At 58.8% G+C, this 109,067-nt stretch carries 87 protein-coding genes, 2 tRNA genes, 2 rRNA genes, 1 other RNA gene and 1 pseudogene (2 of these 93 only partly in view); 24 read left to right on the forward strand and 69 right to left on the reverse strand.

Annotated features, from left to right (window positions below):
• The 15 genes from pnp to rlmE all read right to left on the reverse strand — a co-directional run.
• Nucleotides 1-728, reverse strand: partial view of a polyribonucleotide nucleotidyltransferase gene (gene pnp, locus ACTWLJ_RS02960; RefSeq protein ID WP_046045794.1) — the 5' portion only. Its footprint begins 1,378 nt before the window's first position; only the first 728 of its 2,106 coding nucleotides appear in the window; its start codon is at nt 726-728; its stop codon lies off the left edge, out of view.
• Between the two features lie 195 nt (nt 729-923).
• On the reverse strand, nt 924-1,193 hold the full coding sequence (rpsO, locus tag ACTWLJ_RS02965) for a 30S ribosomal protein S15 (RefSeq protein ID WP_003177875.1): 270 nt from the start codon (nt 1,191-1,193) through the stop codon (nt 924-926).
• Nucleotides 1,194-1,310: 117 nt separating this feature from the next.
• Nucleotides 1,311-2,228: a tRNA pseudouridine(55) synthase TruB gene (truB, locus tag ACTWLJ_RS02970; protein WP_401221532.1), complete on the reverse strand. Its 918-nt coding sequence runs from the start codon at nt 2,226-2,228 to the stop codon at nt 1,311-1,313.
• Nucleotides 2,229-2,232: 4 nt separating this feature from the next.
• Entirely contained in the window at nt 2,233-2,634 is a 402-nt protein-coding gene (gene rbfA, locus ACTWLJ_RS02975; RefSeq protein WP_096818842.1) for a 30S ribosome-binding factor RbfA, read from the reverse strand.
• Nucleotides 2,635-2,794: 160 nt separating this feature from the next.
• On the reverse strand, nt 2,795-5,317 hold the full coding sequence (infB, locus tag ACTWLJ_RS02980; RefSeq protein ID WP_445179810.1) for a translation initiation factor IF-2: 2,523 nt from the start codon (nt 5,315-5,317) through the stop codon (nt 2,795-2,797).
• 27 nt (nt 5,318-5,344) lie between these two features.
• On the reverse strand, nt 5,345-6,826 hold the full coding sequence (nusA, locus tag ACTWLJ_RS02985; RefSeq protein WP_445179811.1) for a transcription termination factor NusA: 1,482 nt from the start codon (nt 6,824-6,826) through the stop codon (nt 5,345-5,347).
• Nucleotides 6,827-6,873: 47 nt separating this feature from the next.
• A complete protein-coding gene (gene rimP, locus ACTWLJ_RS02990; RefSeq protein WP_149088505.1) occupies nt 6,874-7,332 on the reverse strand; it encodes a ribosome maturation factor RimP in 459 nt (152 codons plus the stop codon).
• Nucleotides 7,333-7,468: 136 nt separating this feature from the next.
• Nucleotides 7,469-7,545, reverse strand: a tRNA-Met gene (locus tag ACTWLJ_RS02995).
• Between the two features lie 97 nt (nt 7,546-7,642).
• Nucleotides 7,643-7,728, reverse strand: a tRNA-Leu gene (locus ACTWLJ_RS03000).
• Nucleotides 7,729-7,750: 22 nt separating this feature from the next.
• On the reverse strand, nt 7,751-8,134 hold the full coding sequence (gene secG / locus ACTWLJ_RS03005) for a preprotein translocase subunit SecG (protein WP_017336473.1): 384 nt from the start codon (nt 8,132-8,134) through the stop codon (nt 7,751-7,753).
• A gap of 4 nt (nt 8,135-8,138) precedes the next feature.
• A complete protein-coding gene (gene tpiA, locus ACTWLJ_RS03010; RefSeq protein ID WP_445179812.1) occupies nt 8,139-8,894 on the reverse strand; it encodes a triose-phosphate isomerase in 756 nt (251 codons plus the stop codon).
• 65 nt (nt 8,895-8,959) lie between these two features.
• The gene (gene glmM / locus ACTWLJ_RS03015) at nt 8,960-10,297 is read right to left on the reverse strand and encodes a phosphoglucosamine mutase (RefSeq protein ID WP_445179813.1); all 1,338 of its coding nucleotides are present in this window, start codon (nt 10,295-10,297) and stop codon (nt 8,960-8,962) included.
• 16 nt (nt 10,298-10,313) lie between these two features.
• Nucleotides 10,314-11,165, reverse strand: coding sequence for a dihydropteroate synthase (gene folP, locus ACTWLJ_RS03020; RefSeq protein ID WP_445179814.1), 852 nt, complete (start codon nt 11,163-11,165; stop codon nt 10,314-10,316).
• 8 nt (nt 11,166-11,173) lie between these two features.
• Nucleotides 11,174-13,081 carry an ATP-dependent zinc metalloprotease FtsH gene (ftsH, locus tag ACTWLJ_RS03025; RefSeq protein ID WP_445181444.1) on the reverse strand — a complete coding sequence of 636 codons (1,908 nt, stop codon included), beginning with the start codon at nt 13,079-13,081 and terminating at the stop codon, nt 11,174-11,176.
• A gap of 202 nt (nt 13,082-13,283) precedes the next feature.
• A complete protein-coding gene (gene rlmE / locus ACTWLJ_RS03030; RefSeq protein WP_401221024.1) occupies nt 13,284-13,913 on the reverse strand; it encodes a 23S rRNA (uridine(2552)-2'-O)-methyltransferase RlmE in 630 nt (209 codons plus the stop codon).
• A 101-nt stretch (nt 13,914-14,014) separates the two neighbouring features.
• Here rlmE and ACTWLJ_RS03035 point away from each other — a divergent pair, with 101 nt between their 5' ends.
• Nucleotides 14,015-14,323, forward strand: a complete 309-nt coding sequence (locus ACTWLJ_RS03035; protein WP_401221027.1) for a YhbY family RNA-binding protein — start codon at nt 14,015-14,017, stop codon at nt 14,321-14,323.
• 9 nt (nt 14,324-14,332) lie between these two features.
• Here the strand turns inward: ACTWLJ_RS03035 and ACTWLJ_RS03040 are convergent, their stop codons facing one another.
• The 8 genes from ACTWLJ_RS03040 to grpE form a co-directional block, all read right to left on the reverse strand.
• Complete coding sequence (locus ACTWLJ_RS03040; protein WP_445181445.1) at nt 14,333-14,737, reverse strand: MFS transporter; 405 nt, start codon at nt 14,735-14,737, stop codon at nt 14,333-14,335.
• A 28-nt stretch (nt 14,738-14,765) separates the two neighbouring features.
• Nucleotides 14,766-15,242 (reverse strand): transcription elongation factor GreA, encoded by a 477-nt coding sequence (gene greA / locus ACTWLJ_RS03045; protein WP_401221030.1) that lies wholly within the window; start codon nt 15,240-15,242, stop codon nt 14,766-14,768.
• Nucleotides 15,239-18,460 carry a carbamoyl-phosphate synthase large subunit gene (gene carB, locus ACTWLJ_RS03050; RefSeq protein ID WP_445179815.1) on the reverse strand — a complete coding sequence of 1,074 codons (3,222 nt, stop codon included), beginning with the start codon at nt 18,458-18,460 and terminating at the stop codon, nt 15,239-15,241. The genes greA and carB overlap by 4 nt, the downstream gene beginning before the upstream one ends.
• A gap of 126 nt (nt 18,461-18,586) precedes the next feature.
• On the reverse strand, nt 18,587-19,723 hold the full coding sequence (gene carA, locus ACTWLJ_RS03055) for a glutamine-hydrolyzing carbamoyl-phosphate synthase small subunit (protein WP_445179816.1): 1,137 nt from the start codon (nt 19,721-19,723) through the stop codon (nt 18,587-18,589).
• 257 nt (nt 19,724-19,980) lie between these two features.
• Entirely contained in the window at nt 19,981-20,787 is an 807-nt protein-coding gene (gene dapB / locus ACTWLJ_RS03060) for a 4-hydroxy-tetrahydrodipicolinate reductase (RefSeq protein WP_401221242.1), read from the reverse strand.
• Between the two features lie 9 nt (nt 20,788-20,796).
• Nucleotides 20,797-21,921 carry a molecular chaperone DnaJ gene (dnaJ, locus tag ACTWLJ_RS03065; RefSeq protein WP_401221244.1) on the reverse strand — a complete coding sequence of 375 codons (1,125 nt, stop codon included), beginning with the start codon at nt 21,919-21,921 and terminating at the stop codon, nt 20,797-20,799.
• A 297-nt stretch (nt 21,922-22,218) separates the two neighbouring features.
• Nucleotides 22,219-24,135: a molecular chaperone DnaK gene (dnaK, locus tag ACTWLJ_RS03070; RefSeq protein WP_445179817.1), complete on the reverse strand. Its 1,917-nt coding sequence runs from the start codon at nt 24,133-24,135 to the stop codon at nt 22,219-22,221.
• Nucleotides 24,136-24,237: 102 nt separating this feature from the next.
• Nucleotides 24,238-24,804 carry a nucleotide exchange factor GrpE gene (gene grpE, locus ACTWLJ_RS03075; protein ID WP_445179818.1) on the reverse strand — a complete coding sequence of 189 codons (567 nt, stop codon included), beginning with the start codon at nt 24,802-24,804 and terminating at the stop codon, nt 24,238-24,240.
• Nucleotides 24,805-25,044: 240 nt separating this feature from the next.
• Between grpE and recN the strand changes: the two genes are divergently transcribed.
• Complete coding sequence (recN, locus tag ACTWLJ_RS03080; protein WP_445179819.1) at nt 25,045-26,718, forward strand: DNA repair protein RecN; 1,674 nt, start codon at nt 25,045-25,047, stop codon at nt 26,716-26,718.
• A 75-nt stretch (nt 26,719-26,793) separates the two neighbouring features.
• Here recN and fur read toward each other — a convergent pair whose 3' ends face one another.
• Complete coding sequence (gene fur, locus ACTWLJ_RS03085; protein WP_003221515.1) at nt 26,794-27,198, reverse strand: ferric iron uptake transcriptional regulator; 405 nt, start codon at nt 27,196-27,198, stop codon at nt 26,794-26,796.
• A gap of 97 nt (nt 27,199-27,295) precedes the next feature.
• On the opposite strand from fur, the gene ACTWLJ_RS03090 reads away from it, so the two are divergent.
• The gene (locus ACTWLJ_RS03090; RefSeq protein ID WP_445179820.1) at nt 27,296-27,823 is read left to right on the forward strand and encodes an outer membrane protein assembly factor BamE; all 528 of its coding nucleotides are present in this window, start codon (nt 27,296-27,298) and stop codon (nt 27,821-27,823) included.
• A gap of 60 nt (nt 27,824-27,883) precedes the next feature.
• Here the strand turns inward: ACTWLJ_RS03090 and ACTWLJ_RS03095 are convergent, their stop codons facing one another.
• The 3 genes from ACTWLJ_RS03095 to ACTWLJ_RS03105 are packed head-to-tail and all read right to left on the reverse strand — an operon-like array spanning nt 27,884 to nt 30,036.
• Entirely contained in the window at nt 27,884-28,198 is a 315-nt protein-coding gene (locus ACTWLJ_RS03095) for an RnfH family protein (RefSeq protein WP_445179821.1), read from the reverse strand.
• On the reverse strand, nt 28,191-28,625 hold the full coding sequence (locus ACTWLJ_RS03100) for a type II toxin-antitoxin system RatA family toxin (RefSeq protein WP_401221264.1): 435 nt from the start codon (nt 28,623-28,625) through the stop codon (nt 28,191-28,193). Before ACTWLJ_RS03100 ends, ACTWLJ_RS03095 begins: the two co-directional genes overlap by 8 nt.
• Nucleotides 28,626-28,632: 7 nt before the next feature.
• Entirely contained in the window at nt 28,633-30,036 is a 1,404-nt protein-coding gene (locus ACTWLJ_RS03105; RefSeq protein WP_445179822.1) for a sodium-dependent transporter, read from the reverse strand.
• 119 nt (nt 30,037-30,155) lie between these two features.
• Between ACTWLJ_RS03105 and smpB the strand changes: the two genes are divergently transcribed.
• Entirely contained in the window at nt 30,156-30,638 is a 483-nt protein-coding gene (smpB, locus tag ACTWLJ_RS03110; protein WP_007915208.1) for an SsrA-binding protein SmpB, read from the forward strand.
• A 123-nt stretch (nt 30,639-30,761) separates the two neighbouring features.
• Here the strand turns inward: smpB and ACTWLJ_RS03115 are convergent, their stop codons facing one another.
• A complete protein-coding gene (locus ACTWLJ_RS03115) occupies nt 30,762-31,529 on the reverse strand; it encodes an FCD domain-containing protein (RefSeq protein WP_401221269.1) in 768 nt (255 codons plus the stop codon).
• A 261-nt stretch (nt 31,530-31,790) separates the two neighbouring features.
• Here ACTWLJ_RS03115 and ACTWLJ_RS03120 point away from each other — a divergent pair, with 261 nt between their 5' ends.
• The 7 genes from ACTWLJ_RS03120 to ssrA all read left to right on the forward strand — a co-directional run bounded on the left by ACTWLJ_RS03120 (nt 31,791) and on the right by ssrA (nt 40,293).
• On the forward strand, nt 31,791-33,485 hold the full coding sequence (locus ACTWLJ_RS03120) for a lactate permease LctP family transporter (RefSeq protein ID WP_445179823.1): 1,695 nt from the start codon (nt 31,791-31,793) through the stop codon (nt 33,483-33,485).
• Nucleotides 33,486-33,646: 161 nt separating this feature from the next.
• Nucleotides 33,647-34,471: a (Fe-S)-binding protein gene (locus tag ACTWLJ_RS03125; RefSeq protein ID WP_445179824.1), complete on the forward strand. Its 825-nt coding sequence runs from the start codon at nt 33,647-33,649 to the stop codon at nt 34,469-34,471.
• Complete coding sequence (locus ACTWLJ_RS03130; RefSeq protein WP_445179825.1) at nt 34,468-35,922, forward strand: LutB/LldF family L-lactate oxidation iron-sulfur protein; 1,455 nt, start codon at nt 34,468-34,470, stop codon at nt 35,920-35,922. The genes ACTWLJ_RS03125 and ACTWLJ_RS03130 overlap by 4 nt, the downstream gene beginning before the upstream one ends.
• Nucleotides 35,922-36,593 carry a LutC/YkgG family protein gene (locus ACTWLJ_RS03135; RefSeq protein WP_445179826.1) on the forward strand — a complete coding sequence of 224 codons (672 nt, stop codon included), beginning with the start codon at nt 35,922-35,924 and terminating at the stop codon, nt 36,591-36,593. Before ACTWLJ_RS03130 ends, ACTWLJ_RS03135 begins: the two co-directional genes overlap by 1 nt.
• Nucleotides 36,590-39,400: an FAD-binding and (Fe-S)-binding domain-containing protein gene (locus ACTWLJ_RS03140; RefSeq protein WP_445179827.1), complete on the forward strand. Its 2,811-nt coding sequence runs from the start codon at nt 36,590-36,592 to the stop codon at nt 39,398-39,400. The genes ACTWLJ_RS03135 and ACTWLJ_RS03140 overlap by 4 nt, the downstream gene beginning before the upstream one ends.
• A 129-nt stretch (nt 39,401-39,529) precedes the next feature.
• On the forward strand, nt 39,530-39,808 hold the full coding sequence (locus tag ACTWLJ_RS03145) for a hypothetical protein (RefSeq protein ID WP_445179828.1): 279 nt from the start codon (nt 39,530-39,532) through the stop codon (nt 39,806-39,808).
• A gap of 96 nt (nt 39,809-39,904) precedes the next feature.
• Nucleotides 39,905-40,293: a transfer-messenger RNA gene (gene ssrA, locus ACTWLJ_RS03150) on the forward strand.
• An 85-nt stretch (nt 40,294-40,378) separates the two neighbouring features.
• Here the strand turns inward: ssrA and ACTWLJ_RS03155 are convergent.
• Nucleotides 40,379-41,419 carry a DMT family transporter gene (locus tag ACTWLJ_RS03155; protein ID WP_445181314.1) on the reverse strand — a complete coding sequence of 347 codons (1,041 nt, stop codon included), beginning with the start codon at nt 41,417-41,419 and terminating at the stop codon, nt 40,379-40,381.
• A gap of 190 nt (nt 41,420-41,609) precedes the next feature.
• Between ACTWLJ_RS03155 and ACTWLJ_RS03160 the strand changes: the two genes are divergently transcribed.
• Nucleotides 41,610-42,041 carry a hypothetical protein gene (locus tag ACTWLJ_RS03160; protein WP_445179829.1) on the forward strand — a complete coding sequence of 144 codons (432 nt, stop codon included), beginning with the start codon at nt 41,610-41,612 and terminating at the stop codon, nt 42,039-42,041.
• A gap of 10 nt (nt 42,042-42,051) precedes the next feature.
• Here ACTWLJ_RS03160 and ACTWLJ_RS03165 read toward each other — a convergent pair whose 3' ends face one another.
• Nucleotides 42,052-42,990 (reverse strand): YeeE/YedE thiosulfate transporter family protein, encoded by a 939-nt coding sequence (locus tag ACTWLJ_RS03165; RefSeq protein ID WP_445179830.1) that lies wholly within the window; start codon nt 42,988-42,990, stop codon nt 42,052-42,054.
• 140 nt (nt 42,991-43,130) lie between these two features.
• On the opposite strand from ACTWLJ_RS03165, the gene ACTWLJ_RS03170 reads away from it, so the two are divergent.
• Nucleotides 43,131-44,537: a DUF2252 domain-containing protein gene (locus ACTWLJ_RS03170; protein WP_445179831.1), complete on the forward strand. Its 1,407-nt coding sequence runs from the start codon at nt 43,131-43,133 to the stop codon at nt 44,535-44,537.
• A 51-nt stretch (nt 44,538-44,588) separates the two neighbouring features.
• On the opposite strand, the gene ACTWLJ_RS03175 is transcribed toward ACTWLJ_RS03170, so the two are convergent.
• Together ACTWLJ_RS03175 and ACTWLJ_RS03180 are read right to left on the reverse strand one after the other, a co-directional pair.
• Nucleotides 44,589-46,430 carry a tetratricopeptide repeat protein gene (locus ACTWLJ_RS03175; protein WP_445179832.1) on the reverse strand — a complete coding sequence of 614 codons (1,842 nt, stop codon included), beginning with the start codon at nt 46,428-46,430 and terminating at the stop codon, nt 44,589-44,591.
• Between the two features lie 259 nt (nt 46,431-46,689).
• Nucleotides 46,690-47,268: a GNAT family N-acetyltransferase gene (locus ACTWLJ_RS03180; RefSeq protein ID WP_401216410.1), complete on the reverse strand. Its 579-nt coding sequence runs from the start codon at nt 47,266-47,268 to the stop codon at nt 46,690-46,692.
• Nucleotides 47,269-47,437: 169 nt separating this feature from the next.
• Between ACTWLJ_RS03180 and rimJ the strand changes: the two genes are divergently transcribed.
• On the forward strand, nt 47,438-48,025 hold the full coding sequence (gene rimJ, locus ACTWLJ_RS03185; RefSeq protein ID WP_445179833.1) for a ribosomal protein S5-alanine N-acetyltransferase: 588 nt from the start codon (nt 47,438-47,440) through the stop codon (nt 48,023-48,025).
• Between the two features lie 69 nt (nt 48,026-48,094).
• Entirely contained in the window at nt 48,095-49,534 is a 1,440-nt protein-coding gene (locus tag ACTWLJ_RS03190; RefSeq protein ID WP_445179834.1) for an ArnT family glycosyltransferase, read from the forward strand.
• Between the two features lie 136 nt (nt 49,535-49,670).
• Here the strand turns inward: ACTWLJ_RS03190 and ACTWLJ_RS03195 are convergent, their stop codons facing one another.
• Nucleotides 49,671-50,504, reverse strand: coding sequence for a phosphatase PAP2 family protein (locus tag ACTWLJ_RS03195; RefSeq protein ID WP_445179835.1), 834 nt, complete (start codon nt 50,502-50,504; stop codon nt 49,671-49,673).
• The gene (locus tag ACTWLJ_RS03200) at nt 50,501-51,172 is read right to left on the reverse strand and encodes a histidine phosphatase family protein (protein ID WP_445179836.1); all 672 of its coding nucleotides are present in this window, start codon (nt 51,170-51,172) and stop codon (nt 50,501-50,503) included. The genes ACTWLJ_RS03195 and ACTWLJ_RS03200 overlap by 4 nt, the downstream gene beginning before the upstream one ends.
• Before the next feature lie 387 nt (nt 51,173-51,559).
• Here ACTWLJ_RS03200 and ACTWLJ_RS03205 point away from each other — a divergent pair.
• Together ACTWLJ_RS03205 and ACTWLJ_RS03210 are read left to right on the forward strand one after the other, a co-directional pair.
• Nucleotides 51,560-52,438: pseudogene (locus ACTWLJ_RS03205) on the forward strand (methyl-accepting chemotaxis protein); the annotation flags it as partial.
• A 201-nt stretch (nt 52,439-52,639) separates the two neighbouring features.
• Nucleotides 52,640-53,344, forward strand: coding sequence for a methyl-accepting chemotaxis protein (locus ACTWLJ_RS03210; protein ID WP_401216439.1), 705 nt, complete (start codon nt 52,640-52,642; stop codon nt 53,342-53,344).
• Nucleotides 53,345-53,522: 178 nt separating this feature from the next.
• Here the strand turns inward: ACTWLJ_RS03210 and ACTWLJ_RS03215 are convergent, their stop codons facing one another.
• The 6 genes from ACTWLJ_RS03215 to ACTWLJ_RS03240 form a co-directional block, all read right to left on the reverse strand.
• The gene (locus tag ACTWLJ_RS03215; protein ID WP_445179837.1) at nt 53,523-54,896 is read right to left on the reverse strand and encodes a DUF1329 domain-containing protein; all 1,374 of its coding nucleotides are present in this window, start codon (nt 54,894-54,896) and stop codon (nt 53,523-53,525) included.
• Between the two features lie 97 nt (nt 54,897-54,993).
• Entirely contained in the window at nt 54,994-56,952 is a 1,959-nt protein-coding gene (locus tag ACTWLJ_RS03220; RefSeq protein ID WP_445179838.1) for a DUF1302 domain-containing protein, read from the reverse strand.
• Between the two features lie 48 nt (nt 56,953-57,000).
• Complete coding sequence (locus ACTWLJ_RS03225) at nt 57,001-58,290, reverse strand: phospholipase (RefSeq protein WP_445179839.1); 1,290 nt, start codon at nt 58,288-58,290, stop codon at nt 57,001-57,003.
• 239 nt (nt 58,291-58,529) lie between these two features.
• The gene (locus tag ACTWLJ_RS03230; protein ID WP_445179840.1) at nt 58,530-60,098 is read right to left on the reverse strand and encodes an FGGY-family carbohydrate kinase; all 1,569 of its coding nucleotides are present in this window, start codon (nt 60,096-60,098) and stop codon (nt 58,530-58,532) included.
• A gap of 20 nt (nt 60,099-60,118) precedes the next feature.
• The gene (locus tag ACTWLJ_RS03235; protein ID WP_445179841.1) at nt 60,119-61,711 is read right to left on the reverse strand and encodes a glycerol-3-phosphate dehydrogenase/oxidase; all 1,593 of its coding nucleotides are present in this window, start codon (nt 61,709-61,711) and stop codon (nt 60,119-60,121) included.
• A 5-nt stretch (nt 61,712-61,716) separates the two neighbouring features.
• Nucleotides 61,717-63,312, reverse strand: a complete 1,596-nt coding sequence (locus ACTWLJ_RS03240) for an FAD-binding oxidoreductase (protein ID WP_445179842.1) — start codon at nt 63,310-63,312, stop codon at nt 61,717-61,719.
• A gap of 212 nt (nt 63,313-63,524) precedes the next feature.
• On the opposite strand from ACTWLJ_RS03240, the gene gliR reads away from it, so the two are divergent.
• Nucleotides 63,525-64,541 carry an AraC family transcriptional regulator GliR gene (gliR, locus tag ACTWLJ_RS03245; protein WP_445179843.1) on the forward strand — a complete coding sequence of 339 codons (1,017 nt, stop codon included), beginning with the start codon at nt 63,525-63,527 and terminating at the stop codon, nt 64,539-64,541.
• Between the two features lie 120 nt (nt 64,542-64,661).
• Here the strand turns inward: gliR and ACTWLJ_RS03250 are convergent, their stop codons facing one another.
• The 7 genes from ACTWLJ_RS03250 to ACTWLJ_RS03280 form a co-directional block, all read right to left on the reverse strand.
• Complete coding sequence (locus ACTWLJ_RS03250) at nt 64,662-65,030, reverse strand: glyoxalase superfamily protein (RefSeq protein WP_401216422.1); 369 nt, start codon at nt 65,028-65,030, stop codon at nt 64,662-64,664.
• A gap of 118 nt (nt 65,031-65,148) precedes the next feature.
• Nucleotides 65,149-66,606, reverse strand: coding sequence for an N-acyl-D-amino-acid deacylase family protein (locus tag ACTWLJ_RS03255; RefSeq protein WP_445179844.1), 1,458 nt, complete (start codon nt 66,604-66,606; stop codon nt 65,149-65,151).
• A 1-nt stretch (nt 66,607) separates the two neighbouring features.
• Nucleotides 66,608-67,468, reverse strand: coding sequence for a MurR/RpiR family transcriptional regulator (locus tag ACTWLJ_RS03260; protein WP_445179845.1), 861 nt, complete (start codon nt 67,466-67,468; stop codon nt 66,608-66,610).
• Between the two features lie 15 nt (nt 67,469-67,483).
• Nucleotides 67,484-68,833 carry a GntP family permease gene (locus ACTWLJ_RS03265; protein WP_166220365.1) on the reverse strand — a complete coding sequence of 450 codons (1,350 nt, stop codon included), beginning with the start codon at nt 68,831-68,833 and terminating at the stop codon, nt 67,484-67,486.
• 315 nt (nt 68,834-69,148) lie between these two features.
• Nucleotides 69,149-70,042, reverse strand: a complete 894-nt coding sequence (locus tag ACTWLJ_RS03270) for an NAD-dependent epimerase/dehydratase family protein (RefSeq protein ID WP_445179846.1) — start codon at nt 70,040-70,042, stop codon at nt 69,149-69,151.
• Nucleotides 70,043-70,145: 103 nt separating this feature from the next.
• Nucleotides 70,146-71,057 carry a LysR substrate-binding domain-containing protein gene (locus ACTWLJ_RS03275; RefSeq protein WP_445179847.1) on the reverse strand — a complete coding sequence of 304 codons (912 nt, stop codon included), beginning with the start codon at nt 71,055-71,057 and terminating at the stop codon, nt 70,146-70,148.
• Between the two features lie 187 nt (nt 71,058-71,244).
• Nucleotides 71,245-71,835, reverse strand: a complete 591-nt coding sequence (locus ACTWLJ_RS03280; protein WP_445179848.1) for an NAD(P)H-dependent oxidoreductase — start codon at nt 71,833-71,835, stop codon at nt 71,245-71,247.
• A gap of 195 nt (nt 71,836-72,030) precedes the next feature.
• Here ACTWLJ_RS03280 and ACTWLJ_RS03285 point away from each other — a divergent pair, with 195 nt between their 5' ends.
• Nucleotides 72,031-72,345, forward strand: coding sequence for a putative quinol monooxygenase (locus ACTWLJ_RS03285; RefSeq protein WP_445179849.1), 315 nt, complete (start codon nt 72,031-72,033; stop codon nt 72,343-72,345).
• Here ACTWLJ_RS03285 and ACTWLJ_RS03290 read toward each other — a convergent pair.
• Complete coding sequence (locus ACTWLJ_RS03290) at nt 72,335-73,099, reverse strand: sulfite exporter TauE/SafE family protein (RefSeq protein ID WP_445179850.1); 765 nt, start codon at nt 73,097-73,099, stop codon at nt 72,335-72,337. The genes ACTWLJ_RS03285 and ACTWLJ_RS03290 overlap by 11 nt on opposite strands.
• 214 nt (nt 73,100-73,313) lie before the next feature.
• Between ACTWLJ_RS03290 and ACTWLJ_RS03295 the strand changes: the two genes are divergently transcribed.
• The 3 genes from ACTWLJ_RS03295 to ACTWLJ_RS03305 all read left to right on the forward strand — a co-directional run bounded on the left by ACTWLJ_RS03295 (nt 73,314) and on the right by ACTWLJ_RS03305 (nt 75,436).
• The gene (locus ACTWLJ_RS03295; protein WP_445179851.1) at nt 73,314-74,195 is read left to right on the forward strand and encodes a LysR family transcriptional regulator; all 882 of its coding nucleotides are present in this window, start codon (nt 73,314-73,316) and stop codon (nt 74,193-74,195) included.
• A 55-nt stretch (nt 74,196-74,250) separates the two neighbouring features.
• Nucleotides 74,251-74,826 carry an NAD(P)H-dependent oxidoreductase gene (locus tag ACTWLJ_RS03300; protein ID WP_445179852.1) on the forward strand — a complete coding sequence of 192 codons (576 nt, stop codon included), beginning with the start codon at nt 74,251-74,253 and terminating at the stop codon, nt 74,824-74,826.
• 199 nt (nt 74,827-75,025) lie between these two features.
• Nucleotides 75,026-75,436: a MerR family transcriptional regulator gene (locus ACTWLJ_RS03305; protein ID WP_445179853.1), complete on the forward strand. Its 411-nt coding sequence runs from the start codon at nt 75,026-75,028 to the stop codon at nt 75,434-75,436.
• 69 nt (nt 75,437-75,505) lie between these two features.
• Here the strand turns inward: ACTWLJ_RS03305 and ACTWLJ_RS03310 are convergent, their stop codons facing one another.
• From ACTWLJ_RS03310 to ACTWLJ_RS03360, 11 genes are all read right to left on the reverse strand, one after another.
• Nucleotides 75,506-78,121 (reverse strand): efflux RND transporter permease subunit, encoded by a 2,616-nt coding sequence (locus tag ACTWLJ_RS03310; protein WP_445179854.1) that lies wholly within the window; start codon nt 78,119-78,121, stop codon nt 75,506-75,508.
• A gap of 33 nt (nt 78,122-78,154) precedes the next feature.
• Complete coding sequence (locus ACTWLJ_RS03315) at nt 78,155-78,991, reverse strand: outer membrane lipoprotein-sorting protein (RefSeq protein WP_445179855.1); 837 nt, start codon at nt 78,989-78,991, stop codon at nt 78,155-78,157.
• A 68-nt stretch (nt 78,992-79,059) separates the two neighbouring features.
• A complete protein-coding gene (locus ACTWLJ_RS03320; protein WP_445179856.1) occupies nt 79,060-80,358 on the reverse strand; it encodes a DUF1302 family protein in 1,299 nt (432 codons plus the stop codon).
• 3 nt (nt 80,359-80,361) lie between these two features.
• Nucleotides 80,362-81,126, reverse strand: coding sequence for an SDR family NAD(P)-dependent oxidoreductase (locus tag ACTWLJ_RS03325; RefSeq protein WP_445179857.1), 765 nt, complete (start codon nt 81,124-81,126; stop codon nt 80,362-80,364).
• Nucleotides 81,123-81,860, reverse strand: coding sequence for a 3-oxoacyl-ACP reductase family protein (locus ACTWLJ_RS03330; RefSeq protein WP_445179858.1), 738 nt, complete (start codon nt 81,858-81,860; stop codon nt 81,123-81,125). The genes ACTWLJ_RS03325 and ACTWLJ_RS03330 overlap by 4 nt, the downstream gene beginning before the upstream one ends.
• A gap of 9 nt (nt 81,861-81,869) precedes the next feature.
• Entirely contained in the window at nt 81,870-84,740 is a 2,871-nt protein-coding gene (locus ACTWLJ_RS03335) for an aminotransferase class III-fold pyridoxal phosphate-dependent enzyme (protein WP_445179859.1), read from the reverse strand.
• 54 nt (nt 84,741-84,794) lie between these two features.
• Nucleotides 84,795-86,003 (reverse strand): beta-ketoacyl synthase N-terminal-like domain-containing protein, encoded by a 1,209-nt coding sequence (locus ACTWLJ_RS03340; protein ID WP_445179860.1) that lies wholly within the window; start codon nt 86,001-86,003, stop codon nt 84,795-84,797.
• Nucleotides 86,000-87,295, reverse strand: coding sequence for a beta-ketoacyl-[acyl-carrier-protein] synthase family protein (locus ACTWLJ_RS03345; RefSeq protein ID WP_445179861.1), 1,296 nt, complete (start codon nt 87,293-87,295; stop codon nt 86,000-86,002). The genes ACTWLJ_RS03340 and ACTWLJ_RS03345 overlap by 4 nt, the downstream gene beginning before the upstream one ends.
• Nucleotides 87,292-88,350, reverse strand: coding sequence for a beta-ketoacyl synthase (locus ACTWLJ_RS03350; protein ID WP_445179862.1), 1,059 nt, complete (start codon nt 88,348-88,350; stop codon nt 87,292-87,294). The genes ACTWLJ_RS03345 and ACTWLJ_RS03350 overlap by 4 nt, the downstream gene beginning before the upstream one ends.
• Before the next feature lies 1 nt (nt 88,351).
• Nucleotides 88,352-89,626, reverse strand: coding sequence for a beta-ketoacyl-[acyl-carrier-protein] synthase family protein (locus tag ACTWLJ_RS03355; RefSeq protein WP_445179863.1), 1,275 nt, complete (start codon nt 89,624-89,626; stop codon nt 88,352-88,354).
• 8 nt (nt 89,627-89,634) lie between these two features.
• Nucleotides 89,635-90,204, reverse strand: coding sequence for an acyl carrier protein (locus ACTWLJ_RS03360; protein ID WP_445179864.1), 570 nt, complete (start codon nt 90,202-90,204; stop codon nt 89,635-89,637).
• A 512-nt stretch (nt 90,205-90,716) separates the two neighbouring features.
• Here ACTWLJ_RS03360 and ACTWLJ_RS03365 point away from each other — a divergent pair.
• Nucleotides 90,717-91,061: a cupin domain-containing protein gene (locus tag ACTWLJ_RS03365; protein ID WP_007988984.1), complete on the forward strand. Its 345-nt coding sequence runs from the start codon at nt 90,717-90,719 to the stop codon at nt 91,059-91,061.
• A gap of 220 nt (nt 91,062-91,281) precedes the next feature.
• On the opposite strand, the gene mmsB is transcribed toward ACTWLJ_RS03365, so the two are convergent.
• The gene (gene mmsB, locus ACTWLJ_RS03370; protein WP_445179865.1) at nt 91,282-92,169 is read right to left on the reverse strand and encodes a 3-hydroxyisobutyrate dehydrogenase; all 888 of its coding nucleotides are present in this window, start codon (nt 92,167-92,169) and stop codon (nt 91,282-91,284) included.
• Between the two features lie 9 nt (nt 92,170-92,178).
• Nucleotides 92,179-93,705, reverse strand: a complete 1,527-nt coding sequence (locus ACTWLJ_RS03375) for a CoA-acylating methylmalonate-semialdehyde dehydrogenase (protein ID WP_445179866.1) — start codon at nt 93,703-93,705, stop codon at nt 92,179-92,181.
• Between the two features lie 150 nt (nt 93,706-93,855).
• On the opposite strand from ACTWLJ_RS03375, the gene ACTWLJ_RS03380 reads away from it, so the two are divergent.
• Nucleotides 93,856-94,803, forward strand: a complete 948-nt coding sequence (locus tag ACTWLJ_RS03380) for a LysR family transcriptional regulator (protein WP_445179867.1) — start codon at nt 93,856-93,858, stop codon at nt 94,801-94,803.
• Here ACTWLJ_RS03380 and ACTWLJ_RS03385 read toward each other — a convergent pair.
• The 8 genes from ACTWLJ_RS03385 to ACTWLJ_RS03420 form a co-directional block, all read right to left on the reverse strand.
• On the reverse strand, nt 94,800-95,252 hold the full coding sequence (locus ACTWLJ_RS03385) for an OmpA family protein (RefSeq protein WP_401216441.1): 453 nt from the start codon (nt 95,250-95,252) through the stop codon (nt 94,800-94,802). The two genes, ACTWLJ_RS03380 and ACTWLJ_RS03385, sit on opposite strands and share 4 nt — an antisense overlap.
• Nucleotides 95,253-95,299: 47 nt before the next feature.
• Nucleotides 95,300-96,568: a diguanylate cyclase domain-containing protein gene (locus tag ACTWLJ_RS03390; protein ID WP_445179868.1), complete on the reverse strand. Its 1,269-nt coding sequence runs from the start codon at nt 96,566-96,568 to the stop codon at nt 95,300-95,302.
• Complete coding sequence (locus tag ACTWLJ_RS03395) at nt 96,565-97,140, reverse strand: YfiR family protein (RefSeq protein WP_445179869.1); 576 nt, start codon at nt 97,138-97,140, stop codon at nt 96,565-96,567. Before ACTWLJ_RS03395 ends, ACTWLJ_RS03390 begins: the two co-directional genes overlap by 4 nt.
• A 121-nt stretch (nt 97,141-97,261) precedes the next feature.
• The gene (gene recD, locus ACTWLJ_RS03400; protein ID WP_445179870.1) at nt 97,262-99,370 is read right to left on the reverse strand and encodes an exodeoxyribonuclease V subunit alpha; all 2,109 of its coding nucleotides are present in this window, start codon (nt 99,368-99,370) and stop codon (nt 97,262-97,264) included.
• The gene (gene recB, locus ACTWLJ_RS03405) at nt 99,367-103,056 is read right to left on the reverse strand and encodes an exodeoxyribonuclease V subunit beta (RefSeq protein WP_445179871.1); all 3,690 of its coding nucleotides are present in this window, start codon (nt 103,054-103,056) and stop codon (nt 99,367-99,369) included. The genes recD and recB overlap by 4 nt, the downstream gene beginning before the upstream one ends.
• Nucleotides 103,053-106,505 (reverse strand): exodeoxyribonuclease V subunit gamma, encoded by a 3,453-nt coding sequence (recC, locus tag ACTWLJ_RS03410; RefSeq protein WP_445179872.1) that lies wholly within the window; start codon nt 106,503-106,505, stop codon nt 103,053-103,055. Before recC ends, recB begins: the two co-directional genes overlap by 4 nt.
• A gap of 154 nt (nt 106,506-106,659) precedes the next feature.
• A 5S ribosomal RNA gene (gene rrf / locus ACTWLJ_RS03415) occupies nt 106,660-106,775 on the reverse strand.
• A 150-nt stretch (nt 106,776-106,925) separates the two neighbouring features.
• Nucleotides 106,926-109,067: ribosomal RNA gene (locus ACTWLJ_RS03420) — 23S ribosomal RNA — on the reverse strand (it continues 752 nt past the right edge of the window).

Genomic DNA, 109,067 nt, shown 5'->3' on the forward strand with positions numbered 1-109,067 from the left:
AGAGCGGTGGCTTCTGGCTGTGGAGTCCAGGTCCAGGTTGGCTTGGCCGCTTCGGCAGCCAGTTCTTTAACGGCGTTGATCACAACCTGGAACTCGTCGTGAGCAAACAGTACCGCGCCCAGCATCTGGTCTTCGGTCAGCTCTTTGGCTTCCGATTCAACCATCAACACGGCTTCCGACGTACCGGCAACGACCATGTCCAGGCTCGAAGCTTTCTGTTGTTCGTAAGTCGGGTTCAGCAGGTAGCCGGTGCTTTCGTGGAACGCAACGCGTGCGCAGCCGATCGGGCCATCGAAAGGAATGCCGGAGATCGCCAGGGCAGCCGAGGTACCGATCATCGCAGCGATGTCCGGATCGGTTTTCTTGCTGGTGGAAACGACGGTGCAGACAACCTGCACTTCGTTCATGAAGCCTTCTGGGAACAGCGGACGGATCGGACGGTCGATCAGTCGGGAAGTCAGGGTTTCTTTCTCGGAAGGACGGCCTTCACGCTTGAAGAAACCGCCAGGGATCTTACCGGCAGCGTAAGTTTTTTCCTGGTAGTGAACGGACAGCGGGAAGAAGCCCTTGCCCGGATCTGCTTGCTTGGCACCTACTACGGTCACCAATACGCTGACGTCGTCGTCAACGGTGACCAATACTGCGCCGGAGGCCTGACGGGCGATACGGCCAGTCTCGAGGGTAACGGTCGACTGACCGAACTGGAATTTTTTGATTACCGGGTTCACGGTGTCCTACCTTCTTTTGTGGCTCTTGGGGAACTTGTCTTCTTGCGAAATTCTTGGGCAATGTCGGGAATCGGCCCAACGCCTGTCCAGGGTAAAACGTGTATCCAGATAAAACTTGAGGCTGGGAGCCTGCCAGACGCCAGCGGGAAACCCACTGACGTGCGACAGACAACCAACCTCTAGCGCAATCGCTTATTAGCGACGCAGACCCAGGCGACCGATCAGAGTCTGATAACGACCCAGATCCTTGCCTTTCAGGTAGTCCAGCAGCTTGCGACGCTGGTTTACCATGCGGATCAGACCACGACGGGAGTGGTGATCTTTACCGTTGGCCTTGAAGTGACCTTGCAGCTTGTTGATGTTGTGGGTCAGCAGTGCAACTTGCACTTCTGGCGAACCAGTGTCACCAACAGCTTGCTGGTAGTCAGCTACGATTTGAGCCTTTTCTTGAACGTCGAGAGCCATGAGGCAATCCTTTTATCAGGAAACTGTTTCAAAGAAACAGCTTCAACAGGCCAGGGACAAATCCCTGTATCTAAAAATGAGTAGTGACCGTGCCTGTTAACAGCCACCCTCGTTCGGTCATTCTGACCGAATCAGTCGACGCGGCGCGATGCGCCCGTCTTCGCTCACTTCACCGATACCGATGAAGCGACCGTTATGATCCTGTACCCGCACCATGCCGAACTTCGGAGCATCCGGGGCACGTACCGGCTGGCCGTTGAGCCAGTAGAACGCGCTCGCTTCGGAGAAGTGCAGCAGCGGCCAGTCCAGCAAGCCGCTGTCCGATGGCATCAGGAAACGATCAACCGCTTCGTTGCCGCCTTCGGCATGTACCGCTTCCAGCTCTTCGAGGGTCACGGTCTGCGCCAGGGTGAAAGGCCCGGCCTGGGTACGGCGCAATTCAGCGACGTACGCACCACAACCGAGTTGCTCACCAATATCCTCCACGAGGGTACGAATATAGGTGCCCTTGCTGCAATCCACCGCAAGACGCGCAGTATCGCCTTCGAAGGCCAGTAATTCCAAGCGCGCAATAGTAACAGAACGCGGTTCGCGCTCCACTACTTCGCCTGCACGGGCCAGCTTGTACAGCGGCTGGCCATCACGCTTGAGCGCCGAGTACATCGGCGGTATCTGACTGATTTGCCCACGAAATTTCGGCAGCGCAGCTTCCATATCGGCACGACCAACGGTCACCGGGCGCTCCTGCAAAACCTCACCCTCGGCATCTGCCGTGGTGGTGGTCTTGCCCAGTTGCGCCAGGGTTTCATAACCCTTGTCGGAATCGAGCAGGTATTGCGAAAACTTGGTCGCCTCGCCGAAGCACAGCGGCAACACACCGGTGGCCAGCGGGTCGAGACTACCGGTGTGACCGGCCTTCTCGGCGTTCAGCAACCAGCGAACCTTCTGCAGCGCAGCGTTGGAAGTGAATCCCAACGGCTTGTCCAGCAGGATGATGCCACTGACGTTACGACGGATACGTTTGACCTGAGCCACCGAATTACTCCTTGGTGTCTTCAGGTTCAGCCGCAACCACGTGCTGATTATCTTCAGCCACGGCGCGTTCGATCAGGGCCGACAGATGCGCACCACGCACGACGCTTTCGTCGTAGTGGAAGTGCAATTGCGGCACGCTGCGCAGCTTCATTTCACGGGCCAGTTGCATACGCAGGAAACCTGCGGCGGCATTCAGCACCTTGATGCTTTGCGCGATGTCTTCAGCGTTGTCCTGGCCCATCACGGTGATGAAAATCTTCGCGTGACCGACGTCACGGCTGACTTCCACAGCGGTAATGGTGACCAGGCCGACGCGCGGGTCTTTGACTTCACGACGGATCAGTTGTGCCAGCTCACGCTGCATCTGATCGCCGATACGTTGGGTACGGCTGTATTCTTTTGCCATGATTTTGTTACCTGTAACTGCCCAGCGGTGAAACCCGCAAGGTCTGAAAGCGGCAAACGCCCGGCCTGACAAATGCCAGACCGGGCGTTGCGTTTAGAGTCCGGGTGATGCGCCACACATTGGAGTGCGGCCGACCATCACGGCTCCTGAAGTGCGCGAGTTAGAGGCTGCGAGCAACCTGAACCTTCTCGAAGACTTCGATCTTGTCACCGACTTTGACGTCGTTGTAGCTCTTCACGCCGATACCGCATTCCATGCCGGCACGTACTTCGGAAGCGTCATCCTTGAAGCGGCGCAGGGATTCCAGCTCGCCTTCGAAGATAACGATGTCTTCACGCAGTACACGGATTGGACGGTTACGGTGAACAACACCTTCGATAACCATGCAACCGGCGATCGCGCCAAACTTCGGCGAACGGAACACGTCACGCACTTCGGCGATACCCAGGATGTTCTCGCGAACATCGCTGCCGAGCATACCGGTCAGGGCTTTCTTGACGTCTTCGATGATGTCGTAGATCACGTTGTAGTAACGCATATCCAGACCTTCCTGCTCGACGATCTTCCGTGCGCCAGCATCGGCACGCACGTTGAAGCCGAACAGTACAGCGTTGGAAGCCAGTGCCAGGTTGGCATCGGATTCGGTGATACCACCGACGCCGCCGCCGACTACGCGCACTTGCACTTCGTCGTTGCCCAGGCCATTCAAAGCGCCCTGCAGAGCTTCCAGCGAACCACGGACATCAGATTTGAGGACGATGTTGAGCGTCTTCTTCTCTGCCTGACCCATGTTTTCGAAGATGTTTTCCAGCTTGCCGGCATGAGCGCGAGCCAGTTTGACTTCGCGGAACTTGCCTTGACGGAACAGAGCCACTTCACGGGCTTTCTTCTCGTCCGACAGCACGCTCATCTCGTCGCCAGCATCCGGGGTACCGTCCAGGCCGAGGATCTCGACAGGGATGGAAGGACCGGCTTCTTTGATTGGCTTGCCGTTCTCATCGAGCATGGCACGTACACGGCCATAGTTCGAACCGACCAGCACCATGTCGCCTTGGCGCAGGGTACCGTCTTGAACCAGAACGGTTGCAACCGGGCCACGACCTTTGTCGAGACGCGATTCAACCACAACACCGCGACCTGGGGCCGATGGGGTTGCTTTGAGTTCAAGTACTTCAGCTTGCAGCAGGACAGCTTCGAGCAACTCGTCCACGCCGGTACCGACTTTCGCCGAAACCGATACGAACGGGGTGTCGCCGCCCCACTCTTCCGAGGTCACGCCGTGAACCGACAGTTCGCTACGGATGCGATCGAGATCGGCGCCCGGCTTGTCGATCTTGTTCACTGCAACAACCAGTGGAACACCAGCGGCCTTGGCGTGCTGGACAGCTTCAATGGTTTGCGGCATCACGCCGTCGTCCGCTGCAACTACCAGGATCACGATGTCGGTCGCCTTGGCACCACGGGCACGCATTGCGGTAAACGCGGCGTGACCAGGGGTATCAAGGAAGGTGACCATGCCGCGTTCGGTTTCAACGTGGTACGCACCGATGTGCTGGGTGATACCACCGGCTTCGCCAGCAGCTACCTTGGCACGACGAATGTAGTCGAGCAGCGACGTCTTACCATGGTCAACGTGGCCCATTACGGTCACGACTGGCGCACGGGAGAACGTCTCACCTTCAAACTTCAGGGACTCGGCCAGGGAATCTTCCAGGGCGGTGTCGCTGACCAGGGTCACTTTGTGGCCCAGTTCTTCGGCTACCAGCTGAGCAGTTTCCTGATCAAGCACCTGGTTGATGGTCGCTGGAGTGCCCAGTTTGAACATGAACTTGATGATTTCAGCAGCCTTGACCGACATCTGATTGGCGAGATCGCCAACAGTGATGGTCTCGCCGATCTGCACATCACGCACGACAGGACCGGTTGGGTTCTGGAAACCGTGAGCGTTGCGTTTCTTCAGCTTGGCCTTGCCGCGACCACCACGACGGAAGCCATCGCTTTCTTCGTCGGTAGTGCGTGGCGCCACACGTGGAGCCGGCGCTTTTTCTTTGACCGAAGCGCGATGCGGAGCGTTTTTGCGCTCGCCATCGCCACCGCCGCTACGACGATTGTTGTCGTCGGCACGTGGTTTGTCCGGACGGCGCTGTTCGTCACGCTTGCGAGCGTCGGCAGCCGGCGCAGCAGCTACAACCGGCGCGGCTTCGCGCACTGGTTCGGCTACTGGAGCAGGTGCTGCAACAGCATCGGCAGGAGCGGACGAAGCACCAGCAGGAGCGCGACGCGCTTCTTCTTCGGCGCGAACCTTGGCTTCTGCTTCAGTCTTCTGACGGGCAGCATTTTCTACTGCACGACGTTCATCCAGTTCACGCTTGCGCTCGGCTTCGATTTCTTCCGGGCTGCGTTGTACGAAAACTTTCTTTTTGCGTACTTCAACGCTGATGCTTTTGCTACCAGCCACACGCAGGGTGCTGGTGGTTTTACGCTGCAGCGTGATCTTGCGTGGTTCTTCCACTTTCGCCTTGTGGCTGCTTTTCAAGTGAGTCAGCAGGGATTGCTTCTCACTGTCAGTCACATTTTCTTCGGCGGCGGTGTGCGGCAGACCTGCCTCACGCATCTGCTGCAACAGGCGCTCTACCGGTGTTTTGACCTCATCGGCCAGTTGTTTCACCGTGACTTGCGTCATGCACTTCTCTCCTCAGGCCGCGCCTAATTACTCGAACCAGTGGGCTCGGGCGGCCATGATCAACTTGCCGGCACGATCATCGTCAATGCCGTCGATGTCGAGCAGGTCGTCAATAGACTGCTCGGCCAGGTCTTCGCGGGTAATTACGCCGCGCACCGCCAGTTCCATCGCCAAATCCTTGTCCATACCCTCAAGCGAGAGCAGGTCTTCGGCCGGATGGGCGTCTGCCAGCTTTTCCTCAGTAGCGATGGCTTTGGTCAACAAACGATCCTTGGCACGAGCGCGAAGCTCGTTGACGGTATCTTCGTCAAAGCCGTCGATGTTGAGCATTTCTTCCAACGGTACGTAGGCAATCTCTTCCAGGCTGGTGAAGCCTTCATCTACCAGCACCTGTGCCAGATCTTCGTCGACTTCCAGCTCGTCGATGAAGTTGCGCAGGATGTCGCCGGTTTCTGCTTGCTGCTTAGCCTGGATGTCCGATTCGGTCATCACGTTCAGGGTCCAGCCAGTCAACTGGCTAGCCAGACGCACGTTCTGACCACCGCGACCGATGGCCTGAGCCAGATTGTCTGCGCCAACGGCGATGTCCATTGCATGGGCATCTTCGTCAACGATAATGGCCGCCACTTCTGCCGGCGACATGGCATTGATCACGAACTGCGCCGGGTTATCGTCCCAAAGAACGATATCGACACGCTCGCCACCCAACTCACCCGACACGGCCTGGACGCGCGAACCGCGCATACCGATGCACGCGCCCTGCGGGTCGATGCGTTTGTCCTTGGAGCGAACCGCGATCTTGGCGCGCGAACCCGGATCACGGGATGCTGCCATTACTTCGATCAGGCCTTCAGCAATTTCCGGCACTTCGATGCGGAACAACTCGATCAGCATTTCCGGCGCAGTACGCGACAGGATCAGCTGCGGGCCGCGGTTCTCGGTGCGGATTTCCTTGAGCAACGCACGCAGACGCACGCCGACACGGAAGGTTTCGCGAGAAATGATGTCTTCACGGGCCAGCAACGCTTCAGCGTTGTTGCCCAGATCAACGATCACGTTGTCGCGAGTAACTTTTTTCACGGTGCCGGAGATGATTTCTCCCAGACGCTCGCGATAGGCATCGACGACCTGAGCACGCTCGGCCTCGCGCACTTTCTGCACGATGACCTGCTTGGCGGTCTGCGCAGCAATGCGGCCGAATTCGATGGACTCGATCTTTTCTTCGACGACATCACCAACGTTGGCGCCAGGATGCGTTTCGGCAACCTTGCTCGGCCAGGTTTCGATGGCCGGATCATCAAGATCGTCTTCTTCGACAACCGTCCAGCGACGGAAAGTCTCGTAAGAACCGGTGTGGCGATTGATTTCCACACGCAGGTCAACTTCGTCTTCAAAACGCTTTTTGGTAGCAGTGGCCAGAGCCAGCTCCAGCGCTTCAAAAATTACGCTTGCCGGTACACCCTTTTCATTGGATACCGACTCAACAACCAGCAGTACTTCTTTGCTCATCGTACGCCTCGCCTTTCGCAAGCCATTGGATCCGCGGGATCCGCGTCTCAGTCAAAACTGGGAATAATGTTGGCCTTGTCGATCATATCGATCGGCAACAGGAACTCATGGTCTTCTACCTGCACCACGACATCCTGTTCTTCTACGCCGCGCAGAAGGCCCTGAAAGTTGCGTCGACCTTCGAAAGGCGAGCGCAGCTTGATCTTCACTTGTTCACCGGCAAATTTGGCAAACTGTTCAATAGTGAACAGCGGGCGTTCCATGCCAGGCGAGGAAACTTCAAGGGTGTATTCAACGGTGATCGGATCTTCAACATCCAGGACACCGCTGATCTGACGGCTGACAATGGCGCAATCGTCCACCAGCACACCGCCCTCTTTATCAATATAAACGCGCAACATTGAGTGGCGACCTTGAGCCGAAAACTCAATACCCCAGCATTCATAGCCTAGGGCCACGACCACCGGGGCCAGCAAGGCCTGCAACTCTTCTAGCTTGCTCGACACTGAACCCCCTCGTGCATGTAGATGCATGCGTGCAAAATAAAAAAATGGGCGAAACGCCCATCCTTGAAACGCCGTCGAACAGCGGCGTAGAAAGTGTCCAGCTAACAAAAAGCCCCTTAAAAGGGGCTCCTTAAACTGGTTGCGGGGGCCGGATTTGAACCGACGACCTTCGGGTTATGAGCCCGACGAGCTACCAGACTGCTCCACCCCGCGACAAAGCTGGGGCGGAAGTATACGACCGATCCCTTATAGGGTCAATGTAACCTTCCACCTGCAAGAAAGCCCGCAATAGCGGGCTTTCCTGACTAATTGGTACCGAGAAGGGGACTCGAACCCCTACACCCTATGGGCACAACCACCTCAAGGTTGCGTGTCTACCAATTCCACCACCTCGGCAAAACTACGTTTGAAACCCTTCTTACTTCTGCTCTTGAGCTGGAGGTACGTCAGTCGCTGGAGTAGCCGACTTTTGCTCTTGAAGCACCGGGACATCATCAGAAGCCGGTTGCTGCTTTGGAACTTCCAACACTGCTGGATTTGGGAGACCTACCTGAGTCAGCTGGTGAGCCTTCTCTTTAGCAAAGTAACCTAACCCCAAGCTGGTTATGAAGAAACCGGCGGCAAGTATAGCAGTAAACTTACTAAGAAAGGTAGAGGAACCTTGGCTTCCGAACACAGTATTTGAAGCACCTGCTCCGAAAGACGCGCCAGCGTCCGCACCCTTACCCTGCTGCAGCAAAACCAGAGCAACTACGCCCAATGCACCCAGCAGATGAAAAACGACTACGACTGTTTCCAGCATTTTTTCAGTTTCCCGCGGCGCGACAGATCGCACCGAACTCATCTGCATTCAGGGAAGCTCCACCAATGAGCCCCCCATCGATATCCGGCATGCCGAACAGTTCGACCGCATTGGCCGCCTTCACGCTGCCGCCGTATAGAAGCCGCACACCTCGTGCGACTTCAGAATTCTCTGCCGCCAACTGCTCGCGAATGGCTTTATGCACATCCTGAGCCTGCTGCGGCGTTGCAGTCAGTCCGGTACCAATGGCCCAGACCGGCTCGTAAGCTATCACTGCCTTTGCAAAGGCACCAACACCCAGCTCCTCGATGATGCTGCCCAGCTGACGCCCGACAACCTCAAGAGTTTTACCGGCTTCGCGCTGCTCCAGGGTTTCCCCTATACACAACACCGGAATCAAGCCACATGCCTGTGCCGCTGCGAACTTGCGATTCAGCACCCCGTCTCGCTCGCCCATTATCTGGCGGCGTTCGGAGTGCCCGACAAGCACAAGAGAACAACCTGCATCCACCAACTGACTCGGTGCAATTTCACCGGTCAATGCACCTTGCATGGATTCCACCGCAGAATTCTGCGCGCCGACCGAAATCGACTTGCCTTTCAGGCCATCAATCACTTGATTGATATGCAAGCAAGGCGGGAATACCGCGACATCAACACCGCTAGGCAAGGCCAAATGACGAAGGCCGTTGATCAGCTCAGCGACGCTGGCGCGGGTACCGTGCATCTTCCAGTTACCAGCTACCATAGGGCGACGCATGCTGTACCTCGTCGGTCAAAGTGGGCGCAGATGTTACCCAACACAATCATGGCTGGCAAGCCGTATCAGGCAGAAACTTCAGTTACCAGTTTTGCCAGTTCTTCGGCATAGCTGCGAACCTGGGTTTCGTCCTCGCCTTCGACCATGACACGCACCAGAGGCTCTGTCCCGGACTTGCGCAAAAGCACGCGACCACGACCCGCCATTGCCTGGGTTACGCGCGCGCTGGCTTCCTTGACAGCAGGATGCTCCAGCGGGTTGTCACCGCCACCAAAACGCACGTTGATCAGCACCTGAGGGCACTTGCGCAGGGCTTGCCGGGTTTGCGCCAAACCTTCATTACGAGTCTTCAGCGCCATCAGCACTTGCAACGCCGCGATGATCGCATCGCCAGTGGTCGTGTGATTGAAACACACCACATGCCCCGAATTCTCACCACCAACCAGCCAGTTACGCTCCAGCAGTTCGGCGATCACATAACGGTCACCGACATTGGCGCGAACGAACGGAATCCCCAATTCAGCCAGAGCCAGCTCCAGACCGAGATTGCTCATCAGAGTGCCAACCACCCCGCCCTGCAACTTGCCACGATCATGCAGATCACGCGCAATGATGAACAACAGTTCGTCACCATCAACGATGGCGCCCGTATGATCCACCATCAGCACACGATCGCCATCACCGTCGAAGGCAATACCCAGATCAGCGTGCTCAGCCAGAACAGCAGCCTGCAACTGACCCATATGGGTCGAGCCGCAATTGTCATTAATGTTCAGACCATTAGGCTGGGCCGACAACACCACGACTTCAGCGCCCAGTTCACGGAAGACGCTCGGCGCAACCTTGTAGGTCGCCCCATGCGCGCAGTCGATCACGATCTTCAGACCGGAAAAACTGGTACTGGTCGGCACACTGCTCTTGCAAAATTCGATGTAGCGGCCGGACGCATCGTTGATGCGCGACACTTTGCCGATCTTGCTCGACTCAACCACGGTCATCGGGGTGTCGAGCAATTCTTCGATCATCAATTCCAATTCATCCGGCAGCTTGGTGCCCTTGCCGGAAAAGAATTTGATGCCGTTATCGTCATGCGGGTTGTGCGAAGCACTGATCACGATCCCGGCTTCTGCCTGGAACGTGCGCGACAAATAGGCGATGGCCGGAGTCGGCATCGGACCAAGCAACATGACATCGGCACCCGCCGAAGTCAGTCCAGCCTCAAGTGCCGATTCGAACATGTAGCCGGAGATTCGTGTGTCCTTGCCGACCAGCACCTTGCAGGCGCCCATCTTGCGGAAGGCCATACCGGCAGCCCAGCCGAGCTTGAGCATGAAATCCGGAGTGATCGGGTATACCCCAACGCGCCCACGAATACCGTCAGTGCCAAAGTATTTCTTGCTCATAAGTGCTCCATCATTCTTATTCGGCTGATTCCACGGCTGCGAGCATCCGCACCACGTCGACCGTTTCCGCCACATCATGGACGCGCAATATACGCGCACCCTTGATTGATGCCAGTGCAGCCAGTGCCAGACCGCCATGCAGACGCTCGCCGACAGGGCGATTCAGGGCCTGCCCGATCATGCTTTTGCGTGAGACACCGACCAGCAACGGTCGACCCAGCGCGTGCAGGGCTTCCATATGCTTGAACAAGCTTAGATTGTGCTGCAGGGTTTTGGCGAAACCGAAGCCGGGATCAAGAATGATCCGCTCAGCCGGGATGCCCGCTAACGCACATTGACTCATGCGCTCCGCCAGAAATTGACCCACTTCCCGAGTGACATCCTGATATTGCGGATCATCCTGCATATCACCAGGCTCACCCAGCATATGCATCAGACAGACCGGCAAGCCCGTTGCCGCCGCCGCATCCAGCGCGCCATCCCGTCGCAACGAGCGGACATCGTTGATCAATCCAGCGCCCAGCCGCGCGGTTTCGCGCATTACGGCAGGGGTCGACGTATCAATAGAGATAACCACATCCAGCTCACGATTGATCAGCTCGACAATCGGCGCCACACGCTCAAGCTCTTCAAGCGGGGAAACCGCTCGCGCGCCAGGCCGGGTCGATTCGCCACCGACGTCGATCAGCGTTGCGCCAGCTGCCACCATCGCCTCGGCGTGACGCAATGCAGCATCAAGCTGACTGAATCGGCCGCCATCGGAGAAAGAATCGGGAGTGACATTGAGAATACCCATGACATGCGTCCGGGCCAAATCAAGAACCCGGTTGCCGCAAGGCAACCGGGTCAGGGACTGTACAGAAGTCATTTCAAACCTTAAACGTCAGCAGCCGGACCGCCAATCGGTGTTTCCGGACGCTCGTCCTGAACCACTGGTGGTGGAGGCGTACCGGTGCCACCCGACCAATCGCGAGGCTCGCGAGGTGCACGACCTGCCATGATGTCGTCGATCTGCTCAGCATCGATCGTTTCATACTTCATCAGGGCGTCAGCCATGGCATCGAGCTTGTCACGGTTGTCCGTGAGGATCTGCTTGGCCGTGCCGTAGCACTGGTCAATGATGCTGCGCACTTCGGAGTCGATCAGCTTGGCTGTCTCACCGGAGAAGCTGGCAGCCTGACCACCACCGCCGCGACCGAGGAACACTTCGCCCTCTTCTTCGGCGTACATCAACGGACCGAGTTTTTCCGACAGACCCCACTTGGTGACCATGTTCCGCGCAATCTGACTGGCACGCATGATGTCGTTGGAAGCACCGGTGGTCACACCGTCAAAACCAAGGGTCATCTCTTCTGCGATACGGCCGCCGTACAGCGAGCAGATCTGACTGATCAGTGCGCGCTTGGACAGGCTGTAGCGATCTTCTTCCGGCAGGAACATGGTCACACCCAGCGCACGGCCGCGCGGAATGATCGAAACCTTGTACACCGGATCATGCTCAGGCACGACGCGACCAACGATGGCGTGGCCTGCTTCGTGATAAGCGGTGTTCTGCTTCTCTTTTTCCGACATGACCATCGATTTGCGCTCGGCGCCCATCATGATCTTGTCTTTGGCCAGTTCGAACTCTTTCATCTCGACGATGCGCTTGCCGCTACGAGCAGCGAACAGCGACGCTTCGTTGACCAGGTTGGCCAGATCAGCACCCGAGAAGCCCGGGGTACCACGTGCGATAACCGCCGGAGCAACGTCGTCGCCCAGTGGCACCTTACGCATGTGAACCTTGAGGATCTGCTCGCGACCACGGATGTCCGGCAGACCAACCACAACCTGACGGTCGAAACGGCCCGGACGCAGCAATGCCGGGTCGAGTACGTCTGGACGGTTGGTTGCAGCGATAACGATGATGCCGTCATTCATTTCGAAGCCGTCCATCTCTACCAGCAACTGGTTGAGAGTCTGCTCGCGCTCGTCGTGACCGCCACCCATGCCGGCGCCACGATGGCGGCCGACGGCGTCGATTTCGTCGATAAAGATGATGCACGGTGCATGCTTCTTGGCCTGCTCGAACATGTCACGAACACGACTGGCACCGACACCAACGAACATTTCAACGAAGTCGGAACCGGAAATGGTGAAGAAAGGCACCTTGGCTTCACCGGCAATCGCCTTGGCCAGCAAGGTTTTACCGGTACCCGGAGGACCGACCATCAGTACACCGCGAGGAATACGACCGCCCAGACGCTGGAATTTGCCCGGATCACGGAGGAACTCCACAAGCTCACCAACTTCTTCCTTGGCTTCGTCGCAACCTGCAACGTCAGCCAAAGTGGTTTTCACCTGATCTTCGGAGAGCAGGCGCGCCTTGCTCTTGCCGAAGCTCATCGGCCCGCCCTTGCCGCCCGCACCCCCCTGCATCTGGCGCATGAAGAACATGAACACCGCGATGATCACCAGGATCGGGAAGCTGGCCACCAGAAGCTGGGTCCAGATGCTTTGCTGTTCAGGCTGCTTGCCTTCAACCACAACGTGATTGTCGACGAGGTCGCCGATCAGGCCATTGTCCTGGATTGCCGGACGAATGGTCTTGAAGCTGTCGCCATCGTTACGCTTGCCGGTAATCACATAACCATCAACGGCTACGCGCTCGACCTTGCCATCCTTGACTTGCTGGATGAAGTCGGAATAGTTGAGGGTCTGCGGCTCGTTAGGGCTGGAGAAGTTGTTCATCACCGTCACCAGGACAGCCGCGATGATCAACCACAGGATCAGATTCTTTGCCATATCGTTCAATTAACTACCCTCTGAAGCAAGCTCCGCTACTGGCGCGCGCTTCGCATGATATTCACCGGCCTAACTTACTACATTACCTACAGCTCTGGCAGGCGCCGTCTGTAACCCTTTGTGAAACACTTTCCACACAATATTCGCTAAAGCGCTCGGGGCGAAATACGAAAAACCTATCACCCCGCTAAAAAACCTCGTTTTACTCACTACGACCGCGGTAACCCCAAGCCAGCATGTATTGCTCGCGGGAGCTGCCACGGGAAGAGTCAGGCTTGAGCATCTGGATCTTGTCGAATTTGCGACGAGCATCCTTCAGGTACACATCAAACCCTTCGCCCTGAAAAATCTTGATCACGAAATTGCCACCCGGCTTGAGTATCCGTTCCGCCAGATCCAGAGCCAGCTCGCAAAGAAACATGGCCTTTGGCATGTCCACTTCGGGCGTACCACTCATATTGGGGGCCATATCGGAAATCACAAGGTCCACCTGCGAATTACCCACCGCCTCAAGGATCTGAGCGAGCACCGCGTCCTGGGTGAAGTCACCCTGAATGAAAGTCACGTCCGGAATGCTGTCCATTTCCAGGATGTCCGAGGCGATCAGACGGCCCTGACCACCGATCAGCCGGCTGGTGACCTGCGACCAGCCACCGGGCGCCGCGCCCAGGTCGACAACGCTCATGCCAGGACGGATCAGCTTGTATTTCTCCTGGACCTCGAGAAGCTTGTAACTCGCACGCGAACGGTAGCCGTCCTTCTGCGCCTGCTTCACATAGGGATCATTAACATGTCTTTTCAGCCAACCAAGGCTTGTCTTGGAACGCGCCATTGGGCACCTCGATGATAAGGGTCGTGATTAATTGGGCGGATCCACGAGCCCTCGGGTAAAATGGCCGCCATTTTACAGAATCCAGACGAAAGGGTCAGATTATGCCGCTCACTCAAGAGCAGAAGAAACAGTACAAATCCATTGGCCACCACCTCAAACCAGTTTTGACTGTGGCTGACAACGGTTTGACTGAAGGTGTGTTAGCCGAACTTGAACGCGCTTTGGCGGATCACGAGCTGATTAAAATCAAGCTCAACATCCTTGATCGCGAGGCGCGCCTGGCGTCCATTGCAGAACTCTGCAAGGTCGGCAAAGCGGACCTGGTTCAGGTCATCGGCAAGATGGCACTGATCTACCGCAAGAACTTCAGCGCCAACAAGCAGCTGTCGAACGTTCATCGCTTCAAGTGATGACAAGGGTCAAGGGTGTGCTTCGCGCACCCTGCCACTCCATCCAGGTACCGGCTGCAACACCAGCACCAGCCCGGAAAAACCCAGAACCAGAAAGCTGAACACCTGCCAGCGCTGCGCATCCGGCCAGCCGACACGCACTGCGACAAACATCGCACACGCATACAACGCCACCAGCAACACCTGTCCGCGAAAATCGCGCCATAGACTGGCAAGGCCCTCGGTCTTTACCAGCACCAAAGCCTGAAAAATCAAGCAGGCGGCAGCAAACCCAACCACCAGCACTTCAAATGCACTTGCAACTTCATCGACCAGCAGCGGTGCCAGGCCTATTTGGCCCAACACCGGTCGCAGGCCCAGATGCACCAGCCATAAGCCACCGACCCAAAGCATCTGGGTCAGTTGCCAGATCACGGCGCCCGCATTCAGCAGGCGCCCTGTTTCAGATGTGACGGACTTCGACAATCTCGTACTCGATAACACCGCTAGGCGTTTTCACTGCAACAACATCGCCTTCTTGCTTGCCGATCAAGGCACGGGCCAATGGCGACCCTACCGAAATCTTGCCAAGTTTGAAGTCGGCCTCGTCCTCACCCACGATGTGGTAAGTCACGCTTTCGTCAGTCTCGACGTTGGCGATTTCAACGGTGGTGCCGAAAATCACTTTACCGGTATGCGGGATGGTCGTGACGTCGATGATGACCTGATTCTGAATCCGGCCTTCGATGTCACGAATCCGCGCTTCAACCATACCCTGCTGTTCGCGAGCGGCATGGTATTCGGCGTTTTCTTTCAAGTCACCCAACTCGCGGGCCGTACCGATGTCCTGGCTGAGCTTTGGACGAACGACCTTGGTCAGGTGAGTGTGTTCTTCTTCCAGGGCTTTCGCGCCCTGGACGGTCATTGGGTATTTGATCATGCCTTCAATCCTGCGTGTAGATCCTGCAAGCGACGCACGGTCTTCTCGGGACCGAACTTCAGTGCTTCGCAGATCGCTTCGCCAGCAGCAATAGTGGTGGTGCAATAGATCTTGTGCTGCAAGGCGTTGCGACGGATGGAATACGAGTCGGCAATCGACTGGCGACCTTCGGTGGTGTTGATGATCAGAGTGACTTCGTCGTTCTTGATCATGTCGACCACGTGCGGACGACCTTCGGTCACCTTGTTCACGCGGCGCACTTTCAGGCCTGCAGCTTCGATCAGCTTGGCAGTACCGGCAGTGGCAACCACTTCGAAGCCCAAGTTGATCAGATCACGGGCCACGCCTGCAACCAAAGGTTTGTCGTCGTCACGCACGCTGATGAATGCGGTGCCGCCAGTTGGCAGCACTTCGCTGGCGCCCATCTGGGCCTTGGCGAATGCTTCACCGAAGGTGTCGCCCACGCCCATCACTTCACCGGTCGACTTCATCTCTGGGCCGAGGATCGGGTCAACTCCAGGGAATTTGGCGAATGGGAACACCGCCTCTTTCACACTGTAGAAGTTCGGAATGATTTCCTTGGTGAAGCCGATTTCCTTCAGGGTCTTACCGGCCATGACGCGGGCAGCGATCATTGCCAGGGAAACACCGATGCACTTCGACACGAACGGTACGGTACGCGAAGCGCGCGGATTGACTTCGATGACGTAGATGTCTTCGCCTTGCAGCGCCAACTGAACGTTCATCAGGCCGACAACGCCCAGTTCCAGGGCCATTTTCTTGACCTGTTCGCGCATCTCGTCCTGGATGTGCAGCGGCAGCGAGTACGGCGGCAGCGAGCAAGCGGAGTCACCGGAGTGAACGCCAGCCTGTTCAATGTGCTGCATGATCGCGCCGATCACTACATCAGTACCGTCGCAGACAGCATCGACGTCCATTTCGATGGCGCAGTTGAGGAAGTGGTCGAGCAGCACCGGGCTGTCGTTCGACACTTTCACCGCGTCACGCAGGTAGCGCTTGAGTTCTTCTTCTTCGTAGACGATTTCCATCGCCCGACCGCCGAGTACGTAGGACGGACGCACGACCAGCGGGTAGCCGATCTTGCTGGCTGCACGGATCGCTTCGTCTTCGCTGCGCACGGTGGCGTTAGGCGGCTGACGCAGGTTCAGACGCTCAACCATCTGCTGGAAGCGCTCGCGGTCTTCTGCACGGTCGATGGCATCAGGGCTGGTGCCGATGATCGGCACGCCAGCCGCTTCCAGGGCGCGAGCCAGTTTCAACGGGGTCTGCCCGCCGTACTGGACGATCACGCCTTTCGGCTTCTCGACGCGGCAGATTTCCAGCACGTCTTCCAGGGTTACCGGTTCGAAGTACAGACGGTCGGAAGTGTCGTAGTCAGTGGAAACGGTTTCCGGATTGCAGTTGACCATGATGGTCTCGTACCCGTCTTCGCGCAGGGCGAGGGCGGCGTGTACGCAGCAGTAGTCGAACTCGATGCCCTGGCCGATACGGTTTGGACCGCCGCCAAGGATCATGATCTTGTCGCGACCGGACGGCTTCGCTTCGCACTCTTCCTCGTAAGTCGAGTACAGGTAGGCGGTGTCGGTGGCGAACTCGGCGGCGCAGGTATCAACGCGTTTGTAGACCGGGAAGATTTCCAGCTTGTGGCGATGAGTCCGCAGGTTCTTCTCGGTCACACCCAGCAGCTTGGCCAGACGCTGATCCGAGAAGCCTTTGCGCTTGAGGCGGAACATCAGGTCGCGGTCGATGGAGGACAGACCCAGGGTCTTGACCTTCTCTTCTTCCTTGATCAGATCTTCGATCTGCACCAGGAACCACGGATCGATCATGTTCATGCCGAAGATTTGCTCAACGGTCATGCCGGCGCGGAAAGCGTCAGCCACATACCAGATACGCTCGGCACCCGGCACGGTCAGTTCGCGCTTGAGCACGCTCATGCTTTCCGGGTTGCTCAGGTCGAGCTTCTCGTCCAGACCGCAAACGCCCACTTCCAGACCGCGCAGAGCTTTCTGCAGGGATTCCTGGAAAGTACGGCCGATGGCCATGACTTCACCCACCGACTTCATTTGAGTGGTCAGGCGGGCGTCGGCTTTCGGGAATTTCTCGAAAGCAAAACGCGGCAGCTTGGTCACAACGTAGTCGATCGACGGCTCGAAGGACGCCGGGGTCTTGCCGCCGGTGATGTCGTTCGACAATTCGTCGAGGGTGTAACCCACCGCCAGTTTGGCCGCGACTTTGGCAATCGGGAAACCGGTGGCTTTCGAGGCCAGAGCCGACGAACGCGATACACGCGGGTTCATCTCGATCACGACCATACGACCGGTGTCCGGGCAGATACCGAACTGCACGTTGGAACCGCCAGTCTCGACGCCGATCTCGCGCAGTACCGCCAAAGAGGCGTTACGCAGGATCTGGTATTCCTTGTCGGTCAGGGTCTGTGCCGGAGCAACAGTGATCGAGTCACCGGTGTGCACGCCCATCGGGTCGAAGTTTTCGATGGAGCAGACGATGATGCAGTTGTCCTTTTTGTCGCGGACAACTTCCATCTCATATTCTTTCCAGCCGATCAGCGATTCGTCGATCAGCAGCTCTTTGGTCGGCGACAGATCCAGACCACGGGCGCAGATTTCTTCGAACTCTTCACGGTTGTAAGCGATACCGCCACCGGTGCCACCCATGGTGAAGGACGGACGGATGATGCACGGGAAGCCCAGGGTCTCGAGGACTGCGTTGGCTTCTTCCATGCTGTGGGCGATACCGGAACGCGGGCACGCCAGGCCGATGGATTTCATCGCCTTGTCGAAACGCGAACGGTCTTCAGCCTTGTCGATGGTGTCGGCGTTGGCACCGATCATCTCCACGCCGAACTTCTCCAGAACGCCTTCGCGCTCCAGATCCAGAGCGCAGTTCAGAGCGGTCTGGCCGCCCATGGTCGGCAGCAGTGCGTCCGGACGCTCTTTCTCGATGATCTTGGCAACGGTCTGCCATTTGATCGGTTCGATATAGGTGGCGTCGGCCATGTCCGGGTCGGTCATGATGGTGGCCGGGTTGGAGTTCACCAGGATGACGCGGTAACCCTCTTCGCGCAGGGCTTTACAGGCCTGGGCGCCGGAGTAGTCAAATTCGCAGGCCTGGCCGATAACGATCGGGCCAGCGCCGAGAATCAGGATGCTTTTAATGTCTGTACGTTTTGGCATGGGTTTGTCACTCAAATCCGCAGGTCAGTCGGCAAGCCGTCTTGATCGATTTCTGAAGCTTCGAGGGGGCCGCCGCATTCGGGGCCGCCCTCGAGGGGCTTCTCGCTACAGTCTCAAGGCGAACGCTTAGCGTCGCTTGGCCATCTCGTTGATGAAGCGGTCGAACAGTGGAGCCACATCGTTCGGGCCCGGGCTCGCTTCAGGGTGACCCTGGAAGCTGAACGCGCTCTTGTCGGTACGCTCGATGCCTTGCAGGGTGCCGTCGAACAGCGATTTGTGGATCGCCCGCACGTTGGCTGGCAAGGTCGCTTCGTCCACCGCAAAACCGTGGTTCTGGCTGGTGATCATTACGACGCCTGTGTCCAGATCCTGCACCGGGTGGTTGGCACCGTGGTGGCCGTGACCCATTTTCAGGGTTTTGGCGCCGGAGGCCAGAGCCAGCAGCTGGTGACCGAGGCAGATACCGAACACCGGAATCTCGGTTTCCAGCACTTCCTTGATGGCCTTGATCGCGTAGTCGCAAGGCTCCGGATCACCAGGACCGTTGGACAGGAACACGCCGTCCGGCTTCAGTGCCAGAACATCGGCAGCCGGGGTTTGTGCCGGCACCACGGTGACACGGCAACCGCGCTCGACCAGCATGCGCAGGATGTTGACCTTGACGCCGTAGTCGTAGGCAACCACGTGATATGGCAGCTCGGAGGCTTCGATGGTCGCGTGGCTGTCGGTTTTCAGATCCCAGACAGTCGAGCGCCACTCGTATTGCTTGGTGGTGCTGACGACTTTCGCCAGGTCCATGCCTTTCAGGCCAGGGAAACCCTGCGCAGCAGCAATCGCGGCTTCTTCGGAGATGTTGTCACCGGCCATGATGCAGCCGTTCTGTGCGCCTTTTTCACGCAGGATGCGGGTCAGGCGGCGGGTGTCGATACCGGCGATCGCCACAACATTGTTGGCTTTCAAGTAATCGGACAGGGACATCGTGTTACGCCAGTTGCTCGCTACCAGCGGCAGGTCACGGATGACCAGGCCAGCGGACCAGACGCGGTCGGACTCGGCATCTTCAGGCGTGGTGCCGGTGTTGCCGATGTGCGGGTAAGTCAGGGTAACGATCTGTTGGGCGTAGGAAGGATCGGTAAGGATTTCCTGATAGCCGGTCATTGCGGTGTTGAACACCACCTCTCCAACGGTCTGGCCGTCGGCTCCAATGGCTTCGCCGCGAAAAATGCTGCCATCAGCAAGGGCGAGTATGGCTGGCTTAGTCAAGAAGACCTCCCGTAAATAAAGCATGAAGGGGCAATCGCAGGTTGTAAAAAAGCGGAGTGACGTATGGACACGTCACCCCGCTCATTCACTGAATTATTCTGCGCGCTTTTAGTGGACACACTAAAGCTGTAGCTTACAGAAAAAGGCTTTTTTGGTCTACCGCCAATGAGCCCGAAAGGGCGAAGAATGCGACAGGCCGTCGCGCAGCGGAGAAAAACCGGCGCAAACTGGGCGTTTGCACCGGGTTCAACTATCGATCAACGCAGGTCGAGCACGTCCTGCATGTCGTAAAGACCCGCCTCACGACCATCCAGCCACAGCGCGGCACGCACCGCACCCTTGGCGAAAGTCATGCGGCTGGACGCTTTGTGAGTGATCTCCAGACGCTCACCTTCACAGGCGAACAGCACGGTGTGATCACCGACCACATCACCACCGCGCACAGTGGCGAAACCAATGGTTTCACGCTCACGCACGCCGGTATGACCTTCTCGACCATAGACCGCGACTTTTTGCAGATCACGATCCAGCGCACTGGCGATCACTTCGCCCATGCGCAGCGCCGTGCCTGACGGCGCGTCAATCTTGTTGCGGTGATGGGCTTCGATGATTTCGATATCCGCATCATCACCCAACACGCGTGCCGCCATGTCGAGCAGCTTCAGCGACAGGTTGACGCCGACACTGAAGTTGGCAGCGAACACGATAGGAATATCCTTACCGGCCTCGACCAACAACTGCTTCTGCGCGGCATCCAGACCGGTCGTGCCGATCACCATGGCCTTGCCTGCCTTGCGGCAGAACGCCAGATTTTTCAGCATGACTTCCGGCAACGTGAAGTCGATCAACACGTCGAACTCTTCCGCGACCGACTCCAGATGACCGGACAGCGGTACACCGATGCGCCCCAGCGAAGCCAGCTCGCCAGCATCGACACCGATCAGCGTACTGCCCGGACGCACAACGGCAGCCGTCAAACCGGTCAACGGTGCGCGTTGCTGCACCGCCTCGACCAGAATCTTGCCCATGCGCCCGGCGGCGCCCATCACTGCAATACGTCGCATGCCGACTCCTTACAAATCGCCGAAGAAGCGCTTCACACCGTCAAACCAACCGGTGGTTTTCGGGGAATGGCTGTTGTCATCCGCCAGAGAACTGCGGAACTCTTCCAGCAATTCACGCTGGCGGCGATTCAGATTGACCGGAGTCTCGACCGCAACACGGCACATCAGATCGCCCGCACCACCGCCACGCACCGGCGCCACGCCTTTACCGCGCACGCGGAACTGCTTGCCGGTCTGAGTGCCTTCGGGGATTTTCAGTTTGACGCGACCGTCGAGGGTCGGAATCTCCAGCTCGCCACCGAGCGCCGCATCAACGAAGCTGATTGGCACTTCGCAGAACAGATGCTTGCCGTCGCGCTGGAAAATATCGTGCTCGCGCACATTGATGACCACGTACAGGTCGCCAGTCGGGCCGCCCTGCGTACCCGCTTCGCCTTCGCCGGAAAGACGAATGCGGTCGCCGGTATCGACGCCGGCCGGTACTTTGACCGACAGGGTTTTGTACTCTTCGATGCGACCGTCACCGTGGCAGGAATCGCACGGATCGGAAATGATCTTGCCTTGGCCATGGCAGCGCGGGCAGGTCTGCTGCACCGAGAAGAAGCCTTGCTGCATGCGTACCTGACCGATACCGCCGCAAGTCGGGCACGTCGAAGGCGAGGAGCCTTTCTTGGCACCCGAACCATCGCATGGCTTGCAGTTGACCAGCGTCGGCACACGGATATTCACGCTGGTGCCGCGAACTGCTTCTTCCAGATTCAGCTCCAGGGTGTAGCGCAAGTCGCTGCCACGCTGAGCGCCGCCACGGGAACCGCCGCGACCGCCGCCGAAGAAATCACTGAAGACATCGCCGAAAATATCGGAGAAGTTCTGACCGCCGAAACCGGCACCACCGCCACCCATGCTCGGATCGACGCCGGCATGACCATATTGGTCATACGCTGCGCGCTTGCTCGAATCGGACAGCACTTCGTAGGCCTCGTTGGCCTCCTTGAACATCTCTTCCGATGCTTTGTCATCGGGATTACGGTCCGGGTGATGCTTCATGGCCAGACGGCGATAGGCCTTTTTCAGGTCTGCATCGCTTGAGCCACGCTCAACACCCAACACTTCGTAATAGTCACGCTTTGCCATAAGTCTTCTGCACTCTTGAGGACGTTCGGCAAACCCCTCCTGAGGATGGCCAAACTCGTTGAGCCCCAATACAGGCCCGGACCCAACTCACGTCAATTCAACGATCCTGGTCTTTGTTTCATTTGGTACTTGCGGCGCGAAAAGCAGGAGCATTCCCGGCCATACCAGCAGCATCCGAAGCTTGTCGCATGCTGTAAAAATTCGCGTATTCCAGATACGCCAACGCGGGAGCAAGCTCCCGCGCGGCGACATCCTACCAGTCACTGCCTAAAGGCAGTCAACCGGCCGACCAACAACTTACTTGTGGTCTTTGACTTCTTCGAACTCGGCATCGACAACATCGTCAGCCTTTTCCGCTTTCTCGTCGTGCGGTGCCGCGCCTTCAGCAGGCTGAGCCTGTTCGGCGTACATCTTCTGGGCAACCGGCGCCGAGAGTTTCGACAGCTCTTCGACTTTCGCTTCAATGGCAGCCTTGTCGTCGCCTTTAACAGCGGCTTCCAGGGCAACCACAGCAGCTTCGATCGCAGTCTTCTCTTCCGCGGTCACTTTATCGCCAGCATCGACGATCATTTTGCGCGTCGAGTGAACCAGTGCGTCGCCCTGGTTACGGGCGGCGGCCAGCTCTTCGAACTGACGGTCTGCGTCGGCGTTGGTTTCAGCATCGCGAATCATCTGCTGAATTTCTTCCTCGGACAGACCCGAGTTAGCCTTGATCACGATCGACTGAGTCTTGCCGGTAGCCTTGTCTTTCGCGCCGACGTGCAAGATGCCGTTGGCGTCGATATCGAAGGTCACTTCGATCTGCGGCACACCACGTGGAGCAGGTGGAATGTCGGCCAGGTCGAACTTGCCCAGGGACTTGTTCTGTGTGGCTTGCTTACGCTCGCCCTGCAGAACGTGAATGGTCACTGCGCCCTGATTGTCATCGGCAGTCGAGAACACTTGCGATTTCTTGGTAGGAATCGTGGTGTTTTTCTCGATCAGCGCGGTCATCACGCCACCCATGGTTTCGATACCCAGAGTCAGCGGGCTGACGTCGAGCAGCAGAACGTCTTTCACGTCACCAGCCAGCACAGCGCCCTGGATTGCAGCACCCATGGCGACAGCTTCGTCCGGGTTCACGTCTTTACGAGCTTCTTTACCGAAGAAATCGGTAACCAGCTTCTGCACCAGCGGCATACGAGTCTGACCGCCGACCAGGATCACGTCGTTGATCGCGCCAACGTCCAGACCAGCGTCTTTCATCGCAATGCGGCAAGGCTCGATGGTGCGCTGAACCAGGTCTTCAACCAGTGCTTCAAGCTTGGCACGCGAAATTTTCACGTTCAGGTGCTTAGGACCGGTGGCGTCTGCAGTGATGTACGGCAGGTTCACGTCGGTCGAATTGCTCGAAGACAGTTCGATCTTGGCTTTTTCAGCGGCCTCTTTCAGGCGCTGCATGGCCAGCGGATCACCTTTCAGGTTCATGCCGCTTTCTTTCTTGAATTCGTCAACGAGGTAGTCGATCAGACGAATGTCAAAGTCTTCACCGCCCAGGAACGTGTCGCCGTTGGTGGCCAACACTTCGAACTGGTGCTCGCCGTCAACTTCAGCGATTTCGATCACGGAGACGTCGAAAGTACCGCCACCCAGATCGTAAACGATCACGGTGTGATCGCCCTTGGCCTTGTCCATACCGTAAGCCAGAGCGGCTGCGGTTGGTTCGTTGATGATACGTTTAACGTCCAGACCGGCGATGCGGCCGGCGTCTTTGGTCGCCTGACGCTGGCTGTCGTTGAAGTAGGCCGGAACGGTGATTACCGCTTCGGTCACTGGCTCGCCGAGGTAGTCTTCGGCGGTCTTCTTCATTTTCTTCAGAATTTCAGCCGAGATTTGTGGCGGCGACATTTTCTGGCCGTTCACTTCAACCCAGGCGTCGTTGTTGTCAGCCTTGACGATCTTGTAAGGGACCATCTGGATGTCTTTCTGTACAACTTCTTCGTCAAAACGACGACCGATCAGACGCTTCACCGCGTACAGGGTGTTGTGCGGATTGGTCACTGCCTGACGCTTGGCGGACTGGCCGACCAGAATTTCGCCATCGTTGGCGTAAGCGATGATAGACGGCGTGGTACGCGCGCCTTCAGCGTTTTCAATAACTTTTGCTTTGCCGTTTTCCAGCACGGAGACGCAGGAGTTGGTAGTCCCCAGGTCGATACCGATAATTTTGCCCATGTTAACTCTCCCGAAACTTTGGATTTGGTTGCCGCAGCAGTGGTGGCTAACTGCGGTAGCACTTAAACGCTTGACTTATAAATGGGGGCCTTGCGGCGGATTTCAAGCCTGTTCGTCAATCGAAGGCGAAACCGGCGCAGGCGCCTTGCTGACCACGACCATTGCCGGGCGCAGCAAGCGACCATTGAGCTGATAGCCCTTCTGGAACACCTTCAAAACGCTGTTCGGCTCGACGTCAGCGCTTTCCTGCATGGCCATCGCCTGATGGTGAACGGCGTTGAACGGTTCGCCATGCGGATCGATCGCTTCAAGCTGATAACGCTTGAGGGTGTCCTGGAACATTTTCAGGGTCAGCTCGATACCTTCGCGCATCGGACGGATGCTTTCGTCGTCCGGGTTCGACAGTTCGAGACCGCGCTCCAGGCTGTCGACGATCGGCAGCAGGTCGCTGGCAAATTTTTCCAGCGCAAACTTGTGAGCCTTCTCGACGTCCTGTTCGGCACGGCGACGGACGTTCTGCAGATCGGCAGCTACACGCAGAGACTGATCCTGCGCGGCGGCCAATTGCTCTTCGAGCACTTGTACACGGGTCGCCAGGTCATCACCCGAACCATCGGATGCCTGATTGGCTTCTGGGTTTTGCGTATCTACTGTCTGTTCGTCAGCCATAGAATTCTCCTTTCAATATCGTCCGCGAGCCTGACTCGCGCTTCTGTCCCGATATATGGGGCCGCAAAATCAGGCTTCAAGGGCCTGCAACGATTACCCCTACAAAAAAGTGCTGCTTTGTCATTCCTGGATGCGCTAAAGGCTGATTTGATCCAAGCAAATCAAGCTAACGCCAAGGATTGTCAGCCTCGAACAAAACACTGTATAAATAACCAGACCTAAAGCCTGGGAGCGGCCTTTATGCTGGTGCACCTGTCCGTACATAACTACGCCATCGTTGAACATCTCGATCTCGAACTTGATCGCGGGATGAGCGTGATCACAGGGGAAACCGGCGCCGGCAAGTCGATCATGCTCGACGCCCTGGGCCTGACCCTGGGGGATCGCGCCGACAGCGGCGTGGTTCGCCCGGGCGCCGACAAGGCCGATATTCTCGCGACCTTCGATCTGGCTGACATCCCCGAAGCCAGCGTCTGGCTGGCCGAGCGCGACCTCGAAAACGATGGCCCGTGCATCCTGCGCCGGGTCATCACCGCAGAAGGACGCTCGCGCGGCTACATCAACGGCACGCCCTGCCCGCTTGGTGATCTCAAGGCCCTTGGCGAACTGTTGATCGACATCCACAGCCAGCACGAACACCAATCCCTGCTGAAGCCCGATACCCATCGACGCCTGCTCGACGAGTATGCCGGCGCCACCGATCTGGCCCGCCAAGTGCAACTTGCTGCCCAACGCTGGCGCCAGACCCGCCAGGAACTGGAGCGCCTCTCCAATTCCGGCGACGAACAACGCGCTCGCCACCAGTTGCTCAGCTATCAACTGGAAGAACTGGAAAATCTCAATCTCGGCGAAAACGAACTTGAGCAACTGGAGCAGGAACACAAAAACCTGACCAACGCCGAAACCTTGCTCGGCATTTGCCGACAGGTAGTCGAGCAGTGCAGCGAAAGTGATTCAGGCAATGTCCTGAACGCGCTGACCGCCAGCCTCAACCGCCTCTCCAGCGTGAACAATTCGATTGGTGCTCTGGGCGAAGCTAGCAGCCTGTTGACCAGCGCACAGATTCAGGTTGAAGAGGCCGTCGGCGAACTCAATCGCTTCCTCGATAACTTCGATGCTGATCCTGCGCGCCTGCAATATCTGGAAGAACGGCTCGACGCCATCTACACCATGGCGCGCAAACACCGGATTCAACCGACCGAAGTTGCCGAGATGCAGCAGAAGCTGCTGGATGAAATCGAAACCCTCAACGCCAATGACGAATCCATCGAACGCCTGGGCGAAGAGCTGGCCTCGTATGCCCGCCATTATCAAGAGAAGGCCCGCGAGCTGAGCGATTTGCGCCATCAGGCCGCTGGCAGTCTGGCGAGTGCGGTGGAACAAGAGATTCAGCGCCTCGGCATGCCGGGCGGGCGCTTCACTATTGAGTTGCTCCCCAACACCAGTAAAGAACTGCTGCCCAACGGCCTCGAACAGGTCGAATTGCTGGTCAGCGCCAACCCGGGCCAGCCACTCAAGGCGTTGGCAAAAGTCGCCTCCGGTGGTGAGCTGTCACGGATCAGCCTGGCGATTCAGGTGATCACCGCGCAGACCTCTCGCGTACCGACGCTGGTATTCGACGAAGTGGACGTGGGGATTGGCGGGCCGACTGCCGAGATTGTCGGCCAGTTGTTGCGCCGCCTGGGTGAACGCGGGCAGGTCCTGACCGTTACACACTTGCCACAAGTAGCGGCGCAAGGGCATCAGCATCTGTTCGTACACAAGGTGCGTGGTGAAGAGGCAACCCACACTGCCGTTTCCAAACTGAGCAAAAACGACCGTATAGAAGAAGTGGCGCGAATGCTCGGCGGCATCGACTTGACCAAGGAGTCCTTGGCGCACGCGAAAAAAATGGTGGTTACCGCGAAAGTTTAAGGACGGCAGAAAGCACGAAGGCGACCCTTGGGTCGCCTTCGTTCGTTTCGCGAATGTGAAATTCGCGCGACATGCTTACTTTTTCTTGCGTACGTACAGCACCAGGTTGTGATCAACCAGGTCGACACCGTGCTCTTCGGCAATTGCCTTCTGGAGCTTTTCGATTTCCGGGCTGACGAATTCGACAACCTCACCGGTTTCCACGTTGACCATATGGTCGTGGTGGCCACCATCGGCTAGTTCGAATACCGCATGGCCACCGTCGAAGTTATGACGGACCACGAGGCCAGCTGCTTCGAACTGGGTCAGAACACGGTAAACCGTGGCCAGACCGACATCCTCACCAGCTTCCATCAACGCCTTGTAGACGTCCTCGGCACTCATGTGACGCTGCTCGGTGGAGTCGAGCATTTGCAGGATCTTGACCCGTGGCAGGGTCACTTTGAGGCCGGCTTTGCGTAGTTCGCTATTTTCAACCATGGTCAGCTTTCTCGCGATGCTGCTTCGCAGCTTCTCTTAATACGGGTATGATCGGCGTTTACGTTGTCCCAGCCAAGATAGTGGAAGTCGCCCACCGATGCAAAACACCAAGCTCTTGCTAACCAGTTTCACCTTTGTGGGACTGCTCGCACTCGCCGGTTGTTCATTCCCCGGGGTTTACAAAATCGACATCCAGCAGGGCAATGTCGTCACGCAGGACATGATAGACCAGTTACGCCCGGGAATGACCCGGCCGCAAGTACGGTTTATCATGGGCAACCCTCTGCTGACCGACACGTTCCATGCCAATCGCTGGGATTATCTGTACAGCCTGCAACCCGGTGGCGGTGAACGCCAACAGGAACGCGTCAGCGTTATCTTTAACTCCAACGACCAGCTTGTCAGCCTGTCGGGCGACTTCATGCCCGGTGTGAGCCGTGACGAAGCCATTCTCGGCAAGGACAGTGGCACTAACGTGACCGCTCCTGTTGAAAACACCGAGAAGCCAAAACCGGAAAAACCGGCCAAGCCAGGTTCTTTGCTGGATCAGATCCAGAAAGACGTGGACGGCGTAGAAACCGTTCCGGTTCCAACACCAGAACCGCTGGACACCTCGCCGCAGTAATTCGCGAGGCAATAAAAAACCCGGAAATCCCGGGTTTTTTATTGCCTGCTGTTTAGCCGCTTACTGATTACGCGCCTTGGCCTCGGCAGCCTTGGCCGCTCGCAAGCGTCGAACTTCTTTCGGGTCGGCCAGCAGCGGGCGGTAGATTTCAATCCGCTCCCCGGCTTGAATCACACGAACTTCGGGATCGGCGACCACCTTGCCGAAGATCCCCAGCGGGCAACTCGCCAGATCCAGCTCAGGAAACTCGGCCTCGATGCCGGATTCGAGCAGCGCCGCACGGACGCTCAGGCCCTCAGCCACACTGGCCGTGCGCAAAACCTGACGATCCACGGCGGCATACACCACCTCAATCTCGATCACCGGCTCAGCCACTTATTTGCTTCGCACGCTGACAGAACGCGTCCACCAGCGTATTGGCGGCCTGATTGAACAAAGGCCCGAGCGTCGCCCGAACCAGCGGCCCGGCGTAATCGAAAGACAGATCCAGACTTATCTTGCAGGCTTTTTCGTTCAGCGCCTTGAACACCCAAATGCCATGCAACTGGGTGAAGGGGCCTTCTTCCAGATTCATCTCGATGGACTGCCCCGGCACCAGCGTATTGCGCGTGACGAAGTGCTGACTGAGGCCGCCCTTGGCCACGCCAACGCTGGCCCGCATGAACTCGGGCGAGCTTTCCAGCACCTCCGCCGCCGAACACCACGGCAGGAACTCCGGATAACGCGCCACGTCGTTGACTAGGTCGTAGAGCAACTGCGCCGGATAAGGCAGCAGCGCCGAGCGTTGAATATGTGTCGTCATGTAAGCGTTACTTCCAGAGCTGAGCGGCAAACACTACAAGAATGCCGATAGGCGCCACGTAGCGCATCAAGAACAGAGACAGGGCAAACAGCGCCGGATTGCGGATCGACAGTTCGTCGCGCACCGCTTCACGCCCCATCACCCAACCGGCAAACAATACAAAACACAGCCCACCGAGCGGCAACATGATCCGCGAGGTGAAGAAATCGATCACGCCAAAGAAGTCGAGACCGCTCGCCGCACCCCATTGGTAGAGATGGAACGAGCCGCCTTCGTTCACGAAAAATTTCGCCTGCTTCCAGATATTGAAGGAAAACACGGTGCCCAAACCCACGAACCAGCAACTGAATGCCAGCCAGAAGGTGACCCAGGCACGGCTGATTTTCGTGCGCTCAACCAGATAAGCCACCATCGGTTCCAGCAAGGAAATCGCCGAACTCCATGCCGCAACCGCCACCAGCACGAAGAACACCACGCCCATCAACTGACCGAATGCCACATTACCAAAGGCAAATGGCAGACTGACGAACATCAGGCCCGGGCCTTCGCTCGGGTTCAAACCCGCTGCAAACACAATCGGAAACAATGCCAGACCGGCCACCAGCGAGACGAAGGTATCCAGCAGCGCGACGCCAACAACGGTGCCGGACAGCGACGAACCTTTCGGCATGTAGGCGCCGTAGATCATGATCGAGCCGACGCCCACGCTCAGCGAGAAGAACGCGTGCCCCATGGCGGGCAGCAAGCCGTCGAGGACTTTTTCCGGATGGAAGTCGAACATGAAATGCACGCCTTCCATGAAATGTCCGGTGGTCATGCTGTAGCCCAGCAACACCAGAATCATCACGAACAGCAGCGGCATCATGATCCGCAAGCTGCGTTCAAGCCCCGCGACCACGCCTTTGGCGATCACGATGGCCGACAGCAGCATGAAAATAGTGTGCCAAAGTGTCAGGCGCCAAGGGTCGGCAATGACGTTACCGAAGTAAGCGCCGACCTGATCCGCAGTCACGCCCTGGAAGTCGCCACGCCCCATATCAATGATGTAATCCAGCGACCAGCCGCCGACCACACTATAGAAAGACAGGATCAGCAGAGCCGTGATCATCCCGGCAAATGCGCCCCACGACCATTTGGTCGAGTGCCCTGCTTCCTGCGCCAGCGCCTTCAGGGCGTTGGCCGGACTCTGTCGGGCGCGACGGCCGATCAGGGTTTCAGCGAGCATCACCGGAACTCCGATCAGGGCGATGCACACCAGAAACATCAGCACAAAGGCGCCGCCGCCGTAGACCCCGACCATGTACGGGAATTTCCAAATGCTGCCCAATCCCACGGCCGAACCGGTCGCGGCGAGTATGAACACCCAGCGGCTAGCCCAACTGCCGTGGACAGAAACCTTGTCTGTCGACATCGTTTATCACGCCCAAGCGTTAGAAAAAGAGGCCGCATTGTCCGGGATTCACTCAACGTGCTCAAGCACGCAGCATCACCGTAGCCGACAACCATTTATCTCCATATAATGCCGCCCCTATGGCTAAACAGAAGAAACACCCAACAGGGACCATCGCGCAGAACAAAAAGGCGCGACACGATTACTTCATCGAGCATAAGTTCGAGGCTGGTCTGGTCCTGGCCGGCTGGGAAGTAAAAAGTCTGCGGGCGAGCAAGCTGCAACTGGTCGACAGTTACGTGCTGCTCAAGGATGGCGAAGCGTGGTTGCTCGGCAGCCACATTACGCCACTGATGACCGCAAGCACCCACGTCATCGCCGACCCGGTGCGTACCCGCAAGTTGCTGCTCAACCGCCGCGAGCTGGAAAAGCTCGCCGCCGCTGTACAGCAAAAGGGTTACGCCTGCGTATGCCTGTCCTGGTACTGGAGCAAGCACATGGTCAAGTGCGAGATTGCTCTGGGCAAGGGCAAGAAGGAATACGACAAGCGCGACACCGAACGCGAACGCGACGCCGGTCGTGAATTGCAGCGTGCTGTGCGCAACAAGGGCAAGGAAGACTGACGTCTTGCGCACCTGAGAAACATCGCTGAAAGGCCAGTTCCCATGCTGGAATACATTTCAAATGTGGGAGCTGGCCTGCCAGCGATGGCGTTCGAATAGACAACGCAGATTCAAGCTCAAAAATCACATACCCTTGCGCCGCTCCGCCCGAGCCATGCGCTGAACTTCCTGGCGCACCTCTTCCAGCACTTCCTGCACATACAGAATGTGCCGACTGGAAACCTCCCGCGCCTGCTCCGCACGTCCTTCAATAATCGCCAGATACAACTCCCGATGCTGGGTAATCAGCATGTCGCGGGTTTCCGTGCGCTGCTTGTACATGCCGCCGATGTTGGTCACGACGTTGCGCTTGAGCAAATCGAACAGCCCGCGAATGGTATGCAGTAGCACCGCGTTATGACTGGCCTCGGCAATCGCCAAGTGAAATTTCGCATCCGCCGCGCCCTCTTCCGTCCGGCTCACTTCGTCGTGGCGCGAATAGCAGTCCTGCAACTCTTCGAACGCTGCGGTCAGCCGCTCGCGATCAACATCCGTGGCGCGCAATGCTGCGTAATAGGCACACGATGCCTCCAGGGTATGCCGAAATTCCAGCAGATCGCGCTGCGCCTCCGGATTGCTCTCGAGCAAATGCAGCAAAGGATCGCTGAAAGTCGAACCCAGGGTTTCCACCACATAGTTGCCGCCGCCCTGACGACTGACCAGCAGACCTTTGGCCGCCAGTTTCTGGATCGCTTCACGCAACGACGGGCGCGATACGCCGAACTGTTCGGCCAGAGCGCGCTCGGCCGGCAAGCGCTCCCCTGACTTCAGCGTGCCCTCAAGGATCATCCCCTCAAGTCGCTCGACAATATCGTCAGACAAACGGCGCTGACGAATCTGATCAAAGCCCATAACTCATTTCTCCACGATCCCGACCGCTCGCCGGGCTCTCTATTCTGGCCTATTGGCGCCGTGCCGGCACCTGTCAGACAGCACTTGTTCGACCAGATCAGATGTCATCTGCGCCGCTTATTCGACAAAAGTTTCAGGGCGACAAATTGACACACCGACATCAAGGCTTTTACCCTAGCCAACAGCGATTGTAAATTGGTATTACCAATTAACCAAGAACGCTGACAGTGCCTGACCAACAACAATTAGGGGCCACCCCATATGCAAACCTGGCAACAGCTCTACAGCCCGCTCGGCAGTCTCGGCGTCTCCGCACTCGCGGCCGTCATACCCATCGTGTTCTTTTTTCTCGCATTAGCAGTGTTCCGCCTCAAAGGCCACGTGGCCGGCAGCATCACGCTGGTTCTAGCAATTCTCGTCGCAATCTTTGCCTTCCAGATGCCGGTCGATATGGCCTTCGCCGCTGCCGGATATGGCTTCGCTTATGGTCTGTGGCCGATTGCCTGGATCATTGTCGCGGCGGTGTTCCTCTACAAACTGACGGTCAAGAGCGGTCAGTTCGAGGTCATTCGCAGCTCGGTACTCTCGATCACTGACGACCAGCGCCTGCAAGTGCTACTGATCGGCTTCTGCTTCGGTGCGTTTCTCGAAGGTGCCGCCGGATTCGGCGCGCCAGTGGCGATTACCGCCGCACTCCTTGTGGGCCTCGGTTTCAACCCGCTGTACGCCGCAGGCCTGTGCCTGATTGCCAACACCGCCCCGGTAGCGTTCGGCGCACTGGGGATTCCAATCATCGTCGCCGGGCAAGTCACCGGCATCGACGCGTTCAAGATCGGCGCCATGACCGGCCGCCAACTGCCGCTGCTGTCGCTGTTCGTGCCGTTCTGGCTGGTGTTCATGATGGACGGGATGCGCGGCGTGCGTGAAACCTGGCCAGCGGCGCTGGTTGCCGGCCTGAGCTTCGCCGTGACTCAGTACTTCACCTCGAACTTCATCGGCCCGGAACTGCCGGACATCACCTCGGCCTTGGCGAGCCTGATCTCGCTGACCCTGTTCCTGAAAATCTGGCAGCCAAAACGCACCGCAGGCGCGCAAATCGCTGGCGCCACGTCGAGCGCAGCGATTACCGCCAGCGTCGGCGGTTTCGGCCAGAAGCGCACAACCGTAGCTTCGCCTTACAGCCTCGGGGAAATTTTCAAAGCCTGGTCGCCGTTCCTGATCCTCACCGTACTGGTGACCATCTGGACCCTCAAGCCCTTCAAGGCGATGTTCGCCGCTGGCGGCTCGATGTACGCCTGGGTATTCAACTTTGCGATTCCGCACCTTGATCAATTAGTGATCAAGACCGCCCCGATCGTCGCCATCCCGACGGCGATTCCAGCGGTGTTCAAACTCGACCCGATTTCCGCGACCGGCACGGCGATTTTCTTCTCCGCACTGATCTCGATGCTGGTGCTGAAGATCAATTTCAAAACTGGTCTTACCACTTTGAAAGAGACCTTCTACGAACTGCGCTGGCCAATTCTGTCGATTGGCATGGTGTTGGCGTTCGCTTTCGTCACCAACTATTCGGGCATGTCTTCGACCATGGCCCTGGTATTGGCCGCAACTGGCGCGGCATTCCCGTTCTTCTCGCCGTTCCTCGGCTGGCTGGGCGTGTTCCTCACCGGTTCCGATACTTCGTCCAACGCACTGTTCAGTTCGCTGCAAGCGACCACCGCACACCAGATCGGCGTCAATGACATCTTGCTGGTAGCCGCCAATACCAGCGGCGGTGTGACCGGCAAGATGATTTCGCCACAGTCGATTGCCGTGGCCTGCGCGGCGACCGGGCTGGTGGGCAAGGAATCGGATCTGTTCCGCTTCACTCTCAAGCACAGCCTATTCTTTGCAACGATTGTCGGTCTGATCACTTTGGCCCAGGCCTACTGGTTCACCGGAATGCTCGTGCACTAAACCGACAAGAAGCCTACAAGCAACATGGAAATAACCGACGCCGGTTCGTGATTCCGGCGTCAGCAATTCACAACCCGGTCTGTAAGGCTGCTGAAAGCAAGCGTCTCTATATTCAGCAGCCTCAGCGGACGGATAACCGGGTCCACCCGGAGACACGCCTGATGAGCGAGCTTTTTTACAACGCTGTGCCGAACGCCACCCGCGTCGCACCGCCGCTGCCCGAACCGCGGCAGTACCCCAGCGAGAAACCGTCGCGGGTCTACCTGTTCGGGACGTGCGTGGTCGACTTGTTCTATCCCGAAGCCGGGATGGACGCGATCCACTTGCTGGAGCGCGAAGGCATCCGGGTCGAGTACCCGCAAGGGCAGAGCTGCTGTGGACAACCGGCCTACACCTCGGGTTACACCGAGCAGGCGCGGACGGTAGCGCGCTCGCAACTGGCGCTGTTCGCCGGGGATTATCCGGTGGTGGTGCCGTCAGGTTCCTGCGCCGGCATGCTGCGCGAACATTACGCCGACTTGTTCAAGGACGAGCCGGACACGTTGCAACAGGTTCAGGCCCTCGCGGCCCGTACCTATGAACTGGCCGAGTTCCTGCTGTTTGTCTGCAAGGTGCAGCTCAAGGACAGCGGCGAACCGGTAAAAGTGGCGCTGCACACTTCGTGTTCGGCACGTCGCGAGATGAACACCCACCTGCACGGCCGCGAGTTGTTGGCGCAGTTGAGCAACGTGGAGCGGGTCAATCATGACCATGAAAGCGAATGCTGTGGCTTCGGCGGGACATTCAGCGTCCGTATGCCAGACATTTCCGGCGCGATGGTGGCTGACAAGACCCGCTCGCTGAAGGAATCCGGCGCGCACAAGGTGTTGAGTGCCGACTGCGGCTGTTTGATGAACATCAACGGCTCGCTGGAGAAACAAAAGGAAGCGTTGCGCGGCCAACATCTGGCCAGCTTCCTCTGGCAACGAACCGGAGGTGCGAAATGAGCACCTCGACGATTATTCCTACGGTCGCCGTAGAAGAAGATTTCCGCACCCGGGCGCACAACGCCTTGGGTGATCAGCAGTTGCGAAACAACTTCCGCACTGCAATGGATTCACTGATGACCAAGCGGGCAGCGGCTTTCAGCGATGCCCACGAAAGAGAACACTTGCGTGAACTGGGCAATTCGATCCGTGCCCGCGCGCTCTCCAAGTTGCCCGACCTGCTCGAGCAACTGGAACAGAACCTGACCCGCAACGGTGTGACAGTGCATTGGGCGGAAACGGTGGACGAGGCCAATGGCATCGTCTTATCGATCATCCGCGCTCACGAGGCGCGGCAAGTGATCAAGGGCAAATCGATGGTCAGCGAAGAGATGGAGATGAACCATTTCCTCGAGGCTCAAGACATTGAATGTCTGGAGTCCGATATGGGGGAATACATCGTCCAGCTCGACCACGAGAAGCCTTCACACATCATTATGCCGGCGATCCACAAGAATGCCGGTCAGGTCGCGTCCTTGTTCCACGACAAACTTGGCGTGGAATACACCAAGGACGTTGACCAACTCATTCAGATCGGTCGCAGAGTCCTGCGGCAGAAATTCTTCGAAGCGGACATCGGCGTCTCCGGTGTCAACTTCGCCGTGGCCGAAACCGGCACCCTGCTGCTGGTGGAAAACGAAGGCAACGGTCGCATGACCACCACAGTGCCGCCCGTACACATCGCAGTGACGGGCATCGAAAAAGTCGTGGAAAACCTGCGCGACGTGGTGCCGCTTTTGTCGCTGCTGACTCGCTCGGCGCTGGGCATTCCGATCACCACCTACGTCAACATGATCTCCGGCCCGCGCAAGGAACATGAACTCGACGGCCCGCAGGAAGTGCATCTGGTGTTGCTCGACAACGGTCGCAGCCAGGCCTTCGCCGACAGCGAACTGCGCCAGACGCTGAACTGCATCCGCTGCGGCGCCTGCATGAACCATTGCCCGGTCTATACCCGTGTCGGCGGCCATACCTATGGCGAGGTTTACCCGGGACCGATCGGCAAAATCATCACCCCGCACATGGTCGGACTGGCGAAAGTCCCGGATCACCCGAGCGCGTCATCGCTGTGCGGTGCCTGCGGCGAAGTGTGCCCGGTAAAAATTCCTATCCCGGCAATCCTGCGACGCCTGCGCGAAGAAAACGTCAAAGCCCCGGACAGCCCCAATCAAGTGATGCGCGGCCAGGGCAGCAAGTATTCGCGCAAGGAACGCTTCATCTGGAATGCCTGGGCGAAGCTCAACAGTTCGCCGACGCTTTATCGCCTGTTCGGCTTTTTCGCCACGCGCCTGCGTGCCCTCGCGCCGAAAAATGTCGGCCCCTGGACGCAAAACCACAGCGCACCGAAACCCGCCGCCCGCTCACTGCACGACATGGCCCGCGAGCATCTGGCCAAACAGGGAGACCGCTGATGAGCGCCAAGCAAAATATCCTCGGCAAGTTACGGAAAAGTCTGACCGGCACCACACCGATTGCCGATAACTTCGATGTCGAACTGGTGACCCAGCCCTACACCTACAGCGCCGAACAACGCATCCCGCAACTGCGCAAACTGATGGAAGCGGTGCACACCGAAATCCACCTGACCTCGGCTGATGGCTGGCCTGCACTGCTCGTGCAATTGCTGCGCGACCGTCAGTTGCCGAGCCTGCTGATCGCACCGACTACACCTCACGGGGAGCAAATCACACAACACTGGGCGAACAATCCCGAGCTGCCGACACTGAAATCCTACGACCGGCCGATGGAAGACTGGAAAGCCGAGTTGTTCAACGACACCCCGGCCAGCCTCACCGGCACTCTCGGCGCAATTGCCGCGACGGGCAGTTTGATTCTCTGGCCGACCCGCGAAGAACCGCGCCTGATGAGCCTCGTGCCGCCGGTGCATTTCGCCCTGCTCAAGGCCAGCGAAATCCGCGACAACTTCTATCAGGTGCAACAGGAATTCAACTGGGCCCAAGGCATGCCGACCAACGCGCTTCTGGTGTCCGGCCCGTCGAAAACCGCTGACATCGAACAAGTACTGGCTTACGGCGCCCACGGCCCGAAAGATCTGGTGGTGCTGATCCTGGAGGACCAATGACGCTTCCGGCTGATTTTCTGCGTGATGCGCAACAACTGATTCCTGCCGACCGGCGTTTCGACGACCCGCTATCGACATTGGCCTTCGGCACCGACGCCAGTTTTTATCGGCTGATTCCGCAACTGGTAATCCGCGTCGAATCCGAAGACGAAGTGGTGGCGCTGCTGAAACTCGCGCAACGCGATCACGTCCCGGTGACCTTCCGCGCTGCTGGCACCAGCCTGTCCGGCCAGGCGATCAGCGATTCCGTCTTGATCGTGCTCGGGGATAACTGGAACGCTCGCGAGATTCGCGGCCAAGGCACGCAAATCCGCCTGCAACCGGGCGTGATCGGCGCGCAGGCCAATGCTTGGCTGGCGCCGTTCGGGCGCAAGATCGGCCCGGACCCGGCCTCGATCAATGCCTGCAAGATCGGCGGCATTGTCGCCAATAACGCCAGCGGCATGTGCTGCGGCACTGCGCAAAATACCTATCACACCCTCGCCGGCATTCGTCTGGTGCTGGCCGATGGCGCTCGTCTCGATACCGAAGACCCCGCCAGCGTCGCAGCGTTTCGCGTCAGTCATGCCGAGCTGCTGGATCGTCTGGCGACATTGGGCCGCGAAACCCGCGCTAATGCCGAACTGGCCGCAAGAATCCGCCACAAATACCGTCTGAAAAATACCACCGGCCTGTCACTCAACGCCCTGGTCGATTTCGATGAGCCTGTGGATATCTTGAGCCACCTGCTGGTCGGCTCCGAAGGCACGCTGGGCTTCATCAGCGCGGTGACTTACGACACAGTAATCGACCACCCGAACAAGGCCTCGGCGCTGATCGTGTTCCCGGATGTGGAAACCTGCTGCAACGCGGTCACAGTGCTGAAAAGCCAACCGGTATCGGCGGTAGAACTTCTGGATCGGCGCAGTCTGCGCTCGGTGCAGGACAAACCCGGCATGCCGGATTTCGTACAGCACCTGTCGAATAATGCCTGTGCCTTGCTGATCGAATCCCGCGCCGCCTCGTCCTCGCTGCTCCACGAACAGCTGTTGCAGATCATGGACTCGATCAACAGTTTTCCGGTGGAGAAACGCGTCGATTTCACCGAGGACCCGCTGGAAAACGCCCGCCTCTGGGCGATCCGTAAAGACACCTTCCCTGCCGTCGGTGCCGTGCGCAAAACCGGCACCACGGTGATCATCGAAGACGTAACCTTCCCGGTCGAGCAACTGGCAATCGGCGTGAATCGCCTGATCGAGCTGTTCGACAAACATTCCTACGACGAAGCGATCCTCTTCGGACACGCACTGGAAGGCAATCTGCACTTCGTCTTCACCCAAGGCTTCAACAGCCCGGAAGAAGTCGCACGCTATCAAGCGTTCATGGACGACGTGGCGCAACTGGTGGCCGTTGAGTTCGGTGGATCACTGAAGGCCGAGCACGGCACCGGCCGCAACATGGCGCCGTTCGTTGAGCTGGAATGGGGCAGCGATGCCTACCAATTGATGTGGCAACTCAAACGCCTGCTCGACCCCAACGGTATTCTCAATCCGGACGTGGTGCTCAGCGAAGATCCGCAGATCCACCTCAAACACCTGAAGCCGCTGCCAGCCGCCGACGAGATTGTGGATAAGTGCATCGAGTGCGGTTTCTGCGAACCGGTCTGCCCGTCGAAAGGCCTGACCCTGAGCCCGCGCCAGCGCATCGTGATTTGGCGTGACATTCAGGCGAAAAAACGCGCCGGCATCGACACCACTGAACTGGAGCAAGCCTACGAATATCAAGGCATCGAAACCTGCGCCGCCACCGGTCTGTGTGCGCAACGTTGCCCTGTAGGCATCAATACCGGCGAGCTGGTGAAAAAGCTTCGTGGACGACACGCCACGCATAAGAAAACCGCTAACTGGATCGAAGGAAATTTCGCCACCACGCTGCAAGGCGCGCGATTCACTCTGCATGTCGCCAACGGTGCGCGAATGCTGCTTGGCGCACCGCGTCTGGCGAAGCTTTCTGCGACCCTGACACGCCTGTCGAAAGGCCAGGTGCCGCAGTGGTCCAATGCGATGCCGCAGCCGGAAAAAGCCATTCGTTTCAGCCCGAGCGTGACGGACGAGCGACCGCGCGTGGTGTATCTGGCGGCGTGCGTCTCACGAGTGATGGGCCCGGCAGCAGGCGATAAAGAACAGATGTCGCTGTACGACAAAACCCGTGGCCTGCTGGAAAAGGCGGGTTACCAAGTGGTTTTCCCCGACAATCAGGACAACCTCTGCTGCGGTCAGCCATTCGCCTCCAAAGGCTACGCCGAACAGGCCGAACACAAGCGCCAGGAACTGATCAGCGCCCTGCTCCACGCCAGCCGTGGCGGGCTCGATCCGATCTATTGCGACACCAGCCCCTGCACGCTGCGATTGGTACAGGATGTGGGAGATGTGCGTCTGGATCTGTACGACCCGGTGCGCTTCATCCGTACGCATCTGCTTGATCGACTGGATTTCACACCACAGGAAGCACCGATTGCCGTGCATGTGACGTGCAGCACCCAGCATCTTGGCGAAAGTCAGGCGTTGATTGATCTGGCGCGCAAGTGCAGCAACAACGTGGTGATCCCCGAAGGCATTCATTGCTGCGGATTTGCCGGTGACAAAGGCTTCACCACGCCGGAGCTGAACGCTCACTCGCTAAGGACTTTGAAGGATGCCGTGCAGCAATGCAGCGAAGGGATTTCCACCAGCCGCACCTGTGAGATCGGCCTGACGCAACATGGCGGAATCGACTACCACGGCCTGGTCTATCTGGTGGACCGGGTGACACAAGCCAAGGCGCCCTGAAGAAAAATAGAACCCTTGCGAACGGCTGTAGTCCACAGAACAAGCCCCACAACATGGGGCTTTTCCTCCATTCGGTTGCCCGTACTGACGGCCAACGAAGTCTGGAGCCCTCAGTTCAAGGAGATACCTATGAACCGTTCTGTATTGCTGGGCCTGTTCGTTACTGCCTCGATGCTGGCTTCCACCTCGTTCGCCGCTGGCAAACCAGCCGATCTGTGTGATGCCAATATCCAAACCATCAACAACGCCAAAGGGCAGCTGTCATCGTCGCCAGAGCTGAGTCAGCGTGCTGAAACCAGCGTGGCAAAGGCTCAGGCACTCAAGGCTCAGGGCAAGATCGACGACTGCGTTGCAGAAACCTCGCAAACCATCCTGGAACTGCGCAAAGCCACCGGCACCAACAACTGATCGTAGCCGCGGCCAACCTTCCGGTTGGCCTTGCCGGCCGATTGGCGTACACTGCGCAGGCTTGTTGCTCAAACAGATGTACTGAGCAATGAGTTCGGGGCCGTTTAGGATTCGACGCCGGTTGCGAAACTTTAGGTGCATGCCGAGTTGGTAACAGAACTCGTAAATCCACTGTTGCAACTACTTATAGTTGCCAATGACGACCAATACGGTGTTGCTCTCGCTGCTTAATTGCAGCTGACAATGCTCCTGGTACCTTCGGGTCCAGCAATCATCAGGGGATGTCTGTAAACCCAAAATGATTGTCATATAGAACAGAATCGCCGTGCAGTACGTTGTGGACGAATCGGCTAAAACTTACACAACTCGCCCAAAGCACCCTGCCCGTCGGGTCGCTGAGGGTTAACTTAATAGACACGGCTACGCATGTAGTACCGACAGCGGAGTACTGGCGGACGGGGGTTCAAATCCCCCCGGCTCCACCAACGCTAAACAACAAAGCCCGCCCAGTGCGGGCTTTGTTGCATCTGGAGTTTCATCTTTCATTCCCCCTCAATCACAGCCCCCCAATCAATGCCCATGCCGATGATGAATATCCGGAAAATGCCGATGGCTATGCCTGATCGGCACATGCTCATGCGGATGACTATGCGGCTCTACCCCGTCCCACTCAAAATCATGCTGATGCTGGTGATGTTCATCATGCGTATGGCGGTGGCGGTGTTCGAGGGGTTCATGTTGATGCTCGTGAGCATGATTCTCCGTGAGGTGAATCCACACGCCGATGGCCATCAGTGCCGCAGCGATCAGGAACATCAGCGAGGTTGACTCGCCCAGTATCAGTATCGAGATTCCCGCGCCCAGAAATGGCGCTGTGGAAAAGTACGCACCGGTGCGAGCACTTCCAAGACCACGAAGGGCGAGGACGAACGCCACCAGGCTGACGCCGTAGCCGAGAAACCCGACCAGCATGATCGGTGCAATCGTCGCGGCACTGGGTAACTGCGTGCCTATGGCCAATGCCAGACAGCAATTGACCAGACCCGCCGCCAGACCTTTGCTGCCGGCGATAAACACAGCGTCGGAGGCTGAGACTTTGCGGGTCAGGTTGTTATCGATGGCCCAACAGAAGCAGGCGAACGCCACCGCCAGCGGTCCGATCCAGTCTTCCGCCGACACCGTCCGTTGCGGCCACGATAGAACGACGCCGCCGGCAACGATAGCGAGCATGCCGATCACCATTCGTCGATCAGCATTTTCCCGGAACACCACCCACGCCAATACCGCCGTGAGCACCGATTCCAGGTTGAGCATCAACGACGCAGTTGAACCCGAAGTCCTCGTCAAACCGAACATCAGTGCAACCGGCGCAAGCACGCCTCCGAAGCAAATCGCACCAACCAGCCATGGCCATTCTCCGGCTGCAAGTCCGGGGGAGCGCCAGCCTCGATCACGAACAACGCGCACGATGGTCAGGCCCAGGCCGCTGCCCAGATAAAGCAACCCGGCCAACAGAATGGGCGATGTCTGCATGCCCAACAGTTTGGCGAGCGGCGTGCTGGCGCCAAACAACGCCGCCGCAATCAGCGCGTAGACCACACTCAGATTCATCATGGGATTTGCCCTGCGAGGCTGATGGGAACAGGTGGGTATCATCACCTGACCCGGGTGAGAATTATGTGAACAGCTTATTCGTGACTGAATAACTGATTTGGGCAGTAAATCTCCCCGTCGAAGGATGCAAACTTATACTCAGCGCCACGGTTACGCGTATGCGCCATCAATACTCAGGAGGAGAAACATGAAAATCCACATCGCCGCCGCTCTGGCCCTACTGGTTTCCCTGCCCGCCATCGCAGCCGACGCGCCCGCCCCACGGGTTCAGCAAGTCACCTACAAAAGCTCCGTCGGCAGTGTGCAGTTCAAACAGTCAATCAAGGGCTACCAAACCGCCGAGTACAAACTGAACGCCAAGGCCGGGCAGATTTTGACCGTCGACTTCAAACCGTCCAGCACGTCTGCGTACTTCAATGTCATCGCCAAGGGCTCGGACGAGGCGCTGTTCAACGGCTCGATCAAGGGCAATCACTTCGCCGGTCCGTTGCCGGCCGATGGTGAATACACGGTGCAGGTTTACCTGATGCGCAACGCCGCACGCCGGGATGCAGTGGCCAAATACACGGTGACCTTGATCCTTGCCGACGACAAAGCGAACAGCAACAAAGCGCCCTGAAGACATCTGCTCAGCGATAACCTGACAGCCATTTCGGGTTATCGCGCAACACTGCCCGTCCGCCAATCCCCAGCAAAATCCCCGACACAATCGCTGCCAGCGGCACCACGCCGATCCAGGTCATCGTCGGAAACACCAGCAGGATCTGTGAGTCATTGCCGCCCAACATCATCGAGGCGCCAATCCCCATCAAAACGCCCGCCAATAGATGGCGCCCCACTGCTGACTTTTCCAATCGCTGATAGCGAAAAGTCTGGCGGTGCAAGGTGTAAACCAGCATGCCCAGCATCAACATGCCGAACACGGCCAAGCGCTGCACGGTCAGCGCACTGTCATCCATCGACCAGAACAGGCGCGAGACGTCGTAGAAAAACACGCTCGGCGTCCACAGCGGTTCGAAGGTGTAGAGGGCGCTGGTCAGCGCGCCAAGCAGCATGCTTGAAACCACCACGCGCCGGTCGCCGTGGATGCGGATCAAGAACAACAGCACCAGCAGCACGATGCCGATGGTCAGCCAATACTGGTGGCTGGAAATCGTCGGCATTTGCAGGATTTTGTGTTCGGCGAGCATGTTCAGCTGATGCCAAAGCACGATGCCCAGCACCCAACCGATCACCGTGAACGCTTTGGCGAAATGACCACTGGCCAGTTTGGTCAGGGTGCCGACGCTGCATCCGTCATTCAGCACCGAAGCAAGACCAAATAACAGCCCGCCAGCGACCAGCGAGCAATAGCCGACTTCAGGAATGAACAGCGGCTGACTGAAGCCGAACGCACCATACAACGGCCCCAGCAGCAGGCCGAACAAGCCGCAGGAAATCAACGCGACAAACAGCGTCGGGCGGCGCCGCAGCAGTTGTCCGGTGGCATTCACCAGACACATGCCCATACGCTGGGACACCCAGCCGATGAGGAAGGCCAGCAGCAACGAGATCAGCAGTGAAAGCACAAGCCTCCCTGTTTCCGGGTCGCGGGATCGGACGAACGCTGAGGTAGAGGTTAGTCGCTATGCAGCCCGCCGGATAAACCGCGAAACCCCTTCTACACTCACAGCGCAATCGCCCTCCAACGCCGACAAAAAGAGCGCTCATGACCACCCTCAAAGACCGTATGCAACAAGGCAAGGATGCCCGCAAGGACTGCTCGCGAAGTGCTCAGGCATCCACCGGCAAGATGAACCGCGACCCGATCCCGTTGATCAAGGCATCGAGTCAGGGCCGCGTCGCATCGCTGGTGGAATTGCGTTATGGACGCATGCTGGTCTCGCCGTTCACCTTTTTTCGCGGCAATGCGCTGTTGCAGGCCCACGATCTGTCGAGCACGCCGGACATGGGGCTGACCGGGCCGATCTGTGGGGACGCGCACTTGATGAATTTCGGCGGATTCGCCACGCCGGAGCGCAATCTGCTGTTCAGCGTCAATGATTTCGACGAAGCCCATCCGGGACCGTGGGAATGGGATGTGAAACGGCTGGCGGCCAGCTTCGTAGTCGCGGCGCGTGATCTGCGCCATGGCGATTCAGTCGAGGAAGATGTCTGCCGGCAGATGGTCAGCGCTTATCAAGCGACCATGCTCGAGTGCGCCGAACAAGGTGCGCTGGAAACCTGGTACGAGTCCATCCGTTATGAAGACCTGCTCGATCAGGCGCGCAAGAGTGCGCTGGAACATGTGCAGCGGGCCATCGACAAAGCCGAGCGGCGCACCCACGCCGAACTGCTCCCAAAGATCAGCGAGCGCGATGCCAAGGGACATCTGACCATTCGCGATGACCTGCCGGAGATTTTCCATCTGCACAAAAATACGACGCTGCTGGACGCCGACGATGACTGGTTGCGGCTCTCGGATTGGCGCCCGCTGTATGACACGTTCATGCGTGATTATCGGGGTACGCTTCAGGCTGACCGACGCGAGTTGCTATCGCGTTTTAACGTGCATGACATGGCGTTCAAAGTGGTCGGCGTCGGCAGTGTCGGCACCCGCTGTCTGGTGGCGCTGCTGACTGACGATCAGGAATGCCCACTGTTTCTGCAATTCAAGGAAGCGCGGCGCTCGGTGCTGGCCGACTACGTCAAGGCCAGATGCCGGGTGCGTCACGAAGGGCAACGGGTGGTCGAAGGGCAGCGATTGATGCAGTCGGCCAGTGATCTGTTCCTCGGCTGGACCACCGGCCCCAACGGTCGGCATTTTTATGTGCGGCAATTACGCGACATGAAGATTTCCGCCGAACTGGAAAACTTCGACGCCGAAACCTTCGCCGCTTACGCACGAGTTTGCGGTCGGGCGCTGGCTCGCGCCCATGCCAAGGCATCCGGCAACGCGGCACAGATCAGCGGTTACATCGGCAAGGGCGATGCACTGGCGGATGCGCTGGTCAAATATTCGCGAAACTATACCGAGCAGAATGAACGCGACTTCGAGCGCTTTCAGGAAGCCTGTCGCAAGGGCCGATTGCGTGCGCGTTCGGAGGCGGATTTCGCGGCGGATCACATGCCCTGAGTCAGCTCAAAATGCCGGAGGCAGGATAAATCCAGCCCCGGCAACCCGCCTCTACCACGATAGCGCTTTGGCAATTTGTTCCGCTTCGAGCCTTGATCGACCACTGTCCGTGACAGGTGCGCGCAGCATCGATCGTTGCTCTTTGCGATCGACAATCCAGAAGACCATCTTCGTCGGTGTCTTGTGCGTGATGCCACTGAACAGATCCTCACTGGAGACCTGTTGTTCGTCCGGCAGCGGCGTTACATCGAACTCCCATTGGTGTCCGCTTGGCTGGGCGCCGCCACTGGCATCCGACTTGGGTGAAAACCCTGTCTTGCGTACACCGGCGGCTTGCAGGCTCAGGGTTTTCGACATGAAGTCCCGCAGCAATGATTCCAGTTCCTGGTCAGACGACTGCGACATGCCCACGGTGAGACCCAGTTGTGCCCCGGTCTGCAGATTTTCATAAAAGAAACGACCTTGGGATTCCATGCGCACACGGTAATCGCCGACCCGCAGAGGTAAGTGCACGCCTTTGATGCGGTTGACCAAGGTATTTCCGTCCTTCGGTACGGCCCAGCCTAACGTCGCACCAGTTTCCATCCACGCGATGAGTTTGCGGCTCAGTGCGACAGCCTCCTGGTTTCGCCCCTGGCGATAAGCGATGTCCGCTGCGTAGTCGAACGCATTGTGACGGAGGATTTCATCGGCATAGGCGCTCTCCCAGGCAGGCATGGCCACGTCCAGCGAGCGGCGTGCAGCGTCGAGGTTTCCCTGGCGGTATTGCGCCAGGCCAATGTAGGTCTGCAGCCGTGCGATTTCTGGCGCAAAGTACGCATCGGGCAGCGCCTGCTGCGCCAGATCAGCCGCCTTGTTCATGCCGCCGGGAATCGCTGCAGTTGACTCGATATCGCGAACTTGCTCGGCCATCGGCCGCTGGCGAAACAACGGTGGTGCGCTGTTCCATTTCAGCGCGGCAAACAACTGGTGCATTTGCTCCGCGGCCAGAGCCTCGTCTCCCGGAGCAAACGTTACATCGATGTCCATGCGCCAATCGCCACGTTGCATCAGCCAGTGAACATTGATGCACTCCTTGCCCTCACACACCGATGGCTCTCCGCGTTTGAAAGATGTCAGACCATCAAGGGCGAGATCAGGCATCGCCAATTCAAGTGGGGTTACCTGGTGCCGCTGCTGGTAGGACTTGAGCGATTCCTGGCGCTGTGCGGCACTTACCCTGCGTTGGGCTTCGTCATAAGACAAGGCGATCTCGGCACTCAAACGCCCGCCCTTCAACTCCTGCGTATAAAGGACATAGGTGTTGGCATCGCGTCTTTCCGCTGGCTCGAACTTCGTCACTTTCCACTGCCCGAGCATCAGCGGCATCAAAAAATCAGCCAGGGTGTAATGCAAGCGCGGCTCTTGCTGCGACAAACTCCATAAACTGGCATCGGGGCTGGCAACGGCGAACAGTTTTTCCTGCAGACCGGTGACCTGTGTTTTCTCACCCGCCTGCATGCTCGCTTCGATGGCCCGGCCAAGCATGCTGATAATCCGCGGGTCGCGTCGATTCGAGCGCCCGTCGGCGGCAGCTTGCCGGTCCCAGTACGCAATCTGCTCGTGCGCGGCTTGGCGGGCTTCGTCGTATCGGGCCTGCTTGTGCAGCAGTTCAACCAACAAGGTTCCAGCATCAAGGTCGGTGAAGTCGAGGACGCCACCGCTGCTGCGTCCGGTCTCCATGGCCGCTCTAGCTGCAACCGTGGCCTGCGCCAACAAGCCTTCGCGGTTCAAGCGTTGTGCGTCGCGCAACAGCGCCGCCGCGTTAGGGGCCGGCATTGTCGGGACCTGAGCCTCGGCCTGCGCGCAGCAGACAAACGCAGCCAGGATCATGGGAACAATGCGATGCAACATGTGCTTCTACTCCTTGTAGAGAAATCATCCGGTTTGCGACGCGTGCTCTGAATCAGAGAAGGCTTGCCGATTGGCTTGCCTGAACAGTCCGCCATGCATTTAGTTGCCTATGATGACTGCCGAGGCTCCTCAGCGTGAAGCGCTGTTTGCGCCGACTGCGTTTTTCACGCCTTGTAAGCGGGATGAATTGCGCGACAAACCAGATGAATTTTTCTTCACCGCTCCCTTGTAATCAAACCTGTACAGTCCACTCGCTCATTCAAGAAACTACGGTTCGCCCGCTCTCCTGCGGGCTTTTTTTTGCCTGGCGTTTGGCGGCGAAGCGATACACGTATGTGTCTTGCACACCATGGCATTGCGATTGTCGAGCCCGAGGGTGAACCCTGATCAAGGCAAAGCCCGCCGCTTCGGCCAGGCGCTGGCTGCGTAGATTGGCCGACGAAGTGGTCAGGTAAAACGTCGAGTCAGGCCAATACCTCACCAACAACGCAAGAGCAGCGCACATATAGCCTTTGCCCGAATGTTCAGTGTTGACCCAGTAACCAACAACAAAACGGCCATGTTGACGCGGTTTCAAGCCGATACAGCCAATGATGGATTGCCCGTCAGCACTGACGATGAACCATCGGCGCTCACCGGTTTCATCGCAGAACTGATCACGAGCACGCAGCAAGGATTCAAGCGCCTGCTCCTCGGTGGTGTGTGGTCGGGCCCAGTGCAAAAACTCCGAATGCTGCGGATAACTGACATTCAGCGCTCGCTGGAACGCCTCACACAACGCCGGGTCCGGGGACCTCAACGTCAGCGACTCCGGGCCGACCGTAAACGCGAATTCCATTGCACGCTCCCTGAAAATTGCTCGAAACCTCTTTTATGTAAAAAGGCATACCCCATTCTTGCATGTGCAACTGGCCGCCAGATTTATAGGGCTGCTCATTCACAACCCGTTTGTATTTTCTGCCGCATCGGGCAATTCTGCCCTTTGGCCTCACTCACTGGAGCACCCGATGCCGCTGCTGTCCCTGCCCTGCCAACGCCTGACCCTCGCGGTACTTGCTCCGGAACAGGCGCACCTGGAAAGCGCTTTTTACCAGCGCAACCAGCGTCATCTCGCGCCGTGGTCGCCGATCCGCACCACCGATTATTTCTCCACCGAGCAAATCAGCCGACGCCTCGAAGTGCAGGCCAGCGCTTTCGAAGTCGGGCTCGCGGTGCATTTCGCGCTACTGACGCCCGATGGTGAGCAGATGATTGGCGCCTGTAATTTCAGCGGGATCATTCGCGGGGCGTTTCAGGCGTGTTATCTGGGTTACCACATCGATGCAGACCATCAGGGCCAGGGTTTGATGCAGGAGGCGCTGGAAACGGGGATCGCCTATATGTTCGACAGCCAGAACCTGCACCGGATCATGGCCAACTACATTCCCGGCAACGAGCGCAGCGCCCGGCTATTGGAGCGTCTGGGCTTTGAGCAGGAAGGCTACGCCAAGGCGTATCTGAACATTGCCGGACGCTGGCAGGATCATGTGCTGACCTCACTGGTCAATCAGCAATTCGAAGCGCCGGATCAGCGCTGGTCGCGACGACTTGGATGAGTTTCACAATTTGTTAAGCATTGGCGAAGTATTCTCCTGATTCTCACCCTATCCGGTTGCCTGAAACTCATGCCTCGTGCCGCCACTTCACTGTTTTTGCTTGCCGCCCTGCTGTTTTTCTTCGCGCTGGGTAACCATCAACTGCAAGGCTCCACCGAAGCCCGGGTCGCCGGGATTGCAATGGAAATGCATCTGGACGATGACTGGGTGACACCGCGTCTGTTCGGCGCCCCGTTCCTGGAAAAACCACCCCTGAGCCTGTGGCTGGACGCCGGGGCGATGCGCGTGTTCGGTGTTTCGCCGTGGGCGGTGCGGCTGGCGTCGGCGGTGGCCGGGCTGCTCAGCGTGATGCTGTTGTACGGCATGCTGCGGCGTTTCGGGCGGCCGAAGATGATTGCGTGGACGGCGGGCATTCTGCTGGCAACCATGGCCAGTTACTGGAGCAACGTACGCGGGGTCGGCGAGGATGCGCTGCTGGCGCTCGGTGTGACCATGGCACTGTTGGCGTTCTTTCAGGCGCAACGTTCGTCGACGATGGGGAATTCGTTGCTGTTTGTCGCCGGCATTGCGATTGCCACTTTGAGCAAAGGCGTGCTCGGTCTGGCGATGCCGGGGGTGGTGATTTTTGCCTACTTGCTGGCGGACAACCTGATGGACAAGCGCCTGAAAATCGGCGACTGGCTGCGCCCGGGACTGCTGACGCTGGCCGGCCTGATACCGCTGCTGATCTGGCTGGCGGTGCTCTATCAGCGCGGCGGCGCGCAAGCCGTTGGCGAAGTGCTGCTGACCAACAGCGTCGGGCGCTTCAGCGGCTCGTTCGTCGAGGCAGGTCACTATGAACCGTTCTATTACTACCTCGCCAAGTTGCCGGAAGCGTTCCTGCCGTGGAATATTCTGGTGTATCTGGGGTTGTGGCACTTCCGAAAGGAGTTGAAGGCCAACCGTTATCTGCTGTTTTTCAGCCTGTGGATCGTTGCGCAATTCATCATGCTGACCCTGGCGTCGAGCAAACGCACGGTGTACCTGATGTCGATGACCCCGGCCGCAGCGGTGATCGCGGCTGAGTACGCGGGCGTGTTGTGGGAGAGATTGAAACAGCGTGAAAGCACGCAACGCCTGGTTGGCCGGATTGCCCGCCATCGTCAGCCCCTGGCCATCGGCGTACTGACGCTGGTCATCGGCAGCTATCTGGCTGCCGCGCAATGGGCGTTGCCGCGCGCCGACAAAGAACTGTCCTTCCTGCCACTGACCGAACACATCCAGACCCTGCAAGCCAGCGGTCATCAGGTTGCGCTGTTTCAGGCCAACGAACGGTTGGGCGGCGCCAGCGTGTTTTATACGCAGAGCGTGCTTAACGGACTGGATACCGATGCGCAACTTAAGGACTTTCTTGCGGCCTCCACTTCCCATGTGGCGGTAATGGCCGGAGACAGCGACCCTGTCGCGCCATTCAAGGTGCTCAAGTCGCTGATGGTCGGGCGCCAGGCGTACTACTTCGTCAGCTACTGATCTAGCGTCCAAAAAACAGACACCACCCCCTGTGGCGAGGGAGCTTGCTCCCGCTGGGTCGCGAAGCGGCCCCTCTTCAGGGGACTGCTGTGCAGTCCAGCGGGAGCAAGCTCCCTCGCCACAGGTTATTGGATGCTCAGTGGGTGGGCATTTCCAGAGTCGATGGCGATGCGGCAGTTACAGGCAGTTGATGCTTTTGCAGCACCGGCTTATCCAGCCGCGCCCGCCCATAAAACGCCAGCGCCGTCAGCAAACACGCGAGCCAGACAAACACCCCGGCCCAGAACGTGTGCGACATGTAATGCCAGCCTTGCAGAACCCGCGTGGTGCCATAAACGAAACCGAGCAACAACGAGCCCCACAACAAGGCGCTGGAGAAACGCCATTGATAACGGCGTGCGACAAAGTACAGCGCCATCATGGTAAATCCGCCCGACGCATGCCCACCCGGCCAGCAACGGCCAGCACCGGCTTCATGGAACAACTGGAAGTTGCTGTACCACTCGATGTGGGCCATCTGGCCGCCGTAAAGCGTGGTTTCGATCGGGCAGTAAACGCTGGTGTGCGACTTGAGAAAATGAATCACCCCGGTACAAACCGCGAAGGCAACCACCACAAACAGAAAGTCCCGACGATGATCGGCGGTAAATCGCAGTAACGGCGCGACTTTGCTGCGATCCAGAAAACCCGCCAGACGCGGACGTTTCTGTGGATTGACCAGCGGCCAGACCACCGACAGCATCGCCCCGATCAGCGCAATTTCCGCTGTCCAGTTCGGAATGATCCGCGCCCACTTGTGGGTAAGTTTCTCGAAGAAGTGAATCTTGTCGAGCGGGAAGCTGTGTGTCAGCGGATCGAACAACAGGTTGCTGAAGGCGACATCGATGTTGGTCATGTCGAACAGGCAGAACACCAGCGCCGCGCAAACCAGCGGGATGCCGAAGTTGATTGCATAAAAACGTGAAGTCATCGGGTGGTCACCGTGCGCCAGTCGGAAGCTTCAATGAAGCCGAGCATCTGTGGGGCCGCCGGGCTGGCAGCGGAAACGAACAGTGACGCGCCGTAGCCGAGGTTCGACGCCGGCACCTTGAGGTCTTTCTCCAGTTGCGCCATGCATTCGCTGTGGGTCACCAGAATCAGGTTACGCCCGGGCACTTTGTGCGCGAGAGCATCCTGCAACATGCGGCCCTTGCAATTGATCAACCAGTCTTCGCCGGTGGCAGCCTTGTTGAACATGTAGCCGGCGGTCTGCACGGTGCGCAGTACCGGGCTGTTGTAGATGTCGGCCTTGTCCAGGCCCAGGTGTTCGAACTGCGCACCGACCGCCACCGCGACACTGCGCGAACGATCGGTGATGCCGTCGTTGCCGCTCAGGCATGGCGCCTTCGAGTGGTCGCAACGCTCGACGTGGCGCACCAGCACGATCATCTCGCCCTTGGCCCAGCCCGTCGCCAAGGCCTTGGCCCCGGACGCATTACCGTGGGCCAGATCAGGCACTGCGGAGGGCGCTAGCAGCCACAGGGTCAACGGAATGACCAGCACCGACGCCGCCAATACCACCCAGGTATTGCGAAAGCGCGCCAGCCCGCTCAGATCAATCGAGCGTTTTACGCCGAACAGACTCAGTCTCAATTCCACAAAAATCCACCTCACCGGCATGCGTCACTTATCACGATGCGGCGAGGGTAAAGATCTGCCCGTGGGCAGCCAGTGAAACTCTTGTGAAAAAAACCTTGGGATTTCCTTGTTACAAATTCCACAGGACAAAATCCTTTCAGCTCTCGCGTTTGCGGCCGATACAGACCTGCTAACACCCTTGCTGGCTCAAAAAAACAACAATCTTCCAGCCTAACTGACGATCAAGAAACCAACGTTTCTGGAGGAATTGTGATGAATAGCTGGTTCGGCAACATCAGCGTGAACCTCAAACTGGGCTTGGGCTTCGGCCTGGTTCTGGCACTGACCTGCGTCCTCGCCCTGACTGGCTGGACCAGCCTCGGCGGCCTGATTGACCGCAGTAACTGGATGAGCGATATCACCCAGCTCAACTCCGGCCTGACCAAACTGCGCGTGGTGCGCCTGCAATACATGCTGACCAACGGCGACGAAACCGCCGCACAGAATGTGCAGACCACCCTTGAAGGTTTCGCCGCCCAGCAACAAGCGCTGATCAGCAAATTCAAGAGCCCGGAAAACGTCAAACTGCTCAAGGAGCAGGCGGCGACCATCGCCGAGTACCAGACGTCCCTGAACAAAATGCGCAATGCCTACCGCACCGGCAACAGCGCCCGCGACACCATGAGCGTCAATGCCGAGAGCGCCTACAACCTGATCGAGTCGATCAGCAACCGCGTCCAGCAGATGGCCATGAGCGAACAGCGTTTCGAACAGTTCCAGGCGATCACTACCGCCAAGGAAGCGTTCATCCTCGCGCGCTACGAAGTGCGCGGTTACACCGCCACCACCAACGCCGAGACCGAGCAGAAAGCCGTCGGCCAACTCGACGTGGCCATCGCCAGTCTCAAGCAACTCAGCGTGCACTTTGCCGACAGCCAGCAAGACACCCTGCGTCAACTGGAGACCGCACTGGTCAACTATCGCAACGCGTTGATGGCGTATAAAAACGCCAACACTGACGCCGTGCAGGCGCGTAAGGAAATGACCGATCAGGGCACCACCATCGTGGCCCTGAGCGAGCAGCTGTATCAAATTCAACTCGACCGCCGTGACATCGAAAGCGCTCAGGCGCGTACCTTCCAGTTGATCAGCACTCTGCTGGCACTGCTGGTCGGCGTGATTGCCGCCGTGATCATCACCCGTCAGATCACCCGCCCGTTGCAAGAAACCCTGGCCGTGGTCGAGCGCATCGCCAGCGGCGACCTGACCCAAGATGTCAAAGTCACCCGCCGCGACGAAATCGGTGTGCTGCAACAAGGCATCGCCCGTATGGGCGTGACCCTGCGCGACCTGATCAGCGGCATCCGCGACGGCGTCACGCAGATCGCCAGCGCCGCTGAAGAACTGTCAGCCGTTACCGAGCAGACCAGTGCTGGCGTCAACAGCCAGAAAATCGAAACCGATCAGGTTGCCACTGCGATGCACGAAATGACTGCCACTGTGCAGGAAGTTGCGCGCAACGCCGAAGAAGCCTCGCAAGCCGCAGCCGCCGCTGACGGCCAGGCCCGCGAAGGCGACAAAGTGGTCAACGAAGCCATCGCGCAGATCGAGCGTCTGGCCAGCGAAGTGGCGCGTTCCACCGAAGCCATGAGCGTGCTGCAACAGGAAAGCGACAAGATCGGCAGCGTGATGGACGTGATCAAAGCCGTCGCCGAACAGACCAACCTGCTGGCACTCAACGCGGCGATTGAAGCGGCACGTGCCGGTGAAGCCGGTCGTGGTTTCGCCGTGGTTGCCGACGAAGTTCGTGGCCTGGCCCAACGCACACAGAAATCCACCGAAGAAATCGAAGGACTGGTGGCCGGTCTGCAGAACGGCACTCAACAGGTTTCGGCGGTAATGAACAACAGCCGCGCCCTGACCGACAGCAGCGTAGCGCTGACCCGCAAGGCCGGTTCGTCTCTGGAAAACATCACCCGCACGGTGTCGAACATCCAGTCGATGAACCAGCAGATCGCCGCTGCCGCCGAACAGCAAAGCGCCGTGGCCGAAGAGATCAGCCGCAGCATCATCAACGTACGCGACGTGTCGGAACAGACCGCCGCCGCCAGCGACGAAACCGCCAAGTCCAGCATTGAACTGGCACGTTTGGGCGGCCAGTTGCAGACGCTGGTCAGCCACTTCCGCGTCTGACTTTCGCTCAACGCTGAAGCGACAATCCAATCGCGGGCAAGCCCGCTCCCACAGGGTTTTGAGTCATTCACAGATTTTGTGTTCGACTCATTACCTGTGGGAGCGGGCTTGCCCGCGATTGCGTAAGCTCGGTCACCTCGATATCCACTGAATTCCAACAGAGATCGTGATTCGCCTCTCAGCGGGTTCCGCGTTGGCGCAAGGCTGACGGCATGAAATACGCGTCTTCCGGCACTGCCTGGGCGAAGTCGACGGTTTCCGACTCTTCGTTGTCGAGGTTCTGCACGTAGTAACGGCGGGCCTGCAAGTCGTGAAAGACGTCCAGTGCGCTCCAGGTGGTCGGCAGGTCGTAGAAGTTTTTCAGGTAGGCCATCGACACCCGCCACAACTCCCCTCGCCCGTCGTATTGATCGACCAGTGCGGCGCCCCAGCTGTCCTCGTCGAGAAACAGCACGCGTTTCGAATAGATATGCCGAGCGCCCGGTTTCAGTGTGCCTTCGACGACCCAGACTCGGTGCAGCTCATAACGGGTGTATTGCGGGTTGAGGTGGCCCGGGGTGAGCAACTGCGCGTACTTCACGTCGGGGCTGCCGACTTTGTAGCTGTTGTACGGTATGTAAATCTCTTGCTTGCCCTTGAGCTTCCAGTCATAGCGGTCTGGCGAACCGTTGAACAGGTCGGTGTCGTCGGCTGTGCGCAGACCATCGGATGAGGCAATCGGCGTGTCATAGGCAAGGTTCGGCGCACGGCGAACGCGGCGTTGGCCGGCGTCGTAGACCCAGGCCTGACGCGCATCCTTGAGCTGATCCAGCGTCTCGTGAATCAACGCCGCACCACCGGCCAGCCGCGCCGGGCTCTTCACGAATGCGAGGTAATAAAACAGGATGTTTTTCAGGTCGGCAAACTGCCCGCCCGGACGGTAGTAATTGAAAAGCGCCTCCTGCTGCGAAGTCACCAGCGCGAAACTGCCGTTGCGCTGTACCGGCGCTTCGGAAGCGCGGCGGACCACGTAGATCCCACGATAACGGGTGATGTGATTCCACAGCACTTCGACTCCGTCCTTGGGCACCGGAAACGGCACGCCGCCGTAGGCATCGGAGAAACCGCTGCCGCCTTCCAGCAGCTTGGCCGACGTCGCGTTTTTGAAGGTGTTGTCATACAGCCACTGCGGCGCCGAGCCTGAACGGCGAGTGGTGTAGATCGGCATCTGGAACGTGTCGGGGTAGCTGTTGAACAGCGCGATCTGGCCCGGGCTGAGGTGGGCCTTGTACTGGTCAAGGTTGGCTTTGGTGATGGTGAACAGCGGCTTGTCTGCCGCATAGGGATCAGGGTGATGCTGACCCGGTTTGTAGCCTGCCGGCGCCTGGGTGATGCCGCCGGACCAGGCGGGAATCGTCCCGGCGGCGTTGCCGGCACGCTCGGCGCCGAGTGGCGTGAGGGTGGTTTTCAGTTGCTCGGCTTGCTGCGGTGAGATGGCGGCCAGTGCGGTGCCTGCGCTGAGACTCAACATAAGCGCCAGCGCGGTTTTAGCAAATCGTGATGTGTAAAACATGATCGTTCTCCGAAAGGGGAGTGAGGTCTGTAAATCACCGCAGATCCCCCTGTGGGAGCGAGCTTGCTCGCTCCCACAGAGGATCTGCGTACTGGACTTAAAGGAAATACTTGAGGTTGAAGCCAACGTTGTCGCGGTCACGCAGGCCGTTGTCCTGCCCGCCACCATAGAACTCGGTGTATTGCAGCTCGGCTTCGAGCTTGTTCTGGTAGTTGGCCTTGATCCCCAGCGTGTAAGCCTTGCGGCCCTCGATGGTGTTGCCTGCCTGATAGCTGTTGCCCTTGAAGTCATCCTTGTAGACGACGTAGGGCGAGACGTTGACCCCGGCGTACACGTCGTTCCAGGTGCCGTTGAACATCACCGTGTAGCTGTAGGAATCACGGTTGACCTGATCGTCGCGATCGCCGCCGGACACATACGAATAGTTACCGGTGCCGGCGTAGTAACGCTTGCTGCCGTCGTAAGCGGTGTATTGCAGACTGCTGCCGCGCAGATGCTCGGAGGCCAGTTCGAACACACCGAACATCGAGTCGAACGACAGGGTCGGACCAAAGTTGTAGATGCTCCCCAGCGAGGTGTTGAACGCCTCAACGCGCTCGGCGTTATTGATCTCGCTGTTCAGCGTGACCATCTGCCCGCCGACGTTGATCGCCTTGCCGGTCACTGCAGCAGCGGCACCGTTGGCCAGGTCACCGATCAAGTCGTTGGTGGCCGCGACGCCGATAGGCAGGTTCGGCCGATAAGCGATCTCGCCGAACACCGAGGCCTCGCCCAGCGTGGTGTTGAAGCTGAAGCCGTACATGCGGATGTCTTCGGCGTAGCGTCGATGCGCCTGGATATTGCCCATGACATCAGCAGTGGCCAGACCATTGGCGAGTGCTCCGGCCTGACTGCCAGCGACCGGGGTAAGCATGTTGGTCAGGGCGTTCATGTCGATGCCCTTGTAACCACCGAGATCGGCGGCGATGGTCGGTTCCTTGGCGTGGTAATTGACCATGTACAAGCCGAACTCGGTGCTGTTGAGTTGTTCGGCGATGTAGCGAAAAGCGAAACCGAACTGGCCGTCGTTGCGCGCGTTGTAATCCTTGCCGATGGACGCGACCTTGAGCGTGTTGCCGTAGGCCGGAGTCACGCCGTTGGCGTACAGGCCAGTGCTTTTCAGCGCCGGACCGAGCGTCGGGTTATTACCCAGTGCGCTGTACAGACCGATGACGTTGCCGAAACCCGGCACTGGCGTGTCGAGGGCGGTGCCGCTGAAATTGTTGTAACCGGTATTGCCGCCATCGGCGAACAGGTCGGTCTGCGAATAGAACGTGCCGACCGGGTCGATGCGGGTTTCTTTCCAGTTGGTCTGATAAAAACTTTCCATGGTCAGGCTGTCGGTCAGGCCGACGTTGAAGCTCAGCGCCTCTACCGGCACCAGCACTTCCTTGACCTCGGCACCGGGCAAGCGGTACTTGGCCGCGTCCACCGGGTTGGTGGTGTTGATCCCGCCGCGATAGAAAATCCCCTCGCCCCAGTTGAACACCTGACGCCCGACACGCGCAGTGACCGGCATCTGTGCAACGTCCCAACTGCCGTGGACGTAGGCGTCGAGCATCTCGATCCGGCTGCCGGCGATGTCGCGAGTCTGACTGGTGAAACGGTCGTCGTTCGGGTAGCTCTGGCTCGGCTGCGACGGGCTGTTGTTGCGGTAGTAATCGTTGCGTTTGTCCATCAACTGCGTGTCGTAAAACGCCGTGCCGCGCACGAACAACCCGTAGTTCTGATAGTTGGCTTCAAGCTCCGAGGTGATCTTGTACACCTCGGAAACCAGCCCGGTGTCGAAGTTGCGATTGCCGTCGTTGGTGTTGACGTCATCGTTGTTCTTGTCCCGGCCCTGCACCCGCCATAAACGCCCATAGGACAGGGTCGTGTCGATCGAACCGGTGACCTGTTTGTCCAGCACGCTGAACTCCACGGCGTGCGCACCATCGATCGCGCACAGTTGCAGCAGCCCTGCCAGGCCGACGCCGGGGAGCGCCGCGCCGGTCAGGCGAAATCGGGTGTTGATCATCTGTGTTCTCCTTCCCTGTTCTTATTGTTTTTGGTGTTGCTGCGATGGCTATGGGGCCAATCCCGCGCTGACATAAATCCGGCTGTGCGCGCCGAAATGGCCGAGCAGTTTGAACAGTTGCTCGTTGAGTGCCGGATGGTTGAAATCTTCGCGTTGCAGCTGATTGCCGCTGCTGAAATCACTGGTGACCGGTGCGGTTTCCAGCCACTGACCGATGGCTTCATCGAACGCGGCGGAGTCTTCGACGGACTCGGCGCTCACCACTTCGCGCAGGTAATCCACGGAGTACGGCGGATAAGCTTGGTCCTTGGCCGAATCGGTGTAGGCGGCGAGCATCGGATGCGCCTGACCGGCACGCAGCACGCGGCGCAGCCAGGTGGACTGATATTTCTCGACTTCCATGTGCCGGGTGGCGACCCGCTCGATGGAGGCCTTTTTGTCGGCATCAAAACCGGCCAGCGCCTTGCCTTCCAGCAAAAGCAGGCTGGCGAGGTCGACTCCGGGCAATGGCTTGGCGTGATACGGCTGAGTCAGGTCCTGCACGTGATGCAGGCCCCAGCCAAGAAAGCGATAACCCCAGTAACGATGACCCGTGGCGAACGCCAGTCGCGCCAGCCCCATGTACTGATAGGCACGCCAGTCCGGCCAGCTGCGCTCGAGAAATCCGGCAGCGGCGTACACCACCGGGCTTTCATGGAAGAAGCCCATGTGAAACGGCGCCTGCGAGCTGTACTGAAACCGCGCATCGCCGAACGGCTGCGGGCCGAAGCCGTACAACACGCCAACTGCGCCGGGGTTGTCGCTAAACAGGTTAATGTCATGACCGTAATCCGGCTCGTCGGCAGCGCTGGCCAACACCGCCAGCGCAGTGACTTTTTCCTGATCATCGAGACGAATGAAGCGCTGACGATTCCATGGTGAGAGGGTTTGCTCGACCATCACCTGCTCGGCCTTGAGATGCTCACGTTCGGGCAAGTCTTTGCCGGGCATCGGCTGAATGACCATCGCCAGATGGATCTGCGGATTGATCCGCAGCGCGGTGAGAAAGTCGTGGCGCAGATTGTCCCCCGGTACGTCTGGCAGACGCAGATTGTCGGGACGCCGCGGGTATTGAACGAAGTGCTCGCGGGCGAAGCGTTCCTGCTCTTCAAGCAGCACGGCGACGGCTGAATATTGCTCGGAAAGGAACTGCTCCAGCGGCGCGACTTCGACCTGCGGTGCATCGCGCAGCGCTGGCAGATCCTGCAACGCCAGGTAGCTGCCGACCGTATGGTTTGACCAGCCCCAGGCAGTCGAGGTCGTCGCACAAAGCAGCAACAGGAGGAATGTCAGCTTCATTGCTTTTAGTTCTTATTGGATGTGCTGTGGGGGTTGAGCCTAACAACCGTCCCCGGCGCTGACACTGTCCAATCTCACCAGAAAAGTTCTCCGATAGCGCCACTTGCCTGACGCAAAAAACGCCTGAACACTGTAGGAGTGAGCCTGCTCGCGATAGCGTTGGGTCAGTCAACGTGTGTGTTGGCTGACATAGCGCTATCGCGAGCAGGCTCACTCCTACAGGGAAATGGGGTGTTGGGTTAAGCGGGGTAGCCGGTGATTTTGCGGATGCTTTGGTACAACGGTTTGAGCTGTCGATACATGCGCAGATAGACCTCTTTGTACAGGCGCTGATAGACCAGCTGCGCCTCGGGCTGCGGCATGAACACCGCACCCACTCGCGTCATCGCCGCAATCGCTGCGGGAAAATCCGCGTGCAGCCCCAACCCCACCGCACAGCAAATCGCCGCGCCCAGCCCGGACGCTTCATACACATGTGGCCGCTCGGCCGGCAGACCGAAAATATCCGCCGTGAGCTGCATCGCCGCATCGCTCTGCGAGCCGCCACCGGCAACTCGCAAGCGCTTGATCGAGACCTTCGAGCGTTGCTCGATTTTCTCCATGCCCTGGCGCAAGGCATACGCCAGCCCTTCGAGAATCGCCCGGTAAATGTGCGCGCGGGTGTGCACATCGCCGAAGCCAATCATCGCGCCTTTGGCTTCCACGCCCGGCTCGCGAATCCCCGGCGACCAATACGGTTGCAAAGTCAGCCCCATCGACCCCGGCGGCACAGCGTTGACCAGCTCATCGAAAAGTTGTTCGGGCTCGATGCCCTGCTCTTTTGCCTGCTGCATCTCGCGCAAACCGAACTCGTTCTTGAACCAACTGACCATCCAGTAGCCGCGATAAATCATCACCTCGCAGTTGTACTGATCCGGCACTGCCGACGGGTACGGCGGAATCAACGGGACGATTTCCCGGTAGCGCGAACGGGTGCTGGTGATCGTCGCCGTGGTGCCGTACGACAGGCACACCGTGCTCGCATCGACCACGCCGGAACCGACCACTTCACAGGCCTTGTCGGCACCCGCAGCAATCAGCGGCAATCCCTCGGGAATCCCCGTGTGACGGCTGGCTTCGGCGGTGATGTAGCCGAGGGTTTCACCCGGTTTGTGCAGGCTCGGCAATTGCTCGGGACGCACCGCCAGCGCCTGCCATTTCCAGTCCGAGGGTGCGGCCCATTTCAGGCGTTTGAAGTCGAACGGCAAGTAGCCGACGCAACAGCCCACGGAATCGACAAAGCGCCCGCACAAACGATGGGTAAGAAACCCCGAGAGCAGCAGAAACTTGTCGGTCGCCGCCCACACTTGCGGCTGGTGTCGAGCGATCCAGTTGGCTTCGGCCTGAGCGCGAAAATAATCCACGGTGGCTTGCGCGCCCACCAGTTTGAACAGCCAGCCCCACGGCCCCTTGATGCCGCCCTCGACTTCGCTCTGGCGCTGATCGAGCCAGAGAATCGCCGGGCGCAATGGCTTGCCCTCGGCATCGACGTTGATCACCGTACCGCGCTGAGTCGTCAGCGACACCCCGGCGATCTGTGAACGATCAATCCCGGTTTGCTCCCATACTTGCTGGCAAGCCTCACCGAGTTTCGCCCAGTAATATTCCGGGTCCTGCTCGGCCCAGCCGGGTTGGGTCGAGTAATACGCCTGCAACTCGACCTTGCCTTTGCCCAGCAGATTGCCCTGCAAATCAAAAAGCAATGCGCGCACGCTCTGGGTGCCATTGTCGATCGCCAGCAGGTAACGCTTGTTCGGGTGGTTATCCATGGAGCTCTCTTCAAGGGGCGTCAAGGCGTGGCATCCGGCAAACCGTGATGGCGTTGCCACAGGGCCTGATAACGTTGCAACTCCTGCCGCCAGAAATCATCGCTCCAGCCGAGACGTGGCTGACAGAGTTGGCGAATGGCGGCGAAATAATCCTCACCGCCACGGGGCAATAACAGGCCGAGCCGGGTACGGCGCAACAGCAAATCATCCAGATGCAGGACCATTTCCGCCTCACAGGCGAAGGCCAGTTCCGCCCACAACGTGTCGGTGCTGCCAACCGTTTCGTGGCCCAACCCGGCGAGCAGTTGCGCCAGTTTCGGCAGGTCGCGGCCATGCCTTCCGGCCAGACGTCGCCACTGGCCGGTGCTGAGTCCCGGGATCGCCAGCGGTGGCACCACGGCGAACACGGGCGCGGCGTCATCGACGAAGGGCCGGCCGATCATGCTCGCGCAGGCCTTGAGCACTTCGATGGCTTGCGGGCGAAACGTGGTGAGTTTGCCGCCGGCCAACGTCACGCAACCGGGCTCCTGCCACAGCACATGCTCGCGGGTTTCATTCGACGGTTTGCCTTGATGTTCACCTGCACTACCGACCACCGGGCGCACACCGGACCAGGTCGAGAGCACGTCGCTGGCAGTCACTTCAGCGCCGGGGAATTGTTGGCTGCAAGCCGCCAGCAGATAGTCGAGTTCATCCGCGCTGATGCTCGCGCTCTGATCCAGATCGCCGTGATGATCGAGGTCAGTGGTGCCGACTACCGTGGCGCCCTCCCATGGGAAAACGAACACCGGGCGACGGTCGCGCTCGTGCAGAAAAGTGAAGGCCTGCGCCACCGGCAAGCGCCAGCCCGGCAGCAATAAATGACTACCACGCAACGGACGCAATTGGCGTGGAGCTTCGGACGGCCGCAGGCGTTCAGCCCATGCACCGGTCGCTACGGCCAGCACGCTGCAACGCAATTGCAGGGAAACACCGGCCTCGCAGTCTTCGATCTGTACGCCGCAGACACGTCCCTCTTCACGCAGCAAATGCTCGACGCGCACACCGTTGAGCACCACCGCGCCATCGGCCCGAGCCTCGCTCAACACGCGCATCACCAAACGCGCATCATCGGTCAGCGCATCGACAAAACAGGTGCCTCCGAGCAAGTCGTTTTCCTTCACCCCCGGCGCCAGATATCGCAGTTGCTGTGCGTCATGAAAACGATGGCTGCGCCGCCCGGCCAAGGCGTCATACACCGACAACAAACCACCGAGCACTCGTGGCCCGGGAAAGCCGCCACGGTAGTGCGGCATCATGAAACTCATCGGCTCGACCAGCCCCGGCGCCTCGTCGAGCAGGCGTTGACGTTCGCGCACCGAATCACGCGTCAGCCGCCACTGGCCCTTGGCGATGTAACGCAAACCGCCATGGACCATTTTCGAAGATCGGCTGGAAGTGCCCCAGGCGAAATCGCGTTGCTCCAGCAACAGACAGCGCCAGCCACGGCGCGCTGCTTCACGGAGGATACCGGCACCGCTGATTCCGCCACCGATGACGATCAGATCCCAGGTTTCATCCGCCAGTGTTGGCAGAGTTTTCTCACGCCACGCGGCGTTCCAGTCGAGGCTCATGGCCGTCACTCCGGCAACAGCGTGCCAGGGTTCAAACGCCCGGCCGGATCGAAATGCCGGCTCAGCGCCTGCAAGGTGTCCATCGCCAGCGCTCCTTTCTCACGCAGCAGGTACGGCGCGTGATCCTTGCCGACGCCATGCTGGTGGCTGATGGTGCCGTGGTTGTCGACGATGGTCTGACTGGCCGCGTGTTTCAGCGCCTTCCAGCGCGCCAGTGTGGCGGGATAATCCGCCGCCGGGCGAAACACGTAAGTGGTGTAGATGCTTGAACCTTCGCCGTAGACGTGGGACAGGTGAGTGAACACATGCACCCGCTCGCCTTCAGCCGCCAAGGCATCGCGCAGGCTGTTTTCGATGAGACTGAGCAGGTTGTCGACGTTGCTCCAGTCGGTGGCGGTTTCGAGGGTGTCGACCACGTAACCGGCGTTCCACAGGTTCTCGCGCAGGTAGGGAAAACGGAAGCGGTTTTGCGCCCACTTCTTGCCGAGCAAGGTGCCGGTGAACACGCCGCCGAATGCTTTCAGATGCTGTCGGGCCTGACTCAGCGACAGCGCGTTTTGCCGACGATTGCCGGTCACGCCGAAGGTCAGCAGGCACTTGCCCTCGCCCGCTCCACGCAGGTTCAGATACTTTTCCAGCCAGGCGATTTGCTGCGGATGTCCGGCCAGCGCCAATTGGGTTTCGGTTTCCACTGCGTTGGACAGGCGCAGCATCGACAGCGGAACGCGCGCCTGGGCCAATTGGCGAATGGCTTGCAGTGCCTTGGTCCAACTCGGCAGGAAAACGCCGTAGAAACGCTCATCGGCGGGCAATGCGCTGACCCGCACCTTGACCTCGGAAATGATCCCGAAGCGGCCCTCGCAACCGAGCACCACTTCGCGCAGATCGGGGCCGGCAGCCGAGGCCGGGAAAGTGGCGATTTCCATCGGCCCGGCAAACGTTTCCAGCGTCCCGCCGGCGAACAATTGCTCGATACGTCCATAGCGCAGCGACTGCTGGCCACTGGAGCGACTGGCGACCCAACCGCCCAGCGTCGACAGCTCCCACGACTGCGGGAAATGCCCCAGCGTATAACCGCGAGCACGCAGCTGACTTTCCACCTGCGGGCCGCTGGCGCCGGGGCCGAAGGTGGCCAGCAGGCTCTGTTCGTCGAGATCGATCAGGCGATTCATTCGCGCCAAAGAAACCGTGACCACCGGCCGCGCAGAACTCGGCGGATTGATATGTCCCGCCACCGATGTTCCGCCGCCATAGGGAATCAGGCACAAGTCCTGCTCCTGAGCGAGCGCCAGCAATTGGCGAATCTGCTCAGCAGTCTCGGGAAATGCCACGGCATCGGGATAGTTGCTCAGCGCGCCTTCACGCAACGCCAGCCAGTCCGGCAAGCTCTGGCCTCGGGCATGCAGCAACCGGTCTTGGGCATCGGCGCTGTACAAGGTGTGCGCCTGCAACCGCGACGCCGGAACCTGGGCCAACGCGGCTTCCAGCGTGGCATCGGGCAACGCTCGGCCAGCGCCGAGTCGCTCATTGAGAAACTGCGCGCCCTGCGCCGGCAGCTCGACCACCGTGCTTGCATCTCCCCAGCCGTTCCAGCGTCGCATGCGTGTTTCCTTTTTCTGCAGTCTGATCAGTGATATTTCAGGCCCCCATACTAGTCAGCCGCCGCAAAGTGTCACGGTCGCATCCGGCCAGATCGAGTAGCCAATTGAGTCAAACGTCGCGCAAGCGTCAGCCATTTACTTTAGTCGTGGTTTCAAATTACCTTTCAGGGCATTCATCCGCTCATGCAGGCCTTGATCAAGGGATTACGATCATGCAATCGCTCGGCTTCACTTCAGTTCCGCCACTGCTCAAGTACGTGCGTCATGCCGAGCAACTGGGCATGGCCATCGAGCCTGCGCTGGCGGCGGCCGGGTTGCAGGCGCAGCAGTTGAGCGACAACAACCTGCGCCTGCCGGGTGAAGTCCATGAACGTTTGCTCGATTATTTCTGCGAACACTCGGGCGATCCGCTGTTCGGTCTGAACGCCGCGAATTTCGTCCTGCCCAATTCCTGGAGCGTGCTGGGTTACATCACCATGAACTGCGCAACCTTGGGCGATGCCATGAGCCGCATCATGCCGTTCGAAAAACTGGTGGGAGATATGGGTGTCAGTCGCGCCGAGGTAACGGGCAGCGACGTGCACCTGATCTGGACTTGCCGTTATCAGCGCCCACGCATTCGTCGGCATCTGGTGGAAAACGTGCTCGGGTCATGGCTGCAATATGCCCGGTGGATCGCCGATACGCAGCTTTCGCCGGCCGCCGTCTGGCTCGAACATGCACGACCGGTGGACACCACGCAGGATCAATACGAGCAGTTCTTCGCCTGCCCGGTGCTGTTCGACCAGCCTTATTCAGCGCTGATCGTGCCGCTGCCGTATTTGCAGTTGCCGTTGCGTCAGGCCGATGCGCATTTGCTGCGCACGCTGGAGGAGCACGCGCAGGGTTTGATGGCCACGCTGGAAGATGCGTCGCTGGAGCAACGGGTGAAAAGCATTTTGCGTCAGTTGCTCAAGGAAGGGCTCCCGCGCAAGGAGCAGGTGGCGGAGCATCTGGCGGTGTCGGTGCGCACGCTGCAACGGCAGTTGCATCAGGCGGGGACGTCGTATCAGCAGATTCTTGATGATTTGCGCCAGGAGTTGGCCGAGCATTATTTACTCAACAGCAACTTGCCGATTCAGGACATTGCGCAGTATCTGGGGTTTACCGAGCCGCGTTCGTTTCACCGCACGTTCAAGAGCCGGCGCGGGATGCCGCCGGGAGAGTTTCGGCAGATTCATAGAGGTTGACTGCACGGGCCTCTTCGCTGGCAAGCCAGCTCCCACATGATCCGAGTCGTACACAGAACCCTGTGGGAGCTGGCTTGCCAGCGAAGGCGTCGGAAGCCGCACCGAATACTTGCTTCCGGATCAGAGGCTGATCGCGTTGGTAAACACCAACCGATTGCCGAACGGGTCAGCAATGGTCATGTCCTGACTCCCCCACGGCATCGCTTGAATGCCCGGGTGCGAGAACTTGTAATCCTTGGCAACCAACTGCTGCTGAAACGCCTCCAGCTCATCGGTCTCGATGCGCAGCGCCGAACCCGGTGTGGCATCGCCATGATGTTCGGACAGATGCAGCACGCACTCGCCCCGCGACACTTGCAGGTACAGCGGGAAATTCGCCTCGAAGCGGTGCTGCCAGTCAATTTTGAAGCCAAGAAAATCGACGTAGAACTCTACAGCCTTGGCCTCATCGAAAATCCGCAGGATCGGGGTGGTTTTACCGAAGCTCATGGGGTGCTCCCTGACTGATTGGCCCAAGAGTGTAGCTGGGCTTGATGTCAGCAATTCGGCTTGTTGATGGCTTTCTTTAATTGCAATGTGCCACCACTGTGACGCACTCCGCGAAATGTCACTGAAAGCCGTCGCGCAAATCGCCTTGCCGCGCCAGAAACCGTCCAGCCCTCCGCCCATTTGCCTGCCCGTCGCGATAGCTCAACACGCCATTGATCCACACCCCGTCAATCCCCTGCGCCGCCCGCTGCGGATCATTGAAATCCGCGACATCACGCACGGTCAGCGGATCGAACAACACCAGGTCCGCCCAATGCCCTTCACGAATCTCGCCCCGCTCCTTCAACCCGAATCGCGCCGCCGACAGACCGGTCATTTTATGCACGGCGGTGTGCAACGGAAACAACCCGACGTCACGACTGAAATGCCCGAGCACTCGTGGGAACGCGCCCCACAGACGCGGATGCGGGAACGGATCTTCCGGCAGCCCGTCAGACCCGACCATCGATAGCGGATGCGCGAGGATGCGCCTGACATCGCTCTCGTCCATGCCGTAATACACCGCGCCCGCCGGTTGCAGTTTTTTCGCCGCATCGAGCAGCGGCAGATTCCATTCGGCAGCGATGTCGATCAGGTCACGCCCACCCATTTCCGGGTGCGGGGTCGACCAGGTAATGGTGATGCGATGCGTGTCGGTAACCTGCTTCAAATCCAGCGTCGAAGAGCTCGCCGCATACGGATAGCAGTCGCAACCCACCGGATGGGTTTTCGCCGCTTCTTCCAGTGACGCGAGCAATTGCGGACTCCGACCCCAGTTGCCCGCACCGGCACATTTGAGGTGGGAAATGATCACCGGGGATTTAGCATGTCGGCCAATCTGGAAAGCCTCGTCCATCGCCTCCAGCACCGGTTCGAATTCACTGCGCAAATGCGTGGCGTACACCGCGCCGAACGCCGAAAGTTCTTCGGTCAATTGCATCACTTCATCGGTCGATGCACTGAGGGCACTGGCGTAGGCCAGCCCTGTGGATAAACCCAAGGCGCCTGCCTCAAGACTTTCACGCAATTGCTCGCGCATGGCGGCAATTTCGTCAGGCGCTGCGGTGCGGAACAAATCGTCGAGGTGATTGCTGCGCAGCGCCGTGTGACCGACCAGCGCCGCGACGTTCAACGCGGTATTGGCCGCTTCGACTGCTGCGCGGTAGTCGCTGAAACGGGGATAGACGAACGCGGCGGCCGTGCCGAGCAGGTTCATCGGGTCCGGTGGATTGCCTTTCAAACTCACCGGAGACGCACTGATCCCGCAGTTGCCGACAATCACCGTGGTCACGCCTTGGCTGAGCTTGGGCAGCATCTCGGGCTGGCGGATCACCACGGTGTCGTCGTGGGTGTGCACGTCGATGAAACCCGGCGCCAGCACCCTGCCAGCGGCGTCGATTTCTTCGCTGGCGCGGGCATCGTGCAGGTCGCCGATGCGTTCGATGCGGCCATCAAGAATCGCCACATCAGCGGTGTAACCGGGCGTGTTGCTGCCATCGATGATCAGGGCATTGCGAATCAGAGTGTCGTACAGCATGTCAGTCTCCCAGCGGCAGGTGATCGTCGCCGCCACGGTATTCGTCGAGAGCGAGTTTGATCCTTCGGAGCCGCTCTTGGTTGTCTTCAGGATTAGCCAGCGCCAGTTCGGTCGCGAGCACGTCGATGGCGAGCAGCATGCCGTAGCGCGCCGCCGTCGGTTTGTAGATGAACGAGGTCTCCGCGCTTTGCAGCGGCAGGACGATGTCGGCGAGTTCGGCCAGCGGTGAATCAGCGAGAGTGATGGCGAGGATGCGCGCACCGTAGTTGCGCGCCAGTTCGACGGTCTCCAGCAGTTCCGGGGTAATGCCGGTCAGCGAGCAGACAATGAGCACCTGTTCGGCGTTCAGGCTGGCGGCGGTGACGCGCATCATCACCGCGTCATGACACACCGCAATCGGATAGCCGAGGCGCACCAGTCGCACCTGCAATTCATCGCTGCACAGCGTTGAGCAACCGCCCATGCCGAACGCATGAATCATCCGCGCCTGACCAAGCAGTTTCACTGCATCGGCGAAGCGTGATTCGTCGAATCCGGCCAGATGCTGACGCAACGTGGTTTCGATATCACCAACGATCTGCCCATAAAACGCCGACTGTTCCGGGGTGCCCGCCGGGTCGAGAAAACGGCTGCCGACGCCGCTGGCCTGGGCCAGTTGCAAGCGCAGGTCACGCAGGTCGCGGCAGCCAACCGTACGGGCGAACCGCGACAGCGTGGCGGTGCTGACTTCGGCGCGTTGCGCGAGGTCTTCGAGGCTGGCGCTCGCGGCAAAACCGACGTCGTCGAGCATCAGCCGGGCGATGCGCCCTTCGCCGGCGCTGAAGGAATCCTGACGGGCGCGGATCTGATAAAGGATGTCCATGGCGGATGGCTCCGGTTACAGCAGGTAAGAAAGTCCGACGGTCAGACCGAAAGCGACCAGCGAGATCAGCGTCTCCAGCACGGTCCAGGTCTTGAACGTCTGCGCGACCGTCATGTTGAAGTATTCCTTGATCAACCAGAAGCCGCCGTCGTTGACGTGGGAAAAGATAACCGAGCCCGCGCCGGTCGCCAGCACCAACAGTTCCGGGTGTGGATAACCCAGACCAATGGCCACCGGCGCGACAACGCCCGAAGCCGTCGTCATCGCCACGGTGGCCGAACCGGTGGCGATGCGCATCAACGCGGCGAACAACCAGCCCATGATCAACGGTGATAGATGAAATTCGTGGGCGAGGCCGACGATCTGATCGGTGACGCCAGCATCCACCAGAATCCGGTTCAAACCGCCGCCAGCGCCGACCAGTAACGTGATACTCGCGGTCGGCGCCAGGCATTCATTGGTGAATTTGAGGATCGATTCCCGGTTGAATCCCTGGGCGATACCCAGCGTCCAGAAGCTCAGCAACGTCGCCAGCAACAGCGCGATCACCGAGTTGCCGATGAACAGCAGGAATTGATTGAAACCGCTGCCCGGTGTCGAAATCAGGTTGGCCCAACCACCGATCAACATCAACACCACCGGCAACAGAATGGTCGCCATGGTGATGCCGAAACCCGGTAGTTTGTCCCGTGGTTCGCGGTCGAGAAATTGCTTTTCCAGCGGGTTATCCGCCGGCAATTGAATGCGCGGCACGATGAATTTGGCGTACAGCGGGCCGGCGATAATCGCTGTCGGAATGCCAATCGCAATCGCATAAAGCAGGGTCTGCCCGACCGATGCCTGATAGGCCTGCACCGCGAGCATTGCTGCCGGATGCGGCGGTACCAGCGCATGCACTACCGACAACCCGGCAACCATCGGCAGACCGACCATCAGAATCGACACACCAACGCGCCGCGCCACGGTAAAGGCAATCGGTACCAGCAACACAAAACCGACTTCGAAGAACAGCGGCAATCCGACCAGAAACGCGATACAGACCATCGCCCAGTGCGCGTTTTTCTCACCGAATTTATCGATCAAGGTCCGCGCCATCTGCTCGGCGCCACCGGACTCGGCCATCATCTTGCCGAGCATCGTCCCCAACGCCACCACCAGCGCAATGTGCCCCAGCGTCTTGCCGACCCCCGCCTCATAAGCACCGACCACACCTGACGGCGGCATCCCGGCAACCAGCGCCAGACCGATGGAAATCAGGGTGATGACAATGAACGGATTGAGTCGGTAACGCGCGATCAGCACGATCAGCGCGATGATAGCCACGGCGGCATAAACCAGCAGCCAATAGCCGAAGGACGGTGTCATGCGGTACTCCTCGAAAGGGTCACGTTCGAATGGGTTGTGAAACTCATAAATCATTTCGAGATCGAGTTTTCAAACGCCATGAAAGTAATTTTCGTGGAGAGACAAGGTTTGTCGCGGATAGATATGTCTTGTCGCGATTAATGAAAATCGATGGGCGGGATTTACATACATTTCGACCGAACGCATAACCACTGTAGGAGTGAGCCTGCTCGCGATAGCGCCATGTCAGTCAACATCTTCATCGGCTGACAGACCGCTATCGCGAGCAGGCTCACTCCTACAGGTTTTGTGGTGTTTACACGGGCGGTGTTTGGCTCACACCATTTCGTTACGAATCCATTCAACCACCGACGTACGTTTCGGCGCCCAGCCCAGCAGCTCGCGGGCGTGTTTGCCGCGTACGCGGCTGTTGGAGCCGAGGCCGTAGTTGGCCATTTCGTAGCCCCATTCGGCTTCCGCGTCTTTCAGTGGCCAGTCTTGTGGCTCGCCGAGGTTCAGGGTCTGGGCCATGGCGGTGGTCATGTCGATGAACGACGCTTCGCCGCTTTCGACGAAGTAGAACGTGCCCGGAACGTTTTTGGTCAGCGCCAGCAAATACAGGGCGACGACGTCTTCGATGTGTACGTTGGACCAGATGTTCTGGCCGCTGCAGACATGCCGGACCACGCCGCTTTTACGCGCCTGTTTCAGCAGACGCGGCAACTGCACGCTGTCGCGATTGACCCCGAGGCTGTGGCCGTAGATCAGCGTGTTACAGATGACTGCCGAGTTCACGCCGTCCTTCGCCGCCGCGAGGATCAGGTTGTCGATAGCCACACGGGCGGCTTTGTCGACAGTCGGTTCAGGCAGGTTGTCTTCGTAGTAGATGACGTCGCTGGATTTACCGCCCGACGCATCACCGACGATGCTCGAACCGCTGGTGTGCAGGAACACTTTGTTCGAACCGCGCAAGGCGTCGAGCAAGGCTTCGACCGCGCCGCGATGGTCGCTGCTGGCGGCGTTGATCACCGCGTCTGCGGCGCGGGCCTGTTCAGTGAGCAGGTTTTTGTCATCGAGGGTGCCGATAACCGGGGTGATACCGAGTGCTTTCAGCTCTTCAGCCTGTTCGGCGCTGCGCACCAGGCCGGTGACTTTATGCCCGGCCTGAACCAGACCGGTGGCGATCGAGCCGCCGATAAAACCGGCGGCGCCGGTGACGAATACGTTCATGGAGAAACTCCCTGCGTGAGTAAGTGATGGGACGAGTATCGACCGCTGAACGCGAGGGAAAAACCCGCCCTCGCCCAATTCACTCTTGCGCAGAGGTCACGAATCAGCCCTTGAAATCGGCGCTGGCGTAAGCCGCGAGTTTGCTCTGGATGAAGTCGAGGAAGCACTGAATCCGCAGCGCCAGTTGCGAGTTACGGTAGTAGACGGCGTTGATCGGCTGGCGATAACCGCTGTTGAACTCCGCCAGCAACACCTTCAAGCGCCCGGCACGAATGTCGTCGATGGTCATGAAATGCGACAGGCAGGCAATACCCTGCCCCTCCAGCGCCAGATGCCGCACGGTCTCGCCGCTGGAGGCGCTGATGGCTGGCGTAACCGGCCAACGGTCGCCGTGCACATAACGCAGCGGCCACTGGTTGAGGCCATCGTTCTGAGTGAAGCCGAGCAAGGTGTGTTGATTGAGGTCGGCCACGGCCAGCGGCGCACCGTGTTTTTCCAGATAGGCCGGGCTGGCGACGATCAGCAACGGACTGCAACCCAGCGAACGCGCATGCAGCGTCGAATCGGCCAGAGTGCCGATGCGGATGGCGACGTCGGTGCTTTGTTCCAGCAGATCAATGATCAGGTCGTTACTGTTGAGTTCGAGCTGGATGTCCGGGTAGAGCCGGCGGAATTCGTCGATGTACGGCACGACGGCGTGCAGCATGAACGGCGAAGCGGCGTTGATCCGCAGGCGTCCGGAAGGGGTTTGCTGGCGTGAGGACAGACGCTCTTCGAGTTGGTCCATCTGATCGAGGATCAGCTTGGCCTGTTCGAAGAAATACTTGCCCTCTTCGGTCAGGTCCATGCGCCGCGTGGTGCGGTTGATCAGCGTCGTGTCGAGCTTGGCTTCGAGCCGTGACAAGGTACGGCTGACCGCCGAGGGCGTCTGCCCGACCTGCTCGGCAGCGGCGGAGATCGAACCGCACTCGATCACACAGACGAAAATCTGCAACTCATCGGATCTGGCTTTCACGGGTGTCCCTTTTCAATAGCCGGCACCATTCCATTGTGGAGAGTGTAGGTACTTGTGGCGAGGGGATTTATCCCCGTTGGGGTGCGAAGCGGCCCCGCGCTGGACTTTTCAGGGAGGGGACTGCTGCGCAGTCCAACGGGGATAAATCCCCTCGCCACGGTAAATCTCCTTATCCCGGCAAACCAAATCAAGCCTTGAGGCCAAACACCTCGGTCAGATGCTGCTCATAACGCGCCACATCATTCTCGATGTTCGGACGCTTCATCACGTCCACACACAGAAACGTCGGCAACCCGCTCATGCCCAGAAACTCATTGGCTTTATGGAACGGGAAGTACACCGCATCCACACCTTTGGCTTCAAAGAAATCAGTCGGGTCATCGAAGGCTTGCTGCGGCGCGTTCCAGGTCAGCGACAACATGTATTGCTTGCCCTGAATCAAACCACCGCTGCCGTACTTCTGCGACGCATCGGAACGGGTACGACCATCGCTGGCGTAGAGGCTGCCGTGGCCTTCGGTAAAGACTTCGTCGAGGTACTTTTTTACCGTCCACGGCGCGCCCATCCACCAGCCCGGCATCTGATAAATGATCACGTCGGCCCAGAGAAACCTGGCGACTTCTTCGGCGACGTCATAGCCCTCGTCGATGAAGGTGGTTTTGACGTCGACGCCGCCGCGATCCAGCACGCTCAGCGCCGCTTCGTGCAGGGTGGCGTTGTAGCGACCGTCGGAGTGGGCGAATTTTTTACCGCCATTGAGCAACAGGACTTTTTTCACGGGAGAGCCTCGATCGGATTCCGATGCGCAGCCATTGGCTGGATGGAGAAGGGAAAATTGAATGGCGGCAGATTAACGATCGGTCTCGCGCGGAATAAGCCGTGGTTGCGCAAAATACATTTGAGCAAAACGCACGAATCGACAGCGGATTGTTGCCGTAGCATCCGCAGCCATCTGATCTTGAGGAGTTTTGCGATGAGTGATCGTCTGGGTTTTATCCTGCACGCCAAGACCCGCCCGGAAAAATCCGCGGCCTTCGAAGAACTGTTCCGCGCCTACGTTGAGCCCAGCCGCAGCGAACCCGGCTGCATCGAATACCACATGCTGCGCGACCAGGAAGATCCGTCGCTGTTTATCTTCTACGAGATCTGGGCATCCCAGGCGCATCTCGATGTGCATTCGAACCTGCCGCACATGAAGGCGTTTTTCGCCGAGCGCATGGACTATCTGGAGCGCGATTTCGATATCCGTCAGGTCGACATGCTCAGCGCGTCTTCCGCTAACCGCTGATCAGCAGATGGGCGCCGAGCGCGCCCAGACCGACAAAGAACACTCGCTTGAACAACACCGCGCTGATTCGCTGACGCAACCATTGCCCGAATAGCATGCCGAGCACGGCCGGAATCAGCGCCAGCAACGAGGCGCTCAATTCCGCACTGCCGAGAGCGCCGCGCCAGAGCAAGCCGCCGGCCAGTGCCAAGGTCGAGACGGTGAACGACAGGCCCAAGGCTTGCACCAGTTCATCGCGATTCAAACCCAGCGCCTGCATGTACGGCACTGCCGGGATTACGAAAACGCCAGTGGCCGAGGTGATGACGCCGGTCACCACACCGCACAGCGGACCGAGCCACGGTTCATGCCGAGGATTGACGCTCAGTGTCGGCAGAAACAATCCGCTCAACGCATACAGCAAAAGTGCCGCGCCCAGCGCCCGAACCACCCAATGCCCGCCTGCCATGCCGATCCAGAGAGTGCCAATAGCGGTGCCGAGGAAGATCATCAGCAGCATCGGCCACAGGCGTTTGATCAGTCCCTTCAGATGACCGCCAAACGCCAGTTGCCAGATATTGGTCAGCGTCGCCGGAATGATCAGTAATGCAGCTGCCTGTGACGGTGCCATAGCCAGACCGAGCAAGCCCATGGCGACAGTGGGCAGGCCGAGGCCGATGATGCCTTTGATCATTCCGGCGAGGATGAAGGTGGCGATGACCAGCAGAGACAAGGCCAAGCCTAGGTTTTGATAGAAATCTGCGAGTGTGTTCATGGCACTACTGTGCGCTGGTCGGGGCTGGCTGAAAATCTGCCATATACTGAGGCTGCCTCTCTCATGGCAAGAGGCTGAAAAAATTTTGAGACTACTGGCTTCATCGCCAGCAGGCTGGCTCCCACAGGTTTCGCACTCACCGCCGATCCACTGTGGGAGCTAGCCTGCTAGCGATAGGGCCAGCCCAGACACCGCAAAAACCAGAGGCTGCCCGATGCACTTCGACCTCACCGACCTGCGCCTCTATCTGCATATCCTCGACACCGGCAATATCACCGCCGGCGCCGCCCGCAGTCACTTGTCACTCGCCGCCGCCAGCGCGCGCATCCGTGCGATGGAAGCTTCGCTGGGTACTGAATTTCTGCAACGTGGCCGCCGTGGCGTCACCCCCACTCCCGCCGGCAAAGCACTGGCGCACCACGCACGCATCCTCCTGCAACAGGCCGATCGCATGCAGCAGGATCTGGCCGATTACGCCCAAGGCGTCAAAGGTCAGGTTCGGCTGCTGTGCAACACCACGGCGATCACCGAATACCTGCCCGAAGTGCTGGCGGACTTTCTGCGCTTGCACCCCAATCTCGATATCGATTTGCAGGAACTGCCCAGCGCGCGCATCACCCATGCTTTGCGTCAGGGTGCAGCAGATCTCGGTATCGTCTCCGACGCGGTGGACACCAACGGCCTGCAAACCCGCTTCTTTCGCGATGATCCTCTGGTACTGATTCTGCCGCCGGCTCATCCGCTGGCCGGACAATCCTCGCTGACCTTCAGTGAAACCCTCGCCCATGACTACGTGGCGCTGGGTGCCAACAGCGCGCTGGCGATTCATCTGGAGGAGCAGGCGTTGCACATCGGTCAACGCATGTCGATCCGGATACGCACGGATGGATTCGACGGTGTAATGCGCATGGTTGCCCGAGGTGCGGGGCTGGCCATCGTGCCGAAAGTTGCCATCGAACGCTGGTCATCGGTGCACGCAGTGATTTGCCGGCCGCTCGACGAAGTCTGGGCGAATCGCACCTTGCAACTCAGTGCGCGGGATTTCGAACAGTTGCCCGGTTACGCCCGTGCGTTGCTCGACGCACTGACGCCTTGACTCTACCGCTAGGGGCAGACTCTATCCTGTGAACTTCATTTCAGGAGTACACAAAATGAGCAAACGAATGCTCGTGATTCTGGGCCACCCCTCCACCGACAGCTTTTGCGGAGCACTGAGCGAAACCTATGTCCAGGCGGCCAAAGATGCCGGGCATGACGTACGGCTGCTGCGTCTGGATGCGCTGGATTTCGACCCGGTTCTGCACGAGGGTTACAACAAGGTGCAGCCGCTGGAACCGGATTTGCTGCAGGCACAGGCCGATATCACCTGGGCCGAACACCTGACCTTTGTGTATCCGATCTGGTGGGGAGGTATTCCGGCACTGCTCAAAGGCTTCGTCGACCGGATCTTCCTCCCGGGTTTTGCTTTCAAGTATCGCGAAGGCAAAGCCTTCCCGGACAAGCTGCTCAAGGGGCGCACCGCGCATTTGCTGGTGACCATGGACACGCCGTACTGGTATTACAAATGGTTCTACGGCATGCCGGGGCTGCATCAAATGCGCAAGACCACTCTGGAATTCTGCGGGATCAAACCACTGAAAACACTGACCTTCGGGCCAATGCTTGGCTCCAAGCCAAACCAGCGCGATGCGTGGCTGGAACAGGCGCGCGCGACCGCGGCCGGCTAAGGCTTTTCTGCTGGTCAAACTGACGGCGCACGAACGGCCGTCAGTCCATCTCCGGGCCTTCCCACGGGTCCGTCCGTCGCTTGTGCGCGTCATTTACGCGCAGTTGCAATTCTCTGATGATATTGGACATATAATCGGCACCGATCCGGCATGACGCCTGATCGCGCTACGCCCTGTTTGATCATTGAGACGGATCTTTATGTATATCGGCAAAGCCGCCCAGCTGTCGGGCACCACAGTCAAAAGCATTCGCCATTACGAAGAAATCGGCCTGTTGCCCGAGCCCAAGCGTGAAGGTAAATACCGCATCTATAGCCAGCAAAGTGTCGAAGTGTTGACGTTCATCAAGTGCGCCCAGCAACTGGGTTTCAAGCTCAAGGAGCTGCAGGTGATCCTCAATAACTACCGCGGCGACGAGTTCCCGTGGGACATGGCGCAAAGAGCAATTGCCGAAAAAAAAGCCGAACTGATGGCTCAGATCGGCGATTTGCAGCAGTTGCACGACGGGCTCCAGGCGTTTGAAAACAATCTCAACGATGCCCGACAGGAATGTCAGTTCGAGCGCATTGCCCGCTATGGCGAAAAAAACCCGGGCAATACACTGAACTGAAAATACTCCTGCGCCGGATGACCGGGCTCGCCTGCCGTATCAGGGCATACAAGCCGGGTCGTCAACGAATCAGCCCGGCACCGGTTTCCCTTCTGCATGCGACGGTTGAGACGGCGAAGCCACCGGAACAATCGCCGCAAAGAACCACGGCGATACCAGCGTCACCAGCACGATAGTCATGACTCCGCTGGAAAACAGCGCCATCGCCACCAGTGCGCCCAGATCGACAATCGGCTTGAAGTCGGAAAACAGCAACGCCATGAAGCCCACGGAAAAGATCACTACGTTGATCACCGTCGAGCGGCCAACGCTGTGCATTGCCTGCAAAATCGCTGCGTCGATTTCAATGCCCTGCTGCACCAGCAACTTGATGCGTGACAGCAGGTGCACGGCGTAATCGACCACCCCGACCACCAGGAACGTCACCAGTGTCGTGCCGATGTTCAGTTCGATGCCGAACAGAAACATGAAACCGTAGACCGTCACCGACGTGGTCAACAAAGTCAGCATGCCGAGTACGCCCAGCCGTACCGATTTGAGCCAGTACATCATCATCAGCGTAACGACCAGCAACGCCAGGGAAAAACTCAGCACCTGGCCTTGAGTGATTTCCTGCAAGACGCCGGTCCAGATCAACGGCGTACCGGCATGTGTCACTTCCAGGTTTGCCGGTTTGTTGACCAGCAGCCACGCATCGAGGCGATCAAGCATGCCCTGATAGTCGCTGGCGACCGACGAGGTCATCGTGTAAAGGGTCAATGCCTTGGAGAAGTCAGCGTTGAGCACGTTGTTCAGGTCAGAGCCGCCACCGTTTTCGAACAACATCACATGCTGTTCGATAAGCGAATTACCCGGCACTTCGAAGCGCTCGATCTGCCCTTCGTCATTGACCGACGTGACCTTCTCCAGCGCGTTCGGCACGCGCAGATAGTCAGGATTCATGTCGTTGAGCACCAGGTTCATGCGCTTGACGTAAGTCGCCAGGGAATAGCCATAACTGACGTTCGGTTGTTGCTTGATGAAGTGGTCGAGTTTGTCGATGAACTGCACCACCTCTGTCGTCAGTACCCCGCGCGGTTCTTTGCTGTCGATAGCGATCCAGCCCGGTGCAGTGCCGGCAACCCGCGCGTGGTTGATGAATTGATCGGAGACGCGAATATGGCTTTCAGGCTTGAAGTAAGCGATGCCGGAGTCTTCGATGTCGACGCGAAAAGTGAACACCGTGGCCAGCGCGAGCACTGGCAGCATGCCCATGAGGATCGGTTTGCGAAAGCGGATCATCCAGGCACAGAACGCGACCAGATAGTGCGAGATGATCGATTCCTTGTGCACGACAGCCTTGGCTTGCGCAGGCTGATCCTTGCCCCAGAGCGAGATCCATGCAGGGATCAACAATAACGAAATGATCAGAGCCGCCGTCAAGCCAATGGACATGAACACGCCGAAATTGCGGATGCTGACAATGTTGTTGGTGGTGGAAATCATGAACGTGGCGATGGTCGTCACGGTGGTCAAGACCACCGGCACCACCATCAACCGCTGGGTTTCGCGGTTGGCCTCACGATTGCTCTTGCCGGCGTTTTTCTGCTCGTAATATTCAGCCATCACATGGATCGCATCCGAGCAGCAAATGGTGAACAGGAACACCGGCAGCACACTGGTCAACAGGTCGAACGGCACCCGCAACAGCGCCATCAGGCCCAATGTCCAAATGGTACAGAACAGAATATTGAACAGCGGCAGCAGCACGCCCAGCGGTTTGCGGAAGAAGAAAATCAGCAGCAGGGTAATCAGCAAAAACACGATCGGAAACAGCACGGCGAGGTCGTGATCGATGATTTCCTGCTGCGCGGCAATGAAGATCGGCATGCCGGCAATGAAGATTTCGTCCTTGTACTCCGGGTGCTCCGCCTGATACTGCGCAACGATACCGCGCACGATCTGATAAGCGCGCAGTTGCGCTTGTGCATCGTCTTGCTTGGTCCCGAGTTCGGCCACCAGCATTGCGACTTTCTTGTCCTTTGAAACCACCCCGTCGACCATCAGCTCGTTGCCCATGATCTGCGACTCGACCATCGCCGGGTCCATGTCGTAGGCGTTGAGGGTCTTGTGGATCAGCAACTCGCCATCATCGGTCAGAACGATGTTTTCCAGATCGCCCATCGAGGCCATTTCGCGGATCGGGTTGATCCGCTCGGCAAGAAAGGTCAGGAACAACTGATCGTGGGAGTCCCAGTTCTGAGCCTGAGCATGATCACGCAAGGCCTTGGCGTTGGCGTAATCGTTCTGCGTAAAACCATCTTCCAGAATGTCCCGGGTCAGCAACTGCGCACGGCTGTCGTCCGGATGTCGGGCGACGATCTGCGCCAACTGCTCCTTGTCGGCATCGTTGGCCAGAATCATCTTGCGCACCGACTGCGACATCGAGAACAGCGCGTTGAGTGTCGGCTTGTTGAATACCGTCTGCGGGTTGTTCAGCGCCACCATCACCGAGTCGAACGTGCCGGTGAACTCACCCTGCAAATCGATGATGGTCTTGCGCGCCGCGTGGCTTTCCTTAAGCAGATAAGGATTGGTGTCGGACACCAGCGCGCCCAGCGTATAGGTGAAATACGCCGTAATCGCCACCAGCAGGAAAACAATCGCCCGCGCATAGCGCTCGACGAAATTCAGATATCTTTCCATGATCATGCGTTCCAGGGTCGTCGGGGTCGGCGCTTAGCGGGCGGACACGGCAAATTCCGGCAGGTCACCGGTTTTCAGCCCGCGCTTGATCGCGGTCTGGGTGAACAGACGGTCTTCCAGTGCAACGTTGTACTGCAACTGGTTGAAGCGCATTTCCGAGCGCGTACCGTCGATGAAGTGCTCGGTTTCACTCAACACAATGCTGTCGATCGAATCGATGGTTTCAACTTTCTGCGTACGCATCTGCTTGATCAACACACCTTTGACGTCGAAAAAGTCCTGACGCATGACCAGAAAATTCTGCTTGTCGATCCACACTTTCAGCTTGTTGTAACCGGTCTTGGCCAACACTTCGGGGGATGCCGGCTCGCGTTCGATCACGTAGCAGTCGCGGCCCTTGATCTGCTCTTCGCCAAGCAGCTTCTGCGAATAATCCTTGACCCGGATCTTGTCCAGATCGGCGTACGAGTACTCACTGCCCATGAACGAACCGCGCTTGTCGGTGGTGGAAATGCGTCGCGTCTGACGGCTGACCGGCAGGTACATCCACTGGCTGTCTTCCAGGCCCAGGGTTTCGTGCGGGTTTTCGATATGGAAGGCGACGTCGCGCACATCGGTCGGTGCAGAAAAGTACATGCTGAATTTGTCGCTGTCCGGGTAGTCCTTTTGCAGGTAGGTGAACTCGCGAACGCGGGTATTGCCCTTCTTGTCATGGAGGATCAGCGATACCTGGGACATGAAGCTGGTACCGTCATTGCGATCACGTACCTGACGGATGATTTCATCGGCATTGCCAGCCTCCGCGGCACTGACGCAGGCGCTACCGAGGATCAATACCGCGGTGGTGAGACTTTTCAAAAACGGCAACATAAGAACTTCCCTTTTCGTCGGATGAGTGCGTTTACGCCTGCGCCACCGTGGCGGCAGGCTTCATGGGGTTAGAACAGATAACCGGCGGACAGGCGCACTTGATCGCGCTTGCTGTACTCGCCGAAAGCCCGGTCGGGCCTGCCGAAGAACACGTCAACCTCCAGTCCGAGCTTGATGTAATCCACCGGTTTGTAGGTGAAGATGCCTTGCAGCAAAGCGTTGTCCTGAAACGGTGGTGAGGCGGCAGCCACCAGGCGACTCTTGAGACGATCCTGCCAATGGGTGCCTTCGGCAGACAGGGTGAACAGCGGCTCGCGCTTGTCCTGCAACATGCCGTCCTGCCAGTCGAGCAGCACTTGCTCCTGCCACTGCGCGGAGATCAGCCAGTCACGCAACAGGTAGTCGACACCCAGTAAAGACTTGACCATCGGCGTGCTGTCGGCGCCGTAGGCTCGCGTCGGATTGGTCACCCGCCATTGGTCGAAATACGCAACTTCACTGCGCACCACGATGCTGTGACCGGCATCGATCGCCAGCCCGGCACCGCCCATGGTGTAACGGGGAAATTGCCGCTCCAGCCGTGTGCGACCGTCATCGGCCAAGCCTTCGACCGCGTAGACCGGGTCCTGCTGACGGGCGCTCAAGGCAACGAAACTGGTGTCCACTGCGCCGATCCGGCCATTGGCACTCAAGCCATAGGAATAACCTTTGTCACCGTCATATCCAGGCTTGGAATCGAGCAGAAAATACTGCGGGTCCGGTGCGGCAAACAACGGCGCGGCAAATTCACTCCCCGCTACCGGCGGCTGGTTTTTCAGGAAGTCGGTAATCCACAGCGCTTCCAGTTCCCACTCGCCGACCGGTTGCGCAAACCGCACCATCGGTACGGCGATGCGGCTGTCCTCCAACAATGGTGTCAGACCATCGCGGTAATCCAGCGGGTTGATCTGATCGAGCACACGCAATTCATCCGCGCGGCCCCAGACCACTTGCTGCCAGCCAACCGTGACTTCTCCGTCACCCAGCGAATGACCCACGTACAGATGTCGCCAGTCGGCATCGAAGCGATACTTGTCCCGTGCCCGCTCGCTGTACGGATTATTTCCGTCATAGCGCGCGTCGTAACGCACGCGCCCCTTGGCCTTGTAGTAGCCGCCGTCCCAGTTGTCCTCGACGTTGGCCTTGAAGTACACAGCTTTCTGCGTGATCTGATCGTCACCGTGCAGGCGTATCGCCGTGGCCACGCCGACTTCACCGTCGGCGTAATCGGGCTTGAGATCATCGACGGTAAATTCCGCCAGCGCGGCGGGCGCAGTCATGCACGCCCATACCGCACACGCGATGTGGCTGATTTGAAATCGAGGCATCGTTTACATTCCCAACCCGACACCGCCATCGATCACCAGGCTCTGGGCCGTCACTCCGCCGGCCCCGGGGCTCGCCAGATAACGCACCATCGCCGCAACCTCTTCGCTCTGGATGAAGCGCCGCATCGGCAGTTTCTTCTTCGCATTGCGTACGATCTGTTCCTGGGTCAGTCCGGCAATCGCCGCTTGCGTCGCCAGTTCACCCTGCAGCATCGGCGTATCGATCCAGGCCGGCAGAATGGCGTTGACGGTGATCTGCCGCGACGCCAGGTCCAGTGCCAGCGCCTTGGTCATGCCGACGATGCCGTGTTTGGAAGCGCAATACGCGGTGTTGCGCACCTTGCCGGCACGACCAAGGATCGACGACATGTTGATGATGCGACCACGGTCAGGCATCAGCGCCAGACACAATGAAGTCACGTAGAACGTGCCGTTGAGATTGACCGAAATCACCTTGTGCCAGTTGTGCAGATCTTCCGGCTCGTTCTCGTTGCAGATGCCGGCACTATTGACCAGCACATCGACGTATTCGACCTGTGAACCGAGCGTCTTGAAAAACGCTTCCATGGCCGGCAAGTCGGCAATGTTTGCCGCGTGGGTTTCAACCTGCGCCTTGATCTGCTGTTGTTGCTCATCAACCCAGCGCTGTAATTCCGGCAAGTCCAGATCCAGCAGGATCAGACGATTGCCTTGCTCGGCGGCAAAATCCTCGGCCACCGCCCGGCCAATGCCCTTGGCGGCACCGGTGATCAGAATGGTCCGGCTCATGGCATTTTCAGCCCGCCGTTGACCGGCAGGACCTCCCCGGTCAGGTACAGGCCGCGGTCGGCGATGTACAACACCGCCTCGGCAATTTCCTCGGGTTCGGCATAACGCTTGATCAGCAGACGCGACTGGATTTCCTCCTCCTGAGTGCCAATCAGCGCCGTGCTCATTTCCGTCCTGACGATGCCCGGAGCCACCGCATTGACGCGAATGTTGCGCGGCGCCAGTTCCACCGCCAGAGCGCGGGTCAAGGATTCGACTCCGCCCTTGGCCGCTGCATAGTTGCTCTGCCCCTTGCCGGGCTTCTGCGCCGCCACCGAGCTGATGTTGACGATGCAACCACTGCGCTGACGCAACATGCCCGGCACCACTTGCTGACAGCAGAGCAAGGTGCCGATCAGATTGGTCTGGATCACCTCGACGATGTCGCGGGTCGAAAGAGTTGCCAGCAAGCCGTCACGGGTAATGCCGGCGTTGTTGACCAACAGGTCGATGCGCTGGAAATGCTGGTCGACCCGTTCGAAAAACGCCTTGATGCTGTCGCCGCTGCTGACATCGCATTGCAGCGCCAGACAATCGATCCCCGACGCTTGCACCTCATCGCGCAAAGACATCGCCGCGACTTCATCGCGCACGTAACTGAACGCGATCTGATAACCCGCCCCGGCCAGGGTCAGGACAATTGCCCGACCGATGCCACGACTGCCACCGGTCACCACTGCTACTTTATTCGGCATGACCGTTCCTTAGAGCGAATTGTCGGTTTTGAACTGAGCGAGGCTGAAACCATGGGTCGCCGCCAGCGCACGAATCTGCTGCACCTGCTCGCGGCTGATATCGCCGAAGGAGTAGTGCTGTTTCATTCCGGACAGGCCCATCAACACCGACTCGGCCATGCACGCATACAACTGGCCTTGCTTCAGGTAGGCACGGACGTTTTTCACCAAACCATCGCCCAGTGGCGTCTGCACGATGCCGCCATGCATGTAGAGCACGTCAGCGCGCTGGCTGGCGAGTTTCTGATCGACGTTCAACGGCACGGCGATATCGCAGATCACGCTGTTTTGCGCGAAGTGTTCGCTCCCCAGAAACGCCTGAGGTGCGTTCGCGGCGCAGAGCACGATGCGTGCCTGCTTCAACATTTCAAGATCATTGCTGACAGTGATGAAGGCGTTTGCACCCAGGCGCTCTTCCACCAGTTTCGCTACACGCAGGCCCAGGTCGGCGCTGGTGCCGTGGGCGTTCAGCAACGCATCGATACCGTCAATTTTCTGCAAGCGACGGGCGAGTCGATCGTGCTCGGCGACACCTTTGAGAATGCCGCGGGCGGCTTCGGCATAGATCTGCTGAGCGGTTTTCTCCAGGCGACGCAAGGAGCCGTCGCGGCCGCTGCCGATGAGGATCAAATGCTCGACGCTGGTCGACAACAGAGAGGCGTAGGTCGAAGCGATGTTACCGGCGGCCCCCACTACTGCTGCGGTTTGCTGGCTCAGTTCAAGCCCCTGCTGCTTGCAGCCCTGCTCGATGGCTTCCAGGCCCATGCCAATGGTCAGCGCGTTGCCGGACGTCAGCGCCATGTCGGGAATCTGCAGCGCCTGGCAGTTGTTAGTGACAATCGAGGTGTACATGCCCAGTCCGGCCACGCTGTAACCATCGGCGCGGGCATCCTTGATGCGATTGCCGACTTCTTCGCGAATGGTCTCCAGATCACCACTGGCGATGTACGCCGCCATCGCGTCGGAATCCATGCACAACGGATACAGGGTGAACTCCACGGCCGTGCCGAGTTTCGAGCGAATCTGCACCGGGCCGATTGGCGCCGCTCGGCGCTCGGGGGCCATGCGCTTGATGAACTCGCGTTTCTGCTCGGCGCTCAGACTCGACAACGAAGGGTCGACATCGCTGAGCATGTCCGAGTCGATCAAATGGTTGATGAACGCCACGCGAGCCACCACGCGTACGTTCTCGTCAGACTTTGGGAGGTTCTCGCTCTCCTTGAAGCTGACTTCGCGAGCCGGCACGTCGGCGATACTGTCGGCACACACACCGGCCACCAGAGGGAAGGCATCACGCCGACGCAACATGTCGCAGACCTTCTGCAAGGAGCCGATCAACCCGTCGATTTCTTCGAAAGTGATGCACACCGGCGGCTCCAGGCGGATCACATTGGCGTTACTGCCCGACGGCGCTACTCGCAGTGATTCAAATTGCAGCAGATAGCCGGCAATGATGTAACCCAGGGCATCGTTGTACTGAGCCGAAGCCTGGACCAGCGAACTGGTACCGGTCAGGTCATGCAGCTCAAAGCCCAGCAGCAACCCGCGACCACGCACGTCAGCGATTACATCCGGGTAAGCCGCTTTGAGTTCCAGCAGCGAAGACTTGAGGTACTCACCTTTCTTGTTCACATCCTTGAGCATCGCGCTGTCGTTTTCGAACAAGCGTCGCAAGGCTGAAATGGCGATATGGCAAGACGCATCGTCTTCGGCGAAGGTCGAGCTGTGGATGTAGCTGAAATCGTTTTCGTAGTGGCTGGCGCGGATCACGGTTGCGGCGATTTTCATCAAGCCACCGCCCAGCGCTTTGGACAGGCAGTAGTAATCACCTTGCAAGTTGAAATGGCTCGCGCCCAGCAAGGTGCCGGTACGGCCGAAACCCGATTGCACTTCATCGATGATCAGCGGGCATTGCTGCTCGTTGCACAGACGTCGCAGGCCCAGATAGAACTCATTGGCAAACTCGTTGATCCCGCCTTCGCCCTGGATCGGTTCGAGTAATACTGCGGTGATCGCGCTGAACGCCTCGCGGCGCAGCTGCAGGGTTTCACCATCCCATGCCAGGTTCAGCCAGTGACGAACGTGGCGGGCCGGCAAGTCTTGCAGTTGCTGCGGTTGATGGGGATCGATGAATTCGACATTGAGACCGAAACGGGCGAACGGCTTGCGGTACTGTTTGCCGTACGTCAATTGAACAGTGTTCACCAGTTTGCCGTGGAAGCTGCCACGCACAGCGAGGAATACCGGCTCGACATGCAGCTGCGCCAGGTTGTGCTGACGCACCGCTTCAGCCACTTGACGTACGGTGACGCTGGACAGATTTTGCGGTAGCAACCCGGCCGGCAGATCGAGGTCGTCGACGTCCAGCTCGACGTAAGCCTTATCGCTGGCGAGCAGATTGGCCAGGGCGAAATCGCGCTCGTCGAATTGCTTCTGCAGGTTTTTCTGGCGACGGTATTCGGCGTGTTTGACGGCGATTTCCACCGACTCGGCACCACTGTTGGAGAAGGTCGAAATGTAGCGCTCGGTGTTGTTCAACTCGTGATTGAACGCTTCACTGAGCTCACGCCCCAACTGACCGGCAGCACCGCGCACCGACATCTGTGCGTTGAACGGCACATCGGCACGCAAAAGACCGCAGAGTTGATCGACAAATTGTGGATCGTTATGGCCATACAACGCCGCACCATATCCGCCGAGGAAGTCGGTGACAGTCACCTCTTCGCCCTGTCTGTCGCGGTAAAACAGCTTACTGCCCAGCGCTCGATGGAACTGGCATTCCAGGCCCAGCGCCTGCATCAGTTCGACAAATTTTGGCCGTACGTAATCGCGGTAATCCATGACAGTTTTATCCCTTGAGTAAAAAATCAGATGCGTTGCGAGGCGTCCGGACGTTCAGTCGGCCGCGCGAAATTCGAGTTGGTAGCAGGCACTGAAGCCGTTGTCGTCGCGGTTGATGACCAGGCAATCGTGCAGGACCGCATCGCGCGGTTCCCCGGTGACAAACGGCAGATGCGCATCCACCGATTGCTGCAGCCCGATGACGGGTGTGATGCTTTGGGCGTGCAAGGTCTGTCGGGCGAGGATCAAGTCAACCAGACTTGGCGCACCGCTGAGAATGCCGGTCAGCGGCGTGCTGCTGGTGATGTGTACGGCACCGGCTCGCGCCAGCGTACGTGCCAGGCTGGTATCTTTTTGCGGGTCGCCCGTGGCGCTGCTGATCAGTAGATCAACCTGTTTGTCCGGCAGATTCAGTGAGTCCAGACGCGGGTGCGCGAAAAGCGCCGTCAGACAGGTTTTCGGCCCTGCAGGCAAATCATCGGCACGTCGCAGCACCAGCGCTGCGGCGCCCTCGCCAGCAATACCGCCAGTGCCTTGACGATCAAAAGCACGCAGGCTTTGCGAGCCGTCGCTGCTGATCACGCCTGCCTCGGCGAGGGCGGCGAGCGCCAGCGGATCGAGTTCACTCCCGGCGCCGACGACAATGGCCGCATCGATACGACCACTTTGCAATGCCGCGCAGGCTTCGCGCAGTGCCGCCAGATTGCCGGCCACACCTTGCATGTAAGCGTTGCTTTCGCACTCCAGTTTCAGCGCCAGACTGACGACCCCGAGCAAACCGTTGCTCAGGCTTTTAAGCACCAGAAACGGATCGAGCGCACGCTCCTGCAATACACGTTGCGCGAGGCGCCGCATATCGGCACCGCCCTCGGTTTGACACTCCTGCAACAGTTCACCGTAGGAGGCAATAGACGGGTGGGTGTAACCGCCCTGACAGCAATAGAGACCGAAACGCACACCGTCGGCGCCCGGTTCAAGTCCGGCTTCTGCCAGCGCCTGCCGCACTGCACTGACACCCCAGATCACCGCTGGCGGGCAGTAACGCTGAAGGTTTTGCGCAACGTCCTGGCGGCTGCGTTGATGATCGTCATCAGCGACATGCCCGAACGCTGTGACACGCTCGCTGTAGAACAGCGGCGAGTGCAGGGGCGAAATCGCGCTGCGACCTTCGCGCGCCGCCGACCAGAAACGCTCGACGCCCCAACCGCTGGGCAACACACAGCCGCTGCCAGCGATGGCGATACGCGCAGTGACGTTTGTCATTGTCCGTGCTCCCGATATTTACCAAGGGCCAGCGAGGTGTTCAGGCCGCCAAAACCAAAAGAGTTGCTCAGCGCATAATCCACCCGGCGGCTGACGGCTTGCCCGGCGCAATAATCCAGATCGCACCGCTCATCGGCGTCATGCAGGTTCACCGTGGGCGTGACCAGATCATTCAGGCAGGCCAACGCGGTGACGATGCATTCAGGCGCTCCGGCGGCGGCAATCAGATGGCCGAATTGCGATTTGTTGGCACTGACGGCCAAGGCTTGATAGTGCTTGTGCTCGGCGAACACATTTTTGATCGCCAGGGTTTCGGCAACGTCGTTGAGCGGTGTCGAGGTGCCGTGAGCGTTGATCAGATCGATCTGCTGCGCACGCAGACCAGCGTCATCCAGCGCCGCTTGCATCGCCAGTGCCGCACCCCGCCCTTCGGGTTGCGGGGCGGTGACTTTGTAAGCGTCAAGGCTGCTGCCGAAACCGAGCACTTCGGCATAGGGCGTCGCACCACGGGCCAAGGCATGCTCCAGGCTTTCCAGCACAACGAAACCACCACCTTCACCGGCAATCAGGCCACTGCGATCACGATCGAACGGGCGGCACAGATCGGCGCCCCAGCGTTGCTCACCCGAAGCAGCTCCGAGCAGATACAAGGCGGCCATGGTGTCGAGATTGAGTACCGAGTCGGCGCCACCAGCCAGCGCAACGCTGACTTCGCCACGACGAATCATCTGAAAGGCATTACCGATGGCTTGCGAAGCGCCGGCACAGGCACTGCTGATATTGATCACCGGCCCTTCGCATCCCAGATCATCAGCGATCACCCGCGCCAGACGGTCATTGCCTTGACGCAGTGAGCCTTCGGCACTCACTTGTGCCGAGCGCGTCATCAGGTGTTGCCAACCCGCTGCGCCGCCATCCGTTGCCTCGGTCAACAGCATGTCGGCGAGCATGTGTTGCGGTGCACCTGAGGCACACAATACAGCGGCGCCGCGTAACTGCTCCGGCATCAGGCCGCTGTCGCTGACCGCTTGCGTGGCGGCCACCCAGCCAAACCGGCTGCGTTTTTCCAGCGGCACGGTCCAGGCCGGATGGTTTTGCAGTTTTTCCGGCAACAGGCTCATATCGACAGGTGCCGCATAGCGCACTGCAAACGCGCCGTCCTGCACGTCCTCCGGCTGCCATGGCCGAACACAATGTTCAGCGCCAAGCATTTTTTCCCAAAGGGTTTGCCACTCGAAACCGAACCCGGTAACGGCGCCCATTCCGGTGATCACAATCCGTGTCGCACTCATGCGTGCTTCTCCATGGTTTCACTGACCAACAACAACGCGCCCCAGTGACCGGCGCGGGTGTGGCTGACGAGCAGCGTGTAGCCCGGCGTCGCCGCCGGATCACGGCTGTGGTGCAGGGTCAGCGCGACTTCCGTCAGCAGGCTGCTGGCGCCCAACTCCCCGGTCACGGCGCGCGTGCTGCGAACGTCGCGTTGCGAGGCTTCAAGCAACTTCATCAGTTGCGCATCATCGGGATTGCCGACGATGTGTTCGACGTCGCCCACGCGCAGCTTCTCCAGACTCAGGGCCTGATCGATGACGCGTTGGCCAACGGCGGATGCCCGTTGCGGATTGGCACTGTAACCGCGGGCAAAACCAGCCACGCGCACGCACTGTGGCGCACCTTGAGGGGGAGTCGAAGCCAGCAGCAGCGCTGCGGCGCCCTCACCGAAAACCGGCTCGCTGGCCGGGTCCTGCTCGCGTAGATACAGGGCCGGAGTCAGGTTCGGACTCGTACTGACCACCAGCGCAGCCTCGGCATGTCGCTCGGCAATCTGCTGGCAGGCCTCGATCAATGCATCGAGCCCGGCGTTGCTTTGAGAACAGAACCCGCCCATCGGCCCATGGCAATTCAACGCTTCGGCGACATAAGCCATCACGCTGCTGTTGAGTAAGGTCAACGCATGCAGTGGCGGCGTATTGGCCAGCAATTGACCGAGTTGTTTTTGCGGCTGTTCGATGATCGCCTGCACCGCATCCCAGCAGGGGCTTGGCGCGTCAACTTCCGGAATGGCTGCCGTCAGGGCAATGCGCGTCGCCGGCAGCTGCAACGCCGCCAGTGATGGCGCCAGCCGTGCTGCGCAATGCAGCAGACGCAAACCCTGCGGCTCGACGCTGCGCTGGATCTTGCGGTCGAACAGATCGCTGGGCAGACGTGGTGTCGGCAGAGCAAAAGCCTGGCGCTGTGGATCAAATGCCAGTGGTTGCGCAGCGGTCGGCGTACCAAGCAAATCGGCGCATTCGCTACCGGCCGCATTCAGCACCGCTGCCGCATTGATATAGATGGCTCTGCTCATGTCACGCCCTCCCCAGAACCAGCGAGCTATTGATGCCGCCGAAACCGAAAGAGTTGGACATCACCACGTTGATCGACTGTCGCACTGGCTCGCTCAAGAATTTCAGCGAAGCGTATTCGGCACGCTCATGCTGGTAATTCAAGGTCGGCAGCAGCACGCCATCGCGCAGGCTCATCAGTGACAGCACCGCTTCAATTGCGCCACTGCCTGCCAGGGAATGTCCGATGGCGGATTTGTTCGCCGTGAAGGTCATGAAGTCCTGACATCCGCCGAACAGCCGCTGCAACGCCAGCGCTTCGCAACTGTCATTGGCTTGAGTGGATGTACCGTGGGTGTTGACGTGTTGCACGGCACTGCGCAGCAGCCCGGCATCTTCGATTGCAGCTTCCATGCATTCCTCGTATTTGCTGCCATCGCGACTGCTGGAGGTCATTTTCTGAGCCTCGCAAACATTCGCGTAACCCAACACCCGTCCCAGTGGCGCAACCTTGCGCCGCCGGGCGTGCTCAGCGGACTCGAGAACGACCATCGCCGCCCCCTCACTGAGCACGAAACCACTGCGGTCAGGCATGAACGGGCGGCTTTGTTCGCACGCAGGAAGATCGGCCTGACAGAGCGCTCCAAGGCTGTTGAACATGTAATACGGCAGTTCGTTGGCCATCAGTTCGACCGCGCCGCAAATGGCCAGATCGATCTCTCCCCGCTCTATCGCCCGGTAAGCACTGCCGATGGCCATTGTCCCGGCGGCGCAGGCGTCGGAGTGGGTCGAGATGTGATCGCGAATACCGAGCAGGTCGGCCAAGTGTTGCGTCTGCTGGTCGACCCGCCGTACGAACGTCGCACCCGAAGGTGCCGGGCTGTCCAACAAACGATCCAGATCGACGCCTCCTGACGCATTCATACAGCGACTGACTCGATGCAGGTCGTGGCTGTCGGCACAGTACTTGTTGGCCCCCAGAAACAAACCGCTGCGACTGTGGGCAAAGTCCGCCGCCGTCAGACCGGCATGCTCCAGAGCCTGCCGGGCAACGTATTCGGCCAGCACACTTTGCCGTGGATGCAACGCCGCGTTGCCACCGAAACCTGCACTGATCTGCTGCCACTGCGCATCATCGATAAACCCGGCCGCGCTGTTATTGAATCCCAGCGCCTTGAACCGCGGATGCTCGCGGACACAGGATTGCTTCCGGCAAATCCGCTCGAACAACGTGGCGGCGTCCAGCGCCATGGGCGCAACCAGACCGAACCCGCTCACAAAGACTTCTCGTGCCCGCATGAGAACTCCTACACCGTCTCTTTGACGTGAGTGGCGACAAACTGCTCAACCAGTTGACGGGAAACTTCATCACCATCGGCCGGCACCAGTCGTGCACTGCATGCACCGCATACCACTTGCTGGCGCTCGTTCAAGACAGCTTGGCGGGCATTGCAATCCGGGCAGCTAGCCGGCAGGTAGTTGAAGAGATTGCGGCACTGATTGGCCCAGTTACGCACGGTGGTAGCGGCAAACACCTGGGCGGGTTGCATTCCGGCCTTGAGCTGGTCAGGGGTATAGGCGCTCAGACTTTGCTCAAGCAGGGCCTTGCCGCTTTCGGTGATGCGACCGTTAGCGAGAAACTCGCTGGCGTCACCGCAGACAACAACCGCGTGCTCGAGCACGCTGGTTTTCGGCAGCGTGCAGCCATATTGGCGGCCCAACTGAAAGCTCAGATCGACGATATCCAGCGAGTCGGCACCGAGATCTTCGACGATACTGCTGTGTTCATCAATGTCATCAACCCCCATTACCAACAGCTGCGCCAGAATCTCGCGAGTGCTGGCAATGACATGTTCCAAGTCCAATGGATTGTTCATTTCTATCTCCCTATAAGTCGTGACAACTTCATAAATTCGGCTTATGAAAAGTAACTTTTCCCACAGCAACTTCTCACGCGGCAGAAATCTAAACTCTGCCCTTAAGGGGAGAGTCAACGAACTATTCAAGGTTTTTTTACAACTTTTAAAAGTCGTGAAAAAGCCCACAGACATTGCACCTGATTGGTGCAAAGAGTCATCGCAGGCGACTTATTTGCTTAATAAACACAGGGTATGGTGGAGCGACTGCGCATTCACGCAGTGCAAGACATGGAGTGCAACTTAGTCGTGACAGCACAGACGTACAAAAAAACAAAATCCGCACAAGTAAAATAGTTATAACTTCATAACCATTGTTTTAGATCAGTACTGCCGTTAAATGATTTTGCTGGAGGGTTTAGTCACCCTTGAGTAGCGTTTATAGATAACTGAATGTCGAGCACAGACATCTGGCAAAGAGCATGGCGCTATACGGTGAGCTTCCGTTTTATCGCCTGCTCTGGAGCCGACACATGACCGCACCTATCACCGTTCTGCGCGACACCCACCCGCTGCCGGTACTCGATGCCTGCAAATGGGAAAAACTCGAAGGCGACCCGCACACCGTCAACCTCAACGCCTACACCAGCGAAGATGGCAGCAAGATCATGGGCACCTGGATTTGCACACCGGGCAAGTGGTATGTGGAATACGTGAAGTGGGAATACTGCCATTTCCAGGAAGGCTACTGCGTCATCACCCCGGAAGGCATGGCGCCAATCCATCTGCGTGCTGGCGATATTTTCGTCATCGAACCGGGGATGAAAGGCACGTGGGAAGTGGTCGAGACCGTGCGCAAATATTTCGTGTTTGCCTGATGCAAAAACGCCGGGAGATCACCTGTGGCGATTCCCGGCAAATGTACTGATGGCCACGACAGACCCTGTGGTGAGGGGATTTATCCCCGACCGGCTGCGAAGCAGTCGCAAAACCTGAAGGCTCGGTTTGACTGATCTTTCGCGGGGGCCGCTTCGCGACCCAACGGGGATAAATCCCCTCGCCACAAGAGCCCGATTGCCCGGGCTCTTGTGGTGAAGGTTACTGCGGTTTGCGATAGCTATTGATGATCGCCGAAAAATCTTTCCCGCCCTCCCCGCGCAAGCTCATCGCCTGATACAACTGCTGCGCCACTGCGCCGAGCACCACCGGTTGGTGCGCCTGGCGTGCAGCTTCAGTCGCGAGGCCCAAATCCTTGAGCATCAACTCGGCACCAAAACCACCGGTATAACCACGTGATGCCGGCGCCGTTTCAATGACCCCCGGCCACGGGTTGTAGGTGTCCGAACTCCAGCAACGTCCGGTCGAACTGTTGATGATCCCCGCCAGCACGCCGGTATCGATACCCAACGCATCGCCGAGGGCCATGGCTTCGCTGACTCCGACCATGGAAATCCCCAGCAGCAGGTTGTTGCAGATCTTGGCGATTTGCCCGGTGCCGACGTCACCGCAATGCACGATGTTACGGCCCATTTGCGCCAACACCGGTTGCAGAGTGGCGAACAGTTCCGGGGTGGCGCCGACCATGAAGGTCAGCGTCCCTGCCGCCGCGCCGCCAGTGCCGCCGGAGACCGGAGCATCCGCCACGGTCACGCCTTGTCTGGCCGCTGCGGCTGCCACATCACGGGCGGTCTGCGGGTCGATGGTGCTGCAATCCACCGCAGGGACGCCTTTGCCGATGCCGGCCAGCACGCCATCCTCACCCAGCCAGACGCTGCGCACATGCACGGCGGCGGGCAGCATGGTGATGACCAGTTCGGCATCCTCGGCGGCCTCGCGGGCCGTGGCGCGAATGCTCCCGCCGAGTTGTTCCAGCTCCGCCAACACGGTTTTGTTCAGGTCAACCAGGTTCAGCGAGTGGCCGGCCTTGATCAGGTTGCGCGCCATCGGCGCGCCCATGTTGCCGAGGCCGATAAATGCGATTTTCATGGCAGTTCCTCAGCGCAGATTGATAGTGGTGTTCACGCCGTCGTTGACGCTGTCGTCATCAAACCAGCGCGCCGTAACGGTCTTGGTCTGAGTGTAGAACTGCACCACTTGTTTGCCGTACGGGCCTAGGTCGCCGAGTTTCGAACCACGTGAACCGGTGAAACTGAAGAACGGCACTGGCACCGGAATCGGGATGTTGATGCCGACTTGGCCAACGTCGATTTCAGTCTGGAATTTGCGCGCTGCTGCGCCACTCTGGGTGAACAGGCCGGTGCCATTACCAAACGGGTTGGCGTTGACCAGCGCAATGGCCTGATCGAGGGTGTCGACTTCCAGCACCACCAGCACTGGGCCGAAGATTTCCTGGGTGTAGATCTGCATGTCGGTGGTCACCCCGGAGAACAGGGTTGGCCCGACAAAGTTGCCTTGCTCGTAACCCGGCACGCTGATGTCGCGACCATCGAGTTCGAGCTTGGCGCCCTCCTTGATGCCGCTTTCGATCAGATCAAGAATCCGCGCCTTGGCTTTTTTCGAGATCACCGGACCAACATCGGTGCCCGCCTCGTTACCGGCGTTGACCTTGAGTTTCTGCGCCAGTGCTTTCAGATCAGGCAGCCATTTTTTCGCCGCACCGACCAGCACTACCACCGACGTAGCCATGCAACGCTGACCCGCCGCACCGAAACCGGCGCCGACCAGTGCATTCAGCGCTTGCTCGCGATTGGCATCCGCCAGCACCACGGCGTGGTTCTTCGCGCCCATCATCGATTGCACGCGTTTGCCATGTTTACCGGCGAGGTCGTAGACGTGGGTGCCGACAGCGGTCGAACCGACGAACGACACGGCTTTGATGTCTTTGTGCGTGCACAGGCCATCGACCACGCCTTTGCCGCCGTGCACCACGTTAAGTACGCCAGCCGGAACGCCAGCCTCAATCGCCAGCTCCACCAGCAGCAGCGTCGATAATGGGTCCTGCTCGGAAGGCTTGAGCACGAAGGTGTTGCCGCAAGCGATGGCCATCGGGAACATCCACAGCGGAATCATCGCCGGGAAGTTGAACGGGGTGATCCCGGCACACACGCCGATTGGCTGACGCAGGGTGTAGGTATCGACACCGCCAGCGACGTTTTCGGCGAACTCGCCCATTTGCAGGGTGCCGATGGAGCAGGCGTGCTCGACCACTTCCAGGCCACGGAAAATATCGCCCTCGGCGTCGGCAATGGTCTTGCCCTGCTCGGCGCTCAGGACCACGGCGATGCGTTTGGAGTGTTCGCGGATCAGCGCTTGCAGCTTGAGCATGATGCGCATGCGGGCGCCGATCGGGGTCAGCTTCCAGGTCTGGAACGCGCGGTGCGCGGCGCTGACGGCGGCGTCGACTTCAGCCGCGGTGGCGAACGGGACTTTGGCCAGCACTTGCTGGGTCGCCGGGTTGACGATGTCGTGCCATTCGGTGGACTGCGATTCGACCCATTCACCGTCGATCAGCAGTTTGACCTTTTGTACGGTGGTCTCGTTGGGCGTAAGCGATGCGTTCATGCTGGTCTCCGGAACTTGTTTTTATCGTAGGGAGCCAAGGCGAGAAGTTCGCCTTGCTATGAGGCGTGTACCGCGAATTGGTTGTCGGACTGTTTTTGGAGTATAGATGTGCAAACTTCTAATAAGAACGCACATAAAAGCCCGTCCATCATGCAAAAAAACATCACCTCTTTAGGTTCGCTGAACTGGGATGACCTCAAGTTTTTTCTCGAAGTCGCCCGTACCCGCAAGGCCAGCACCGCGGCCAAACGCCTGGCGGTCGACTACACCACGGTGTCGCGGCGCATCAGTTCGCTTGAGGCTGCGTTAGGGACTTTATTGTTTGAGAAATCGCGCACCAGCGGTTTCGTCCTGACCGCCGAGGGCCAGCGTTTGCTGGGTTATGCCGAGTCGATTGAAAGCACGCTGCACATGGCTTGCGAGCAAGTGTCCGGCTCCGGCGTCGCGTTGTCGGGGCATGTGCGCATGGGCTGCACCGAGGGTTTCGGCAGTTTTTTCATCACCCCGCAACTCAGTCACTTCGTCGATGCCTACCCGGCGATTTCGGTGGATATCCTGCCGCTGCCACACTTCATCAGCCTGTCCAAACGTGAAGCTGACATCGTCATCGCCCTCGAACGTCCGGAACACGGGCCGTACGTCTGCTGCAAACTCTGCGACTACCGTTTGCAGCTGTATGCGACTCAGGACTATCTCGACAAACACCCACCAATCCGCCGCCCCGCCGACCTGGGCAAGCATCAATTCATCAGTTATGTGGATGATTTGGCGTTCAGCTCGGAGCTGTTGTACCTGGCGAACGTGCTGCCGGGGGCCAATGCGCATTTGCGCAGCACCAGCGTGATCGCGCAATTCGTCGCGGCGCAGCAAGGACGATCACTGGCGATTCTGCCGTGCTTCCTCGCCGCCCAAGACCCGCGCCTGCTGCCGGTATTGCCGGAGGAAATCGACATCACCCGGCAGTTCTGGATGTACTGCCGGGAGGACCTGCGCAAGCTCAAGCGGATTACCCTGTTGTGGGATTACATCCGTGAGGTGACCGAGCGCAATCAGCCGCTGTTGATGGGGGAAAGCCGGGAGATGCAGTTCGCCGATTAATCGGCGCTGACCACAATCGCCACCCGGCGGTTTTCCGTACGACCCGCCGCCGTGTCGTTGGAGGCCACCGGTTCGCTGCTGCCCAGGCCCTGCAACTGAATGTTCTGTTCTTTCATGCCGACTGTGCCCAGCACCTTGGCCACACTCTTGGCGCGGCGCAGGGACAGTTGCTGGTTGTAGGTTTCCTTGCCCGAGGCGTCGGTGTGGCCATCGACCCGCACTCGTTCGATGCCCACTCCCAGCAACGCCTTGCCGATACGCTGAACGATTTCGGTGCTCTGGTTGTTCAGGCTTTCGATGTCACTGCCAAACAGCACTTTGCCCGAAAGGCCGAACTCCCAGCCTTCGTCGGTCAGCTCGAAACCTTGTTGCTTGAGCACGGCGACTTGCGCCGGGGTCAGGCCTTTTTGCGGTGCAGTCTGGCAACCGGTGAGGGCCAGTGCGGCCATCAACAGCAGTGCGGAAAACAATCGAACGGGAAGTGTAAACACGGGAATCAGCTCCTGGTTTGAACGGAATCTACCGGGTGCTCCGACCCGGCGGTGAATTGGGCGCCGCGAGACAGGCGTTTGGCTTGATACATCGCCGCATCGGCGGCATTCAGCAAGCCACCCGGCGTGGCGCCATGATCGGGGTAAACGGCGATGCCGATACTGAGCGACGTCACGACACTGGTATCGCCCGGCAGCGCGATGGGCATGTCCATGCTGGCGAGAATCTTGTCGGCGATGCGCTCGGCGTCTTCGATCTTGTGCAGCGGCGCGAGCAGCACGGCGAATTCGTCACCGCCCAGACGCGCGACCAAGTCCTCTTCGCGCAATTGCGCACGCACCCGGTTGGCGACGGCAACCAAGACTGCATCGCCGGCCGCGTGGCCGAAGTTGTCATTGATGCCTTTGAAACGGTCACTGTCGAGAAACAACACCGCCACTCGCTCATTGAGCTTGCCGGCATTGCGCAGGGCGCGAATCAACCGTCCTTCGAAAAACGCGCGATTCGGCAAACCGGTAAGGCTGTCGTGACTGGCCTGATGGGCGAGAGTTTCGTTTTCGCTTTGCAGGTTGTTCTGCCAGGACTCCAGTTCATCGAGCAAGGCATTGAAGTCGTTGCCCAGGTTGTCGAGTTCGGCGATTTGCGCCGGTGGCGCACGCCGATCCAGCGCACGCTCGCTGCGGGCGGCGTGAGCTACAGCTGCGAGGCTGTGCAGCGGGCCGATAATCCCGCGTAACTGCCGGCGCGCCAGATACAGCGCAACCCAGGCACTGATCGCGGTACAGAGAATGATCCCCGCCAGACCGCTCAGCAGAAAGCGCATCAGGCTACCGCCGTGGCCCGTGAGCAATACATGACCGATTTCGCGGTCCTGATGGATGATCGGCAGATTGATCGGCTTTTCCAGAATGGCGCGGGTGATCTGCATTTCGAGGTTGGAGAACAAGCCATTTTCCGGTCGCTGCCAGCGCGCCAGCAACTGGCCTTGTTCATCCAGTACCTGGGCGTCTGCCACTTCTTCAGTGGAAGCGATCAAAGCCAACGCTTCAGTCGCGGCACTCTTGTCGTTGAACACCACCGCCGCCTCGACGGTGTAGCTGATCGAGCGGGCGATCAGATGCAGGTTGTGATCGGCATACACCCGCAGCGCCAACACGCCCAACAGGGTCAGCGAAACGCTGGCCATCGCCACGCCCACCAGCGCAACGATCAAGTGCCCACGGCCAATGACCGAGCCCAGTGTCGGGCGGGCTTTCAATCTGGGCCGCTTCATGGCGCCGCCGCTTTACGACGTGACAGTTGCAGTACGCTTGGATGAATGCGCACGCCGCTGCGGGCGACAGAGTCGAGATTGACTTCGAAGGACACCTGATCGTCGCCAACCCGCAGGCAGAACAGGCTGCCAACGGTGCACTGATCGCCACCTTCGCTGATGCTCAGCACCGGATGTCCAATCAGCGAGGCAAACAGCCGACTGCGTTCATCGGCGGTGAGTTTGCCGATGTACACCGCATCGCATTCACTGACGATGGTCGGGTTGTCGGCCAGCAGTCGGCGCACGGTGACCGGTCGGCCAGTGGCTTGGGTGGTGCCTTTGACCAGATCGTCGGTGTATTCGGTAGGGCCGACAATGCACAGTCGCAACTGCGCAGGTTCTACCGGCCAGCGCGCATAACTGAGGATGCCCAAAACCACCTGGGTAACGGATTTGGCCCGTTGTTCGGCCACGCCCGTCGGCGTTTGTGGTTGAGCGACGGCTACGCCCGTCAGCAAACAGAGCAGACCGACAAGCAACGCCTGCTTGCAGCCAGCCACGCGCTCTGTCGCCCAGACAGCCAGCTTCATGCAGGTATTCTCTTGGATCGTACAGAAATGATGCCGCAACGATAGCACAGCGTTGAAACGCCAGCGATACAGCGCCCTCTGACTGGACGGTCAAGTTAACGCCGCCGCACATTCACTGTTTTCAATCCCGAGGCGCGACAGTCTCTTCCAGTTCCAGCATCAACCCGCTGAGACGCTTGACCTTGCGCTGCACCGCCTCTTCAAACACCCCCGAGCGCGGCTCGATCAGGGTGAACCAGTGCTTGGCCCGGGTAATCCCGGTGTAGATCAGCTCCTTGGTCAACACCGGGTTCAAGGCATCCGGCAGAATCAACGCGGTGTGGGCGAACTCCGATCCCTGGGACTTGTGTACGGTCATCGCGTAAACGGTTTCGACATCGTTAAGCCGACTCGGCAGCACGAAGCGCACACCACCGCGACCGTCGTTGCGCGGAAACGCCACGCGCAATACCGGCTTGCCCGCCTCGGGCCCATCGCGCTCCGGCAACTTGAGGGCAATGCCGATATCGCCGTTCATCAAACCCAGACCGTAGTCGTTGCGGGTCATCAACACCGGGCGGCCTTCATACCATTGCTGATCGCTCTCGATCAGCCGCGCCCTGAGCAGGGCCTCGGTGATGCGCTGGTTCAAGCCTTCAACGCCCCATGGCCCCTTGCGCACCGCACACAACAACTGGAAGGCGTCGAATGCCTGCAAAACCTCGTGCGCCCATTCGACCCAAACCGGGTGTTCGAGTGGCCTGTCAGCGGGCGGGCGCTTATCTCGCAACACATTCAAGTAATGGCGGTAACCCACAGGGCCATTGCCATGGCCGTCGAGCAACAAACGCTCAAGCTTGTTATCGTGTTCGCCCTTGAGCGGCAGAGAAAACACGTCGTCATAGTGGCCTGCCGCAAGCAGTTGGCGCGCCTCATCCGGGAGCTGTTGATTGACTCGACGTGCGAGCTGGCCGATGCCGCTTCCCTCACCGAATCGTCGGGAGTGGCGCAGCATCACCAGTTGCTGGGCCAGTGGGTGGGAGCCATCGTTATCCTCATGCAAACCGCTGTCCTGCAACGACTCACCGCTTACCGACTCCAGCCATTGTCGAGTCTGTGGGTTGTACCAACCCGCCTCGGCATCGCGACACAGATCGCCGAGCACCGCGCCGGCCTCCACCGATGCCAATTGATCCTTGTCACCCAGCAACACCAGACGCGCATGGGGCGGCAATGCATCGAGCAAATTGGCCATCATCTCCAGGTCGATCATCGACGCTTCATCGACCACCAACACATCCAGCGGCAAGCGATTACCGGCATGGTGGCGGAAGTGTCGAGTGCCGGGACGACTGCCCAGCAGGCGGTGCACCGTGGTCACGTCACAGGGGATTTTCTCCCGTACGGCTTCAGAGACCGTCAGCGACTGAACCTGCTGACTGATGGACTCGGTCAACCGCGCCGCGGCCTTGCCAGTCGGGGCTGCCAGACGAATCCGCAGCGGTTGCCCCGCCTCAACGGCTGGCGCTTGCAGCAGTGCGAGCAAACGCACCACCGTGGTGGTTTTGCCGGTGCCCGGACCACCGGTGACGATGCTGAAAGCACCTCGGGTGGCGAGGGCACAGGCGAGTTTTTGCCAGTCGATCGGCGCTCCTGCCTTGGCCGGGCCAAACAACTCATCCAGCCGTTGAGACAGATCTTCCGGCGCCGCTTCGCCCTGTGCGAGACGTTGACGCAAGGCCGTATCGATACGCCGCTCATAAGCCCAGTAGCGGCGCAAATACAGGCGCTTTCCGGACAAGACCAGCGGACGCTGCTGCGCCGACTCGCTCCCGTCAGCCGCCAGCGCCACCAGCGAACTGGCCGCCAACACCTTGCACCAATGAGCACCGTCGAGCGCTTCGAGCAATTGCGAAGGCAGCAACAAAACCCCGCCTTGCACATCACCTTCGGGCGGCAGCGACAGGGCGAAATCCGGCGCTTTCAGCGTTTCGAACAGATCCAGGCAGACGTGCCCATGACCGAGTTGATGACTGGTCAACGCAGCTGCGAGCAACACCAACGGATCGACCTCGGGCGCAAGCTCATGCAGAAACGCGACGAAGGCTTTGTCCAGCGAACGCAGCCAGCCCCGCTCGACCCAGCGCGTCAGCAAAAACAACAAATCATCGGCGCGGGTCAGGGGCGACAGCGTCAACAAGCTGTCCGCTGCCAACGGCGTCGGCAGCAGATCGGCGAAGGTACGGCTCATAGCAAGACTCCCTGTTCCCACGCGGGTTCGGCTTTGGGTTCCGGTTTACCCTGGAACAGACGATCCAGACTCTCGATCAATTCCCGTGGCGGACGTGCGAAATACACGCCGCGACTGTCCGCCCGAGTGCCGCGCAAGAATAGATACAACGCACCGCCGACATGCCGGTCGTAATCGTAATCGGCAAGCCGCGCCTTAAGCTGACGATGCAACGCCAGCAGGTACAAGACGTATTGCAGGTCATAGCGGTTGTCGAGGATCGACTGTTCCATGGCCTGCTCGGTATAGGCCAGATCGTCGACACCCAGCCAGTTGGACTTGTAGTCGGCCACGTAATAACGACCGTCGTGCTCGAACGTCAGGTCGATAAAACCCTTGAACATGCCGTTGAGCTGTACCGGCTCGGCCGCCACCCGCGCCACGCCGTTGTGGGTGTGCTTGCGCACCAGTTCGTCGAGTTTGACCACGTCGACTTTATGGCTGGCGAACCAGAACTCCATCTCGACCCGGTATTGCTTCAATTGCTCAAGAATGACCGGTGGCTGTCCGGCCCGGGCCGGCAACGGGGCTTTGAGCAAATGGGCCATCCAGTCGCTCAACGTGGTAATCCAGCCTTCCCAGCCGCGCAGATTGCAGCGGCGGGCAATCGCATCCTCCAGCGCATCGCGGGAGACTGAAAAACCTTCGTCACCGGCCCATTCCAGCAAACCGTGAAGAAACGTCCCCGGGTTGGGACCACGGGGGAATCGATGAATATCTGCGCCGCCGGTGATGCTTTCCCGCGGCGCGTCCGGGTCGAGGCGTTCATCATCGAAGAGTTTTTGCGCCTGCGGACTGTCTGGAGCCTCATCGCTGCCGACACTCAGCACATCACTGATGCGCAAGGCGCTGTAAGACGCAATCCACCAGTTTTCACTGGCCTTGCGCTTGGGCAACAGGGTTGCGCTCAGCGTTGCCTCGTTGCGTGGGGGCAGGTAATGCTCGTGACTGGGCTGGGGCATGTCACCGATATCGATGACCGGGCAGTTTTCTTGCAGATCACGTAACCAGACATTCAAAGCTGTGGACTCGCCCAGTGAGGCTCCGCCGCCAAGCAAATACCCGAGCGCGGAAAGATGCAGCACCGAACTGTTGTTATTGCCGCGCTTGAGGTCGGTCACACCCAGCCAGCAGGCATGCTGCGCACGAGTCAGTGCGACGTAGAGCAAACGCAAATCCTCTGCCAGACGCTCGTCATCTGATTGAGCAATCAGTTCGGCGGTTGGCTTGAGGCTGACCTGCGCCTTGCCCGACGCGTCGTGGTAATGCAGCGGCAAGCGGCTGCCATCCACCGGTTTTGCCGAGCAGATGAAAGGCAGAAACACTAACGGATACTCAAGGCCTTTGGACTTGTGAATGGTCACGACCTTGACCAGTTGCTCATCACTTTCCAGACGCAAAATCTGTTCTTCACCAGCCTGACCGGATAACGCCAGATGCTCGGCCAGATGACGGATCAACGCTTGCTCGCCATCGAGTTCTGCGGCGGCCTGCTGCATCAACTCCGACAAGTGCAGCAGGTTGGTCAGTACCCGCTCACCATCACTGCGGGCCATCAAGGTTTGCGGCAAGTGGAAATCGTGCAGCAGGCGGCGCAGCATCGGCAGCACACCTTGCTTGCGCCAGAGTTCGCGATAACCACGGAACTGCATGACGCGCGTTTCCCAGACCAGTTCGTCCTGATTCAGACGTTCCAGTTCGGCCAACGGCAGATTCAGGGTGATGCAGGCCAGCGCGGCTTTCAGCGAGCGCTCGACGTCCGGCTCGGCACAGGCCTTGAGCCAGGACAACAGGTCGTGAGCCTCCTGCGCGGCAAACACCGAATCCTTGTCTGACAGGTAAACGCTGCGCACTCCACGGGCGGCGAGTTCACCGCGTACCGCCTGAGCTTCTTTGCCATCGCGAACCAGAATCGCGATGTCCGATGGTCGAACGCCCCTGAAGTCTTTGCCTTCCTGAGAAAAACCAGCACGGCCAGTCTGCCCGCCATTAAGTAATGACGTGATCTCACTGGCGCATGCTGCCGCTAGCTGCTGGCGGTACACCACACCTGACAGCGGTTGATCCGTCGGCAGGTGCCAGACATTCAGCGCCGCGACATCTGCTCCGGCGATCTGGAGCTTCTCTTTACGTCCTTGAGATTCAACAGGGAGAAAGGGAACCGGGTTTTCACCAGTTTTCTCCCGAAACAAAAACGCGCCGCGTCCCTGCTCTCGGGACTCGGCGCGTTCGAATACATGATTGACCGCTTTGACCATGCCATGACTGGAGCGGAAGTTGGTGCCCAGCGTATGCAGTCGGCCGGTAGTGGCCTGGCGAGCGCGCAGATAGGTGTAGATGTCCGCGCCACGGAAAGCGTAAATCGCCTGCTTGGGATCGCCGATCAGGAACAGGCCCGTTTCGGGGTTATTGTCCTCGATACGATAAATGCTCTCGAAGATCCGGTATTGCACCGGGTCGGTGTCCTGAAATTCATCGATCAACGCTACCGGAAACTGCTCGCGAATCAATGCCGCGAGGCGTTCGCCGCCGTCAGCCTGCAAAGCCGCGTCCAGGCGCAACAGCATGTCGTCGAAACCCATCTCGGCGCGACGTCGTTTCTCTTCTTCAAAACGCGCACCAACCCATTTGGCGGCGTGTTGCAGAACGGCGGCATCGGGTGTTGGCAATGAATCGAGACTCGACTTGAGTCCCGGCATTGCGTCGAGTCCGGGATGACTCGGTGCTTGCCCCTTCCAGGCTTCGGCCATGCCGTCGGGAGTCAATCGGGTAAAACCGGTGCCGATGTCCAGTTGCTCCAGTGACTCGTCTTCAGCCCAGGTCTTGAGCTTTTCAAACCACGGCTCAAAGTAGCGCGCCTGCATCTTGCGACCATCGACAGCTTTGCTTGCAACACCGTCATGGCAGATGGCGAGCAACTCATCCGCCCAGTGGCGCCAAGGCTGTTTCAGTTCAAGCAAGGCAGCACGACGCTCTTGCAGACATTCTTCGATCAGCTCCGCTGGGACCTTGCCTTGATCACTGTCGCGCTCACTGGCAAACAATCCGCGAACCCGAGGCAACAACGCCGCCGGGCCGCCCCAGTTGTTGCGAACCCAGTTCAGCGCATCGCCCTGCATCGGGTAGCAAAACAGTCGCCAGTAATCGCGCAGCACTTCGCCGAGCAAATCACTGTGGTCGGTTTCCAGGGATTGGGTGAACAGACTGCCACTGTCGAATGCGTGCTCGCGCAGCATGCGCTGGCACCAACTGTGAATAGTCGAAACAGCGGCTTCGTCCATCCATTGCGCGGCGATGTCCAGACGATTGGCGCAACCGGACCATTGCTGCGGATCAAACTGATCGCGCAGATCAGCGATCAGTCCGTCAGGCGCCGGTGTCTCGTCACGGAAAAAGCGTGCGGCCTCGGCCAATCGTGTACGAATTCGCTCGCGCAGTTCTTTGGTCGCCGCATCGGTGAATGTCACCACGAGAATCTGCGGAGGCAATAGCTCGCGGCCGAAGCCGTTCGATTCGCCTCCGTGACCGAGGATCAGTCTTAGATATAGCGCAGAAATGGTGAAGGTCTTGCCAGTGCCGGCACTGGCTTCGATCAACTGGCTGCCGTGCAGCGGGAATGCCAGTGCGAGAGGCGTCTTGGTACTCATGCGCGGGCCCCTTCGCTGGTCAATGAACGCCAAGGGGCTTCAAGTAATGGACGATACAAGGCGTCGCACCAACCGGAGAAAGTCTCGTCTGCCAGCAGGGCATCAAAGTCACTGAATTGTCGGGACAGCGCCGGGCTTTCGCGGCGCTCGCCTTCGCTTGTCTGTCCGTCACCTTCGTAGGCTTTGCGGGCTGCAGCTTCAGCTTTCTGCGGGTCGGTCTGGGACAGCCAGCCGAATGCGGTTTTTACTGCGACCGGCAGCGGTTGACGCATCCCGGCCTGCCACGCGAGCAGAATATCGCCGAGGAAACGCAGCGCCCGCTCACGCTCCATTGGTTCCAGCAACAACGTGTCGTCGCTCGCCACCAGCGCGGTAGTCAGCGAAAGTCCGTTGGCACAGGCCACAAGGTGATTGACCCACGGTCTGGTCAGACGATGCCATTTGCGGCTTTTGATCGAGCCGATGCTATTGGGAATGGTCGTGACCGAGAGCAGGCCTCCGTCGGCACGTTGATGCAAACCCGCGAGCCAGCCTTCAAGGCGCAGGCCCTGTAATTCGAGAGCGATTGGCAGCGCGCTGGTCAGCGGCGTCGGCCATAACGCGAGTAGCTGTTGAAAGCGCTGCAGCAGATCAGGAAGCGGTTCGATCAATTCCCGCTGCAGGCATTCGCCGAAACCGGCCATCGGCAGCAAGCCACTGTTTTGCAGGCGGCGGGCCTGAGCTTCGAGCGCTTGCTCGGTGTTGTCCGGCTGCCTGAGAGCGGCTTCCAGCAGGCTGTCGGCGAGCGTATAACGCTGAAGTGCGTCGAGCACAAATGGCTCTTCGTCAGCCAATGGCGCTTCGGCGGCTTCGAAATAAACTTTGAGTCGCTGAGTGAAGAAGTGCCGAACCGGGTTACGCAGGAAATCCTGCAGCAACGCCAGGCTCAATGGCTCTTCTTGAAGATAAGGATCGAGTAACTCCGTTTCCCCTTGGGCTGCGTGTGGCTGATGCAGCACCTGCCATTCGCGGGCATAGCTGAAGAGCTGATCGCCCTCGTGGAAATAGCGGGCGCTGAAGGGTTGCAGTGGATGCTCCTCGGTCATTTTTTCCAGCAAACTCTGGCTCTCGTCGACCAATCGCCAACCGCTGGCGAGGTGATCTCGCAACTGGCCGATCAGCACCGAAGCAGGTCGTTCGCTGTTGTCACGAATACTGCGCCCGACCCAACTGATGTAGAGCTGATTGCGCGCGGAGAGCAGTGCTTCGAGCAATAGATAGCGGTCATCTTCACGCCGAGAACGGTCACCCGGGCGGTAATCGCTGCCCATCAGATCGAAGTCCAGTGGCGGTTGCGCACGCGGGTAATCGCCGTCGTTCATACCCAACAGACAGACCAGTTTGAAAGGAATCGCGCGCATGGGCATCAGCGTACAAAAATTCACTGCGCCGGCGAGAAAACGCTGGGACAGTCGGCCCTGATCCAGCCCCGCGAGCCACGCTTCGCGAACGACTGTCAGCGGTAACTGATCTGTCAGTCCGACTGAATCACAGGTCTCCAGCCAAGTCTCGCGAAGTTCCTCAAGTTGGGTCAGCAAGTAGTCGTCGTGCTCGTTGCTGGCTTTGAAGAACAGCTGCATCAGGGCTTGCAGACGCTGGCCCCACTCTTTGGGTTCGGCTGGTTGCGTGAGCTCGTGATGTGCGAGCTCCAACGCGTCGAGCAGGGCAACTAGCGGCCCGATCAACGCAGCGTCCAGACCGCCGATTTCATCGTAAGGCTCGATGCCCGCGCAGGCGGTGGAACTACCGACCGCGTAACCGAGCAGCATGCGGCGCAGGCCGAAATGCCAACTGTTTTGCTCGAGTTCCTCCGGCAAGCCCAAACCTGCACGTTGCTCGGCACTCATGCCCCAGCGCACACCCGCGCCTTCGATCCAGCGATGCAGCGTCGGCAGGTCACGCTCTTCGACACCGAAGCGGGCGCGCAATGCGGGTACGTCGAGTAGATCGAGAATCTCGCTGACCGGGAAACGACTGTCCGGCAGTTTGAGCAGATGCTCAACCGCGATCAGCAATGGATCGCGGCCACGTTGGCCCTGGTCCGCCAGGGTGAATGGAATAAACCGTGGATCATATCGATCAAGTTGACCAAACACCGCGCGGATATGCGGCGCGTAGCTGTCGATGTCGGGCACCATTACGATTACGTCGCGGGGCCGCAAATCGGCATTGGCGCTGAAGCGTGCAAGTAGCTGATCGTGGAGAATCTCCACTTCACGCTGGGCGCTGTGAGCAATGTGAAAACGGATCGACTCATCTTGGGTCAGATCGACAGCAGGCCATTGCTCGCGAGTCTCGTTGAGCGGCCGCAATTCCAGGATGTCGTCCTGAAGTTGATTGAGCAGATTCTCTGGTTGCGTCTCGCTGAACAGGTCGATGCGCCCATCGCGAAATGCTGCGCGATAACTGTTGGGATCGTCATAGCTATCGAGCAGATTGATATAGTCGCGACCCTGCTTGCCCCAAGCCGCAAGCAGTGGGTGGGCGTGCTGATGCAATGCGTCAGGATCGAGTACGTCCGGCATGCCTTGTTTGCGGCTCTGGCGCTTGTATTGATGCCGCAGCAGATCTTTGTCCGCGACGATATCGGCCCAGTGGTGACGACAAGGGTTGTGGACACACAACAAAACCTGGCTGAAACGGGCGAGTCCGGCGAGCGCTTCAAGCACTTGCGCCGGCAATGAAGAAATCCCGAAAACGATCACTCGCGACGGCAGCCCAGCGGGGGTTTTTTCCAGGTTGTTGATGCGTTCTATGAATCGTTGATGCACACCGGCGCGACTCTGCGCCATGCCTTGTTCACCCACATCCTCAAGCAACGCACGCCACAACTCAGCCTGCCAGCAATTGGTCGGGGATAGCGGTTTGGCTTCACCTCTGACATTTCGCAGTTGGTGACGCCCTTCAGCCCAATCTTCAAGCCAATCGGCGCGGTACACCTGGTATTGGTCAAAGAGATCCGCCAAACGCTCGGACAGCTGATAGCGCTTGCGCAAGTCGGTGTCGTTCGTCAGGAAGCGCTGGAGCGGTTCGAAGTGCGGCAGATCGATGACCTGCGGCAGCAGGCGCATCAAGCGCCAGGTCAGCGGCGCTTTATCGAGCAGGGATTTGACTGGAATTTCATCCCTGCCCAAAACCATACGATAGAGCTGCCACATGAAACTGCCGGGTAGCTGCACGTCAATGGCCGCTGCAATACCGCAGCCACCGAGGTCATCATCCTGAGGGTCTTCAGCCAATGCCAGTTTGAGCCACTGAGCGATGCCATTGCTTTGAACCAGGGCGATTTCATTTTCCAGGGGAGCCAGCGGATAACGCCGCATTATGCTGATCACCAAGCTGCGCAGTTCGTCCAGGCTGTTGCTCTGAACCACCATGAATGCAGCATTGAGGGACTGGGCGTCCGGCATAAAGACTTCCTTGGAAAAGTACAAAAGCTAGGGCAGAACCTTAGCACTGTCGGCAGGCTGTGACAGCCAGACGGCGTCCGCGAATGCTGTAAGAACTTTCTCGCAGGCAAAACAAAACCCCAACTGCTTTCGCAATTGGGGTTTCGGAATTTAATCTTGACGATGACCTACTCTCACATGGGGAAACCCCACACTACCATCGGCGATGCATCGTTTCACTGCTGAGTTCGGGATGGGATCAGGTGGTTCCAACGCTCTATGGTCGTCAAGAAATTCGGGTACTGACTCGTGACCAGATGGCCTCGTTTCAGCAAATTGGGTATGTGATAGCTTTCGGTGTTTTGCAAGATCGAACTTTCGGTTCATTTCGTCTTCACACACCGCAATCTGGCCTTTCGACGCAAATTGCTTGGGTGTTATATGGTCAAGCCTCACGGGCAATTAGTATTGGTTAGCTCAACGCCTCACAGCGCTTACACACCCAACCTATCAACGTCGTAGTCTTCGACGGCCCTTCAGGGAACTCAAGGTTCCAGTGAGATCTCATCTTGAGGCAAGTTTCCCGCTTAGATGCTTTCAGCGGTTATCTTTCCCGAACATAGCTACCCGGCAATGCCACTGGCGTGACAACCGGAACACCAGAGGTTCGTCCACTCCGGTCCTCTCGTACTAGGAGCAGCCCCTCTCAAATCTCAAACGTCCACGGCAGATAGGGACCGAACTGTCTCACGACGTTCTAAACCCAGCTCGCGTACCACTTTAAATGGCGAACAGCCATACCCTTGGGACCGGCTTCAGCCCCAGGATGTGATGAGCCGACATCGAGGTGCCAAACACCGCCGTCGATATGAACTCTTGGGCGGTATCAGCCTGTTATCCCCGGAGTACCTTTTATCCGTTGAGCGATGGCCCTTCCATACAGAACCACCGGATCACTAAGACCTACTTTCGTACCTGCTCGACGTGTCTGTCTCGCAGTCAAGCGCGCTTTTGCCTTTATACTCTACGACCGATTTCCGACCGGTCTGAGCGCACCTTCGTACTCCTCCGTTACTCTTTAGGAGGAGACCGCCCCAGTCAAACTACCCACCATACACTGTCCTCGATCCGGATAACGGACCTGAGTTAGAACCTCAAAGTTGCCAGGGTGGTATTTCAAGGTTGGCTCCACGCAGACTGGCGTCCACGCTTCAAAGCCTCCCACCTATCCTACACAAGCAAATTCAAAGTCCAGTGCAAAGCTATAGTAAAGGTTCACGGGGTCTTTCCGTCTAGCCGCGGATACACTGCATCTTCACAGCGATTTCAATTTCACTGAGTCTCGGGTGGAGACAGCGCCGCCATCGTTACGCCATTCGTGCAGGTCGGAACTTACCCGACAAGGAATTTCGCTACCTTAGGACCGTTATAGTTACGGCCGCCGTTTACCGGGGCTTCGATCAAGAGCTTCGCGTTAGCTAACCCCATCAATTAACCTTCCGGCACCGGGCAGGCGTCACACCCTATACGTCCACTTTCGTGTTTGCAGAGTGCTGTGTTTTTAATAAACAGTCGCAGCGGCCTGGTATCTTCGACCGGCATGAGCTTACGGAGCAAGTCCTTCACCCTCACCGGCGCACCTTCTCCCGAAGTTACGGTGCCATTTTGCCTAGTTCCTTCACCCGAGTTCTCTCAAGCGCCTTGGTATTCTCTACCCAACCACCTGTGTCGGTTTGGGGTACGGTTCCTGGTTACCTGAAGCTTAGAAGCTTTTCTTGGAAGCATGGCATCAACCACTTCGTCATCTAAAAGATGACTCGTCATCAGCTCTCGGCCTTAGAATCCCGGATTTACCTAAGATTCCAGCCTACCACCTTAAACTTGGACAACCAACGCCAAGCTGGCCTAGCCTTCTCCGTCCCTCCATCGCAATAACCAGAAGTACAGGAATATTAACCTGTTTTCCATCGACTACGCTTTTCAGCCTCGCCTTAGGGACCGACTAACCCTGCGTCGATTAACGTTGCGCAGGAAACCTTGGTCTTTCGGCGTGGGTGTTTTTCACACCCATTGTCGTTACTCATGTCAGCATTCGCACTTCTGATACCTCCAGCAAGCTTCTCAACTCACCTTCACAGGCTTACAGAACGCTCCTCTACCGCATCATCCTAAGATGATACCCGTAGCTTCGGTGTATGGTTTGAGCCCCGTTACATCTTCCGCGCAGGCCGACTCGACTAGTGAGCTATTACGCTTTCTTTAAAGGGTGGCTGCTTCTAAGCCAACCTCCTAGCTGTCTAAGCCTTCCCACATCGTTTCCCACTTAACCATAACTTTGGGACCTTAGCTGACGGTCTGGGTTGTTTCCCTTTTCACGACGGACGTTAGCACCCGCCGTGTGTCTCCCATGCTCGGCACTTGTAGGTATTCGGAGTTTGCATCGGTTTGGTAAGTCGGGATGACCCCCTAGCCGAAACAGTGCTCTACCCCCTACAGTGATACATGAGGCGCTACCTAAATAGCTTTCGAGGAGAACCAGCTATCTCCGAGCTTGATTAGCCTTTCACTCCGATCCACAGGTCA

This window comes from Pseudomonas sp. McL0111, assembly GCF_052567255.1.

Bases quoted from the DNA above. Each gene is read 5' to 3' on its own strand.
- ACTWLJ_RS03155 (WP_445181314.1), bottom strand. From the start codon at position 41,419: ATGAATCTGAGTGTGGTCTACGCGCTGATTGCGGCGGCGTTGTTTGGC.
- ACTWLJ_RS03380 (WP_445179867.1), top strand. From the start codon at position 93,856: ATGCAAAAAAACATCACCTCTTTAGGTTCGCTGAACTGGGATGACCTC.
- ACTWLJ_RS03220 (WP_445179838.1), bottom strand. From the start codon at position 56,952: ATGATCAACACCCGATTTCGCCTGACCGGCGCGGCGCTCCCCGGCGTC.
- ACTWLJ_RS03390 (WP_445179868.1), bottom strand. From the start codon at position 96,568: ATGAAGCGGCCCAGATTGAAAGCCCGCCCGACACTGGGCTCGGTCATT.
- gliR (WP_445179843.1), top strand. From the start codon at position 63,525: ATGCAATCGCTCGGCTTCACTTCAGTTCCGCCACTGCTCAAGTACGTG.
- ACTWLJ_RS03265 (WP_166220365.1), bottom strand. From the start codon at position 68,833: ATGACACCGTCCTTCGGCTATTGGCTGCTGGTTTATGCCGCCGTGGCT.
- recB (WP_445179871.1), bottom strand. From the start codon at position 103,056: ATGAGTACCAAGACGCCTCTCGCACTGGCATTCCCGCTGCACGGCAGC.
- ACTWLJ_RS03320 (WP_445179856.1), bottom strand. From the start codon at position 80,358: ATGCCTCGATTTCAAATCAGCCACATCGCGTGTGCGGTATGGGCGTGC.
- ACTWLJ_RS03255 (WP_445179844.1), bottom strand. From the start codon at position 66,606: ATGCTGTACGACACTCTGATTCGCAATGCCCTGATCATCGATGGCAGC.
- ACTWLJ_RS03195 (WP_445179835.1), bottom strand. From the start codon at position 50,504: ATGACTTCACGTTTTTATGCAATCAACTTCGGCATCCCGCTGGTTTGC.
- rimJ (WP_445179833.1), top strand. From the start codon at position 47,438: ATGCCGCTGCTGTCCCTGCCCTGCCAACGCCTGACCCTCGCGGTACTT.
- ACTWLJ_RS03235 (WP_445179841.1), bottom strand. From the start codon at position 61,711: ATGAGCCTCGACTGGAACGCCGCGTGGCGTGAGAAAACTCTGCCAACA.
- ACTWLJ_RS03315 (WP_445179855.1), bottom strand. From the start codon at position 78,991: ATGTTGCCGTTTTTGAAAAGTCTCACCACCGCGGTATTGATCCTCGGT.
- ACTWLJ_RS03120 (WP_445179823.1), top strand. From the start codon at position 31,791: ATGCAAACCTGGCAACAGCTCTACAGCCCGCTCGGCAGTCTCGGCGTC.
- ACTWLJ_RS03345 (WP_445179861.1), bottom strand. From the start codon at position 87,295: ATGAGTGCGACACGGATTGTGATCACCGGAATGGGCGCCGTTACCGGG.
- infB (WP_445179810.1), bottom strand. From the start codon at position 5,317: ATGACGCAAGTCACGGTGAAACAACTGGCCGATGAGGTCAAAACACCG.
- ACTWLJ_RS03335 (WP_445179859.1), bottom strand. From the start codon at position 84,740: ATGGATTACCGCGATTACGTACGGCCAAAATTTGTCGAACTGATGCAG.
- ACTWLJ_RS03360 (WP_445179864.1), bottom strand. From the start codon at position 90,204: ATGAACAATCCATTGGACTTGGAACATGTCATTGCCAGCACTCGCGAG.
- ACTWLJ_RS03270 (WP_445179846.1), bottom strand. From the start codon at position 70,042: ATGAACGTATTCGTCACCGGCGCCGCCGGTTTTATCGGCGGCTCGATC.
- ACTWLJ_RS03230 (WP_445179840.1), bottom strand. From the start codon at position 60,098: ATGGATAACCACCCGAACAAGCGTTACCTGCTGGCGATCGACAATGGC.
- ACTWLJ_RS03285 (WP_445179849.1), top strand. From the start codon at position 72,031: ATGAGTGATCGTCTGGGTTTTATCCTGCACGCCAAGACCCGCCCGGAA.
- ACTWLJ_RS03035 (WP_401221027.1), top strand. From the start codon at position 14,015: ATGCCGCTCACTCAAGAGCAGAAGAAACAGTACAAATCCATTGGCCAC.
- ACTWLJ_RS03260 (WP_445179845.1), bottom strand. From the start codon at position 67,468: ATGGACATCCTTTATCAGATCCGCGCCCGTCAGGATTCCTTCAGCGCC.
- ACTWLJ_RS03135 (WP_445179826.1), top strand. From the start codon at position 35,922: ATGAGCGCCAAGCAAAATATCCTCGGCAAGTTACGGAAAAGTCTGACC.
- greA (WP_401221030.1), bottom strand. From the start codon at position 15,242: ATGATCAAATACCCAATGACCGTCCAGGGCGCGAAAGCCCTGGAAGAA.
- recN (WP_445179819.1), top strand. From the start codon at position 25,045: ATGCTGGTGCACCTGTCCGTACATAACTACGCCATCGTTGAACATCTC.
- ACTWLJ_RS03130 (WP_445179825.1), top strand. From the start codon at position 34,468: ATGAGCACCTCGACGATTATTCCTACGGTCGCCGTAGAAGAAGATTTC.
- ACTWLJ_RS03125 (WP_445179824.1), top strand. From the start codon at position 33,647: ATGAGCGAGCTTTTTTACAACGCTGTGCCGAACGCCACCCGCGTCGCA.
- mmsB (WP_445179865.1), bottom strand. From the start codon at position 92,169: ATGAAAATCGCATTTATCGGCCTCGGCAACATGGGCGCGCCGATGGCG.
- dapB (WP_401221242.1), bottom strand. From the start codon at position 20,787: ATGCGACGTATTGCAGTGATGGGCGCCGCCGGGCGCATGGGCAAGATT.
- ACTWLJ_RS03365 (WP_007988984.1), top strand. From the start codon at position 90,717: ATGACCGCACCTATCACCGTTCTGCGCGACACCCACCCGCTGCCGGTA.
- tpiA (WP_445179812.1), bottom strand. From the start codon at position 8,894: ATGCGTCGCCCTATGGTAGCTGGTAACTGGAAGATGCACGGTACCCGC.
- folP (WP_445179814.1), bottom strand. From the start codon at position 11,165: ATGACTTCTGTACAGTCCCTGACCCGGTTGCCTTGCGGCAACCGGGTT.
- ACTWLJ_RS03160 (WP_445179829.1), top strand. From the start codon at position 41,610: ATGAAAATCCACATCGCCGCCGCTCTGGCCCTACTGGTTTCCCTGCCC.
- nusA (WP_445179811.1), bottom strand. From the start codon at position 6,826: ATGAGCAAAGAAGTACTGCTGGTTGTTGAGTCGGTATCCAATGAAAAG.
- dnaJ (WP_401221244.1), bottom strand. From the start codon at position 21,921: ATGGCAAAGCGTGACTATTACGAAGTGTTGGGTGTTGAGCGTGGCTCA.
- ACTWLJ_RS03395 (WP_445179869.1), bottom strand. From the start codon at position 97,140: ATGAAGCTGGCTGTCTGGGCGACAGAGCGCGTGGCTGGCTGCAAGCAG.
- ACTWLJ_RS03295 (WP_445179851.1), top strand. From the start codon at position 73,314: ATGCACTTCGACCTCACCGACCTGCGCCTCTATCTGCATATCCTCGAC.
- dnaK (WP_445179817.1), bottom strand. From the start codon at position 24,135: ATGGGCAAAATTATCGGTATCGACCTGGGGACTACCAACTCCTGCGTC.
- ACTWLJ_RS03330 (WP_445179858.1), bottom strand. From the start codon at position 81,860: ATGCCGAATAAAGTAGCAGTGGTGACCGGTGGCAGTCGTGGCATCGGT.
- ACTWLJ_RS03290 (WP_445179850.1), bottom strand. From the start codon at position 73,099: ATGAACACACTCGCAGATTTCTATCAAAACCTAGGCTTGGCCTTGTCT.
- ACTWLJ_RS03340 (WP_445179860.1), bottom strand. From the start codon at position 86,003: ATGACAAACGTCACTGCGCGTATCGCCATCGCTGGCAGCGGCTGTGTG.
- ACTWLJ_RS03180 (WP_401216410.1), bottom strand. From the start codon at position 47,268: ATGGAATTCGCGTTTACGGTCGGCCCGGAGTCGCTGACGTTGAGGTCC.
- ACTWLJ_RS03090 (WP_445179820.1), top strand. From the start codon at position 27,296: ATGCAAAACACCAAGCTCTTGCTAACCAGTTTCACCTTTGTGGGACTG.
- ACTWLJ_RS03305 (WP_445179853.1), top strand. From the start codon at position 75,026: ATGTATATCGGCAAAGCCGCCCAGCTGTCGGGCACCACAGTCAAAAGC.
- ACTWLJ_RS03310 (WP_445179854.1), bottom strand. From the start codon at position 78,121: ATGGAAAGATATCTGAATTTCGTCGAGCGCTATGCGCGGGCGATTGTT.
- rlmE (WP_401221024.1), bottom strand. From the start codon at position 13,913: ATGGCGCGTTCCAAGACAAGCCTTGGTTGGCTGAAAAGACATGTTAAT.
- ACTWLJ_RS03210 (WP_401216439.1), top strand. From the start codon at position 52,640: ATGACTGCCACTGTGCAGGAAGTTGCGCGCAACGCCGAAGAAGCCTCG.
- ACTWLJ_RS03225 (WP_445179839.1), bottom strand. From the start codon at position 58,290: ATGAAGCTGACATTCCTCCTGTTGCTGCTTTGTGCGACGACCTCGACT.
- ACTWLJ_RS03325 (WP_445179857.1), bottom strand. From the start codon at position 81,126: ATGAGCCGGACCATTCTGATCACCGGTGCCGCCAAGGGCATTGGCCGG.
- rbfA (WP_096818842.1), bottom strand. From the start codon at position 2,634: ATGGCAAAAGAATACAGCCGTACCCAACGTATCGGCGATCAGATGCAG.
- ftsH (WP_445181444.1), bottom strand. From the start codon at position 13,081: ATGGCAAAGAATCTGATCCTGTGGTTGATCATCGCGGCTGTCCTGGTG.
- ACTWLJ_RS03240 (WP_445179842.1), bottom strand. From the start codon at position 63,312: ATGCGACGCTGGAACGGCTGGGGAGATGCAAGCACGGTGGTCGAGCTG.
- recD (WP_445179870.1), bottom strand. From the start codon at position 99,370: ATGAGCCGTACCTTCGCCGATCTGCTGCCGACGCCGTTGGCAGCGGAC.
- smpB (WP_007915208.1), top strand. From the start codon at position 30,156: ATGGCTAAACAGAAGAAACACCCAACAGGGACCATCGCGCAGAACAAA.
- ACTWLJ_RS03385 (WP_401216441.1), bottom strand. From the start codon at position 95,252: ATGGCCGCACTGGCCCTCACCGGTTGCCAGACTGCACCGCAAAAAGGC.
- ACTWLJ_RS03250 (WP_401216422.1), bottom strand. From the start codon at position 65,030: ATGAGCTTCGGTAAAACCACCCCGATCCTGCGGATTTTCGATGAGGCC.
- ACTWLJ_RS03145 (WP_445179828.1), top strand. From the start codon at position 39,530: ATGAACCGTTCTGTATTGCTGGGCCTGTTCGTTACTGCCTCGATGCTG.
- fur (WP_003221515.1), bottom strand. From the start codon at position 27,198: ATGGTTGAAAATAGCGAACTACGCAAAGCCGGCCTCAAAGTGACCCTG.
- ACTWLJ_RS03355 (WP_445179863.1), bottom strand. From the start codon at position 89,626: ATGCGGGCACGAGAAGTCTTTGTGAGCGGGTTCGGTCTGGTTGCGCCC.
- recC (WP_445179872.1), bottom strand. From the start codon at position 106,505: ATGCCGGACGCCCAGTCCCTCAATGCTGCATTCATGGTGGTTCAGAGC.
- glmM (WP_445179813.1), bottom strand. From the start codon at position 10,297: ATGAGCAAGAAATACTTTGGCACTGACGGTATTCGTGGGCGCGTTGGG.
- rpsO (WP_003177875.1), bottom strand. From the start codon at position 1,193: ATGGCTCTCGACGTTCAAGAAAAGGCTCAAATCGTAGCTGACTACCAG.
- grpE (WP_445179818.1), bottom strand. From the start codon at position 24,804: ATGGCTGACGAACAGACAGTAGATACGCAAAACCCAGAAGCCAATCAG.
- ACTWLJ_RS03375 (WP_445179866.1), bottom strand. From the start codon at position 93,705: ATGAACGCATCGCTTACGCCCAACGAGACCACCGTACAAAAGGTCAAA.
- ACTWLJ_RS03175 (WP_445179832.1), bottom strand. From the start codon at position 46,430: ATGTTGCATCGCATTGTTCCCATGATCCTGGCTGCGTTTGTCTGCTGC.
- ACTWLJ_RS03100 (WP_401221264.1), bottom strand. From the start codon at position 28,625: ATGACGACACATATTCAACGCTCGGCGCTGCTGCCTTATCCGGCGCAG.
- secG (WP_017336473.1), bottom strand. From the start codon at position 8,134: ATGCTGGAAACAGTCGTAGTCGTTTTTCATCTGCTGGGTGCATTGGGC.
- ACTWLJ_RS03170 (WP_445179831.1), top strand. From the start codon at position 43,131: ATGACCACCCTCAAAGACCGTATGCAACAAGGCAAGGATGCCCGCAAG.
- ACTWLJ_RS03140 (WP_445179827.1), top strand. From the start codon at position 36,590: ATGACGCTTCCGGCTGATTTTCTGCGTGATGCGCAACAACTGATTCCT.
- ACTWLJ_RS03300 (WP_445179852.1), top strand. From the start codon at position 74,251: ATGAGCAAACGAATGCTCGTGATTCTGGGCCACCCCTCCACCGACAGC.
- ACTWLJ_RS03105 (WP_445179822.1), bottom strand. From the start codon at position 30,036: ATGTCGACAGACAAGGTTTCTGTCCACGGCAGTTGGGCTAGCCGCTGG.
- ACTWLJ_RS03350 (WP_445179862.1), bottom strand. From the start codon at position 88,350: ATGAGCAGAGCCATCTATATCAATGCGGCAGCGGTGCTGAATGCGGCC.
- ACTWLJ_RS03215 (WP_445179837.1), bottom strand. From the start codon at position 54,896: ATGTTTTACACATCACGATTTGCTAAAACCGCGCTGGCGCTTATGTTG.
- carB (WP_445179815.1), bottom strand. From the start codon at position 18,460: ATGCCAAAACGTACAGACATTAAAAGCATCCTGATTCTCGGCGCTGGC.
- ACTWLJ_RS03115 (WP_401221269.1), bottom strand. From the start codon at position 31,529: ATGGGCTTTGATCAGATTCGTCAGCGCCGTTTGTCTGACGATATTGTC.
- ACTWLJ_RS03190 (WP_445179834.1), top strand. From the start codon at position 48,095: ATGCCTCGTGCCGCCACTTCACTGTTTTTGCTTGCCGCCCTGCTGTTT.